Source organism: Dyella marensis (assembly GCF_900112865.1).
GTDB classification, from domain to species: Bacteria; Pseudomonadota; Gammaproteobacteria; order Xanthomonadales; family Rhodanobacteraceae; genus Dyella_D; species Dyella_D marensis_A.
In genome coordinates this window covers 1-82429 of the sequence record NZ_FONH01000019.1, presented here as the reverse complement: position 1 = coordinate 82429, position 82429 = coordinate 1, and the positions used below count along the sequence as shown (strand labels likewise).

Sequence of the window (82429 nt, the reverse complement as noted above, 5' to 3'; positions counted from 1 at the left end):
GCCGATCGCGATGACGGACGGCCTGCGCTTCGCGATCCGCGAAGGCGGCCGCACCGTCGGCGCCGGCGTCGTCGCCAAGATCACCAAGTAAGTAGCCCGCCTTCGGGCGCGCGAAAGCCGGATCTGATCTGAAGGGAGCGGGGCGAAAGCCCCGCTCTTTTTTTGCGCATTTTTTGCACAAAGGGCTTCCCCTGGGGCTGGCGATCGGATATGCTTGACAAGTTATCCCTTTGCATTCGAGCCCGATGGCTCGAGGCACACAGCGAAATGAGGTGCAGGAAGCGCTTCGAGTTCGCATACAAGGACGTTGCGGGATCGCATGACGGCAGAGTGACCGCTCTGTTGCCATTTGCGTTTTCGCGTTCTATACTTTTCCGTCTGGGCAGACCGATATCGTCGGTCTGCCCGGTCTTTTAGGGGCTGATTGGCCGGGCTTTCCCGGTAGCTGTCGACCCCTCGCAGTACCAGCAGTACCAAGGGTTGTGCGGAATGGTGAGAAGCCATTCCGAATCACAGAATCGTTCTTTAGATAACAGGACACGGTTTATGGCGAACCAAAAGATTCGCATCCGGCTCAAGGCGTTCGATCATCGTCTGATCGACCGTTCGGCCAGCGAAATCGTCGAGACGGCCAAGCGCACCGGCGCCACGGTCCTCGGCCCGATCCCGCTGCCGACCAAGATCGAGCGTTACACCATTCTGGTGTCGCCGCACGTCGACAAAGATGCCCGCGACCAGTACGAGACCCGTACCCACAAGCGCGTGCTCGATATCGTTGACCCCAACGACAAGACCGTGGACGCGCTCATGAAGCTTGATCTCGCCGCTGGCGTCGATGTTCAGATCAAGCTCGGCTGAGCGATAGACAGGATACGAAGATGAGTATCGGACTGGTTGGCCGCAAGTGCGGCATGAGCCGACTCTTCACTGAAGACGGACGCTCGATTCCGGTGACGCTGATTGAAGCCACCCCGAATCGCGTCACCCAGCTGAAGACGGAAGATAACGATGGCTACAGCGCTGTGCAGGTCGCGGCGGGCGTCAAGCGCGCCTCCCTGCTGACCCAGCCGCTGAAGGGTCACTACGCGAAGGCGAAGGTCGAGCCGGGTCGTGGTCTGTGGGAGTTCCGCGTGTCTGCCGAGGATCTCGGCAAGTACAGCGTGGGCACCGAGATCAAGGCCGATGACGTGTTCCAGGTGGGTCAGATCGTTGACGTCGCCGGCGTGTCGAAGGGCAAGGGCTTCCAGGGCACCATCAAGCGCCACAACTTCACCATGGGCGACGCTACCCACGGTAACTCGCTGTCGCATCGCGCGCCGGGTTCTATCGGTCAGCGCCAGACCCCGGGTCGCGTGTTCCCTGGCAAGAAGATGTCCGGCCACATGGGTGCGGTGAACCGCACGCAGCAGGGTCTGGAAGTGGTCAAGGTCGACGCCGAGCGTCATCTGATCGCGGTCAAGGGCGCTGTCCCCGGTGCTACCGGTGGCGACGTCGTGATCCGTCCGACCACCAAGGGTTGAGGAGAGACGCCATGGAACTGAATGTCATTGGCGCCAAGCCGCTCAACGTGTCGGACGAAGTGTTCGGCGGTGAGTTCAAGCAAGCCCTGGTCCACCAGGTGGTTGTCGCCTACCAGGCCGGCGGTCGCGCCGGTACCAAGGCGCAGCTGTCCCGCGGTGAGCTGTCGGGTACCACCAAGAAGTTCAAGAAGCAGAAGGGCGGCGGCGCCCGTCACGGCGACTACCGTGCCCCGATCTTCGTCGGCGGCGGTGTCACCTTCGCGGCCAAGCCCCGCAACTTCGAACAGAAGGTCAACCGCAAGGCCTATCGCGTGGCGCTGCGCTCCATTCTCGCGGAGCTCAATCGCCAGGGTCGCCTGAAGGTCGTCGAGAGCTTCGGCATCGACACCCCGAAGACCAAGTCGATGGTCGCCAAGCTGGCTGAGCTGCAGGTTTCCGGTCGCGTGCTGCTGGTGTCGGAAGACTCCAACGAAGCCACCTTCCTGGCCGCGCGCAACATCCCGTACATCCACGTGGTGGACGTGCTGGCGCTGAACCCGGTCAGCCTGGTCGGTTCGGACCACGTCGTCGTGACCGTCGATGCGGTGAAGAAGATCGAGGAGTGGCTGGCATGAGCAACGAACGCATTCTCAACACGCTGCGCGCGCCGCACATCTCCGAGAAGGCGGCCCGTCTTGCCGAGGGCAACCAGTACGTTTTCGTGGTCGCCCCCGACGCGACCAAGGCCGATGTCCGCGCGGCGGTGGAGCAGATGTTCGACGTCAAGGTCGAGCAGGTGAACCTCGTCAACGCCAAGGGCAAGGTCAAGTCCTTCCGTTTCCGCGCTGGCAACCGTCAGGGCAAGCGCAAGGCCTATGTGCGCCTGGCCGATGGGCAGACCATCGACGTGGCGGCCAAGGCCTGAGCCAGGAGTTGAATTGAGATGGCACTGATCACTCACAAGCCGACCTCGGCCGGACGCCGCGACGCAGTCAGCGTGCGTACCCCGGGCCTGCACAAGGGCGCGCCTTACGCGGCCTTGACCGAAGCCCAGACCAAGACCGGCGGTCGCAACCACTACGGTCGCATCACCGTTCGTCACCAGGGCGGCGGTCATAAGCAGCGTTACCGCATCATCGATTTCAAGCGCGACAAGGAAGGCATCGCCGCCCGCGTCGAGCGCATCGAATACGATCCGAACCGCACCGCGCATATCGCGCTGCTGTGCTACGCCGACGGCGAGCGCCGCTACATCATCGCTCCCAAGGGTGTGCAGGCGGGTGACCGCCTGGTGTCGGGCCACGACGCGCCGATCAAGCCCGGCAACAGCCTGCCGCTGCGTAATATCCCGGTCGGCTCGACCGTGCATTGCATCGAAATGAAGCCCGGCAAGGGCGCGCAGATCGCCCGCAGCGCCGGCGCCTCGGTGCAGCTGGTGGCCCGCGAGTCCGGTTACGCGACGCTCCGCCTGCGTTCCGGCGAAATGCGCCGCGTGCCGGTCGACTGCCGCGCCACCATCGGCGAAGTCGGCAACGGCGAGCACAGCTTGAAGAAGCTGGGCAAGGCCGGTGCCAAGCGTTGGCAGGGTATCCGCCCGACCGTTCGCGGTGTGGCGATGAACCCGGTCGACCATCCGCACGGTGGTGGTGAAGGCAAGACCTCCGGCGGCCGGCATCCGGTCAGCCCGTGGGGTACGCCGGCCAAGGGCTACAAGACCCGTAACAACAAGCGCACGCAGCAGTTCATCGTGCGTCGTCGCAAGTAATAGGAAACCGTCATGCCGCGTTCATTGAAGAAAGGTCCGTTCGTCGACCTTCACCTCGTGAAGAAGGTGGAAGCTGCGGTTTCCACCAATAACAAGCGTCCGATCAAGACCTGGTCGCGCCGCTCGATGATTCTGCCGGAAATGGTGGGATTGACCATCGCCATCCACAACGGTCGCCAGCACGTGCCGGTGCTCGTCAACGAGAACATGGTCGGGCATAAGCTCGGCGAGTTCGCGGTGACCCGCACCTTCAAGGGCCATGGCGGCGATAAGAAGGGCAAGTGATGAGCACCGAAGCCAAAGCAATCCTGCGCAGCGCCCGCATTTCGGCGCAGAAGGTGCGCCTGGTGGCTGACCTGGTCCGCGGCATGCCCGTGGGCCGCGCCAGCGACGTGCTCCAGTTCACCAACAAGAAGGCCGCGCACATTGTCCGCAAGGTGCTGCTGTCGGCCGTCGCCAATGCCGAGAACAACCTCGGCGCCGACGTGGACGAGCTGAAGATCGCTCGCATCTTTGTCGACGAAGGTCCGGCGATGAAGCGCATGTACGCCCGCGCCAAAGGCCGCGGTTCTCGCATCCTGAAGCGCACGAGCCACATCACTGTGGTCGTTGGCAACTGACTGGGGATATAGACGATGGGTCATAAAGTTCATCCCACCGGTATCCGCCTCGGCATTGCCAAGGACTGGAACTCGAAGTGGTACGCCAATAAGGGCGAATACGCCCAGTACCTCGCCGCCGACCTGAAGGTCCGCGAGATGCTGCGCAAGAAGCTGGCCCAGGCCGGCATCTCGAAGATCCAGATCGAGCGTCCGGCCAAGACCGCGCGCGTGACGATCCACACCGCCCGTCCGGGCGTGGTGATCGGCAAGAAGGGCGAGGACATCGAGAAGCTGCGCAAGGAAGTCAGCCAGCTGATGGGCGTCCCGGCGCACATCAACGTCAGCGAAGTGCGCAAGCCCGAGCTCGACGCGCAGCTGGTGGCCGAGTCGATCGCGCAGCAGCTCGAGCGCCGCATCATGTTCCGCCGCGCCATGAAGCGCTCGGTCGGCAACGCGATGCGCCTTGGCGCCCTGGGCATCAAGATCAACGTGTCCGGCCGTCTGAACGGCGCCGAGATCGCGCGCTCCGAGTGGGCCCGCGAAGGCCGCGTGCCGCTGCATACCCTGCGTGCGGACATCGACTACGGCTTCGCCGAAGCGCACACCACCTACGGTGTCATCGGCATCAAGGTGTGGATCTACAAGGGCGAAGTCTTCGACCTGTCCCAGGTGGGCCAGGAAGCGAAGGAAGAGCCGTCGCAGCCGCGCCGCGAAGGTGGCGAGGGTCGTCGTGAATCGCGTCGCGAGGGCGGTGAAGGCCGTCGCGAGCGGACGGCGAAGTAAGGAGAGTTGCCATGCTGCAACCCAAGCGAACCAAATTCCGCAAGCAGTTCAAGGGCCGCAACGACGGTCTGGCATTCAGCTCGAACCTCGTGAGCTTCGGCGAATACGGCCTCAAGGCCACCACGCACGGCGCGCTCACCGCGCGCCAGATCGAGGCGGCTCGTCGCTGCATCACGCGCTTCGTGAAGCGCGGCGGCAAGCTGTGGATCCGCGTGTTCCCGGACAAGCCGATCACCAAGAAGCCGATCGAAGTCCGAATGGGCGCCGGTAAGGGTGGTGTCGAGTACTGGGTCGCTCCGATCCAGCCGGGCCGCATGCTCTATGAAATCGAGGGCGTCGACGAGGCCACGGCACGCGAGGCGTTCCGCCTGGCCGCCGCCAAGCTCTCGGTCCAGACCCAGTTCGTATCCCGGGCGGTGATGTGATGGACATCAAAGATCTGATCAACAAATCGGCCGACGAGCTGAAGCAGCACCTGCTGGACCTGCGCAAGGAGCAGTTCAACCTGCGCATGCAGAAGGGCACCGGCCAGCTCAACCAGCCGCACCAGCTGCGCCGCGTTCGGCGCGATATCGCCCGCGCGAAGTTCGCGCTCGGCGGCAAGAAGTAAGGACGGCGGACATGAGCGATAACGAAAAGCAGGCGCGCACCCTCGAGGGCCGCGTCATCAGCAACAAGATGGACAAGACGGTTACCGTCCTGATCGAGCGCCAGGTGCAGCACGGCCTGCTGGGCAAGATCATCCGCCGGTCGACCAAGCTGCACGCGCAGGACGACCTCGGTGCGAACGAGGGCGACCTGGTGCGCATCGCGGAATGCCGTCCGCTGTCCAAGACCAAGCATCACCGCGTGGTCGAAATCGTCACTCGCGCGGTCGGCTAAGGGGAGGGTGCAGACATGATTCAGATGCAAAGCACGCTTTCCGCGGCGGACAACAGCGGTGCGAAGGAACTGATGTGCATCAAGGTGCTCGGCGGCTCCAAGCGCCGTTACGCCGCGATCGGTGACGTGATCAAGGTCACCGTGAAGGATGCCATCCCGCGTGGCAAGGTGAAGAAGGGCGAGGTGTACAACGCCGTGGTGGTCCGTACCGCCAAGGGTGTGCGTCGTCCGGACGGCTCGCTGATCCGTTTCGACGGCAACGCGGCGGTCCTTCTCAACAACAAGCTCGAGCCGATCGGCACCCGTATCTTCGGACCGGTCACTCGCGAGCTGCGCAGCGAGCGCTTCATGAAGATCGTCTCGCTCGCACCCGAAGTGCTCTGAGCGGAGAACAGACATGAACCGTATCCGCAAGGGTGATCAGGTCATCGTGATCACCGGCAAGAACAAAGGTCAGCGCGGCGACGTGCTGCGCGTGGATGGCGATCGCGTGTTCGTCTCCAACGTGAACCTGGTCAAGCGCCACACCAAGCCGAATCCGCAGGCCAACCAGGCCGGCGGCATCGTCGAGCGTGAGGCCTCGATCCATATCTCCAATGTGCAGCTGTTCAACCCCGCTCAGAACAAGGGTGAACGCGTGGGCTTCAAGACGCTCGAAGATGGGCGCAAGGTCCGCGTGTTCAGTTCTGGCGAGGTCGTGGACGCGTAAGGAACACAAGTCATGACGCGCCTTGAAAAGTTTTACAAAGACGAAGTGGTCAAGAAGCTCACCGAGCGCTTTGGCTACGACAACGTGATGCAGGTTCCCCGCATCACCAAGATCACGCTGAACATGGGCGTGGGCGAAGCGGCGGGCAACAAGAAAGTGCTCGAGAACGCCGTGGCCGACATGGCCAAGATCTCCGGCCAGAAGCCGATCCAGACCAAGGCGCGCGTATCCGTCGCCTCGTTCAAGATCCGCGACGGCTGGCCGATCGGCTGCAAGGTCACCCTGCGCCGCGCCCAGATGTGGGAATTCCTGGATCGCCTGATCAATATCTCGCTGCCCCGTACCCGCGACTTCCGCGGTGTGTCGGGCCGCGCCTTCGATGGCCGTGGTAACTACAACTTCGGCATCAAGGAACAGATCATCTTCCCGGAAATCGACTTCGACGCCGTCGACGCGATGCGCGGTATGGATATTTCCATCACCACCACCGCCAAGTCGGACGAAGAGGCCAAGGCCCTGCTGGAAGCCTTCAGCTTCCCGTTCCGCAACTAAGAGAGCCGCGAGAGATTTATGGCCAAGACCTCCATGATTAACCGCGACCTCAAGCGGACCAAGATCGCCAAGAAGTACGCCGCCAAGCGTGCGGAACTGAAGGCGATCGTGCTGAGCCCCAAGGCGTCTTACGACGAGAAGATGGAGGCCCAGACCAAGCTGCAGAAGTTGCCGCGCGACGCCAGCCCGACTCGCCAGCGCACCCGTTGCGCCCTGACCGGTCGTCCGCGCGCCGTGTACGCGAAGTTCGGCCTCGGCCGCAACAAGCTGCGCGAAGCCACCATGCGTGGCGACGTCCCCGGCCTGCGCAAGTCCAGCTGGTAAGACCCGCAATACGACCTGCCCGGGCATGCCCGGGCAGGTTCTTATGTCCGGGGGCGGGCCGTTCCTGAGCCGCCGCCGATGCGAAACGCGTGCCGTTATTCGCAAAATCGGAAAAGAGCTGTTATAGTCGTCCTTCTGCGCAAAGCAGACCGGCGCCTATGCCGGCTTACAACTCAATATTGATTTCCGGTTTTATCGGATATCGGTGCACTCTGAAGGATGTTTTTCATGAGCATGACTGATCCCATCGCCGATCTGTTTACGCGCATCCGCAATGCCCAGGCTACGGGCAAGCAGGCTGTCAGCGTGCCGTCGTCGAAGCTGAAGGTGGCGATCGCCAACCTTCTCAAGAACGAGGGCTACATCCTCGACGCCAAGACCTCCTCCCAGGAAGGCAAGCCGGTGCTCGAGATCAAGCTCAAGTATTTCGAAGGCCGTCCGGCCATCGAGAGTATTTCCCGCGTCAGCCGCTCGGGCCTCCGCGTGTACCGCGGCAAGGACCAGCTGCCGAAGGTCCTTGGTGGCCTGGGTATCTCGATCATCTCGACGTCCGCCGGTCTGCTGACCGACGCCCAGGCTCGCGCCAAGGGTCTCGGCGGCGAAATCATCGGCCAGGTCGCCTAAGGAGCCGACGATGTCCCGTGTAGCCAAGAAGATCATCAATCTGCCCAAGGGCGTCGAGCTGAAGGCTGGCGTTGAAGGCATCTCCGTCAAGGGCCCGAAGGGCACCCTGTCCACGCATAACCTGCCGGGCGTGTCCGTGGCCGTCGATAACGGCAACGTGAGCATCGTGCTGGCCGAGGGCGCCGACCACAAGTTCGGCGGCACCGCGCGCGCGCTGCTGGCCAACATGGTCAAGGGCGTGTCCGACGGCTACGAGCGCAAGCTCGAGCTGGTCGGCGTGGGTTACCGCGCCGCCATGCAGGGCAAGGCGCTGAACCTGAGCCTGGGCTTCTCCCATCCGGTCGTGTTCAACGCCCCGGAAGGCATCACGCTGGAGACCCCGACGCAGACCGAGATCCTGATCAAGGGTTCGGACAAGCAGCTCGTGGGCGAAGTGGCCGCCAAGATCCGTGGTTATCGTCCGCCGGAACCCTACAAGGGCAAGGGCGTGCGCTATGCCGGCGAGAAGATCACCCTGAAGGAAGCCAAGAAGGCCTAAGGCGCTGAAAAGCGCGTGCCTATCCGCTTCCTGGAGAGAACACGATGAACAAGAACGAATCCCGCCTGCGTCGCGCCAAGTCCACCCGCTCGCACATCCGCAAGCTGGGTGTGGCCCGCCTGTCCGTGCATCGCACCGGCCAGCACCTCTATGCCCAGGTGTTCGACGCCTCGGGCAAGAACGTGGTTGCCGCCGCTTCGACGGTGCAGAAGTCGATCGCCGAGGGCCTGAAGGGCACCAAGAACATCGAAGCCGCCACCGCCGTGGGCAAGGCGATCGCCGAGCGCGCCAAGGCCGCCGGCATCGAGGCCGTGGCCTTCGATCGCTCGGGCTTCCGCTATCACGGTCGCATCAAGGCTCTGGCCGATGCGGCTCGCGAAGCCGGCCTGAAGTTCTAAGACCCAGGGGCAGGGCTGTCCGCAGCGCCTGCCCCGCTCGCTGTACCTACAACTCCAAGCGGCTCAGCCGCAAGCAGAAGTCCCGGATCTTCCGGGCATGACGGAAACGAATATGTCTTCTAACGATCGCGAAAATTCAGACGGCCTGCTCGAGAAGCTGATCGCCGTCAACCGCGTGGCCAAGACCGTCAAGGGCGGCCGCCAGATGAGCTTCACCGCGCTGACCGTGGTCGGTGACGGCGAAGGCCGCGTCGGCTTCGGCTACGGCAAGGCCCGCGAAGTGCCGGTGGCCATCTCCAAGGCCATGGATCGCGCCCGCCGCAACATGGTTTCGGTCGACCTGAACAACGGCACCCTGTGGTACGCCGTGAAGGCCAACCACGGCGCCGCGCGCGTGTTCATGCAGCCGGCTTCCGAAGGTACCGGCGTGATCGCCGGCGGCGCGATGCGCGCCGTGCTGGAAGTGGTCGGCGTCAAGAACGTGCTGGCCAAGGCCGTCGGTTCGCGCAACCCGATCAACCTGGTGCGCGCCACCATCAAGGGCCTGCAGGCTGTCGCTTCGCCGAAGCAGATCGCTGCCAAGCGCGGCAAGACCGTTGAAGAGGTGCTGGGCAATGGCTAACAACGAAAAGACCGTCCGCGTCCGCCTGGTCAAGGGCCTGCGCGGCGTGCAGAGCCGTCATCGCCTGAGCGTCAAGGCGCTCGGCCTGAACAAGCTCAACGACGTCCGTGAACTGAAGGACAGCCCGCAGGTGCGTGGCCTGATCAACACGGTCTATTACCTGGTCCGGGTCGAAGAATAACTTTTGAAGAGTCCGGCCAGGATGGCCGGGATTTCGGGCAGGACGCCCGTATTGAGGACATTGATCATGCGTCTGAATGACATCAAGCCGGCCGCCGGCTCCCGCAAGACCCGCCTGCGCGTGGGTCGCGGTATCGGTTCGGGCCTGGGCAAGACCGCCGGCCGCGGCCACAAGGGTCAGCACGCCCGCGCGGGCGGCACCCACAAGTTCGGCTTCGAGGGCGGCCAGATGCCGCTGCAGCGTCGCCTGCCGAAGGTCGGCTTCCGCTCGAAGACCAAGGCCGAGAGCCAGGAAGTCTTCCTGTACCAGCTGGCCAACCTCAAGGCCGACGTGATCGACGTGGTCGTCCTGCACCAGGCCGGCCTGATCGACAGCCGCGCCAAGAAGGTCAAGGTCGTCGCCAAGGGCGAGATCGGTCGCGCCGTGAAGCTGTCGGGCGTGCTGGCCACGGCCGGCGCCAAGGCAGCGATCGAAGCTGCCGGCGGCAGCGTGGAGTAATCACGTGGCGGCAGCCAAGGGCCCTTCGCTCGGATCGCTCGGCAAGCTGACCGAACTGCGTCAGCGCATCTTCTTCGTGATTGGTGCGCTGATCGTCTTTCGTCTCGGTTCGTTCATTCCCGTTCCGGGCGTCAACCCGGAAGCGATGACCAGCCTGATTGAATCGGGCGGCGGCCTGATGAACATGTTCAACATGTTCTCGGGCGGTTCGCTGGCCCGCTTCTCGGTGTTCGCGCTCGGCGTGGTGCCGTATATCTCGGCATCCATCGTGGTGCAGATGATGGGAGCGGTGATTCCCAGCCTGCAGGCGCTGCGCAAGGAGGGTGAGTCCGGTCGTCGCAAGATGACTACCTACACCCGCTTCGGCACGGTCGGCCTGGCGGCCTTCCAGGCCTTCGGCATCGCCGTGGCGCTGCAGAAGCAGGTCGCCAACGGTGGCGCGCCGGTGGTCTATACGCCGGGCATGGGCTTCATCATGGCCTCGGTCGTCGGCCTTACCGCCGGCACCATGTTCCTGATGTGGCTGGGCGAGCAGATCACCGAGCGCGGCATCGGCAACGGCATTTCGCTGCTGATCTTCGCCGGCATCGTGGCGGGCCTGCCCGGCGCGGTGGCGCACACGCTGACCATGGCCAGCAATGGCGAGCTCAGCGTGATCAAGATGATCCTGGTGGTCGGCCTGATCCTGGCCGTGACGGCCTTCGTGGTGTTCATGGAGCGTGCCCAACGGCAGATCACCGTGAACTACGCGAGGCGCTCGGGCGGGCAGCGGGCCTACATGAACCAGACCTCGCACCTGCCGCTGAAGATCAACATGTCGGGCGTGATCCCGCCGATCTTCGCCTCGAGCCTGCTGATGTTCCCGGCCACGGCTGCCACCTGGCTCACCGCCGGCAACCAGTCGCGCTGGCTGCAGGAGCTCACCCAGGCGCTGACGCCGGGCGAGCCGCTGTACGACATCGTTTTTGCGGTCCTGGTCATCACCTTCGCCTTCTTCTATACGGCGATCGTGTTCAATTCCCAGGAAACCGCGGACAACCTCAAGCGGTCGGGTGCGCTGATTCCAGGCATCCGTCCGGGTCGCTCGACGGCCGACTACATCGACAGCGTGATGACCCGCCTCACCGGCGTCGGCGCGCTGTACCTGGTGCTGGTCTGTCTGGTGCCGTCGTTCATGCAAAAGGCTTGGCACGTTCCGTTCTACTTCGGCGGCACCTCTCTGCTGATCGTGGTGGTCGTGGTGATGGACTTCACTGCTCAGGTGCAGGCGCATCTGGTCAGTCACCAATATGAAAGTCTGCTCAAGAAGGCCAATCTCCGCCGCAACTGAGGCTGCTGGGGCGTCGGAGAGGGGTCTAAATCGGAGGGCGGCGGCACTAAGGGCCGCAGGGCTTTCCTGTCGGGATAATTCAGGTTAGAATTGCGCGTTTACCGCGCAAGAAACGCATCGGAGAAAGTACATCATGGCGCGCATCGCGGGTGTCAATTTGCCGGTCCACAAGCACGTGTGGGTTGGCCTGCAAAGCATTTACGGCATCGGCCGCAACCGGGCCAAGAAGGTCTGCGCGGACGCTGGCGTGGTTCCCTCCACGCCGATCAAGTCCCTCAGCGAGGGCGAGGTGGAGAAGCTCCGCCAGGAAATCGGCAAGTACGTCGTCGAAGGCGACCTGCGCCGCGAAGTCGGTATCGCCATCAAGCGCTTGATGGACCTGGGTTGCTACCGTGGCCTGCGTCATCGCCGCGGCCTGCCGGTGCGCGGCCAGCGCACGCGTACCAACGCTCGCACCCGCAAGGGTCCGCGTCGCGCGATCAAGAAGTAACGGATTCCTATCATGGCTAAGCCCGTCAAGACCAAGAAGAAGATCAAGCGCGTTGTCACGGATGCCGTGGCCCACGTGCAGGCCTCCTTCAACAACACCATCGTCACCATCACCGATCGCCAGGGCAACGCCCTGTCGTGGGCCACTGCTGGCGGCGCGGGTTTCCGCGGCTCCCGCAAGTCCACCCCGTTCGCTGCCCAGGTGGCCGCCGAGAAGGCCGGCCGCGCTGCTGGCGACTACGGCGTGAAGACGGTGGAAGTGCGTATCAAGGGCCCCGGCCCGGGCCGCGAGTCGGCCGTGCGTTCGCTGAACGCGCTGGGCTACAAGGTCCTGAACATCATCGACGTCACGCCGATTCCGCATAACGGCTGCCGTCCCCCCAAGAAGCGTCGAGTCTAAGGAGCTATAGACCATGGCACGTTATCGTGGAGCTACCTGCAAACTCGCGCGTCGTGAGGGTTCGGACCTCAGCCTGAAGTCCCCGGCGCGCGCCATCGACTCCAAGTGCAAGCTGGAGAACAAGCCCGGCCAGCATGGCGCCAACAAGCGCATGCGCATGTCGGACTACGCGCTGCAGCTGCGTGAGAAGCAGAAGGTCAAGCGCATCTATGGTGTGCTCGAGCGTCAGTTCAGCAACTACTACAGCAAGGCCTCGACCCTGAAGGGCAACACCGGCGAGAACCTGCTGCGCCTGCTGGAAAGCCGTCTGGACAACGTCGTTTACCGCATGGGCTTCGCGGTCACCCGCGCCCAGGCCCGCCAGCTGGTCAGCCACAAGGCGGTGCTGGTCAACGGCAAGAAGGTGAACATCCCGTCCTATCAGGTCCGTCCGGGCGACCAGGTCGCGCTGACCGAGCGTGCGCGCACCCAGCTGCGCGTGCAGGAAGCGGCGACCGTGTTCGACACCATGGACCTGCGTCCGCAGTGGGTCGAAGTGGACGCCAAGAAGTTCGAGGGCACCTTCAAGGCTGTGCCGGATCGTGGCGATCTGCCGTCCGACATCAACGAAAGCCTGATCGTCGAGCTTTATTCGAAGTAATTACCGGAGCACTGCATGGCAGTTTCGTCAACTAGCGTGCTGCGGCCTCGCGGCCTCAGCGTCGAGCAGCTCGCACCGAACCGCGCCAAGGTGGTGGTCGAGCCGCTCGAGCGTGGTTTCGGCCACACCCTGGGCAACGCGCTCCGTCGCGTGTTGCTCTCCTCGATCCCCGGCAGCGCCATTGTCGAGGTCGAGATCGACGGCGTGCTTCACGAGTACACCACCCTCGAGGGCCTGCAGGAGGACGTGATCGAAGTCCTGCTCAACCTCAAGGAAGTGGCCATCCGCCAGCATACGGGCGACGAAGTCACGCTGACCCTGTCCAAGAAGGGCAAGGGCGTGGTCACGGCCGGTGACATCACGGTCGACCACACGGTGGAGATCGTCAATCCCGAGCACGTGATCTGCCACCTGACCAAGGACATCTCGCTCAACATGCGCCTGAAGGTGCGTCGCGGCGTCGGCTACCAGCCGGCCAGTTCGCGCCAGCATCCGGACGAGGAAGCTCGTCCGATCGGTCGCCTGCAGCTGGATGCCTCGTTCGCGCCGGTGCTGCGCGTGGCTTACGAAGTGGATGCGGCTCGTGTCGAGCAGCGCACCAACCTCGACAAGCTCGTGCTGGACATCGAGACCAACGGCACCATCGGTGCGGAAGACGCGGTCCGCAAGGCCGCCGAGATCCTCAACGACCAGCTGTCGGTGTTCGGTGACTTCTCGCGTCGCGAGAGCGCCACCGACAAGGCGGAGAAGGGCGGGTTCGATCCGCTGCTGCTGCGTCCGATCGACGATCTGGAGCTCACCGTGCGTTCGGCGAACTGCCTGAAGGCCGAGAGCATCTACTACATCGGCGACCTGGTGCAGAAGACCGAGGTCGAGCTGCTGAAGACGCCGAACCTGGGCAAGAAGTCGCTGACCGAGATCAAGGACGTCCTTGGCGGTCGTGGCCTGGCCCTGGGCATGAAGCTCGAGAACTGGCCGCCGCCGGGCCTGTCGCACGGCATGCAGCTGGGCTGATGCAATAAGCGGGGCGATCGGTTTTCGATCGCCCCGTGCATTTGAAAGATCCGGCGGATGCCATGCGCAGTTCTACCGGAAGCTGGAAGCGGTCCATAGAGGCCGCGCTCTTATAACGAGGCGTTCTTAGAGCCTTGAATAGCGGGTAACCGCGGGAAGCCGGTCATTCCGACCGGTTTTTCATAACAACAGACATAGAGAGTAAACGTCATGCGCCACCAGAAATCCGGTCGCAAGCTCAACCGTACGAGCAGCCACCGCGAAGCCATGTTCCGCAACATGGCCGCCTCGCTGATCAAGCACGAGCTGATCCGCACCACCCTGCCGAAGGCCAAGGAACTGCGCCGCGTCGCCGAGCCGCTCATCACGCTCGCCAAGACCGACGGCGTCGCCAACCGCCGCCTCGCTTTCTCGCGCCTGCGCGACAAGGAAGCCGTGGGCAAGCTGTTCGTGCAGCTCGGCCCGCGCTACAGCCAGCGTCCGGGCGGCTACCTGCGCATCCTCAAGTGCGGCTTCCGTCCGGGCGACAACGCCCCGATGGCTTATGTCGAGCTGGTGGATCGTCCGCGCGGCGAAGCCGTCGACGCCGAGTAAGACCAGGCTCAACGCAAGCCATACCAGAACCCCGGTCGGTATCCGACCGGGGTTTTTCTTTTCGGTTCCGGCTGCCGAAGACCGTCGAAACATGTCGAAACATGTCGAAACATTTAGACGGCCATAGGCCGAAAGCGTGCTGACAGCGCTCCAGTGAGCGGGTAATGTCGCCGTTCCGCACTGCAACAGTCCGCTGGCCATGAATCCACTCCGCTGGTCGTACCGCACCTCTTTCCTCATCGGCTTCCTGATCTGCGCCGCCCTGCTCGGATTCGCGCTCTACGCCGAATACGGGCTGCACATGGAGCCCTGTCCGCTGTGCATCTTCCAGCGCATCGCCTTCATGGTGATGGGCGTATTCTTCCTGGTCGGCGCCATCCATGGTCCCAAGGGCAAAGCTGCGCGCTGGACCTATGCGGTGGGCGCGATCCTGGGCGGCATCGGCGGCATCGCCACCGCGGCACGCCACCTGTGGATCCAGACCCTGCCGGCCGACCAGATCCCCGCCTGCGGCCCGAATCTCGGCTACATGATGGACGCGTTCCCCATGGCCAAGGTGCTGAAGATGGTGTTCACCGGCTCGGGCGAATGCGCCAAGGTCGAACCCATCCTCGGCCTGCCGATGCCGGCGTGGACCCTGCTCTGGTACGTGGCGCTGCTGGCACTGGTGCTGGTCGCCGCCACCCGCCGCGCGCGGCAATGAAGATCGAGAGGAAGCGCTTCGCCATGAACGCCGATATCCAGCTGTCCACCTCGCCATCCGCGTGGACGCCCGCTTCCTGGCAGCGCCGCACGGCACTGCAGCAGCCGCTGTACGAGAACGCCGGCGAGCTCGCCCAGGCCACCGCGCACCTCGCGCGCCTGCCGCCCCTGGTCACCTCGTGGGAAGTGCTCGCGCTCAAGCAGGCGCTGGCCGAGGCGCAGGAAGGCCAGCGCTTCCTGCTGCAGGGCGGCGACTGTGCCGAAAGCTTCGCCGACTGCACCAGCCCGGTGATCTCCAACCGGCTCAAGGTACTGCTGCAGATGAGCCTGGTGCTGGTGCACGGCATGCGCATGCCGGTGCTGCGCGTGGGCCGCTTCGCCGGGCAGTACGCCAAGCCGCGTTCGACTGACATGGAAACGCGCGACGGCGTAACCCTGCCCAGCTTCCGCGGCGACCTGGTCAACAGTCCCGAATTCACCGCCGAGGCGCGGCGCGCCGATCCGCAGCGCCTGATCCAGGCGCATGCGCATTCGGCGCTGACCATGAACTTCGTGCGCGCGCTGATCGACGGCGGCTTCGCCGACCTGCATCACCCGGAATATTGGGACCTGGCCTGGGTGGAGCACTCGCCGCTGGCCGCCGAATACCGCCGCATGGTCGCCGGCATCGGCGATTCGCTGCGCTTCATGGAAACCCTGGCCGGGCCGATCGCCGGCTTCACCCGCGTCGACTTCTTCACCTCGCACGAAGCCCTGCTGCTGCACTACGAAGAGGCGCTGACGCGCCAGGTGCCGCGCCATCCGGGCTGGTTCAACCTGTCCACGCACTTCCCCTGGATCGGCATGCGCACCGCCGCGCTGGACGGCGCGCACGTGGAGTATTTCCGCGGCATCCGCAATCCAATCGCGGTAAAGGTCGGTCCGTCGGTGACGCCGGAACAACTGCTGCCGCTGGTCGAGGCGCTCAATCCCGACGATGAACCCGGCCGCCTTACCCTGATCCATCGCATGGGCAACGCGCAGATCGCCAAGGCGCTGCCGCCGCTGCTGGACGCGGTCAAGCGCGCCGGCCGCCGCGTGCTGTGGGTGGCCGATCCGATGCATGGCAATACCGAGAGCACCTCGAACGGCTACAAGACCCGCCGCTTCGACAATATCCGCGGTGAACTGGACCAGGCCTTCGACATCCACGCGGCCGCCGGCACGCGCCTGGGCGGCGTGCACCTGGAGCTCACCGGCGAGGACGTCACCGAATGCATGGGCGGCGCGCGCGACCTCAGCGAGGCCGATCTCGACCGCGCCTACAAGTCGACGGTGGATCCGCGCCTCAACTACGAGCAGTCGCTGGAGTTGGCGATGCTGATCGTGCACAAGTCGCAGAAGGGCGGACGAGCGTAGAGCATGCAATGAAAAAAGGGGCGCTTTCAGGCGCCCCTTTTCATTTGCAGTGATTTATCAGCTATGCGTTAGCGTGTCATTTCCAAGACGTGATCAGCATCCGCCATCACCGGCTTCCCGCCCACCGTATCCAGGAACCTCGGCGCCCGCCACGCCTGCGCATGCTGCTCGTAGCCATAGGCGATCGTGATCAAGGTCGGCTCGCTCCACTTCGCGCCAAAGAACACGATGCCGACCGGCAGGTCGTGCGCAAAACCGGCCGGCACCGTGATCGACGGATAGCCCGCCACCGCCGCCGGCTGGGACGCGCCGCCCACGGTCGGATCGCCGCTCACCACGTGGTCGCCGAGCACCGGATCGGTCACGAAGGTCGGTCCCCAGGACGGCGCCAGCAGCGCATCCAGATGATCCTTGGCCAGCGCGACGTCGATGCCCTCCGGCCCGGCGAAGCGCTTCGCCTTGGCCTGTGCTTCCACGTAATCCTTGTCGGTCAGCGGCCCCTTGGCCTGCGCCTGCTCGAACAGTTCCTGGCCGAACCACGGCATCTCGCGTTCGGCCTCGCGCTTGTTGAACGCAATGAGGTCGGCCAGCGTCTTCATCGACGTGCCGGTGCGGGTAGCGAGATACGCCTGCATATCCTGCTTGAGGTCATACAGCAGCACGGTGAGCTCCGGATCGCCCAGCTCCTTCAGATGCGGCAGCTCCACCGGATCGACGATCACCGCGCCTTGCGCCTTCATCAGCGCGATCGACTGCTCGAGGATGCGGTCGGCATTCGGTTCCGCCCCGGCCAGTCCCCGCACCACGCCGATGCGCTTGCCTTTCAAGCCGTTCGGGTCGAGGAAGCGCGTGTAGTCGGTCGCATGCTTGTCCGCCTCGGCCGTGGCCGGATCGCGCGGATCGCTGCCGGCGATCGCGCCCAGCACCGCGGCCGCATCGGCCACCGTGCGCGCCATCGGGCCGGCCGTGTCCTGGTTGTGGCTGATCGGGACGATGCCGCTGCGGCTGACCAGGCCGACCGTCGGCTTGATGCCGACGATGCCGTTCGCCGCGGCGGGGCAGATGATCGAGCCGTCCGTTTCCGAACCGATCGCCACCGTGGCCAGGCCCGCCGCCACCGCCGCGCCCGAGCCGGCGCTGGAGCCGCAGGGATTGCGGTCCAGCGCGTACGGATTGCGCGTCTGCCCGCCGCGCGCGCTCCAGCCGCTGCTGGCGTGGTTGGAGCGCATGTTGGCCCACTCGCTGAGGTTGGTCTTGCCCAGGATCAGCGCGCCGTTCTTGCGCAGCCGCGCCACCAGGCCTGCATCGCGCGGCGCCGGCGGCGCGTCGGCCAGGGCCAGCGATCCGGCGGTGGTGAGCATGCGGTCGCCGGTATCGATGTTGTCCTTCAGCAGCACCGGGATGCCGCGCAAGGCGCCCTTCGGCTTCTGCCGGTCGATCTGCGCGGCGAGCTTGAGCGCATCCGGATTGGTTTCCAGCACCGCGCGCAGCGCCGGGCCGTCGCGGTCGATGCGCTGGATGCGCTCCAGGAACAATCGCGCCAGCGCCTCGCTGCGCAGCTGCCCGGCATCCATGCGCTGCTGCAGTTCCTTGATCGAGGCCCAGGCCAGCGCAGGATCGGCCGACTGGGCGGGCAGGGCGGTGCTGGCGAGCAGCAGGGCGGCGAGCGAAAGCGAGAGCGGCAGGCGGGTCACGGCGGTCTCCGGTCGTGCGGCATGAGGCCGCATCGTAGCCGGATGGACCCCGGGTCGACGCATATAATCGCCGGATGGATACGAGAGCCCAGCTGTGCCATGCCAGGCGTGTGTGGTCCTCCATCGTGCTGTCAGCCGCCATGGCCATCGCCGGCGCGGTGCACGCGCAGGCGGCGGACAACGCGCCGCCGCACGTGCCCGATACGCTCAAGCAGCGCATCGCCAGCTGTACCGCCTGCCATGGCGAGCGCGGTGAAGGCACGCCGTCCAGCGGCTTCTTCCCGCGCCTGGCCGGCAAGCCCGCCGGTTATCTCGCGCGCCAGCTGAAGGACTTCCAGGACGGCCTGCGCAAGTACGGCCCGATGGAATACACCACGCGCTATCTCACTCCCGACTACATGCGCGAGATCGCCGAATACTTCGCCGCGCAGGACGTGCCGTACGCGCGCTCGCCGATGCCGCGCATTGCGCCGGACGCGTTCAAGCGCGGCGAGGAGCTGGCCACCAAGGGCGATCCGTCGCGCAAGATCCCGCCCTGCGCGGCCTGCCACGGCACGCAGTTCACCGGCGTGCAGCCGGACGTGCCCGGCCTGGTCGGCCTGCCGTACGACTACATCAGCTCGCAGCTCGGCTCCTGGCGGACCAAGACGCGCGCCACTGTGGCGCCGGACTGCATGGCGGAGATCGCCAGCCGCCTGAGCGTCGAGGACATCAGCGCGGTCTCGGCCTGGCTGGCCGGCCGCGAGCTGCCGGCGGACATGCATGCGCAGCCGGCCGGTTCGATCGCGCCGCCGCTGCATTGCGGCGTGCTCGACGCGGGAGCGCAGCCATGAAGATCTTCCGCATCGGCATCGCCGTCGTCGTGCTGCTCGGCCTGGGGCTTGCCGGCTGGCTGTTCCTGCGCGGCGGCCAGCCGTCCGTGCCGCGTTCGGCCAGCCGGGTGGACGCTGCCGCGCTCAAGGATCCCGCGCTGATCGCCAAGGGCGAATACCTCACCCTGGTCGGCGACTGCGCCTCCTGCCACACCGGGCAGGGCGGCGCGCGTTTCGCCGGCGGCCGCGTGGTCGGCACGCCGTTCGGCGACATCCCCGCGCCCAACCTCACGCCGGACCGCGAGACGGGTCTGGGCGAGTGGAGCTTCGAAGCGTTCCGCCAGGCGCTGCACAGCGGTGTCGACCGCCATGGCCAGTTCCTCTATCCGGCCTTCCCCTACACCTCGTACACCAAGGTGTCGCGCGACGACGCGCTGGCCATCTTCGCCTACCTGCAGTCGCTGCCGCCGCTCAAGCAGGCGGCGAAGCAGCCCGGGCTCGGCTTTCCCTACAACGTGCGCAACACCTTGAAGGCCTGGCGCGCGCTGTATTTCCGCGAAGGCGAATACGTCGCCGACAGCACCAAGTCGCCGGAGTGGAACCGTGGCGCCTACCTGGTGCAGGGCCTGGGCCACTGCAACGAATGCCACGTCGAGCGCGACTCGTTCGGCGGCATGCGCAGCGACCAGTCGCTGTCCGGCGGCCAGATCCCGGTGCAGAACTGGTACGCGCCGGATCTCAGCACGCAGGCCAATGGCGGCCTCGCCGGCTGGAGTGAACGCGACATCGCCGACCTGCTGAAGACCGGCCAGTCCGCCAAGGGGGCCGCGTTCGGCCCGATGGCCGAGGTGGTGGCGCGCAGCACCCAGCATCTGAACGATGCGGACCTGCATGCGATCGCCACTTACCTGCAGTCGCTGCCGGCGCGTCCGCGCGTGTCGTACGAGCCGTCGCTGCTGGATACCAAGCCGATGCTCGACCAGGGCGCCAAGGTCTACGCCGAGCGCTGCGCCGACTGCCACGGCCGGGACGGCCAGGGCGTGGCCGGCGTCTATCCGCCGCTCAGCGGCAATTCCTCGGTAAACGAACCCACCGGCATCAATGCGATCCGCGTGGTGCTGCTGGGCGGCTTCGCGCCGTCCACGCAGGGCAATCCGCGGCCCTATTCGATGCCGCCGTTCGCGCAGCAGCTCAACGACGCCGACGTCGCCGCGGTGGTCACCTACATCCGCCAGTCCTGGGGCAACCAGGCGCCGCTGGTGCAGGAGCGCGACGTGATCAAGTATCGGCATACGCCGATCGATTGATCGATTCGTAGGTTGGGGTGAGCCGCAGGCGAACCCCAACATGCCTGCATCCCGCGACGGCTGTTGGGGTTCGCCTGCGGCTCACCCCAACCTACGTCATGTGTCGCCGATCAGAAGCTGCGCCCGTCCACCGGAATGCGCTTGATGGCCGCCAGGTCGATCCCTTCCAGGCAACGCACATTCACTGCCGTCATCGCCGTGCCGTCCGGCGCGGTGCCCAGGGCGAACGGCGCGCAGCCGCACTGCTTGCAGAAGTGGTGCGCGATCGCATGCTTGTTGAAGTGATAGACGCCGACCTGGCCGTCCGCAGCATGCACGTGGGCCGATTCGCGCGGCACGAACCACAGCAGATAACCCTTGCGACTGCAGTGCGAGCAATTGCATTCCATCGCCTGTTCGGGCGGCGCGGCGTCGACTTCCAGGGTGATCGCGCCGCAGTGGCAGCTGCCTTTGAGCATGGTCAGGTCCTCCTTGGGAAGAACCGCACCCTACGCACCCGGACGGCCATGGGCAACGCTGGCGCGCACCTGCGCCGCCAGCTCCAGCCATGGCGCCAGGTCCCAGTGCCCGCGCGCCTGCCCGGACGGCGACGGCAGCACGAACAGCCGGCTTGCGCCGAAGGTCTCCGGCTGCAGGCCGTAGCCGGCCGCGCGGCCCAGCGCGGCGCGCGCCGCGGCCTTGCTGGTGAAGGCGAGCAGGGCGGGCGCGTAGCGTTCGATCTTGGCGCGCAGCGCCGGCACGTCGAAGGCGTCGCGCGGCAGTTCGTCGTCGTTGCCGGCGTGCAGCTTGGCCACGTCGGTGAGGCCCAGGCCGTAGCCGGGCAGCAGCGGATATTCGGCCGGCGCCAGCAGGCGCGGGGTGAGGCCGGACGCGTGCAGCGCGCGCCAGAACATGTTGCCCGGATGCGCGTAGTAGGCCTGTTCGGCCGCCGAGCGCCTGCCCGCGGCGGTGCCGCAGAACACCAGCGCAAGCCCCGGCTGCAGCAGGTCGGGCAGGATGTGCGCCGGCTCAGTGCGCGGCATCGGCAAGCAGGAAATCGGTGTACTGGAAGCGCCCGTCGCGCAGCGTGGATTCGCCGCGCCGCAGCGCCAGCGGATGGCGGAACAGCGGCCCGCCATAGCTGAGCGTGTGGAACTCGCCGCGCTCGCCGCAGGGATCGACGCCGGTGGGCAGCGTATCCAGCAGCGCGTTGTCGAACGGACGGCCGCACCACGCGGCATCGAGCTGCTGCGTATCCACGCAGCACAGCACCGCGCGATGGCCTTCGCCGACGAAGCGCCGCGCCAGCGCGGCGGTGTCCTCGCCCCACAGCGGAAACACCGCGCGCCAGCTCAAGGCGCCGAGCTGGCGCACGCGGTAGTCGCGCACGTCGGCCAGGAACAGGTCGCCGAATGCGCAATGCCGCACGCCGGGCCAGTGCATGCGCGCCTCGGCCAGGGCGCGCGCCTGCGCGGCCTCGTAGTCCTCGTTGCCGCTGGGCCAGTCCAGCTCAGCCTCCAGCAGCGGCAGGCCCAGCGCCCGCGCCTGGGCCTGCAGCACCTCGCGGCGCGTGCCGTGCATGGCCACGCGCTGGTAGGTGCGGTTGACCGTGCACAGCAGGCCCACCACCTGCCAGCGCGGCTCGCGCAGCAGGGCTTGCAGGGCCAGCAGGCAGTCCTTGCCGCCGCTCCAGGCCAGCAGGATGGGCGTGGTTTGCATCGCCGTACTTTAACGGCAGCCGCGTCCGTTCATATCCAGACCACGCGACGTGAACATGGCCTGCGGCAGGGTGGGGCGCGACCTCGCCGCGGACCTGCTCCCCCCGATCGCGCATGGCTACCGACTTCGCCGCTTTCTGGAACGACCATCTGCTTGGCCGCCTCGGCATCACGGTGGCGGTCGCGCTGGCGCTGGCCTTCGTGCTGCGCCGCGTGGCGCGCGCCGTGCTGCGGCGGCTGTCGCGCCGGCATCCGGCTGCCTACGGCATGGTCAGCCGCGCCAATGCGCCGATGGAATGGCTGGTGCCGCTGCTGACCGTGTCGGTGGCGCTGCGCGTCACGCCGGATGTGGAGTCGCTGCGCTTGATGGGCGATCTCCACCATGCGCTGCTGGTGGCGCTGATCGCCACCCTCACCTGGCTGGTAGTGCGCTGCATCGGCGCCCTGGAAGACCTGGTGATCCGCCTGCACCCGGTCGACCAGGCCGACAACCTGCGCGCCCGCAGCGTAGTCACCCAGGTCCGGGTGCTCAGCCGCTCGACCATGGTGCTGTTCATCCTGGCCGGCCTGGCTGCGGTGCTGATGACCATCCCCGGGGTGCGCCAGTTCGGCGCCAGCCTGCTGGCCTCGGCCGGCCTTGCCGGCCTGGCGCTGGGCATCGCCGCCAAGCCGGTGCTGAGCAACCTGATCGCCGGCCTGCAGATCGCCCTGGCCCAGCCGATCCGGCTGGACGACGTGGTGATCGTGAAGGGCGAATGGGGCCGCATCGAGGAGATCACCGGCACCTACGTGGTGGTGCGCATCTGGGACGAGCGCCGGCTGGTGGTGCCGCTGAACTGGTTCATCGAGAACCCGTTCGAGAACTGGACGCGCCGCAGCTCCCAGCTGATCGGCACGGTATTCCTGTGGGTCGATTACCGCCTGCCCGTGCCGCCCCTGCGCGCCGAGCTGGAGCGCCTGTGCGAGGAGGCCAGGGAATGGGACCGCCGCGTCTGCGTGCTGCAGGTGGTCGACGCCGGCGACCGCGCCATGCAACTGCGCGCCCTGGTCAGCTCGGCCGACTCCGGCCAGGGCTGGGACCTGCGCTGCCGCATCCGCGAAGGGCTGATCGCCTTCGTCCAGCGCGAATATCCCCAGTACCTCCCGCGCACCCGGATCCAGTGGGAGCGCGAACCCGACGACGCGCCGGCCGGCGGCCCGGCACCGGCGGCCGGGCCCTAGCCGGCGGCGTTCCGGCGTGAACCCCGCACCCGCCGGTCCTGTCTGAGGGAACGCAGCTTCCGCGCCGGCCGGTCCGGTGGCGGGCGCTGGCACGACGGGGTTGGCGGGCTGCGCACTGGCGCATCGACGCCCGTCCGCCCAGCCGCTATAAAGACCCTCCGAGAGGGGAGTGTTCGGTGAGTGAAGAGATTCTGATCAATGTGACGCCGCGCGAAACCCGCGTCGGCGTGGTGGAAAACGGCATGCTGCAGGAAGTGCATGTCGAGCGAGCCTCCCGCCGCGGCTATGTGGGCAATGTCTACAAGGGTCGCGTGCAGCGCGTGATGCCGGGCATGCAGGCGGTGTTCGTCGATATCGGCCTGGAGCGCGCGGCGTTCCTGCACGCCTCCGACATCGTGCGTCCGCCCTTGCCGGTGGTCGCCGAAGGCGCCGAGGCGGTCGTGGTACCAGCCGGCAACGGCCCCACGCCGTCGATCACCGAGCTGGTGCATGAAGGGCAGGAGATCGTGGTCCAGGTGGTGAAGGACCCGATCGGCACCAAGGGCGCGCGGCTGTCCACCCATCTGTCCATCCCGTCGCGCTACCTGGTGCTGCTGCCGCATGCGCGCACGCTGGGCATTTCCGCGCGCATCGAGGACGAGGCCGAGCGCCAGCGCCTGAAAGAGGTGATGACCTCGCTGATCGGCGAGAACCCGCTGGGCTACATCGTGCGCACCAACGCCGAGGAGCAGACCGCCGAGTCGCTCGCCTTCGACGTCACCTACCTGGGCAAGGTGTGGCGCGTGGTGCAGGAGAACATCGCCAAGTCCAAGGTCGGCGAGCGCGTCTACGAGGAACTCTCGCTGCCGCTGCGCAGCCTGCGCGACATGCTCAACGACGACATCGAGAAGGTGCGGGTGGATTCGCGCGAGACCTACGAGAAGGTCGTCAAGTTCGTGCACAAGTTCATGCCCAGCCTGGACGACCGCGTCGAGCACTATTCGGGCGAACGCCCGATCTTCGACCTGTACGGCGTGGAAGACGAGATCCAGCGCGCGCTGAAGAAAGAAGTGCCGCTGAAATCCGGCGGCTACCTGATCGTCGACCAGACCGAGGCGATGACCACGATCGACGTCAACACCGGCGGCTACCTCGGCACGCGCAACCTGGAAGAGACCGTCTATCGCACCAATCTCGAAGCCGCGCAGGCTGCGGCGCGCCAGCTGCGGCTGCGCAACCTCGGCGGCATCATCATCATCGACTTCATCGATATGACCGACGAGGAGCACAAGCGCCAGGTGCTGCGCATGCTGGAAAAAGGCCTGCAGCGCGACCACGCCAAGACCACGGTGTATCCGATGTCCGCGCTGGGCCTGGTGGAGATGACGCGCAAGCGCACCACCGAAAGCCTGGAACGCCAGCTGTGCGAGCCGTGCCCTGCCTGCGGCGGCCGTGGCGCGGTGAAGACCGCCGAGACGGTGACCTACGAGATCTTCCGCGAGATCACCCGCGCGGTGCGTCAGTTCAACGCGGAAAAACTGCTGGTAATGGCCAGCCCGAAGGTGGTCGGCCGCATCCTCGAAGAGGAATCGGTGGCCGTGGCCGAATTGGAAGAGTTCATCTCCAAGAGCATACGCTTCCAGGCCGAAGAGCATTATTCGCAGGAACAGTTCGATGTGGTTCTCCTCTAGTTCACCGCGCGGCGAGAGCCGCCGGTGAACGTTTCCGTGCGCCAGCGCCTGCACCGGATCGCCCGCGCATTGGGCTGGGTGCTGGGCGTGTCCGTGATCAGCCTGGCCGTGCTCGCCGGGCTGATCCAGCTGCTGCTGCCGACCCTGGCCAGCCATCCGCAATGGGTGGCGGCGCAGCTGAGCCGGCTGCTGGAGCGGCCGGTCTCGTTCGCCTCGCTGGAAGGGCGCTGGGAACCGTCCGGCCCGCTGTTCGTGATGCGCAATACGGTGGTGGCCGCGGGCCCGGGCGAAAGCGCGCTGAGCATTCCGGAGACGGAACTGAAGTTGGATCTTGGCGGCTGGCTGATGCCGGCGCGCCACCTGGTCAACCTGCGCGTGCGCGGCATGCAACTGGACCTGGCGCGCGGCAAGGACGGCAGCTGGCACGTCAACGGCATCGGCGTGGCCGGCGGCGGCGAGCGCCAGAATCCTTCGTTCGGCCGCCTGTCGGTCGAGCTGTGGCTGCGCGACCTGCGCCTGGACATCGCCGACGAAACCACCGGCAAGCATTACGCGCTGCTGGCCAGGCAATTGCGTGTGAGCCGGCAGGGCGGCCGCGTGCGCGTCGGCGCGATCCTGCAGCGCGAAGGCGTGGCCGGCGAGCTGCGCGGCGCCGGCAACTTCCGCGAGGACGGCGCCGACGGCCGGCTGTGGATCGCCGGCAGCAAGGTGGACCTGCGCGCCTTCGCCGCGGGCATCGACCTGGGCGGCTATACGGTGGACAGCGGCAACGGTACGTTCGCCAGCTGGCTGGACTGGCGCGACGCGAAAGTGGTGCGCAACCTCACCCGCCTCGACCTCGACGGACTGGCACTGACCAATCCCGCGGGACACCAGGCGCGGGTGGCCTCGCTGCATGCGCTGGGCGACATGAACAAGACCGCGCAGGGTTTGCGCGTGCGCTGGGGTGCGGACGACGGCGGCGCGCTGGTACTGGACGTGCACAACGGCGCCGACGGCCATGCCGACGAGGCGCTGATCGCGGCGCGCGACCTGCAGCTCGGCGCGCTGGCGCCGTGGGCAGCGCTCAAGCCCGAGCTGTCGCCGGGCATGGCGCAGTGGCTGGGCACCGGCAAGCCGCGCGGCAAGCTCGGCCAGGTGGCGCTGCGCTGGACGCGTGCCGACGGCCTGGCCAGCGCCAATGTCGGCTTCAGCGGCCTGGGCATCGACGCGGTGGGCAAGCTGCCCGGCATCGACCGTCTCGACGGCGTGCTGCGCGGCGACGCTGGCGCGCTGTCGGTCGAGCTGCCGCCGCAGGCCACCGTGCTGCGGTTCCCGCGTACCTTCCGCAAGCCCTTCGCGCTGTCGCGCCTGGCAGGCGATATCGCGGCATGGCATGAGGACGGCGACTGGCATCTCGGCATCGAGCCGCTGGACTTCGTCGGCGCGGGCTTCGGCGGGCAGGCGCGCGGCGAGATCCGTCTGCCCGATGCGGGCGGACGTCCTTTCCTCGATCTGTACGCCATGCTCGACCACGCCGACATGGATGCGGCCAAGCTGTTCTGGCCGATCGATTCCATGTCGCCGCAGGCGATCGAATGGCTGGACCGCGCGCTGGTCGCCGGCAAGATCGAGCGCAGCGACATGCTGGTGCGCGGCGACCTGAAGGACTGGCCGTTCCACGCCAACGAAGGCCGCTTCGAAGCCCGCGCCGAGCTCAGCGGGCTGAGCCTGGACTACGGCAGGAACTGGCCGCGCGCCGAGGGTATCGACGCGGTCGCCAACTTCGTCAACAACAGCATGCTGGTCGAAGCCAGCGGCGGCGAATCGCTGGGCGTGAAGACCGAGCGGGCGGTGGCGGTGATTCCGGATCTGGCCCATACCGTGCTGGACCTCAACGTGCACGGCTCCGGCAGCGGCGCCAGCCTGATGGATTTCGTCAAGCACAGCCCGATCGGCAGCCGCCAGGCCGACACCCTCAACAAGCTCAGCCTGGGCGGCGCCGGCACCTTCGATTTCCATCTCTCGCTGCCGATGAACAACGCCAGGGAATTCTTCCTCAACGGCACTACCGACCTGAAGGACGTCGACCTCAACGCGCCGGACTGGAACCTCAAGCTCGACAAGATCAGCGGCCAGGCGAGCTTCGACGGGCACGGCTTCCGCGCCGGGGCGCTGGACACCGTATTCCGCGGCCAGCCGTCCAAGCTGGACATCGCCATCGCCGGCGCCACCGGCCGGCCGGACACCGAGTTCTCCGCGCGCCTCAGCGGCCGCTACGGCATGGCCGAGCTGGTGCAGGGACTGTCCCAGCTGGACTGGCTGAAAGACGTCGCCAGCGGCCGCAGCGACACCACCGTGGGCTTCGACATCGTGCGCCCGGACACCGTGGCCAATGCCGCGCAGCTGCTGACCCTGGACACCAACTTCGCCGGCATGGCGCTGGACCTGCCGGCGCCGCTGAAGAAATCCGCCGACGCCAGCCTGCCGACGCACCTGGCGCTGACCTTGCCGGTGTCGGGCGGCGACCTGCAGATCGCGCTGGGCCAGGTGATGCGCCAGCGCTTCCGCCTGCCTGACGACAAGCGCCCGCTGGCCGCGAGTTTCGCCTTCGGCACGCGCATGCCCGACACCGTGCCGGACAAGGGCATCCGCGTGCGCGGGCGCGCCGCGCGCATGGACGTCACCGGCTGGGTGCAGCGCGCCGTGGCCGGCAGCAGCACCGGCGGGCCGGGGCTGGAGAGCATCGACGTGAGCGCGGACCAGGCCGAGCTGTTCGGCCATCCGTTTCCGTCGATGCGCATCCAGGCCGCGCCGGAGAGCGGGCAGTTGAACGTGGACGTGGACAGCGCGGATATCGTCGGGCGTTTCATCGTGCCCACCGACGATCTCGACAAGCGCGGCGTCACCGCACGCCTGCAGCGGCTGTATTGGCCCAAGACCAGCGGCCGCTCCAGCGACGCCAAGACCAATCCCGGCGACCCGCCGAAGACCGATCCGGCCAACACCGGCATCACGCCATCGTCCCTGCCGCCGTTCCACCTCTGGGTCGGCGACCTGCGCTTCGGCGAATCCAGGCTCGGCGAGGCGCGCCTGGAAACCTGGCCGACCGACCGCGGCCTGCATATCGACCAGCTGCGCGCGCAGTCGCGCAGCGTGCAGATCAACGGCAGCGGCGACTGGGACGGCACGGCGACCAGCAGCCGCAGCCATCTGCGCATCGATTTCGCCGCGGAAAACCTCGGCGACATGCTCGGCGCGTTCGGCTTCGCCGGCCTGTTCAACGGCGGCAAGACGCGCGCGCACCTGGACGCCACCTGGCCCGGCGCGCCGTCGGCGATGGAGCTGGCCAACATGGACGGCAAGCTCGGCATCCAGGTTACCGACGGCAGCATTCCCGAGGTCGCCCCCGGCGTAGGCCGTCTGTTCGGCCTGGTGTCGCTGGTGGAGCTGCCGCGCCGCCTGACCCTGGATTTCGGCGACGTGTTCGGCAAGGGGCTGGCGTTCGACTCGATCACCGGCGACTTCGTGCTGGCCGACGGCAACGCCACCACCAACAACCTGTCCATGCGCGGACCGGCGGCGGAGATCAATATCAAGGGGCGCACCGGCCTGCGCGCGAAGGACTACGACCAGCAGGCGCTGGTGATCCCGCATCTGGGCAGCAGCCTGCCGATCGTCGGCGCGGTGGTGGCCGGGCCGCTCGGCGCGGCCGCGGGTTTCGTCGCGCAGGGACTGCTCGGACGCGGTCTCAACCGCGTGGCCAGCGCGCGCTATCACATCGGCGGCAGCTGGGATAAGCCGGATATTTCGCTGGTGGAGAAGAAGAACCTCTCCGCCGCGGAAGCCGCGTCGTCCACGGCTCCCGCACCCCTCACCGCACCGGCGCCGGCGAGCAGCTCGGCGCGCTGAGCGCGCTCAGGATCGGCGCGCTCAGGATTCCGTGGGTTCGACGGGCTTGGTGCTGCCGCGGAACGGGAACAGCTGCTGGCGCACGAAGCCGTCCGGCATGTAGTCGCCGACCACGCCGTACTTCTCCGGGAATTTCTTCGTCGACTTCACCGCGGTGCCGAAGAGGTAATCGAGGAAGGCGTAGTGCGCCGCGTAGTTCTTGTCGATCGCCTCGTCGTCGGAGGCGTGGTGCCAGTGGTGGAAGTCCGGCGTTACCACCAGGTATTTCAGCGGGCCCCACGGCAGGTGCACGTTGGCGTGGTTGAACACCGCCTGGAAGCCGACCACGATGATGTAGGCATTCATCACGCCTTCGCTGAAACCCAGGATGTACAGCGGCGCCAGCACGCACACGCGGGTGAAGATCAGCTCCAGCATGTGCTGGCGCGAGCCGGCCAGCCAGTCCATGGTCTTCACGCTGTGGTGCACCGCGTGGAACCGCCACAGGAACGGCACCTCGTGGTACGCGCGGTGCGTCCAGTACTGCGCCAGGTCCGCCACCAGGATGCACAGCAGCAGCTGCGGCACGAAGGCGATATCGCGCACGGTCTGCTGGAAGCCGCTGGAGACCAGCCAGCCGAACAGGTGGTGCAGCAGGAAGTTCACCACCAGCAGGGCCAGGCCGACGATGAAATGGTTCACCGCGAAATGCTTGAGGTCCGTCTGCCATTCCTTGCGGAACAGCGACTGGCCCTTGTACAGCGGGAACAGCTTCTCGATCACCACGAAGATCAGCGTCGAGCCGAGCAGGTCGAGGATGAACCAGTCCAGCCCGATGTACGGCGTGTGGTCGGGAAAGCTGCCCACCGGCACGCGCGAGCCGCCCATCGCGGTGGCGGCGACCACCAGGGCGAAGGCGACGATATTGATGTTGCGCAGGCGGCCGAGGATCACGTTGCCGAGCGAGATGCCGCCGGCGATCAGCAGCGCCGCCAACAGCAGCTGGCGCAGCACGTCGACGGAATACTTGTGGCGCAGGTCCGGCGTGGTCAGGTACTGCGGGAAGTGAAAGGCCAGCACGCCGAGCAGGCTGAGGATGCCTAGAGACAATGCGAGCACGCTGCTGATCTTGCCCAGGCCCGGCTTGAGCTCGCCGTCGCGATGCAGCAGTTCGCGGGTGTCCTCGAGCGGGGCTTTGACAGTGCGGTCGATGACCTTGTGGGCCAGCTCGCGTTTGGAGGTGTCGCTCATCGGTGGTCCTTCACGTGGGGCGCCGGTCCGTCCCGGCCAGCCTGGAGCATGGTAGCCGGCCGGGGCCGCGCTGCTCCACTGCGGCTTTAAACGGCTGGCGCCGGCCCCCACTTGCTACAGTCTGCGTTCCCATCGACATGGCCTAAGAACCTATGGATTCATTGATCGCCCAGGCCGAGCGCCGCCTCCTGGCGCCGGGCGGCCTGGCCGCCACCGACCTCGACCGCGTGTTCGCCCAGCTGATGGGCCCGTCCATCGACGCCGCGGACCTGTATTTCCAGCATTCGCGCAGCGAGTCGTGGATCCTGGAAGAGGGCATCGTCAAGGACGGCAACCACTCGATCGAGCAGGGCGTGGGCGTGCGCGCCATCGCCGGCGAGAAGACCGGCTTCGCCTATTCCGACGAGATCGTGCTGCCGCAGCTGCTGGACGCCTCGCGCGCCGCGCGGGCGATCGCCCAGGACGGCAACGGCGCCGGCAAGCCGCTGGCGCTGCATGGCGCGCGAGCGCTGTATCCGGCGATCGATCCGGTGGAAAGCCTGCCCAACCCCGACAAGATCGCCCTGCTGCGCGAGGTGGATGCCTATGCGCGCGCGCGCGATCCGCGCGTGAAGCAGGTGATGGTCAGCATCGCGGCGATCATGGACACCATCCTGGTGGCGTCCTCCGACGGCACCCTGGCCGCGGACGTGCGCCCGCTGGTGCGCCTGAGCGTGCAGGTGATCGCCGAGCAGAACGGCCGCCGCGAGCAGGGCCATGCCGGCGGTGGCGGCCGCTACGGCTATCGCGAGCTGATGGAAAACGGCCGCGCCCTGGCCTTCGCCGACGAGGCGGTGCGCCAGGCCCTGGTCAATCTCGACGCGGTCGATGCGCCGGCCGGCAGCATGACCGTGGTGCTTGGCCCCGGCTGGCCCGGCGTGCTGCTGCACGAGGCGATCGGCCACGGCCTGGAAGGCGACTTCAACCGCAAGGGCAGCTCCGCCTTCGCCGGCCGCATCGGCCAGCGCGTGGCGGCGCCCGGCGTCACCGTGGTCGACGACGGCACCCTGCCGGGCCGCCGCGGCTCGCTCAGCATCGACGACGAGGGCACGCCGACCGAGTGCACCACCCTGATCGAGGACGGCATCCTCAAGGGCTACATGCAGGACAAGCTCAACGCGCGCCTGATGGGCATGCAGCCGACCGGCAACGGCCGCCGCGAATCCTTCGCGCAGCTGCCGATGCCGCGCATGACCAACACCTACATGCTGGCCGGCCAGCACGATCCGCAGGAGATCATCCGCTCGGTCAAGCGCGGCCTGTACGCGGTGAACTTCGGCGGCGGCCAGGTCGACATCACCAGCGGCAAGTTCACCTTCTCCGCCAGCGAGGCCTATCTGATCGAAGACGGCAAGGTCACCGTGCCGGTGAAGGGCGCCACCCTGATCGGCAGCGGCCCGGACGTGCTCACGCGCGTGTCGATGATCGGCAACGATCTGGCGCTCGATGAAGGCGTCGGCGTGTGCGGCAAGGACGGGCAGAGCGTGCCGGTGGGCGTGGGCCAGCCGACCTTGCGCGTGGATGGCATGACGGTGGGCGGCACCGCATCGTAGCGCCGCCGTAGGTTGGGGTGAGCCAAAGGCGAACCCCAACTGGCGTGCAGGTGGGTCGCAACGTTGGGGTTCGCCTTTGGCTCCCCCCAACCTGCGTCACTCGTCGCCCGCTGCGGCCAGGTCTTTCAGCAGCTGGAAAATCTCGCGGTACGCGCGCGGGGGCTTGTTCTTCTCGCGCTCCAGCCGCGCCTGGCGCAGCAGCGAGCGCAGGTGCTGGCGATCGAGCTGCGGATAGGTGGCGATCAGCTGCGGCAGTGCGTTGTCCTCGTCGTCGAGCAGCCTGTCGCGGGTCGCTTCCAGGCGATGCATCGCCGCCGTTTCCTGGCGCTGGCGCTCGCGGTTCTCGCCCAGCGCGGCGCGCACGCCGTCGAAGACCTCGCTGTCGTGCTTGCGCATGGTCTTGGCGAGGAAGCCGAGCTGGCGCTTGCGCGCGATGTGCGAAGTGATCTTGCGCGTGTTGGCGATCTCGCGCAGCACGTCCTCCGGCAGGTCGAGCTTGGCCAGGCGGCTCGGCGGCAGGTCCACCAGCTGCTGGGCCAGCTCGAGCACGGCCAGCGCATCGCGGCGCTGCTGCGTGCGCGTCGGGCCGTAGTCGTGATCGGGGTCGTCGGTATAGGTGCGATTCACGGGTTCTGTCTCTTCATGCTTCAGGGCGCGGCGACGGAAGCGCCGATGGCGATACCGGGTTCGGCGCGTTCGAGCGCAAAGCGCGGCACGGTCTTGCCGTCCACCTGCACGGTCTCGCAGAACATCGCGGCGGGACGGACCCACAGGCCATGTTCGCCGTACAGCGCCTGGTAGACCACCAGCGCTTCCATCGTCTCGCTGTGGCGGGCGGTGCCGAGCACGCGGTAAGGCTGCCCTTTGTAGTGACGGTAAAGGCCGGTCTCCGGCACCATGGCGCTTTTCTCCGCGGCGAAGGCTTTGCATCGGCCGCGGTGCCCCCAATTCGGGAGGCCGCGCGGTTCGAGCAGGAATGGGCCGCGTATTCTACCCGCCAGCATTCAGGAAGCCCACGTGAGCGCGACCCTCGTTCCCTCCGACCGCCCCTCCGACCGCAGCCAGCAGGACCTGGATCGCCTCGCCGAGCTCGCGCAGGACGTCATCCGCCGCGCCCGCGCCGCCGGCGCCAGCCAGGCCGAGGTAGCCGCCAGCATCGACACCGGGCTCAACGTGAACGTGCGCCTGGGCGAAGTGGAGACGGTGGAGCACAACCGCGACCGCGGTTTCGGCCTCACCGTGTACTTCGGGCAGCGCAAGGGCTCGGCCAGCACCGCGGACCTCAATCCGGACTCGGTCCAGGCCACGCTAGACCAGGCCTGCGCGATCGCCCGCTATACCGAGGAAGACCCCGCCGCCGGCCTCGCCGATCCGGCGCGCATGGCCGATGCCTTCCCCGACCTGGACCTGTGGCACCCGTGGGCGCTGGATACGCCGGCGGCGATCGAACTGGGCCAGCGCATCGAGGCAGCCGGCCGAGCGCACGCGGGCATCACCAATTCCGAGGGCGCCAGCGTGCAGGTGGGCGAGAGCCTGTCGGTCTACGCCAATTCGCATGGCTTCATCGGGCGCGAGCGCGGCACGCGGCATTCGCTGTCGCTGTCGCTGATCGCCGGGGACGACGACGGCATGCAGCGCGACTACTGGTACGACAGCGTGCGCAGCGCCGGCGATTTCATGGACGCGCAGGCGCTGGGCGACAAGGCGGCCGGGCGCACCCTGGCGCGGCTGGGCGCGCGTCGCCTGTCGACGCGGCAGAGTCCGGTGCTGTTCGCGCCGGAGATCGCGCGCGGCCTGATCGGCCACCTGGTGGGCGCGGTCAGCGGCGGCGCGTTGTACCGGCGCGCCAGCTTCCTGCTCGACCACGTCGGCAAGCCAGTGATGCCGTCGTGGCTGCGCATCGTGGAGCGGCCCTTGCTGTCGCGCGGCCAGGGCTCGGGCGCGTTCGATGCCGAGGGCGTGGCCACCCGCGACAGCTCGCTGGTCGAGGACGGCGTGCTGGCGCGCTACGTGCTGGGCAGCTATTCGGCCCGCAAGCTGGGCCTGGAATCGACCGGCAACGCCGGTGGCATCCACAACCTGATCGTGGAGGCCGGCGCCGCCGACCAGGGCCGCGAGGACTTCGACGGCATGCTCCGGCGCCTGGGCACCGGCCTGCTGGTGACCGAGGTGATGGGGCAGGGCGTGAACACCATCACCGGCGACTATTCGCGCGGCGCGGCCGGCTTCTGGGTGGAGAACGGCCGCATCGCCTACCCGGTGGAAGAGATCACCATCGCCGCCAACCTGCGCGAGATGTACCTGGGTATCCAGGCAGTGGGGGCGGACGTGGACCCGCGCTCGCATCTGCTGACCGGGTCGATCCTGCTGGACAAGATGACCATCGCGGGCGAGTGAGCTTTCGCTTGAGCCCCTCTCCCGCCGGGAGAGGGGTTGGGGTGAGGGTACGGGCGGAGCGCGGAAGTGATGTTCACGACTCCGGCCGAACCCTCATCCGCCTGCCGGCACCTTCCTCGCTCCTCAGAGCCGCGCACATCCATGTGCGCTCCCCGCGTGCTCCCGGCGGGAGAAGGATTCCAACGTGAGGGCTGACGCTAGGTCTACGGTTGGCTCGGCAAACCGTCGCAGCCCTTGCTAGCATCGGCGCCACCGGCACCGAGGCCGGATCACCGCATGGCCAGGAGAGCACGCATGAGCGTCCCACCCGAATCCGTCGAGCCTTCAAGCGATCCCACTCCGCCCTCGGACATGCCCACCCCCGAGGAACGCCAGTGGGCCATGCTGGCCCACCTGTCGGCCCTGCTGGGCACCCTGGTCACCGGCGCCTGGTTCGGCATCGGCTGCTTCCTGGGGCCGCTGATCATCTGGCTGGTCAAGCGCGAGACCATGCCCTTCGTCGACGACCAGGCCAAGGAAGCGCTGAACTTCAACATCACCATGGCGATCATCGCGGTGGTGCTGCTGCTGATCACCGTGCTGACCTTAGGAATAGGCATCATCCTGGCCGTGCCGGCAGGCATCATCATCGGCATCGCCTGGCTGGTCCTGGTGATCATGGCGACCATCAAGTCGAACGAAGGCGAGCGTTACCGCTACCCGTTCTGCCTGCGCCTGATCAAGTAAGCGGGCGTCGCGGCGACAAAAAAAGAGGCAGCCTCCGGGCTGCCTCTTTTCGTTGGTGCCGGAGCGGAGCGCGCCTCAGTGGTGGCGCCTGGCCGCGTACAGCGCCAGCCGCTCCAGCAGGGCGCCGCGTTCGCCCAGCGCGGCGATCGCCTCCAGCGCCGTGGCGGTGAGCTCGTCCAGCCGCGCGCGCGAGGCGTCCAGGCCGATGATCGAGGGAAAGGTCGGCTTGTCGGCGGCCGCGTCCTTGCCGGCGGTCTTGCCGATCACCGCGGACTCGCCCTCGACATCGAGGATGTCGTCGCGCACCTGGAAGGCCAGGCCCACGGCGTGGGCGTAGCGGTCCAGCGCATCCAGCGCGGATGGGTCCGCCGTCGCGGCGAGCGCGCCGAGCCGGACCGAGGCGCGGATCAGCGCGCCGGTCTTGCAGGCGTGCATGTGTTCCAGCTCGGCCAGGCTGAGCGGGTGGCCGACCGCGGCCAGGTCCAGCGCCTGTCCGCCGGCCATGCCTTCGGCGCCGCAGGCGCGGCCCAGCGTGCGCAGCATCGCCACGCAGCGCGAGGCGTCGGCGCCGGCGTCGTTGGCCAGCAGTTCGAAGGCCAGCGCCTGCAGGGCGTCGCCGGCCAGGATCGCCATCGCCTCGCCGAACACCACGTGGCAGGTGGGGCGGCCGCGGCGCAGGTCGTCGTCGTCCATCGCCGGCAGGTCGTCGTGCACCAGCGAGTAGGCGTGGATCAGTTCCACCGCACAGGCCGGCGCATCGAGCGCGTCGCCGTCCTCGCCCAAAGCGTGGCCGGCCGCATACACCAGCAGCGGGCGCAGCCGCTTGCCGCCGCCCAGCACGGCATAGCGCATGGCGCGGTGCAGTTCGGCGGGGGAGCGGTCTTCGGCGGGGAGGGCCCGGGCCAGGGCCTGGTCGGCGCGGGCGATCAACGCCCTGAGCGCCGGACCTAGATCAAAGTTCGGGTTCAAACGGTTCTGCGCTGTCGGGGGCTTCAGGATCGAGCAGCAGCCTCACGCGCAGTTCGGCCTGTTCCAGCGCCTGCTGGCAATGCCGGTAGAGGCCGATGCCGCGTTCGAACGAAGCCAGGGAATCGTCCAGGCTCAGGTCGCCGCCTTCCATGCGCGCCACCAGCTGCTCGAGCTCGTCCAGCGAATGTTCGAAATCGGCGGGAGAAGCGGGTTCGGCGGGGGAGGGAGCAGGCTTGGCCATGGCCGGAAAAATTAACGCAGCGACCGTCCGGAATCAATCCGCGCAACGCCAGTGCGGCGTTCCGCCGGCGCCGCGGAACCAGATTTCGCCCGCTTCGCTGCGCCACCGGTCGGCCACCGCGAGCAGCTCGTCGCCGGCATAGATCAGCGGACAGGCCGCGCGCCGCCACGGCGGCAGTCCAGCCTGCTGGAACAGGTCGCGCAGTTCCCGCGTATGGCGGTCGCCGCTGGGACGGATGCGTTCGCCGCCCCGGCGCAGCCGCACGGTCAGCGCCTCACGCAGCGGCGGGCCCTGCCATGCCAGCAGGCTGCCGTCGGGCAGCGTCAGCGGCTGTCCCGTCCAGGCCGCCTGCCAGTCCGGCGGCAGCGTCCGTGCGGGCGCCAGCGCCCACAGCCGCCCCTTCCAGATGCGCAGGTCGGTGTCCGGCCAGTGGATGCAGGGCACGCGGCCTTCGCGCAGCTCGCGCAGCTGGCGCTCGATCTGTGCGCGTTGCGCCAGGGTGGGGATACGCCGGCCGCGCGCGCGCAGCCAGTGATCGAGCAGCGGATCGCGCAGCGCCGGCGGCAGGGCCAGCCAGGCGGCCGCATCGAGGCTGCCGGTGGCGTTGTCGTGCAACTGCGCGAACGAGGCCAGCCATTGCGTGCGCAGCGCGTCGGCGGCGGCGCGCTGATGCGCAGCGGCGTGCAGGATGGAGTCGATCGCGTGCGGCCAATGCCCGACCACATGCGGCAGGATTTCGTTGCGCAGATAGTTGCGCGAGAGCTGCGTGTCGGCGTTCGACGGATCGTCGATCACCGGCAGATGATGGCGCTGCACGTATTGGCGCAACACCTCGCGCGGCGTCTGCAGCAACGGGCGCCAAAGCATGCCGGCGCCGAGCGGGCGCAGTTCGCGCATGCCGCCCAGGCCTTCCGGCCCGCTGCCGCGCAGCAGCTTGAGCAGCACGGTCTCGGCCTGGTCGTCGCGATGGTGGCCGGGCAGCAGCCATTCGCCCGCGCGCAGCACCTCGGCGAAGGCCGCATAGCGTGCATGGCGCGCGGCGGCTTCGATGCCTTCGCCGCCGTGCCGCTCCACCTGCACACGCACGACAGTGCATTCGATTTCCAGCACGGAGCAGAACTGCCGCGCCTGCTCCGCCCATGCGCCGCTGTGCGCATGCAGGCCATGGTCGACGTGCACCGCGCGCAGTCCGCGCGCGCGCGCTTCCTCGATGCCGGCAAGGACATGCAGCAGCGCCGTGGAATCGGGGCCGCCGCTGAAGGCGACGCAGAGCGCGCCGGCGGGATGCTTGCGCAGGGCGCGCCGCAGCAGGACGACAAGCGGATCGGCGCTACTCACGAGACCGCTACTCACGAGCTACGGATTTCTTCGACTTGTCGCGCACGTAGATCACTTTCGGCCGGCCTTCGCCGGGGCTGCGGCGTTCTATGTCGAACAGCGCGGTGGCAGCGATCAACTCGCTGAGCTTGCTGTAGCCATAGCTGCGCGCATCGAAATTCGGCCGCTGTTTGGTAATGATGGAACCCACGCCTCCGAGTCCGGCCCATCCATCGTCGTCCGAAGCGGCTTCCACCGCGTTGCGCAGCAGGTTCACCAGGCCGCTGTCCTGCTTGAGCTGGGTGGCGCCGCGCGGCTTCAGCGGCGCTTCCTCGTCGGGCTTGGCGACCAGGATGTCGGTGTAGATGAACTTGTCGCAGGCCGCGACGAAGGGATCGGGCGTCTTGCGCTCGCCGAAGCCGTACACAATCAGCCCCGACTCGCGGATGCGCGCGGCCAGGCGGGTGAAGTCGCTGTCGCTGGAGACGATGCAGAAGCCGTCGAAGCGGCCCGAGTACAGCAGGTCCATCGCATCGATGATCATCGCCGAGTCGGTGGCGTTCTTGCCGCTGGTGTAGCCGAACTGCTGGATCGGCTGGATCGACTGGGTGAGCAGCTGCTCTTTCCAGGTCTTCAGGTGATGGCTGGTCCAGTCGCCGTAGGCGCGCTTGACGTGCGCGGTGCCGTACTTGGCCACTTCGGCGAGCAGGGCTTCGGCGAGATTCGGCTGCGCGTTGTCGGCATCGATCAGGACGGCGAGCTTGGTGCTGTCGCTGGCCATGGCGGCCTCCGGCGGAATGGGCCGGGGGATCATAGCGCCATGATTGCGCGGCGTAGGTTGGGGTGAGCGCAGCGAACCCCAACAGGCACATCGATGTGAGAGGCCCGTTGGGGTTCGCCTGCGGCTCACCCCAACCTACGTTATTCGGTATAGGCGCCGTACCCGCGCAGCCGCTGATACCGCTGCTGCAGCAGCTCATCGATCGGCAATGCTTCCAGCTCGTCGAGCTGGTTGAGCAGCACGGCCTTCAGGCGCACCGCCATCGAATGCGGATTGCGGTGGGCGCCGCCCAGCGGCTCGCGCACCAGCTTGTCGATCAGGCCCAGCTCCAGCAGGCGCGGCGCGGTGAGGCCCAGCGCCTCGGCAGCGTCCTTGGCCTTGTCGGCGCTCTTCCACAGGATCGAGGCGCAGCCTTCGGGCGAGATCACCGAATAGGTGGAGTACTGCAGCATCACCGTGCGGTCGCCCACGCCGATGGCCAGCGCGCCGCCGGAGCCGCCTTCGCCGATCACCGTGCACACGATCGGCACGCGCAGGTCGGCCATTTCCAGCAGGTTGCGCGCGATCGCCTCGCTCTGGCCGCGCTCCTCGGCGCCGACGCCGGGGTAGGCGCCGGGGGTGTCGATCAGGGTCAGCAGGGGCAGCTTGAAGCGCTCGGCCAGCTTCATCAGGCGCAGCGCCTTGCGGTAGCCCTCCGGGCGCGGCATGCCGAAGTTGCGGCGCACCTTGCCCTTGGTATCGCGTGCCTTCTGGTGGCCGATGATCACCACCGAGCGGCCGTTGATGCGGCCGATGCCGCCCACGATGGCGGCGTCGTCCGCGTAGGCGCGGTCGCCGGCCAGCTCGTGGAACTCCTCGCAGATCACGCTGATGTAGTCCAGCGTGTAGGGGCGGGCCGGGTGGCGCGACAGCTGGGTGATCTGCCAGGAGCTGAGATTGCGGAAGATTTCCGCGGTCTTGATCTTCAGCTTCTCGCGCAGCCGGACGACCTCGTCCTCGATATTGAACGCCTGCCCGTGGCTGGCGTGGCGAAGCTCTTCGATCTTCGCTTCCAGTTCGGCGATGGGTTGTTCGAAATCGAGGAAGTTCGGGTTCATTCGGTGCTAGTCGGGACACGGAAGCCGCGCAGTATACCGGGGCGGCGGAAAAGGCGAGAACGGGGCCGTATGGCTTGCCGGGCGCCGGCGGGATGGCTTCAGTCGCCGCGCGAGGGGCGGTCGTCGGTCTTAACGATGCGCAGCCTGGCCGCCTGCACCCCGGGCACCGCGCGCACGGCGCGCAGCAGCTCCGGGATGGCCTCGACCCGCCACGCGTCGCCCAGCTCCAGGTCGGCCTGGGCGATGGCGTTGTGGTAGCCGTGCAGCACCACGCTGGTGCGGCCGTTGCGGTAGCCGGCCAGGATCTGGCGCAACTGGTCGACGAAGCCGGGGCCGACCCCGTTCAGCTTCACATGCAGCACACGCGCGAAGCGGCGGCAGGCGTCGGCCAGGGTGTGCGCGCTGCGGGCGCGCACGGCGAAGCCGCCGCCGGAGAAGTCGTCGATGCGCAGGCCACCCTCGACCACCAGGATTTCGTCGCGGGTGAGCAGCGGGGCGACCTGCTGGTACAGCTCGCCGAAGAAACTCACCTCGATGATGCCGGTGCCGTCTTCCAGGCGCACGAAGGCATCGCTCTCGCCGCGCTTGCGGATGGCGGTGACCATGCCGGCCACCGTCCACGGCGTGTCGGGTCCGCGGCGGAAGCGGTTGTCGTCGTCGCCCTTGCGCGGGCGCGGCGGCTGGTAGCGGTCGGCGATCTCGCCCAGCGGGCAGGTGGAGAGCTGCTGCAGCTCCTCGCGCCAGGGATCGGTGGGATGGCCGGAGAGGTAATGGCCGAGCGTGTCGCGCTCGCCCTGCAGCTTCTGCTCGAGCGGCCATTCCGGGGCCGTCGGCAGGTCGATCTGCACCACGGGCGCCACGGTACCCCCGCTCTTATCCGACATGGCGGCGCCGAACATGTCGTTCTGGCCCGACTGCTTGTCGCGCAGGTGCTGCTCCGCCGCCTTGATCGCATCCGGCAGCTGCAGCATCAGGCTGGCGCGGGTCGGCGCGAGCGCATCGAGCGCGCCGGACAGGATCAGCGCTTCCAGCACGCGGCGATTGAGCTTGGTGGAGTCGACGCGGCGGCAGAAGTCGGCCAAGTCCTTGTATGGACCACCGCGTTCGCGTTCCTCGGCGATCGATTCGCAGGCGCCCTGGCCGACGCCCTTGATCGCGCCCAGGCCATAGCGGATCACCTTCGGCTCGACCGCGACGAACATGAACTCCGACGCGTTGACGTCCGGCGGCAGCACGGTGAGGCCGATCGCCTTGGACTCGTCGATGAAGGTCACCGCCTTGTCGGTGTTGTCCATGTCCGACGAGATCGTCGCGGCCATGAACTCGGCGGGGTAGTGCGCCTTCAGCCATGCGGTCTGGTACGAGACCAGCGCGTAGGCGGCCGCGTGCGACTTGTTGAAGCCGTAGCCGGCGAACTTCTCCATCAGGTCGAAGATCTCGTCGGCCTTCTCGCCGGAGAGTCCGTCCTTGGCGGCGCCCTCGCGGAACTTGGCGCGTTCCTTCGCCATCTCCTCGAGTTTCTTCTTGCCCATCGCACGGCGCAGCAGGTCGGCGCCGCCGAGCGAATAACCGCCCACGATCTGCGCCATCTGCATCACCTGCTCCTGGTAGACCATGATGCCGTAGGTCTCTTTCAGGATCGGCTCGACGCGCGGGTCGGGGTACTGCACTTCCTCGCGCCCATGCTTGCGCGCGACGAAGCTGGGGATCAGATCCATCGGGCCGGGGCGGTACAGCGCCACCAGCGCCACGATGTCCTCGAAGCGGTCGGCGCGCGCATCCTTGAGCATGCGCTGCATGCCCGAGGATTCGAGCTGGAACACCGCTACCGTCCTGGCCTGCTGCAGCAGCTTGTAGGTGGCGGCGTCGTCCAGCGGCAGCGCGGCGATGTCCAGCGGCTCCTCGCCACTGGCTGCGCGGCGCGCGTTGATCGCCTTCACCGCCCAGTCGATGATGGTCAGCGTGCGCAGGCCGAGGAAGTCGAACTTCACCAGGCCGACGGCTTCGACGTCGTCCTTGTCGTACTGCGTCACCACGCCGCCGCCACCGGCTTCGCAGTACAGCGGGGCGAACTCGGTCAGGGGCTTGGGGCCGATCACCACGCCGCCGGCGTGCTTGCCGGCGTTGCGGGTGAGGTTTTCCAGGCTCAGCGCCAGGTCGATCAGCGTCTTCGCTTCCTCGTCCTGGTCGTAGAGGTCGCAGAATTCCTTGACCACCCGGTCGGGTTCTTTCTTGGCCTTCTCCGAGCGGCCCAGCGCGCACGACAGCGTGAGGTCGAGCGGGCGCGCGGGAATCAGCTTGGCGATCTTGTCGACCGCGTTGTAGCCCATGCCCAGCACGCGGCCGGAATCGCGCAGCACCGCCTTCGCGGCCATCGAGCCGTAGGTGATGATCTGGCTGACGTGGTCGCGGCCGTACTTGCGCGCGACGTAGTCGATCACCTCGTCGCGGCGGTCCATGCAGAAGTCGATGTCGAAGTCGGGCATCGACACGCGTTCCGGATTGAGGAAGCGCTCGAACAGCAGGTTGAACGGCAGCGGGTCCAGGTCGGTGATCTTCAGCACCCAGGCCACCAGCGAGCCCGCGCCGGAGCCGCGTCCCGGGCCTACCGGGATGCCGTTCTGCTTACCCCAGTTGATGAAGTCCGCCACGATCAGGAAGTAGCCGGGGAAGCCCATCTCGATGATCACGTCCAGCTCGCGGTCGAGGCGGGCGACGTAATCCTCCAGCGTATAGCCGGGGGCCAGCGGATTGCTGGCGAGGCGTTCCTTCAGGCCTTCGTGCGAGAGCTCGCGGATGTAGCTGGCCAGGTCGTGGCCTTCCGGCACCGGGAAGTTCGGCAGGTAGTAGGTGCCGAAGTTCAGTTCCAGGGTGCAGCGCTTGGCCAGTTCGACGGTGTTTTCCAGCGCTTCGGGGATGTCCGCGAACAGCTCGGCCATCTGCGTGGGCGTCTTCAGGTACTGCTGGTCGCTGTAGTCGCGCGGACGCTTGGGGTCGGCCAGCACGCGGCCCTGGTGGATGCACACGCGCGCTTCGTGCGATTCGAAATCGTCCTGGCGCAGGAAGCGCACGTCGTTGCTGGCGATCACCGGCAGGTCGAGCTCGGCGGCCAGCGCCAGCGCGGCGGCATTCCAGGTTTCCTCGCCTTCGCGGCCGCAGCGGGTCAGCTCCAGATACAGGCGGTCCTGGAACAGCCGCGCGAACGGGCGCAGGCGCGCGGCGGCCGCGGCGACGCCCTGGTTGACGGCCAGGCGCGCCACTTCGTTCTCGCGGCCGACCAGGGCGATCAGGCCCTCAGTCGCCGATGGCGTGAGCCAGGCCGCGTCGGCCATCGGCTTGCCGCTGCCCTGGCCTTCGCGCCACACGCGCGAGACCAGGCGCGACAGGTTCAGATAGCCGTCGCGGTTCTGGCAGATCAGGGTGACGCGGGAGGGGCGCGGGTCGTCGGGCATCGACAGCCACAGGTCGCAGCCGCCGATCGGCTTGATGCCGGCGGCGCTGCAGGCCTTGTAGAACTTCACCAGCGCGAACATGTTCGTCTCGTCGGTGAGCGCGACGGCGGGAATGCCTTCGCGCACGCAGGCGTCGACCAGCGCTTTGATGCGGATGGTCGAGTCGACCAGCGAGTATTCGCTGTGCAGGTGGAGGTGGGCGAAGCGGACGGTCATGCGGACTCACGCGGTGAGTGCGGGAAGGCTAACCGGCACCCCCCAGGCGGGCAAGATTGACTTCCGCGGTTTTATGCGCAGCCGCGTAGGTTGGGGTGAGCACAGCGAACCCCAACAGGCCTGCCGATACCGCGACGTCGGGGTGCGCCGCGCTCACCCCAACCTGCGTCCAGTTGCCAGGGCGGGGCGTGGCTGGCATGGTTCCGGGCTTTCCGCCGCGCTCCGGAGCGCTCCGATGTCGTTGATCCGCTCGCTGTTTGCCGTGAAGCCTGTCGAGGCTTCGCTCACCGCCGATGATTCGCTGCGGCGGACCCTGGGGCTGAAAGAACTGGTCGTGTTGGGCGTGGGGGCGGTGATCGGGGCGGGTATTTTCGTGATCACGGGGCAGGCGGCGGCGGAGCATGCAGGGCCGGCGCTGACCTTGTCCTTCGTGCTGGCCGGCCTGGCGGCGGCGCTGGCGGCGCTGAGCTATGCGGAGTTCGCGGCGATGCTGCCGGTGTCGGGCAGCGCCTATGTGTATGCCTACGCCACCTTCGGCGAGCTGCTGGCCTGGTTCATCGGGTGGAACGTGGTGGCGGAATACCTGCTGGCGGTGTCGTCGGTGGCGGTCGGCTGGTCGGGTTATGGCGTGGGGCTGCTCAAGAGCCTGGGGATCGAGGTGCCGGCGGCGCTGGCCAATGCGCCGCTGAGCTTCAAGGACGGGCATCTGGAATTGACCGGAGCGCTGCTCAACCTGCCGGCGCTGCTGGTCGTCGCCGCGCTGACCGCGCTGCTGTATCGCGGCACCAGGCAGTCGACCATGTTCGCCAGCGTGGTGGTGGCGCTGAAGGTGATCGTGGTGGTGCTGTTCGTGGTGTGCGGACTGCAATATGTGGACCCGTCGCTGTGGCATCCCTACGTGCCGGCGAACCAGGGCGGCGATCACTACGGCTGGGCCGGCGTGTTCCGCGCGGCGACCAGCGTGTTCTACGCCTATATCGGCTTCGATGCGGTGGCGACGGCGGCGCAGGAGACGCGCAATCCGCAGCGCAATGTGCCGGCGGGCATTCTCATTTCGCTGGCGATCTGCACCGTGCTGTACATCATCGTCGCCGCGGTGCTGACCGGCCTGGTGCCGTATCCGCAGCTGGCCACGGCCGAGCCGGTGGCGACCGCGCTGGCGGCGCATCCGCCGCTGGCCTGGCTGAAGCTGCTGACCCAGGTCGGTGCGGTGGCTGGCCTCACCTCGGTGATCCTGGTGATGCACCTGGGCCTGTCGCGCATCCTCTACAGCATGGCGGGCGACGGGCTGCTGCCGACTTTCTTCGGCGCCGTGCACGAGCGCCATCGCACGCCTCATCGCACCACGCTGCTGGTGGGCGCGGTGGGCGGCGTCCTCGCGGCGGTATTCCCGCTGAGCCTGCTGGGCGATCTGCTGTCGATGGGTACGCTGCTGGCCTTCGCCACGGTGTGCATCGGCGTGCTGGTGCTGCGCAGGACGCATCCGAACCTGCCGCGCGGCTTCCGCGTGCCGGCGGCGCCGGCCGTTTGCACGCTGGGCGTGCTGGTGTGCGCTTTCCTGCTGGCGCAGATGAACCTGGGCAACTGGATCCTGCTCGCTGCATGGACCACGCTGGGCATGCTGATCTACATCGCCTACGGCTATCGCCACAGCCTGATGCGCAGGCGCGGCTGAAGCGCCGCGCCCGCGATCCGGCATTCAGGAAATACGGAAGCGCTCGTTGCCGTCCGGCTGTTCGATGAAATGATCCAGGCCCGCCACCTTGAGCGGGTGCAGGTTGTAGTCGACGTGGGCGGTGCCCAGGAGCGGCGGCGCATCCGGCGTGGATGTCGGAGACAGCACGCTCTGTTCTGCGGACGTCGGCGCGTCGCCACCACTGGCGACGACGGTGAGTGGCGTGTTGGGAAGTGTCATGACTGGACTCCTGCGACGCGATCGCAGCGCCGCTGGCGTATGCCGCGGCGCGCCGGGGCGGCGCCCGCGGAAGGTTTCACTTTGCGTCCCTGCCTGAAGCGGCGACCGCGCCGTGGAACCGGGCTGGCTCGGCGGTCGATGGGGCGGTCGGCCCCGCTTCGTCCTGCTTCGGAGCTTCGATGCGCGTCGCTGGAGAAGGGTTGCACGGCGCGGGCGAAGGCGAAGCGCCGGTCGGATGAGGCCCCATGGGCAGCCGGGGCGGCTTCCGATCGTGGCTGTAGTGTAGGCCCGCGTCGCAAGAAAAAACCGTGTCGAAGGACATGACGAAAATCGCGCTGCGGGGCACGATCTTGGCCTCGTTGATGCTTTGCCGCCGGCGACGGACGGACGGCTAAAACAGCATGCTCTAAAAGAGCTGCCCTTGATCGAGCATGATCTTCACCGGCGCGAAGCTGCGGCGGTGTTCGGCGCACGGGCCCAGCCGCTGCAGCGCCTCGAAATGCGCCGGCGTGGGGTAGCCCTTGTGCGCGGCGAAGCCGTAGCCGGGGTACTGCGTTTCCATCGCCACCATCAGGCGGTCGCGGGTGACCTTGGCCAGGATGGAGGCGGCGCTGATCGCCGGTTCCAGCGCATCGCCGCCGACGATGGCGCGGCCGGGGCAGGGCAGGTTCTTCGGCAGCGCGTTGCCGTCGATCCAGGCTTCGTGCGCGATCAGCGAAAGGCCGGCGACGGCGCGGCTCATGCCGGCCATGGTGGCCTGGAAGATATTGAGCTGGTCGATCTCCGTCACGCTCATCGCGACGATGCAATGCGCCAGCGCGTTGGCGACGATCAGCGGATACAGCGCCTCGCGCTTCGCCTCGGTGAGTTTCTTCGAATCGTCGAGGCCGTCGATCGGGCGCTTGGGATCCAGGATCACCGCCGCCACCACCACCGGTCCGGCGAGCGGCCCGCGGCCGGCTTCGTCGACGCCGGCGATATGGCGCAGCGCTTTCCTGTTCATCGCGGGCGCTCGATCAGTTCGATGACGGCGTCGGCCGCATGGTCGCCCGCTTCGCCTTCCAGCTCGCCGCGCAGGGCGCGGTGCAGTTGCTCGAACGCGGCCACGATCTCGCCGCGGCGCTGGCTGTCGTGGAACAGCGCGAGCACGGCTTCGGCGAGCTTCTCCGGCGTGCAGTCGTCCTGCATGAGTTCCGGCGCGAGCATGGCCTGGTCGCCCAGGCCGCAGGCACGGGCGAGGATGTTGGGCAGCGCGTAGACGTCGGTCTTCAGCATGTTCAGCGCGCGCGCGATGCGGTAGCTGATCGGCGAGACGCGATAGCCCACCACCATCGGCCGCTTGGCCAGCATGGCTTCCAATGTGGCGGTGCCGGAAGCGAGCAGCACCACGTCGGCGGCGAGCATGGCTTCGTGGGCGCGGCCGTCGAGAAGAATCGGAGTGTCGTCGTTGGTGGGGCCATCGCCGAGCATCGCCTTCAGCGTGGCATGCACGCGTGCGTTGGCGGCGGGGATCACGATGCGCAGGCCAGGCAGTTGCGCCGCCACGCGGCGGGCGGCGTCGAGGAACACGCTGCCCAGTTTCGTCACTTCTGACGAGCGACTGCCCGGCAGCACCGCCAGCACCGGCGCGTTCTGCGGCAGCTCGAGGAAATCGCGTGCGCCGACGCGGTCGGAGACCAGGGCGAAGCGGTCCGCCAGCGGATGGCCGACGAAGCGGGCATCGACGCCATGGCGTGCGTAGATCGCCGGTTCCATCGGGAACAGGCACAGCACGCGGTCGGCGCTGCGGCCGATCTTCGCCGCGCGCTCTTCGCGCCAGGCCCATACGGAAGGGCTGACGTAGTGCACGGTGCGCAGGCCGGCGGCGCGCACGCGCTGCTCGACGCCCAGGTTGAAATCCGGCGCGTCGATGCCGACCACCACTGCGGGCTTCGCCGCGATCAGGCGCGCGACCAGTTCCTTGCGCAGGCGCAGCAGGCGCGGCAGGTGGCCGATCACTTCGGCCAGGCCGAACAGCGACAGCTCGCGGATGTCGTACCAGGACTCGAAGCCCTGCGCCTGCATGCGCGCGCCGCCGATGCCGACGAAGCGGGCTTCCGGATAGCGACGACGCAGAGCAGCGATCAGGTCCGCACCAAGCTGATCGCCGGAGTCTTCTCCGGCGATAAGAGCGATTTGCAAAGGGGCGTTGGCCGTGGGTGTCATGGTGGCGCTTAGGGCAAAAGCCCGTGCCTGATTTGACTATATGCGGGGCGCATATAGTCGTCAGCGCGCCAGGGCGCGCTCGCTGCGATCGAGGAAGTCCAGCATCGCGCGCACGTCGTCGCTTTCCTGCGCCAGCGTCACCAGCTGTTCGCGCGCGTCGGCCTGGGTCAGGCCGGCCATGTACAGCGTGCGGTAGGCGCGCTTGATCGCGGCGATGCGGGTCGGGTCGAAGCCACGGCGCTTGAGGCCTTCGCTGTTGATGCCGCGCGGGCGGCCGCGCTGCTCGTTGGCCATCATCACGAACGGCGGCACGTCGGAGCCGACCAGGCAGCCCATGCCGATGAAGGCGTGCGCGCCGACCTTGCAGAACTGATGCACGCCGGAGAAGCCGGACATGATCACGAAGTCGCCGATCTCCACGTGCCCGGCCAGCGCCGAGTAGTTGGAGAACACGGTGTTGTTGCCGATCTGGCAGTCGTGCGCCACGTGCACATAGGCCAGCAGCCAGTTGTCGTTGCCGATGCGGGTGATGCCGCCGCCGTCGCCGGTGCCGCGGTTGACGGTGACGAATTCGCGGATCAGGTTGCGGTCGCCGATCACCAGCTCGGTGCGCTCGCCCTGGAATTTCTTGTCCTGCGGCGCACCGCCCAGCGAGGCGAACTGGCTGATGCGATTGTCGCGGCCGATCCGGGTGGGACCTTCGATCACGACGTGCGGACCGATCACCGTGCCTTCGCCGATCTCCACCTCGGCGCCGATCACGCTGTAGGCGCCGACGCTGACGTTGGCGCCGAGCCTGGCCGACGGATCGATCTGAGCGGTGGCATGGATCATTTGTCGGACCTCGCCGCGCAGACCAGCTGGCAGGAGGCGACCTTCTTGCCGTTGACGCGGCTTTCGGCCTCGAACATGCCCATGCCGCGCAGCAGGCGCAGCAGCTTCACTTCCATATGCAGCTGGTCGCCCGGCACGACGGGGCTGTAGAAGCGCGCGTCGTCGACCTTGGCCAGGTAGAACAGCGGGCTGCCGGTGTCGCCCTTGAGGCGGCTGCTGATCTGGGTGAGCAGGCCGGCGGTCTGCGCCATGGCCTCCACGATCAGCACGCCGGGCATCACCGGATGGCCGGGGAAATGGCCCTGGAAGAACGGCTCGTTCATGGTCACGTTCTTCAGGCCCACCACGCGGTGGTCCGGGTCCAGCTCGATCACCCGGTCCACCAGCAGGAACGGATAACGATGCGGCAGCAGGTTCTGGATCTGCTCGACGGTCACCGGCAGGTGGAAGGGCACGGTCTTGTCACTCATTGTTGCTGTCCTTCTCCAGCGCCGAAAGGCGGCGCACGTACTCATCCAGGTGCTTGAAACGGGCCGCGTTGCGCCGCCACAGGCGGTTCTCCTGCAACGGTACCCCCGCGGAATACTCGCCGGGCTCGCGGATCGAATGGGTCACCAGGCTCTTGGCGGTAATGGTAACCCGGTCGGCCAGTTCGAGATGGCCCAGCACGCCGGCGTTGCCGCCGATCATGCAATAGCGTCCGATCTTCGCGCTGCCGGCCACCGCGGCGCAGCCGGCCATGGCGGTGTGCGCGCCGACGTGGACGTTGTGGGCGATCTGGATCTGGTTGTCCAGGCGCACGTCTTCTTCCAGCACGGTGTCTTCCAGCGCGCCGCGGTCGATGGTGGTGTTGGCGCCGATCTCGCAGTCGTCGCCGATGCGCACGCCGCCGAGCTGCGGCAGCTTGATCCAACTGCCGTGATCCGATGCGCTGCGGTCGAAGGCGAGGCCGAAGCCGTCCGAGCCGATCACCGCGCCCGGATGCACCAGCACGCGCTTGCCCAGCGTCACGCGGGTGACCAGGGTGACGCGCGCGACCAGGCGCGACTGCGCGCCGACGGTGCAGCCGGCGCCGACGATGCAATGCGGCCCAAGTACGGCGCCGTCCTCGATCACGGCGTCCTCTTCCACCACGCAGCAGGGGCCGATGCTCGCGGTCGGCGCGATGCGCGCGGCGGGCGAGACCACGGCGCTGGCGTGGATGCCCGCCGGATAGGCGGGCAGGCGCTCGAACAGCGCGGCGATCCTGGCGTAGGCGACGTAGGGATCCTTGGCCACCAGCGCGGCGGTGGGGCAATCGCCCGCGTTCTCTTCGCGCAGCACCACCACGCCGGCGCGGGTGCCGCTCAGCTGGGCGCTGTACTTGCTGTTGGAGAGGAAGCTCAGCTGGCTGGGGCCGGCGCCGGCCAGCGTGCCGACGCCGTCGATGACGCGCTGGCCGTCGCCCTGGAAGGCGAGGCCGAATCGCTCGGCCAGCTCGGCCACGGTGTGTTGGATGGTGCTCATGCGGGCTCCCTGGCGGTGCGGGCATTGTAGGGCGTGGGGGCCGCGACGTCTTTCCGCACGGGCAAAAGAAAGCGCGGCCGTGGCCGCGCTTTCGGGGGTATTGCGGTGGATCGGCGACTGTCCGGGCCGGGCCCGGTCAGGACCAGCTCCTGGATCAGAACTGGCTGCCGAAGGTGAACTGGATGCGCTCCTCGTAATGGCGATCTTCCTTCTTGGAGCGGATCGGCATGGCGAAGTTGATGATCAGCGGGCCGATCGGCGCCTGCCACTGCAGCGACAGGCCGGTCGAGGCGCGCAGGTCGCTGGCCTTGAAGCTCGAGTAGTCCTTGTATGCGTTGCCGACGTCGAGGAACCACGACACGCGGGCGGTGTTGACGTCCTTCAGGAACGGCAGCGGCAGGAACACCTGTGCCGTGCCCAGCACCTTGAACGCGCCGCCGACCGGCTGGGCGTAGGCGTAGTAGCCGCCGTTGCATCGGCCGTCGGCATCGGGCTTGAGCGGCTTATTGTTGGCGTCCAGGCCCACGCACAGCTTCGGGCCCAGGGTGTTGTCCTGGAAACCGCGCACGTCGCGCACGCCGCCGGAGTAGTAGTTCTCCCAGAACGGGAAGTCGATCTTCTGGCCCTTGATGTAGTCGCCGAAGCTGTTGTCGTACTCCTGGCCGTAGGTCTTGCCGTAGCCGACCTGGCCGTCCAGGTACAGCACGAAGCCGCGACCGATCGGCCAGTAGTGGTTGGCCTCGCCGAAGATCTTGTAGTACTGCACGGTCGAGCCGGGCAGGGCGATGTCGGTCGACAGCGACATCAGGCCGCCGCGGGTCGGCGCCCAGTAGCCGTTGCGGGTGTCGTGGGTCCAGCCCAGCTGGCCGGTCCAGGAATGGATGGTCTTGTGGCCGATCGCGTTCTGGTAGTCGATCAGCGCCTGCGGCGACAGGCTCTGCGAGACGATCTGGCCGGTGGAGTCGTAGTACTGGTAATCCAGGTTGATCTTGTTGCTGCTCAGGCCCAGACCCGCGCGCAGGTTGTCGAAGTCGGTGATCGGGATGTTGAGGAAGGCCGAGAACGACTTCTGGCTGCTGGTGAAGTTGACGAAGTCGCTGTTGGCGTCGCCGTAGTCGCTCTTGCTGTAGGCGGCGTTGTAGCCGATGCCGATGCCGTTGTCGGTCAGGTACGGGTTGAAGTAGGTGGCGCTGACGCTGGTGACGTAGTCGCTGCGCTGCGCGGACACCGAGAAGCTGTCGCCCGTGCCCAGGAAGTTGTTCTGCGAGACCGAGGCGGACAGGATGATGCCCGAGTACTGCGAGTAGCCCACGCCGAACATCAGGCTGCCGGCGGACTGTTCTTCCACCTTCACGGTCAGGTCGACCTGGTCCTCGGTGCCCGGCACCAGCTTCTTGTCGATGTCGACCTTCTTGAAGTAGCCCAGGTGCTGCAGGCGGATCTTCGAGCGGTCGATCGCCGGCTGCGAGTACCAGCTGCCTTCCAGCTGGCGCATCTCGCGGCGCATCACGTCGTCTTCGGTACGGGTGTTGCCGTTGAACACCACGCGGCGCACGTACACGCGCTTGCCCGGCTCGATGTAGAAGGTGAGGTCGACGGTGCGCTTGTCCTTGTCCAGCTTCGGCACCGGGGTGACCTTGGCGAAGGCGTAGCCGATGCTGGCCAGGATGCTCTTGATCGCATCGGAGCTGGCTTCGATCGCCTTGCGGTTGAAGGTCTGGTCCTTCTTCTGGAACACCAGCTGGCGCAGGGTCTCTTCCGGCAGCACCAGGTCGCCGAGCAGGTGGATGTCGGAGACGGTGTAGATCTCGCCTTCCTTCACCGCGGCGGCGATGTACATCTCGCGCTTGTCGGGGGCGATGCTCACCTGGGTGGAATCCACGCCGAAGTCGGCGTAGCCGCGGTCCATGTAGTAGGACTGCAGCTTCTCCAGGTCGCCGGAGAGCTTTTCGCGCGAGTACTGGTCGTCCTTCGAATACCAGGACATCCAGTTGCTGGTGTCGGACTCGAAGTCCTTGCGGATTTCCTTGTCGGTGAACGCCTTGTTGCCGACGATGTTGATCTCTTTGATCTTGGCGACCTTGCCTTCGCGGATCTCGATGTCGATCGCCACGCGGTTGCGGTCAAGGTTGGTCACGTGCGGCTCGACCGACACGTTGTACTTGCCGCGGTTGTAGTACTGGCGGATCAGTTCCTGCTGCACGCGGTCGAGCGAGAGGCGGTCGAAAGTCTCGCCTTCGGACAGGCCGATCTCCTTCAGGCCCTTGCGCAGGTCGTCTTCCTTGATGTCCTTGTTGCCGCGCAGGGTGAGCTTGGCGATGGACGGACGCTCGGTGACCTTGATCACCATGATGTCGCCTTCGCGGTCGATCTCGACCTCGCTGAAGAACTTGGTCTGGTACAGGGCGCGGATCGCGCGCTGGGCGGCATCCGAGGTCAGGCGGTCGCCCTTGTTGACCGGCAGGTAGTTGAGCACCGTGCCCGCGGAGATGCGGCTGAGGCCATCGATGCGGATGTCGGAAACGACGAACGGCTCGAACGCGAGCACGTTGGCGGAGAGTGAGGCAAGCAGGATCAGGGCGGCGATACGCTTCATCGTCGATTCCGTAGTTTATTCCGACACAACGGCCGGGGCCGCTGCGAGTAAGAGTTGAAGCGGGGAGGTTCCCCGCTTCGAAAAAAAGCGCGCACCGTTCGCCGGCGAGGCGGAGGACGTTTCAACGCATGGCGCCGCGACGCGGGCGACAACGGATGTCGCCTTGCCACGGCTCGCTGATCGTCCCCCGACGCTGGCGTTGGCCACTTGCGTCACAAGAACAGGCTGCGATGGATGTCGTTGTAGAACGCCAGACCCATCAAGGTGAGCAGCAGGAACAGGCCGACGTACTGGCCGGCCATCATCGTGCGCTCACTCAGCGGACTGCCCTTGACCAACTCGATAAGGTAATACAGCAGGTGACCGCCGTCCAAGACGGGGATGGGCAGCAGGTTCAATACCGCCAGGCTCAGCGAGATCGCGGCCAGGAAACGCAGGAACGCCCCCAGGCCCGCACTGGCCGAGGCATTGGCCACCTGGGCGATGCCGATCACGCCGGACAGATTCTTGGTCGAGGCCTGGCCGCTGACCATCTTGCCGATCATGTTGAAGATCGAGGCGGTGTTGTCCCAGGTGGTGGTCAGCGCGGCGGATACGGCGGCGGCCGGCCCGTAGCGGCGCAGCATCGGCTCCGGCTGCGGCGGCGACACGCCGATCAGCCAGCGCGGCGGCTGGCCTTCCATCGATTCCATGCGCGCGGTGACCTTGAACGACAGCGGCTTGCCCTGGCGCTCGACGGCGATGTCCAGGGCCGGCGACTTGGTGGCTTCGGCCACCACCAGGCGCGAGAAGGCCTCGAAGTCGGTCACCGGCTGGCCGTTGATGCTGACGATGCGGTCGCCGCCCTGCATGCCGGCGCTGGCGGCCGGGAAGCCGGCCCTCACCACGGCGGCGATCGGGGCGGGCGAGGCGAGCTTGATGCCGAGCTTGTCCATGTATTGGCCGATGTCCTGGCCAGCCGGCAGCCGGTTCAACGGCAGGGTGACCACGCGCTCCGTGCCGTCGCTGCCGCGTACGCGCAGCGGCAGCGGCTCGCGGCCGAGCAGGGCGTTGCCGAGCGCCTCGTAGGTGTCGCCCATGGTGTCGACCGGCTTGCCGTCGACGGCGAGCACGCGGTCGCCGTCGCGGACGCCGGCGTCGGCGGCCATGCTGTGCGGGGTGGCGGTGACCAGCGGGGCGAAGTCGGGCATGCCGACCACGTACATCGCCCAGAACGCGGCGATGGCGAAGATCAGGTTGAAGGCAGGGCCGGCGGCGACGATGGCGATGCGCTGCCAGACCGGCTTGCTGGTGAATTCGCTGCCGCGGTCGGCCGGGTCGACCTCGCCCTCGCGGGCGTCCAGCATCTTCACGTAGCCGCCCAGCGGGATGGCGGCGATCTGGTACTCGGTACCGTCCTTGCCGATGCGGCTCCAGATGGCCTTGCCGAAGCCCACCGAGAAGCGCAGCACCTTGACGCCGCAGCGGCGCGCGACCCAGTAGTGGCCGAACTCATGGAAGGTCACCAGCACGCCGAGCGTGACCAGCAACCAGAACACCGAGCCTAAAAAGGAATTCATCTGCAAGAGCTTATCAGCATGCGTTGCGGAGGATGCGGCGGGCGGCTTCGCGGGCTGCCCGGTCACGTTCAGTAAGGGACCGGACATCGACCACGGCTTGCGGCGGCAGTTCCATGAGCACGCTTTCGACTACGTCGGCGATCGACAGGAAGGGCAGGCCGCCGGCAAGGAAGGCTGCCACGGCCACTTCGTTGGCCGCATTCAGGATGGCGGGCGCGTCGCCGCCCGCGCGCAGCGCCTGGAAGGCCAGGGCCAGGCAGCGGAAGGTGGCCAGGTCCGGCGTCTCGAACTGCAGCGTGCCGTGGGCGGCCAGGTCCAGCGGCGGCACGCCGGATTCGACCCGCTCCGGCCAGGCCAGTGCATGGGCGATGGCAGTGCGCATGTCGGGGTTGCCGAGCTGGGCCAGCACCGAGCCGTCGACGTATTCGACCAGCGAGTGGACCAGGCTCTGCGGATGCACCAGCACCTCGATGGCGTCGGGCGCGGCCTGGAACAGGTGGTGCGCCTCGATCACCTCCAGGCCCTTGTTCATCAGCGTGGCCGAGTCCACCGAGATCTTGCGGCCCATCGACCACTTGGGATGGCGGCAGGCCTCGTCCGGGGTGATGCCGGCCAGCTCGGCGCGGCGGCGGCCGCGGAACGGGCCGCCGGACGCGGTCAGCACCAGCCGGCGCACGCCGCTGCGCGCCAGCTCGGGCCGGCCGCCCGGCAGGCACTGGAAGATGGCGTTGTGCTCGGAATCGACCGGAATCAGTTCGCCGCCGCCTTCGCGCAGCGCCGCCAGCAGCAGCGGGCCGGCCATCACGATCGATTCCTTGTTGGCCAGCAGCAGGCGCTTGCCGCTGCGGGCCGCGGCCAAGGTGGAATCGAGGCCGGCGGCGCCGACGATGGCGGCCACCACGGTGTCGCACTGCCCGCCGGAGACGGCGGCGGTAATGGCGTCGTGGCCGGCGGCCACTTCGCAGCGCACGCCGGCGGCGGCCAGGCGGCGGGACAGTTCGCCCTCCAGGGCCGGGTCGCCGATCACGGCCAGGTCCGGCCGGTGCTGCTCGCACAGCGCGGCGAGCGCTTCCACCTGGCGATGGGCGGTCAGCACGCTGGCGCGGAAACGTTCCGGATGGCGCGCGACGACGTCCAGGGTGCTGCCACCGATGGAGCCGGTGGCCCCCAGTACCGCGATCTGGCGAGGCTTGCTCATAGACCCAGCAGCAATTTGCCGGCGGCGAACACGGGCAGGGCGGCGAACACGCTGTCCAGGCGGTCCAGCAGGCCGCCGTGGCCGGGGAACAGGTTGCCGGAGTCCTTCACCGCGGCATGCCGCTTCATCAGGCTTTCCAGCAGGTCGCCGACGATCGAGGCGACCACCGTGACCATCGACAGCAGGATCAGGCCGACCAGGCTGCCGTCGCGCACGTGCAGCAGCCAGCCGCCCACGCCGGCCACCAGGGCGCCGGCGATGAAGGCGCCGTACACGCCGGCCCAGGTCTTGCCGGGGCTGATGGTCGGGGCGAGCTTGCGCTTGCCGAACAGGCGGCCGCTGAAATAGGCGCCGATATCGGCGGCCCACACGATGGCCAGGGCCAGCACGGTCCACCAGTGGCCGTGCGGCTGGTCGCGGTGGATGCTCATCGCGGCCACCCAGGCCGGCACGATCACCAGCGCACCGGCGCCGAGCTTGAGCAGCCGGTTCTCGCGCGTCGGCGCGGCGCCGAAGGCGAAGTGGTTGAGCCAGACGCAGACCACGCCCCACCACAGCACACCGACGCCGATCAGCACCGGCCACAGGGCGGAGTCGCGCGCCCACCACAGCAGGGCGAACAACACGGCGGCGGCGGCCAGCAGGCCGCCGCGCACGCCGGTGTCGTGCTTCAGGCCGGACAGGCGGGTCCATTCCCACAGCGCGGCCAGGAAGGCCAGCGCCACCAGCGGCGCGAACACCGTCGTCGGCGGCCACAGGATCAGCAGGATCGCCAGCGGCGCGAGCAGCAGTGCGGTAAGAGTGCGCTGAAGCAGCATGCGGATCCTTAGGTTGACGCCTTGACGGCGACCTGCTCGCCGGTGCGCCCGAAGCGGCGCTCACGGCGTGCATATTCCTCGATGGCCCCGCGCAGGCAAGCCTGGTCGAAGTCCGGCCACAAGGTATCGGTGAAATACAGCTCCGCATAGGCGGCCTGCCACAGCAGGAAGTTGCTGATGCGCAGCTCGCCGCCGGTGCGGATGAACAGGTCCAGCGGGGGCAGTTCGGCCAGGCTCATCCAATGGCCGAGCAACTGCTCGTCGATCTCGTCGGCGCGGAACTCGCCGCGGGCCACCGCCTCGGCGGCCTTGCGCGCGGCCTGCACCACGTCCCAGCGACCGCCGTAGTTCACCGCCACGTTGAGATGCAGCTTGTCGTTGCCGGCGGTGTGTGCGATCGCCTGGTTCATGCGCTGGCGCAGGGTCGGATCGAACGCGCCCAGGTCGCCGACGAAGCGCATGCGTACGCCGTGCTGGTGCAGTTCGTCCACTTCCTTGTCCAGGGCGCGCACGAACAGCTCCATCAGCGCGCCGACCTCGTCCTGCGGGCGCTGCCAGTTCTCGCTGGAGAAGGCGAACACGGTGAGTGCCTGCACGCCTTCGCGCAGGCAGCCTTCGACCACTTCGCGCAGGGCCTTGCGGCCGGCGTTGTGACCGAAGCTGCGCGGGCGGTGGCGCGCCTTGGCCCAGCGGCCGTTGCCGTCCATCACGATGGCGATGTGGCGCGGGATCCGCGCGGCGTCGGCGTCGGCCATGCGGTCGGAGCGATGGCGCGTCAGAGCGCCATCAGCTCCTCTTCCTTGGCCTTGGCGACCGTGTCCACTTCCTTGACGAAGCGATCCGTGAGCTTCTGGATGTCGTCCTCGGCGCGGCGCTCGTCGTCCTCGGTGATCTTCTTGTCCTTGAGCAGGTCCTTCACCTGCTGCATCGCATCACGGCGCACGTTGCGGATGGCGATCTTGGCTTCCTCGCCCTCGTGCGCCACGTGCTTGGCCAGCTCGCGGCGGCGTTCTTCGGTGAGCGGCGGCATGTTGAGGCGGATCACCGTGCCGGCGGTGGTCGGCGTGATGCCGACGTCGGAGGACAGCAGCGCCTTCTCGACCGCGGCGATGTGGCTCTTGTCGAACGGCGTGATGATGATCGAGCGGGCATCGCCCAGCGAGATCGAGGCCACCTGGTTGAGCGGCATCTCCGAGCCGTAGGCCGGCACCCTGATGTTTTCCACCAGCGCGGTGCTGGCGCGGCCGGTGCGCAGGCGGGTCAAGCTGTGCTTGAGCGAATCGATGCTTTTGCCCATGCGGGTCTGGGCATCGGTCTTGATGTCGTTGAGCATGGGCATACCCCTTGATCGTGCAAGCCTGGAAGTATAACAGCGGGGGAAGCCCGCAAGCGGGCGGGCTTCCGGCAGGGTGGGGCGCCTTGCGGCACCCCGCCCGGGCGTCAGCGGTCGGTGACGATGGTGCCGATCGACTCGCCGCGCATGATCCGCAGCAGGTTGCCCGGCACGGTCATGTCGTAGATGCGCAGCGGCATGCCGTGGTCGCGGCACAGCGCGATGGCGGCGGTGTCCATCACCGCCAGCTTGCGCTCGATCACCTGGTCGTAGGTGAGCCGGTCGTAGCGGGTGGCGTCGGCGTGGCGCGCTGGGTCGGCGGTGTACACGCCGTCGACCTTGGTCGCCTTCAGCAGCAGGTCCGCGCCGATCTCCACCGCGCGCAGCGCGGCGGCCGAGTCGGTGGTGAAGAACGGATTGCCGGTGCCGGCGGCGAACAGCGCGATGCGGCCCTTCTCGATGTGGCGGATCGCGCGGCGGCGGATGAAGTCCTCGGCCACGTCGTGGATCTGGATCGCGCTCATCACGCGGGCGAAGCCGCCGCGGCGCTCGATCGCGTCCTGCATCGCCAGCGCGTTCATCACGGTGGCGAGCATGCCCATGTGGTCGCCGGTGACGCGGTCCATGCCCGCGGCGGCGAGGCCGGCGCCGCGGAAGATGTTGCCGCCGCCGATGACCACGCCGATCTGCACGCCGGCCTTCTGGATGTCGATGATCTCGTCGGCCAGGCGGCCGATCACTTTCGGGTCGATGCCGTAGTCGGCTTCGCCCATCAGCGCTTCACCGGAGAGTTTGAGCAGGATGCGGCGATATTTAAGCGGTTCGCTCATAGGGTCTCCGGATTGTGTGTGGCAAAACGCGCGCATTGTAGCGGCTGCGCCGCGCGCAGGTAAGCACGAAGCGCGCCGCGATGCGGTGCGCGACGATGTCCCGTTCATGCACGCGTGCCTGCGCTGCATGCGTGGACGTCCGGCCGTCCGTGCCCAAGTCCATCCGCGGGCAATAAAAAAGCCGCGGTTTCCCGCGGCTTTTCAAGCGAATGCGCGACAGGTCAGACCTGCATCGCCTTCTGCACTTCGGCGAGGTAGTCCTCCTGGACCTTCTCGATGCCTTCGCCCACGACCAGGCGCACCACCTTCACCACGTCCGCGCCTTCCTTCTTCAGGACGTCGCCGACGGTGAGGTTGGTGTCCAGCACGTAGGGCTGGCCGACCAGGGTCACGTCCGACACGATCTTGTTGATCTTGCCGGTGATGATCTTGTCCAGGATGTCGGCGGGCTTGTTCTTTTCCTTGTCCGACATGGCGGCGAGGGCGATGTCCTTCTCGCGCGCGATGAAGTCGGCGGGAACGTCCTCGGCCTTCACGTAGGGCGGGTTCATGGCGGCCACGTGCATGGCGATGCCCTTGGCCAGCTCTTCCGAGCCGCCCTTGAGCGCCACGATCACGCCGATCTTGCCGCCGTGCGAGTACACGCCGAGCGGGCCGTCGTTCTCCACGCGGGCGGCGCGGCGCACGTCGATCTTCTCGCCGATGGTCGCGGTCTTGGCCTTGGCGGCCTCTTCGATGTTGGCGAAGCCCGTGATCGCGGAGGCCTTGACGGCCTCGATCTCGGTCACGCCGGCCTGCAGCACGGCCTGCGCCACGGCATGGGTGAAGTCGATGAACTCGGCGTTCTTGGCGGCGAAGTCGGTCTCGCTGTTGACCTCGACCAGCACGGCCTTGCCGTTGTCGCTGGCGGTGGCCACGCGGCCTTCGGCGGCGACGCGGTCGGCCTTCTTGTCGGCCTTGGCCAGGCCGGTCTTGCGCAGGTGCTCGATGGCGGCTTCGATATCGCCGTTGGTCTCGGTCAGCGCCTTCTTGCAGTCCATCATGCCGGCGCCCGAGCGCTCGCGCAGTTCGCCGACCAGTTTTGCGGTAATGGCAGTCATCTGGGTTCCTCGAAAATCTTTGAAACGCCCCGGCCGCATGCGGCCGGGGCGGGGGATGGCTTACTCGCCGCCGTCCGCTTCGCCGTCGTTCTGACGACCGCCGCGGCCGCCACGACCGCCGTCGCGGCGCGGGGCGCCGGCGCCCTTCTTGGCCGGACCGCGGTTGTTGTCGCGGCGGGGAGCGGCCTTGCGCTCTTCCTTGGCGACCGGGTTGCCTTCCTCGTCGAGCTCGACGAACTCGTTGGCGTCGCCGTGGGCGGCAGCCGGGGCGGCGGCGCGGCCCTCGAGGATCGAGTCGGCGGCGGCGCGGGCGTACAGCTGGATCGCGCGGATCGCGTCGTCGTTGCCCGGGATGGCGTAGTCCACCAGTTCCGGGTTGTAGTTGGTGTCGACCACCGCGACCACCGGGATGCCGAGCTTCTTGGCTTCCTGCACGGCGATGTCTTCATGGCCGATATCGACCACGAACAGCGCGTCGGGCAGGCGGTTCATGTCCTTGATGCCGCCCAGCGAGTTCTCCAGCTTCTCGCGCTCGCGACGGCGGGCCAGCACTTCGTGCTTGACCAGGCGGTCGAAGCTGCCGTCGGTCTCGGCCGCTTCCAGCTCCTTCAGGCGCGCCACGGACTGCTTGACGGTGCGGAAGTTGGTCAGCATGCCGCCGAGCCAGCGGGCGGTCACGAACGGCATGCCGGCGCGGCCGGCTTCCTCGGCCAGGGCCTCGCGGGCCGAGCGCTTGGTGCCGACGAACAGCACGGTGCCGCGCTTCTGCGCCACGGCCGACAGGAAATGCATCGCGTCGGTGAACAGCGGGAGGGTCTTTTCCAGATTGATGATGTGGATCTTGCCGCGGGCGCCGAAGATGTACGGCGCCATCTTGGGGTTCCAGTAGCGGGTCTGGTGACCGAAGTGCACGCCAGCCTCGAGCATCTGGCGCATGGTGACTTGTGCCATGGGAAAAACTCCTTCATTGGGCCTTTTTTGTGTGGCCCGGGGGTTGGGACCTCCACGCATCCCCGGCTTCGACCGCGGTACCCGAAGGCCCGCGGCACCCCGAAGGCGGTGCCGATGCGTGTGTGGCGTTAGGTTTGTCCGATCAAGGACTTAAGTGATCATGCCGCAGCGCGGTTACAATCGCTTTTCGCTTTGCGGCCAATCGGGAAACGCCTTCTAAGGCGCGTTCTCCGGGCAGCAAAACTCCGAAATTATAGCCGGCGCGCCGGCGCAGCGGCAAGTCGGCCCGCCCGGTTGAAGCCGGGGACTTGCGGCGCCATCTGAGTGGACCTATGGCCGTTACCCTGAAATCCCCCGCCGACATCCAAGCCATGCGCGAGGCCGGCAAGCTCGCCGCCGAAGTGCTGGCCATGCTCAAGGAGCACGTCAAGCCGGGCGTGACCACCGAGGACCTGGACCGCCTCGCCTACGAGCACATCGTCAACGTGCAGAAGGCCATCCCGGCCAACGTGGGCTACAACGGCTTTCCCAAGACCCTGTGCACCTCGGTCAACCACGTGATCTGCCACGGCATTCCCAGCCCGGGCAAGCTGCTGAAGGACGGCGACATCATCAACCTGGACGTCACCGTCATCCGCGACGGCTGGCACGGCGACACCAGCCGCATGTATTACGTCGGCACCCCCTCGGTGCTGGCCCGGCGGCTGGTGGAGACCACCCACGAGGCGATGATGCTGGGCATCCAGGCGGTGCGCCCCGGCGCCACCCTGGGCGACGTCGGCCACGCCATCCAGAAGCATGCCGAGGCGGCCGGTTTCTCGGTGGTGCGCGAGTACTGCGGCCACGGCATCGGCAAGGTCTATCACGACGAGCCCCAGGTGCTGCACTACGGCAAGCCCGCCAGCGGGCTGGAGCTGAAGAAGGGCATGACCTTCACGGTCGAGCCGATGGTCAACGCCGGCAAGCCGCAGACCCGCCAGCTGCCGGACGGCTGGACCGTGGTGACCAAGGACCATTCGCTGTCGGCCCAGTGGGAGCACACCATCGCGGTGACCGACGACGGCTTCGAGATCCTGACGCCCTGGCCGGATGCCTGAGGGGCGGGAAATAGTTTGATAGAAGGGCGGCCTTGGCCGCCCTTCTTCGTTTCGGGGCGCTCCGTGCCGTCCTCGGCGTGGCAGACTGCTTCGGTTCCCCGTTTCCCGGTCCCCGCCGCCCATGACCGTCGTGCTGCCGCCCTTGCCCCGCCTGCCCACCGCGGTCCCGCGCTCGGGCGTATCGACTGAGGCGCGGCGGGCGCTGCGGCAGCTGCTGGGCGACGTCGACCGCGCCATCGCCACCGCCTTCCGCGACGGCGCCGACGCCACCGCGCTGGCGCGCCGGCGCGGCGATTCGGTATCGCGCATCGTCGCCCACGTCTGGACCGCCTGCCTGGGCGAGGTGGAGGGCGCGGCCTTGTTCGCGGTCGGCGGTTTCGGCCGCGGCCTGCTGTTTCCGCATTCGGATGTGGACCTGCTGGTGCTGGCCGAGCGCGCCGAACCGGCACGGCTGCGCGCGCTGGAGCAATGCTTCGCCACGCTGTGGGACATCGGCTTGAAAGTGGGCCATGCGGTACGCGACCCGGCCCAGTGCCGCGCGCTGTCCGCGCAGGACGCCAGCGTGTTCACCAGCCTGCTCGATGCACGCCGGCTGGCCGGCGATCCCGCGCTGGAAGCCTCGCTGCAGGCGATCGTCGACGACCCCGCGCTGTGGCCGCCGGCTGCCTACCTGGCGGTGCGCCTGTCCGAGCGCGATGCGCGCCATGCGCGCTACAACGACACCGCCTACAACCTCGAACCCAATCTCAAGGACGGTCCCGGCGGCCTGCGCACGCTCGATTCGCTGCGCTGGCTGGGGCGTCGCCTGGCGCATGCGGACGATTTCGACGGCATGGTCGAGGAAGGCTTGCTCGATCCGGCCGAGCGCTCCACCCTGGAAGAGGCCGAGGCCACGCTGCGCCGCTACCGTTTCGCGCTGCACCTGGAGGCCGGCCGCGCCGAGGAGCGCCTGCTGTTCGACTACCAGCGCGCGCTCGCCGAGCAGTTGGGCTTCCGCGACGAGCACGAGAAGAACCTCGGCGTCGAGCAGTTCATGCAGGGCTACTACCGCGCCGCCAGCCAGGTGGAACGTTTAGGGGTGCAGATTGCCGAGCGCTTCGAGGAAATGCTCGAGCCGCCGGCCGAGCCGCAGCCGGTCGGCGCGGATTTCCTGCGTTACGGCTCGCGCCTGGCGGTGCGCGATCCGGATCTGTTCGTGCGCCGTCCGGCGGCCCTGGTCGAGGTATTCATCCTGCGCCTGGGCGAGCCGGGCATCGTCGGCTTCACCGCCGACACCATGCGCCGCATCCACCAGGCCACCGCGTTCTTCGGCGCGGCGCTGGCCGACGATCCGCAGGTGCTCGATGCCTTCCTGCAGCTGCTGCGCAAGGGCGCGCCGGCGGTGGAGGCACTGTGGCGGATGAACCGGCACGGCCTGCTGGCGGCGGTGCTGCCGGCCTTCGGCAAGGTGTTCGGGCGCATGCAGTACGACCTGTTCCATGTCTACACCGTGGATGAGCACACGCTGCGCGTGCTGCGCAACGTGGCGCGCTTCGCCGATGCGGCCGCGCGCAGCGAATTCCCGATCGCCTGCGGCATCTGGCCCACGCTGGAGAAGCCCGAGCTGCTGCTGCTCGCCGCGCTGTTCCACGATATCGCCAAGGGCCGCGGCGGCGACCATTCCGTGCTGGGCGAGGAAGACGCGCGCGCGTTCGGCGCCCGCCTCGGCCTGCCGCGCGAAGACATCGACCTGATCGCCTGGCTGGTGCGCTGGCACCTGCTGATGAGCGTGACCGCGCAGCGCCAGGACATCACCGATCCGGACGTGGTGCAGCGCTTCGCCGAAGCCGTGGGCGAGCGTGAGCGCCTGGACCTGCTGTATCTGTTGACCATCGCCGACATCATCGGCACCAGCCCGCGGCTGTGGAACGCGTGGAAGGACCGCCTGCTGGCTGACCTCTACACCGCTACCCGCTACGCCCTGGCCAGCGACGACGAACTGCCGCGCGACGCCGCCGCGCGCGTGCGCGAATGCCGCGAGGCGGCGCTGGCCCTGCTGCTCGCGGACGGTTTTGCGGAGCAGGCCTGCCAGCGCGTATGGCACGACTTCCCGGAGCAGAGCTTCCTGCGCCACCGCCCGGAGCAGATCGCCTGGCAGACGGCGGCGATCATCCGCAGCGGCGGGGCGACGCCGCTGATCGAAGTGCATCCGCTGTCGGTGCGCGGCACCACCGAGCTGTTCGTCTACACGCCGGACCGCGACGGCCTGTTCGCCTCGGTCACCGCCATGCTCGACCGCCTGCATTTCTCGGTGATGGAGGCGCGCATCCTCAACAGCCGCAACGGCATGGCACTGGACACCTTCCTGCTGCTCGAATCGGACAGCCAGCAGCCGGCCAGCGCCGATCGCGCCGAGGAACTGCAGCAGCGCCTGCACCGCGCGCTGTCGCAGCCGGCGCATACGCACCAGCCGTCGCGGCGGAACATGTCGCGGCATCTGAAGCATTTCCAGGCGGCGCCGAAGATCGCCTTCAGCGCCATCGGCGAGCGCACCCGGCTGGCCCTGGTGTGCAGCGACCGGCCCGGCCTGCTCGCCGCGGTGTCGCAGGCCATGGTCGACGCCGAGGTGCGCGTGCACGATGCGCGCATCGCCACCTTCGGCGAGCGCGTGGAAGATTTCTTCCTTATCAGCGACCGCCGCAACGCGCCGCTTGGCGTGGTGCAGCAGGACCGCCTGCTGCACGCCCTGCTGGATCGCCTGGGTGCGGCCAGGCGCGCGGGCTAGGGCATCCGCCGATAGACGGCCAAACCGGCTCGCCCCCTGCGGCCAATCCCGCTAGCATGCTTCAGTTTTCCCAAGGTCCCCGCACGCCATGCAAAGCATCGAATCCCTGATCAACGACGCCTTCGAGCGCCGCAACGACCTCACCCAGTCCGACATCGAAACCTATCTGCGCCCCGCCGTGGAGCAGGTGATCGACCTGCTGGAATCCGGCGAGCGCCGCGTCGCCGAGCCGGACGGCCATGGCGGCTGGACGGTCAACCAGTGGATCAAGAAAGCGGTGCTGCTGTATTTCCGCATCAACGGCAACCGCGTGGTCGACGGCGGTTCCGCACTGGCCTTCGACAAAGTGCCGCTGCGCTTCGCCCACGGCAACGACGCCGAGCTGCAGGGCCTGGGCGCGCGCGTGGTGCCCGGCGCGCTGGTGCGCCGCGGCGCGCACGTGGCCAAGGACGCGGTGCTGATGCCCAGCTACGTCAACATCGGTGCCTACGTAGGCGCCGGCAGCATGGTCGACACCTGGGCCACGGTCGGCTCCTGCGCGCAGATCGGCGCGCACGTGCACCTGTCCGGCGGCGTCGGCATCGGCGGCGTGCTGGAGCCGCTGCAGGCCAATCCCACCATCATCGAGGACAACTGCTTCATCGGTGCGCGTTCCGAAGTGGTGGAAGGCGTGGTGGTGGAGAAGGGCAGCGTGATCGGCATGGGCGTGTTCCTCGGCCAGTCCACGCGCATCTACAACCGCGCCACCGGCCAGATCAGCTACGGCCGCGTGCCGGCCGGCAGCGTGGTGGTGGCCGGCAGCCTGCCGGCCAAGGACGGCACGCACAGCCTGTATGCCGCGATCATCGTCAAGCAGGTGGACGAGAAGACGCGCAGCAAGACCAGCATCAACGAACTGCTGCGCAGCGCCGAATGACGGCGGCCGCGGCCGGGGCGGGCATCGAGGCGGCGCGCAGGCGTGCGCGGATGCTGGCCCTGGCCGGCATCGTGCTGGCGATCGTGGCGTTAGCGCTGCCGCCGATGGCGCAGCCGCAGTCCTATCACGGCTTCGCCGACCAGCGCGGGTGGCTGGGCATCCCCAACTTCGGCGACGTGATGTCCAATCTCGCGTTTCTGGCGGTCGGGCTGATGGGCCTGGCCGCGATGCGCCTGCCCGCCGTGCAGGCAATGGGCAGGACCAGCATGCATGCCTATGGCATGACCTTCGCCGGACTCGCGCTCACCGCCTTCGGCTCCGCCTATTACCACTGGGCGCCTTCCGATGCCCGGCTGGTATGGGATCGATTGCCGATGACCCTGGTGTTCATGCCGCTGCTCGCCGCCACGCTGGCCGAGCGCCTGCGCTGGCGTTCCGACCAGCCGCTGCTGGCGTTGTCGCTGCTGGGCGTCGGCACGGTCGTCTACTGGAAGCTCACCGGCAATCTGCTCCCTTATTTCGCGGCCGAGGGCGGCTCGATCCTGTTGCTGCTGCTCGCGGTGGCCTTGCTGCCGACGCCTTGGAGCGGACGCGCGCAGCTGTTCGCGGTGCTGGCCACCTACCTGGTGGCCTTTGCCTGCGAGCAGGGCGACAAGCTGGTGTTCCAGGCGACGGGCGGCAACGTCAGCGGGCATACGATCAAGCACCTGGTCGCGGCGCTCGCCTTCTATGTGCTGCTGCGCATGCTGCGGCGACAACGACTTCTCACGGACAGCGACACATGAGCAACCCCACTCTCTACGGCCTGCCCAACTGCGATACCTGCAAGAAGGCGCGCAACTGGCTCAACCGTTTCGACGTCGAGCACAGCTTCGTCGACTATCGCGCCAACCCGGTGCCGGCCGACACGCTGAAGGGCTGGGCGCAGCAACTGGGCGGCTGGGAAAAGCTGGTCAACAAGGCCGGCACCACCTGGCGCAACCTGCTGCCGCAGCGCAAGAACCCCGGCAGCGACCCGGAATGGACCCTGCTGCTGAAGGAATACCCGGCACTGGTGCGCCGTCCGGTGGTGGTGCAGGCGGACGGCTCGGTCAGCGTCGGCTTCACCGACAACGGTTTCAAGAAGCTGTTCGCGCGCTGACATGCCGGCGCGCTACGCCAAGCTGCTGCTGGTGGCCGGGCTCGCCCTGCTGGTGAGCCTGGTGGCCTTCGGCAATCTCACCGACTACGGCAGCAACTTCGCCTTCGTGCACCACGTGCTGGCGATGGACACGATCTTTCCCGACGCGACCATCCGCTACCGCGCCATCACCGCGCCGTGGCTGCAGCACGCGGCCTATGCGCTGATCATCGCCACCCAGCTGGCCACCGCCGTGCTGCTGTGGGCCGGGGCATGGCGCATGTGGTCGCGCCGCCGCGCGCCGATGGCGTTGTTCCGCCGCGCCAAAGGCCTGGCGACGGCTGGCTTGAGCCTGGGCGTGCTGCTATGGCTGGTCGGTTTCATGGCGATCGGCGGCGAGTGGTTCGGCATGTGGATGTCCTCGCAGTGGAACGGCATCGAGACCTCGTTCCGGCTGGTGGCGCTGCTGCTCGGTGCGCTGATCTATCTCGGACAGCAAGAGGCGGAGCCCGAATGAGCGACCTGCGCAGCCCCCGCCGTTTCCTCGCCAACCTGCGCATCGAGCGCGACAACGCCGCGCTGTACGAGCGCCTGGCCGACCTGGCCGGCGACGAACGCAAGCAACGCGCGTATCGGCGCATCGCGCTGGCGGAAACCGCCAACGCCGCGTTCTGGGAAGCGCAGCTGCATGCCATGCATGTCGAAGTGCCCAGGCACGAGGCAGGCATCCGCGTGCGCGTGCTGTCCTGGTTCGCGCGCCGTTTCGGCACCGAGTTCGTGATGCCTACCGTGGTGCGGCTGGAACATGCCGATCATGTCGAGCCGTCGGTGGACCGCAAGGAGCTGCGCAACCATTTCGCCGAAAGCGCACCGGTGCGCAACGCGCGGCGCGACACCCGTGGCCAGAGCGGCAACACGCTGCGCGCCGCGGTGCTCGGCGCCAACGACGGGCTGGTCTCCAACGTCAGCCTGGTGATGGGCATGGCCGGTGCCTCGGGCAACGACAAGGCGGTGCTGACCGCGGGCATCGCCGGCCTGGTGGCCGGCGCCTGTTCGATGGCGCTGGGCGAATGGCTGTCGGTGAACAGCTCGCGCGAGTTCTACCAGGCGCAGATCGCGGTGCGCGCCGAGCGCCTGGCGGTGGCGCCGGAGGACGGCGCGCGCAGCATCGCCGGTATCTATCGCGACAAGGGGCTGGAGCCGCAGGTGGCCGATACCGTGGCCGAGCACCTGTCCGAAACGCCGCGCGCCGCGCTCGACACGCTGGTGCGCGAGGATCTGGGCATCGATCCGGAAGACCTGGGCGGTTCGGCCTACAGCGCGGCGATCTCCTCGTTCTGCATGTTCGCGCTGGGCGCCGCGTTCCCGGTCGCGCCGTACCTGTTCTTCGGCGGGCATGCGGCGATGTTCGCCAGCGCCGCCGCCACGGCATTCGCGCTGGCCCTGATCGGCATCGGCACTTCGCTGTTCACCGGCCGCAGCGTGGTGTTCTCGATCGCGCGGCAGCTTGGCATTACTGCCGCGGCAGCTTCGATCACCTATGCCGTTGGACACGTGATCGGCGGCGCGCTGATCGGCTAGCTTGTCCTCACGACGCGGCGGGTCCTGTCATGGGCCGCCGCCTGATCCACCGGGAATCCGCATGTCCGCCGTCTTCGATCTCACCGCCGAACTCATTCGCCGCCGCTCGGTGACGCCGGACGACGCCGGTTGCCAGGCCCTGCTGGCCGGGCGCCTGGCGCGCGTGGGTTTCAAGGTGGAACACCTGCGCTACGGCGAAGTGGACAATCTCTGGGCCACGCACGGCGAAGGCGGTCCGCTGCTGATGTTCCTGGGCCATACCGACGTGGTGCCGACCGGGCCGGCCGAAAGCTGGCGCAGCGATCCGTTCGAGCCGGCGGTGCGCGACGGTTATCTCTACGGCCGCGGCGCGGCGGACATGAAAGGCTCGGTCGCGGCGATGGCGGTGGCGCTGGAAGCCTTCGTCACCGCGCATCCGGATCATCGCGGCCGTGTCGGCTTCCTGATGACCAGCGACGAGGAAGGGCCGACCAATCTCGACGGCGTGCGCAAGGTGGCCGAGCATTTCCGCGCGAGCGGCGAGCGCATCGACTGGTGCGTGGTGGGCGAGCCTTCGTCGAAGGAGCGCCTGGGCGATCTGATCCGCGTGGGCCGCCGCGGTTCGCTGTCGGCCACGCTGACGGTGCGCGGCATCCAGGGCCATGTGGCCTATCCGGAGAAAGCGAAGAATCCGATCCATGCCTTCGCACCCGCGCTGGCCGAACTGGCGGCGGAGCGCTGGGACGAGGGCAATGTGGATTTCCCGCCGACGTCGTTCCAGGTGTCCAATCTCAATGCCGGCACCGGCGCCACCAACGTGATTCCCGGCGCGCTCGTCGCGCTGGTCAATTTCCGCTACAGCACCGCCAGCCGCGCGGAAGCCCTGCGCGAGCGCGTCGAGCGCATTCTCGATCGGCACAAGCTCGACTACGCGCTCGACTGGAATCTTTCCGGCGAGCCGTTCCTCTGTCCCGCCGGCGGCGCACTGCGCGACACGGTGGTGTCGGTGTGCCGCGACCTGTGCGGGGTGGAGCCGGAGCAGAGTACCGGCGGCGGCACCTCGGACGGGCGCTTCATCGCGCCGCTGGGCGCCGAAGTCGTGGAGCTGGGACCGGTCAACGCGACCATCCACAAGGTGGACGAATGCGTGGCCGTGGCCGACCTGGACAAGTTGCCGTCGCTGTATCGGGCCATCTGCGAGCGTCTGCTGGGCTGAGTTCCAGCCGCTGCCGGTGGCCACGCTTTATGCCGTACCGAAGCGCCGTTCCCCACACCAAGCACGCACCAAGGAGAAGGTTATGCGCAAGCTGTTGCTCGCCGCCGCCATCGCGGCCGCCGGCCTGTCCGCCACGATGTCCTGGGCGGACACCGCTCCTGCCACCAGCGCCCCGCTGATCGAGCGCGCCAAGCTGTTCGGCAATCCCAGCCGCGTCGCCGGCAAGTTGAGTCCCGATGGCAAGTGGCTGGCCTGGATCGCGCCGCGCGACGGCGTGCTCAACGTGTGGGTGGCGCCCGCGGGCGCGCCCGACCAGGCCAAGCCGCTCACCGCCGAAAAGCAGCGGCCGATCCGCCAGTATTTCTGGGCGCCGGATTCGTCCTCGGTGCTCTACGTCAACGACCACGGCGGCGACGAGAACTTCCTGCTCTACAAGGTGGGCGTGCAGGGCGGCGAGCCGCAGTCGCTGACGCCGTTCCAGAAGACCCGCGTGCGCGTGGTCGGCACCAGCGTGCACATCAAGGACCGCATCCTGATCGGCGTGAACAACCGCGATCCGCGCTGGCACGACATCTACAGCCTGGACCTGAAGAGCGGCAAGCTCACCGAAGTGTTCGAGAACAAGGGCGACTACGCCGGCTTCGTCGCCGACGACCAGCTGGTGCTGCGCGTGGCCGAGAAATCGCGCCCGGATGGCGGCACGGACTATTACCGCGTGGAGGACGGCAAGGTCGACGCCAAGCCGTTCGGCAGCGTCGGGCTCGACGATTCGCTGACCACCCAGCCGGCCGGCTTCACCGCCGACGGCAAGACGCTGTACTGGCTGGACTCGCGCGGTCGCGATACCGCCGCGCTGTTCGCGCAGGACGTCGCCAGCGGCAAGACCACCGTGCTGGCGCAGAACGCCAAGGCCGACATCGACGACACGCTCATCGATCCGGCCACCGGCAAGGTGCAGGCTTACTCGTCGCAATACCTCAAGCCGGAATGGACGGCGCTGGATCCTGCGGTCAAGGGCGACCTGGAGTTCCTCAAGCAGCAGCTGAAAGGCACGTTCGACATCACCTCGCGCACCGATGCCGACGACTTCTGGACCGTGGTCGTCGACCCCGTGGTCAAGCCGGGCACCACCTACCTGTACGACCGCAAGGCGAAGAAGCTCACCGCGCTGTTCGTCAGCCGGCCCGAACTGGCCGACGCCACGCTGGCGCCGATGTATCCGCAGGAGATCCGCACGCGCGACGGCCTCACCGCGGTGTCCTACCTGACCCTGCCGGCCGGCAGCGACCAGGCGCATCCCGGGCGCCCGGACAAGCCGCTGCCGATGGTGCTGTTCGTGCACGGCGGGCCGTGGGCGCGCGACACCTACGGCTACAGCAGCTACCACCAGTGGCTGGCCAACCGCGGCTATGCGGTGCTGTCGGTGAACTATCGCGGCTCGACCGGCTTCGGCAAGAAGTACATCTCCGCCGGCGACCTGCAGTGGGGCCGCAAGATGCACGACGACCTGATCGATGCCGTGCAGTGGGCAGTGAAGAACCGCATCACCGAGGCCGACAAGGTGGCGATCATGGGCGGCTCCTACGGCGGCTACGCCACCCTGGCCGGCCTGGCCTTCACGCCCGACACCTTCGCCTGCGGCGTCGATATCGTCGGCCCGTCCAACCTGGCGACGCTGCTGAAGACCATCCCGCCGTACTGGGAGGCGGGCAAGGCGCAGTTCTACAAGCGCATGGGCGATCCCACCACCGAGGCCGGGCGCCAGCTGCTGCAGGAGCGCTCGCCGCTGTTCAAGGCCGATGCGATCAAGCGTCCGCTGCTGATCGGGCAGGGCGCCAACGACCCGCGCGTGAACCAGGCCGAGTCGGACCAGATCGTCAAGGCGATGGACGCCAAGAACATCCCCGTCACCTATGTGCTGTTCCCCGACGAAGGCCACGGCTTCGCGCGGCCGGAGAACAGCATCGCCTTCAACGCGGTGGCCGAGCAGTTCCTGGGCAAGTGCCTCAGCGGCCGGGTCGAGCCGATCGGCGGCGCGGTGAAGGCGTCGAGCGCCAAGGTGCCGCACGGCAAGGAGTTCGTGCCGGGCTTGCCGCAGGCGCTGGGTGCGAGCGACTGAGCGGTCCGCCGGCTGCGTGGATGAAAAAGAGCCGCCTGCGGGCGGCTCTTTTTTGCCCGGTTCATATATCTTGATGAATAGATATTTTCAGTAAAAACAAATATCTACACAATGCATTGGACCTCATCGCCTCGATCCGGGCGTGCGTCTCAAGTCATGATCGTATACATAGATATTTGCAAAAATATGGTTCTTGTTATAATCTATTTTTATGCCAAAGCTCGCGCGCGCTCTCCAGCAGCTTCCTCCGGCAACGGCGGCCGCCATCGAAAAGCTTGGCGCCGACCTGGCCGTGGCGCGTCTGCGCCGCAAGGAGTCGCTGAAGACCTGGGCCGGGCGCATGGGCGTCTCCGTTCCCACCTTGCAACGGCTTGAGGCGGGCGATCCCTCGGTCGGCATCGGCATCGTCGCCACGGCGCTGTGGCTGATCCAGCGCGATGGCGAGCTGGGGAAACTGGCGGCGCCGGAGCACGACCGGGGCGCGCTCGAGATGGATGTCCGCAAGGCCGAGGAATTGGGCCGGGCGCGCGCGCTGGCGTCGGCCGAGGCTCGCACCGTCAAGCGTCAGTCGAAGCGCTGAGATGCGCCTGGACGATCTCCATCTCTGGTATCTCGCCGACCCGGCCGCGCCACGCTATGTCGGCGCGCTGAAACTGGTCGTCGCCGGCAAAGGCGTTTCGCTGCGCTATGGCCAGGCCTGGCTGGCCGACGGCTTCGCGCTGAGCGAAGACCTCCCTCTGATCGACATCGAGCACATGCCGCCGGGTCGCCTGAGCGGCGACGCGCAGCGTGCGGTGGGTGCGGTCGACGACGCACGGCCGGACCGCTGGGGCGAGAAAGTCATCCGCTTCGTCGACAAGCCCGCGCGCCTCTCCCTCATGGAGTACCTGTACTACGCCGGCGACGAACGCTTCGGCGCGCTCGGCGTGTCGACGTCGCCGGATGCGTACCGCCCGCGCAAGATCAGCCCGCTGCCGCAGCTCGGCCAGGCGCAGCGGCTTAGCGAGATCGTGGCCAAGATCGAAGCCGCTGAGCCCATCAGCGAGCTGGAAGCGAAGATCGTCCGCGCCGGCGGCAGCCTCGGCGGCGCGAAGCCCAAGGCCTTGATCGAGATCGACGGCGCGCAATGGGTGATCAAGTTTTTCAACGGCGAACCGGTCGATACACCGCTGGTCGAGCACGCGACGATGACGCTTGCCGCACGGGCCGGCATCGCCGCGGCGACGACGCGGATCGTTCCACTGCAGGGCGAGCACGCGATCGCCGTGCTCCGCTTCGATCGCGCCGATGGCCAACGCATCCATAGTATTTCGGCAGGCACCGCGATCCGCGCGGCGACCGCGTCCGGCCTCGAACCGGAGCTGGGCTATCCGGAGCTGGCGCGGATTCTGCGGCGCGTCGGCGTCGCCGAGGGCGACATCAACCGCAGCGATGCCCGCGAACTGTTCCGCCGCATGGTCTTCAACATCCTGATCGACAACACCGACGATCACGAGAAGAACCATTCGTTGCTGGTGGTCAGCCCATTCGAGAACGGCCGCCTGAAACTGGCGCCGGCCTACGATGTGCTGCCGACCAATTCGGGGCAGGGCTACCAGGAATTCATCTGCGGCGCCGCCGGGCGCGAGTCGACGCTGGATAACGCGATGTCGCAGTGCGAAGCGTTCGGCCTGCTGCCCGTCGAGGCGGCGGCGGAGATCGTCGCCGTCATCGGCGCGGTGGATGGCTGGCGGGAGCATTTCGCGCAGGCCGGGGTGGCGCAGCGCGATATCGACGAACTGGCCCGGCGCATCGACGGCGCTGCGCTGCGCGACCAGCGCGGCGGATTCGATCCGGCGCGCTATCCGTCCACGCCGGCCCGCGGCAGGCGCACCAGTCCGTTCCGGCGCTGACGAAAACGCTTCGTCAGCGCCAGGGCGGCGATCACTTCGCGGGCTTGGTGGGCGCGACAGGTGCCGCGGCGGGCGCCGGCGCCGCCGGCTGCTGCTGCACCGGGCGCACGATGTAGCCGACCGGCACCCAGTTCGCGCCCAACTGCGCCATCGAGACGGTTTCCAACGCCGGCGCATTGGCGTGCCGGGCCAGGAACACCACGTTGAGGTACTGGCCGGGCGGCAGGCCCTGCGGACTTTCCACGCGGCCGATCTGCGCCCATTCGCGGCTCTGCGTGGCGCCGAGCTGCTTCTTCACGCCGTCGAGGTATTTGGCCCAGTCGGCCTGGCTCACGCTCTTCTGCATGATCTGGCCGCTGCTCTTCCACATCGCGTCGGCCTGGCCGCCGTCGGCCTGGGCGGCCCAGCGCGTGGCGGTGGCGACGGCGTTGTCGAGGGAAGGCGTCTGCTGGGCGTGGGCATGGCCGGCGGCGAGCAGTGCGGCAACGAACGGCATGGCTGCAAGACGGCGGTACTGGTTTGCCATAGGTCTCTCCTTGGGTTGGTTCCGATCAGCGTGACCGCGGACATGCTCGCGGGAGTCCAGATACAAGCCGCTCTCCCACGGGGACGATCTCCGGGGCGCCTCGGGGAGAAGGGTTCTGAATCATGCGGAATCGACAAATCTAACTGTTCTGGCGCGTGCTGAATGCTGGACGTTTCCAGACCCGATGTGATCCTGGCGTGCCTTACGGCTTCCCGATGGGGCGCAGCGTCAGCACATGCTGGTCCGGCCCCGGCAGCAGCGGGGTCGGCCGGCCGTTGACCCAGTCCGCATGCCCCGCACCGTAGTAGGGCGACAGCGGATTGTCGCTCTGGCCGCCGGGCAGCTCCAGGATGCCTTGCGCTTCGTGCCCGGGCGCCACGTCCAGCCGCTCGGACGCGCCGAAGCCGGGGCGCGCCACGCGCGGCATGTTGTCGTCGCCGGGCAGGGGCTCGTCCGGCATGTCCAGCCAGCGGCCGGCGAATGACGGCAGCGCGCGCGACAGCGGATGGCGGACGCCGGTGCGGTTGATCTCGCCCCAGCTGCGCGCGGCGAGACCGCCGGGCTGCTTGCCCAGTTCGTCGACGACCTGGCGCGCGGCGTCCTGCAGCAGCGCGTTCCAGTCCGCATAGCGCGGATCGAGCAGATGCATGGGACGGTCGCGCACCATGGCCCACACGGCCGCTTCGGTGTGGCTGGGGCGCGGCCAGCTGAAATCCTTGTAGCGCTCGCTCACTTCCGCGGCGAACGGCGCCAATACCGCTTCGTGCACCTTGTCGCGGAACGCGCGTACCAGCCGGTAATCCACGCTGTCGGCCGCGGCGCGGCCGCGCCAGCTGGCGGTGAGCTGGCGCAGCTGCGCCAGCTGCGGATCGGTGGTGCCGGCCAGCGCGTCCTGCAGCAGGCGCTGCCAGCGCACCAGCAGCAGGGCGCGGTGGTCGAGCTGGATGTCCAGCAGGTTGCCCGCCGCGAAGCTGCTGCGCGCGCGCAGGCCGTCGCGGATCTGCTGCGCGCGCGCGCCCAGGTCATGGCCGCCTTCGCCGAGCAGGGCCAGCGCCGCGCCGTCGACGGTGCGGTTGTTGGCGGTCCACAGGCGCCCGTCCGCCGGGTTCTCGATGCGCGGGTACTGCGCGGGCGCGGCCCAGCCCAGCCAGCCGGTGTCCGGCCTGGACCAGTCGGCCGGCAGCAGCGGGTCGAAGCCGCTGCGCAGCGGAATGCTGTTGCCGGTGATGGTCCAGCCGATATTGCCGGCGCTGTCGGCCGCCAGCAGGTTCTGCGGCGGCATGCCCAGGCTCGGCGCGAGGTCGAGCGCTGCGTTGACGCTGACCGCGTGCTCCAGCTGCATCACGCCGAGGTTGTAGCCGCGCGGCAGATCGCCGATCCAGGCCAGCGCCAGCGGCGTGCCGTCGGTGTCCTGGGCCAGGATCGGGCCCCAGCGCGTGGTCTCCACCTTGATCGTGCGCGGCGCCGCGCCTTTGACACGGATGGTTTCCTCGTGCGTCTCGATCGCGGCGAAACCTTCGGGCACGCGGTAGCGCGTCGCGTCCTGCGGATCGCGCAGCACGCGCACCCAGTCCAGCCAGTCGCCGTAGCTGTTGGTGAAGCCCCACGCGACCTGCCCGTTGGAACCGGCGACCAGGGCCGGCGTGCCGGGCAGGCTGACGCCGCTGGCGTCGCGGCGGCCGTTCGGCGCAGACGGGTCGGCGTAGCGCAGGCGCGTGCGGAACCAGATGTCCGGCACGCGCAGGCCCAGGTGCATGTCGTTGGCGAGGATCGCCGCACCGCTCTCGGTCAGCCGGCCAGCCACGGCGAAGTTATTGCTGCCCGGATGCGGCTGGTCGAGCGCGCCGGCCAGCGCGGCGAGCGCGCTGGCGTCCGAGCTGGAGGCGGTGGGGCGGTCGCGCAGGTTGATCACGTCCGGCCCCGGCGGCACCGGCGGGTGCGAGAGATCGCCCTGCAAGGGCGCTTCCCATTCCGGATCCGGCGCCAGCAGGAAATCCACCAGGGGCGAGGGCAGCGCCGAGCGCATCTGCGCGAAGGCCAGCTCGCGCTGGTTGCTGCCGTCGCCGTTGAGGTCCAGGTACATCGCGCCGATCACCAGGAAGCTGTCTTCCGGACGCCATGGCTGCGGCCGGGTGCCGAGCAGGAAGTATTCCCAGGGCCTGACCTGCAGGTCGGCCAGGCCGCGATTCACCCCGTCGGCATACAGCTCCAGCGTACGGCGCTGTTCCGGCGGCAGCTGCGCCAGCGCCGCCTGCGCGGTGGCGCGCAGGCGATGCCGGCGATGCTCGATATCGGTATCCACGGCCGCCGGGCCGACCAGTTCCGCCAGCTCGCCCGCGGCGACGCGGCGCATCAGATCCATCGGAAAGAAACGTTCCTGCGCGTGCACATAGCCGAGCGCGTAGGTGACGTCGTCGCGACTCTTCCCATCGATGGTGGCGGTGCCCAGGCTGTCGCGCGAAATGCTTACCGTGTCGCCTAGGCCTCGCACGGCGACTTCGCCGTCGAGCTTCGCGCGGCTGCCGGCGAGCAGGTACCAGCCTGCGGCGAGCACCGCGATGGCGACGAACAGCAGGGACAGCAGCAGGGCGCGCAGCCAGCGGAAGCGTCGGGCTCGGGGCATCGGGCGACAGACCTTGGATGGCGGCGATGCGACCGAGTGTAGTCCCTGGCGCGCGTTCGCGTCCTCAGGGCTGGGCCGTGGTGAACACCGCGAAGATGCCCGCGTAGGGCTTGACCATGAAGGTGGGCGCCCCGGCGTAGCCGGCGCCGTCGACGTAGAACTGCGAGATGGTGCCGTCCAGGTACAGCGCGTCGCGGCAGCCGAATTCGTCGCGGAACAGGCGTGCGAAGGTATGGAAGTTCACCGGCGATTCGCTCACCGCGAACACCACGCGGTGCGGCGTCTTGGCGCAGACGCCGCTGCGCCATTTCAGGCTGGAGGAATCGTCGACGAAGCGATCGTTGATCTGGCCGTCCACCAGCAGCATCGGCCCCGACTGGGTGGCCCAGCGCGCAGGCTTGGCGTCCGCCTTGAACGCGGTGCTGGTGCGCACCGCGGCGTGCCCGTCGGGATAGACGGCGAACACGCCGTTGGGCTGGATGGAGAAATTGCCGGCGGCCGGATTGCCGCGGAACAGATTGAGCGGCACCACGGTGCGGCCGTCTTCCACATAGAGTCCCAGCGGCGCGAACTGGCGGTCGTAGATGCCGGCGTTGGCGGCGAACAGCAGGCGGCGGTCGTGCGCCATGCCCCATTGGCGCAGCGTTTCGATGGTGGCGTAGGGCTGGCCGCTTTCCGGGTCTTTCCAGTGCAGGCTGAGCGGTTCGCGCTGCAGATCCACGCTGACCACGCGGAAGGTCTGGCTTTCGAAAGTGACTTCTTCGCTGTCCACGGCCTGCGCCTGCCGCGAGCAGCCGGTGGCGCCGGCCAGCATGGCCAGCGTTGCCAGCCAGTAGAGCCACGGGCGAGATGCGGGAACGGGAGGAGTGGCGGCCTTCATGTAGGAGATGGTGGCCGGGCGGTTGTGGCGATGCAAGCATCGGAACCGGATCCCAATGCATTGCGCTTTCAGTGCTGATCCGCCGCGGCCCGCTCTCCGGAAGGGGCGAGCGAAACGAGCCATGCCGTCTCGATGTCGCCCGATGGTTGTCGCCATGAGGAAGCGTGGCCGCCGTCGTGCCGTATATGGCCGCTCAGGTCCTCGGTATTGTTTCTATGCCTTCGACGGGCTTGTATTCGGCTCCATTGCCTTCGAAAGTCACGGCGACCTTGATGCCAAGGCCCATGGCCATTTTTGCGGTGCCGAACATGAGCTGCCCCCAATATTTAGAGCAGTCCCATTTCCCTTTTTGAATGAGGCCGGTCGTCGGGCTGTTGCCTAAAGACAGAAAACACCAGCCGTAATAGTCGGTTTTGACGGACATGATGTATCCCTTCTCGGTGTGGCTGCCCCAGTAACGGGCGCTAGCCGTATTGCAGGTCGCGATGGCAATGGCCGCCAATGCAATGATCGTTGCGACTCGGATACTCATAGTTCGATCTCGCTGATGTGGGCTTAAGCTGGAAACTTTTGCGTGTTGAGCGAGTTCGAATATGTATCCGGACATGGCGCCCAGCAATTTCCGCATGCCCGAAAACCCTGGTCTTATCGTCCGGAAGAGCGGTTTTCGATTGCCGTCGATGGTCTGCTACAGATATGCCGCAACCGCAATCTCAAGACTTCTTGCGAGCGCCGGCATGGCCTGTCGCGTACAAGCCCGATTAGACTGCCGCTTTCTCCCCGCGCCCCACGCCATGCCCTACACACCCATCGTCGCCACACTCGGTTATGTGCTCTCGCCGGATCGCCGCCGGGTGCTGATGATTCATCGCAACGCGCGTCAGGACGACCTGCACCTGGGCAAGTACAACGGCCTGGGCGGCAAGATGGAGCCGGGCGAGGACATCGCCGCGTGCATGCGGCGCGAGATCCACGAAGAAGCGGGCATCGAATGCGCGTCGATGCAGTTGCGCGGCACGCTGAACTGGCCCGGCTTCGGCAAGCACGGCGAGGACTGGCTCGGTTTCATCTTCGTGATCGACCGCTACAGCGGCGAGCCTTTCGCGTCCAATCCCGAGGGCACGCTCGAATGGGTGGAGCTCGACCGGCTGATGGAACTGCCGATGTGGGAGGGCGACCGGCACTTCCTGCCGCTGGTATTCGACGGCGATCCGCGGCCGTTCCACGGGGTGATGCCGTATAAGGACGGGCGCATGCAGTCGTGGGCGTTCTCGCGGCTGTGAGCGCGACGACGACGCGCATCGAGATCGTCGCGGCGATGATCCGCGACGCCGAGGGCCGCGTGCTGCTGGTGCGCAAGCGCGGCGCGGCGGTGTTCCAGCAGCCCGGCGGCAAGCGCGATCCCGGCGATGCCGACGACCTGCACACGCTGGCGCGCGAACTGGAAGAAGAACTCGGCTGCCGCATGCGGCGCGAAGGCGCGCGCCTGCTCGGCAGCTTCAGCGCGCCGGCGGCGAACGAGCCCGGCTGCGAAGTCGTGGCGGTGGTCTACGAAGTGGCGGCCGATGGGCCGTTCGAGGCGAGGGCGGAGATCGAGGCGCTGTGCTGGGTGGATCCAGCGCAGCCGGGCGACTTGCCGATCGCGCGGCTCAGCCGCGAACAGTTGCTGCCTTTGCTGGTGAGCTAAAACATTCAGCACGCTCGCAACATGCGTCATCCCAGCGCAGGCCGGACGAGCGCGTAGCGCGAAGAACGCCCAAAGGGCGGCCCCGAAAGGGGCGAGCGAAGCGAGTCATCCAGTAGCGTCAAGATTCGATGGTCGCCTGGCGCTCTAAGGGGCGCGTACATCCACTCTTTCGCACGCAGGTGGCGCTGTCGCCACTGGATCCCGGCCTGCGCCTGGATGACGCCTGGTGAGGCCGCGGTATCGGTTCAAGGCATGCGCCGCAGCGCCACCACCGCATTGAGTCCGCCGAAGGCGAAGGAATTGCTGATCGCCGCATGCACCGGCATGTTGCGCGCATGGTGCGGCACGTAGTCCAGGTCGCAGGCCGGATCGGCTTCGAGATAGGCCAGCGTGGGCGGCACGATGCCGTTGCGCAGCGCGCCGATCACCGCGACCAGCTCCAGCGCGCCGGAGGCGCCCAGCGCGTGGCCGTGCATCGGCTTGGTGGAGGAGATCGCCAGCGCGCGCGCATGCTCGCCGAACACCCGATGCAGCGCCGCGGTCTCGGTGCTGTCGTTGGCCAGCGTGCCGGTGCCGTGCGCACTGACGTAGTCCACTTCGGACGGCGACATGTTGCCGTCGCGCAGCGCGTTCTCGATAGCTGCCGCGGCGCCGAGTTCCGATGGCGCGGCGATGTCGCCCGCGTCCGAACTCATGCCGGCGCCGACCAGTTCCGCCAGGATGGTCGCGCCGCGTGCCTGCGCCTGTTCCAGTGTTTCCAGCACGAACATGGCCGAGCCCTCGCCCAGCACGATGCCGCGGCGGCCCTTGCTGAAAGGCCGGCAGGTATCCGGCGCCAGCACGCGCATGGCTTCCCATGCGAGCAGGGTGCCCAGGTTGAGACAGGCCTCGGTGCCGCCGACCACGGCGGCGTCGACCAGGCCGGAGCGGATCATCATCGCGGCCTGTGCGAAGGCGTGGTTGGACGAGGCGCAGGCGCTCGCCACCACGAAGGCCGGGCCGGTGATGCCGTGCGCCATGCTGATCTGGCTGGCCGGTGCATTCATCATCATGCGGATGATGCCCAGCGGGTGCACGCGCGGCGCTTTCTCCGCGTAGATCCGGTGGTACTGGGTGTCGCGCGTCACCTCGCCGGCCACGCCGCTGCCGATCACTACCGCAGTGCGCGAGGCGCGTTCGCCTTCGAACGACAGCCCGGCCTGCGCGATTGCCTCCTTGGCGGCGACCAGGGCGTATTGCGTGGCCAGGTCGAGCTGGCTGAGCTTGGCTTCGTCAAAGTGCTGGCCGGGGTCGAAGCCCTTGACCTCGGCCACCACGCCGGCCGCGCGCACGCGCTCGGGATCCACGCGGGAGATCGGGGCGATGCCGGTGCGGCCCTCGGTCATGGCCTGCCAGACCGAGGGCGCGTCGTTGCCGAGCGCGCAGATCGCGCCCATGCCGGTGATGACGAGACGCTGCATGGATCAGTCGTTCTTCTTGGCGGCGAGCTGGCGCTCGACGGCTTCGACCAGCTGGCCCACGGTGCCGTTGTCGAAGTCCGTGTCCTCGTTGGGGAGGTTGATGCCGAAATGTTCCTCGATGTCGAAGATCACTTCGATGGCGTCGAGCGAGGCGACACCCAGGTCCTTGAGGGTAGACTCGGGCTTGATGGTGTCGAGTTCGATCTTCGCCTGCTTGGCGATGATCTCGATGGTTTCCTGCTGAACATTGCTCATTTGGTGCCCCTCGGTTCCGTGGCATGCGCCGCCGGGCCGCCCCGTGCGGCCGACCCGGCAAGCCTGACCAAGCGCGGGAAGCTTGTCCAGACGCAACGGTCCGGCTTTCCGGCGAATCTTGAGCGCGATGCCTTTCGCCAGGCTTTGGCGGGCCTGGCCCGGAGGCGGGTAAGCGACGCGAAAGTCCGTCCCGGCATGCTGCCGCGCCCGGCTTGGGGCATCATTCGCGCGGCGCCCCGGACGGCGGCGCTCCACCTGCGGAAACCTGGCGTGCGTTATCTCAATCAACTCGAACCGGATGGCCTGGTCGCGGCGTTCGCGGCGCATCCGCCGCTCGGCTTCCGGCTGCTCGAGGCGCAGGGCACGCCGGCCTTCGTGGCGCCGTTCGATCTGCTCACCACCACCGACGACGCGCTGCGCAAGCGCGTGGTGAAGGCGCCCGGCTATCGCTGGTGGGGGCGGCTGCTGCGCTGGCGCACCGCCTTCGTCGGCACCACGGTGTCCGAGTACGCGCTGTTCCCGCGCGAAGCCGATCCCGCCGTGCTGCCCGGCGCGCTGCGCCAACACCTGGGCAGCGGCCAGCGCCTGCTGGTGCTGAAGGACATTCCGCAGGATTCCCCGCTGTGCGGCGCCGCCAGCCGCGACTGGTGCGCGCGTTTCGCCGAAGCCTGTCGCGCGGAGGGTTATCTGCTGCTGGAGGGCCAGGCGCTGGCCTATGTGGCGATCGATTTCGCCGACGAAGACGCCTACCTCGCGCGCCTGTCGTCGTCACGCCGCAAGGACATCCGCCGCAAGCTGCGCAAGCGCGACGAGGTGGCCGTGGAGACGGTGGCCTGCGGCGATGCGCGTTTCGCCGACGAGGCGACGCTCGATGCGTTCTATGCGCTGTACGAGAACGTGTACGCGCAAAGCGAGATTCACTTCGACAAGCTCAGCCGCGCCTTCTTTGCCACCGTGCTGCGCGATGCCGGCAACGGCGGCTTCGCCTTCGTCTACCGCCACCAGGGCGAGATGATCGGCTGGAACCTGTGCTTCGTCGCCGACGGCAAGCTGATCGACAAGTACGTCGGCTTCGCCTATCCGCAGGCGCGCGAGCAGAACCTGTACTTCACCAGCTGGTTCCACAACCTGGCCTGGGCGCGCGAGCGCGGCCTGACGCATTACGTGGCGGGCTGGACCGACCCTCAGGTCAAGTCCTATCTTGGCGCCAGCTTCACCCTGACCCGCCACGCCGTCTGGCTGCGCAACCCGCTGTTGCGCGCCGCGGCGCGGCGCCTGGGCCATCTCTTCGAAAGCGACAGCCAATGGGCGCCGACACCATCCGATGCGCAAACGTGATCCGCTGATCCTGGACTTCGACGGCGCCATCGGCGCCATCGAGGGTGCGACCACCATTCCGCTGGGCGACTGGCAGGAAGCGATCCGCTTCGGCTGCACGCTGCGCACCTTCGACCGCCTGCGCCGCCATCTCGCCGCGACCGCGCCGGCCGAGCACGGCACGGTGCTGATGGGCTCGGGCGACTACCACCACCTGACCTGGCCGCTGGTCGAGCGGCAGCGCGCGCGCGGTCCGTTCCAGCTGGTGGTATTCGACAACCATCCGGACAACATGCGTTTTCCGTGGGGTATCCATTGCGGATCGTGGGTGCGCAAGGTGGCGATGCTGCCGTATGTGAATCACGTGCATGTGGTTGGCATCACCTCCGCCGACATCGGCGCGGCGCATGCGTGGGAGAACTATCTGCGCCCGCTGCGCGCCGGCAAGCTCAGCTACTGGTGCATGGATGTGGATGTGGGTTGGGCGGCGCGCCTCGGCTTGCAGGATGCGTTCCGCCGTTTCGAGGATCCGGATGCGTTGACCTGTGCGTTTGTGGAGCAGTTGCGGCGCGCGCCGCAGCCGACCTATCTGTCGATCGACAAGGATGCCTTTAGCGTGGCTACGGCGCGCACTAATTGGGATCAGGGGCGGCTGGAGGAGCACCATGCGATGGCGATCATCGAGGCGCTGCGCGGGCGGATTGTCGCGAGCGACATCAACGGGGAGGTGTCGGCGTATCGCTATCGCACGTGGTGGAAGCGGTTGCTGAGCGGGATGGACGGGCAGGAGCCGATTCCGCAGGGCGAGCTGGACGCGTGGCAGTTGCAGCAGCGTGCGCTGAATGGGCGGTTGTTGTCGGCGATTGCCGACAGCAGTGTGTGAAGCGCCTGGGCGGCGCGTGCCTTTTTTTGCTCGTCATTCCGGCGCAGGCCGGAGTCCGGTTTCCGTATCGCCTGATGGTCGCGCTACCGCGACTTGGCCGCTTATGCAGCGGGCATTTCGGACGCCTGCCGGCGCCCGAGTTACTTTTTCTTTGCTGGCCCAAAGCAAAAGTAACCAAAAAGAAATGGCCTAAGAGCGGGGACTGAGGCGAGCCTTGGTGCTGCGCTGTTCTTGCCACACCACTTCACCCCTCTCCCCTCCGGGGAGAGGGCAGGGTGAGGGCCGGGCGGAGCGTCATGTGAAATCTCGCGATTCCCGTAGGTTGGGGTGAGCCGCAGGCGAACCCCAACGCTGCGAGGCGTATGAAGGTGACGATGTTGGGGCTCGCCTGCGGCTCACCCCAACCTACGCGTGG

At 67.7% G+C, this 82429-nt stretch carries 87 protein-coding genes and 1 pseudogene; 54 read left to right on the top strand and 34 right to left on the bottom strand.

What is annotated here, in order from left to right:
* The 30 genes and pseudogenes from BM172_RS18560 to BM172_RS18415 all read left to right on the top strand — a co-directional run.
* Positions 1-91 (top strand): annotated as a pseudogene (locus BM172_RS18560) (hypothetical protein); the annotation flags it as partial.
* A gap of 455 nt (positions 92-546) precedes the next feature.
* Positions 547-858 carry a 30S ribosomal protein S10 gene (gene rpsJ, locus BM172_RS18555; RefSeq protein ID WP_014402136.1) on the top strand — a complete coding sequence of 104 codons (312 nt, stop codon included), beginning with the start codon at positions 547-549 and terminating at the stop codon, positions 856-858.
* Between the two features lie 20 nt (positions 859-878).
* Positions 879-1520 carry a 50S ribosomal protein L3 gene (gene rplC / locus BM172_RS18550; protein WP_026635831.1) on the top strand — a complete coding sequence of 214 codons (642 nt, stop codon included), beginning with the start codon at positions 879-881 and terminating at the stop codon, positions 1518-1520.
* Between the two features lie 11 nt (positions 1521-1531).
* On the top strand, positions 1532-2134 hold the full coding sequence (gene rplD / locus BM172_RS18545; protein ID WP_026635832.1) for a 50S ribosomal protein L4: 603 nt from the start codon (positions 1532-1534) through the stop codon (positions 2132-2134).
* Positions 2131-2424, top strand: coding sequence for a 50S ribosomal protein L23 (rplW, locus tag BM172_RS18540; protein WP_026635833.1), 294 nt, complete (start codon positions 2131-2133; stop codon positions 2422-2424). Before rplD ends, rplW begins: the two co-directional genes overlap by 4 nt.
* Before the next feature lie 18 nt (positions 2425-2442).
* Positions 2443-3264, top strand: a complete 822-nt coding sequence (gene rplB, locus BM172_RS18535; RefSeq protein ID WP_026635834.1) for a 50S ribosomal protein L2 — start codon at positions 2443-2445, stop codon at positions 3262-3264.
* 12 nt (positions 3265-3276) lie between these two features.
* Positions 3277-3549: a 30S ribosomal protein S19 gene (gene rpsS, locus BM172_RS18530; RefSeq protein ID WP_026635835.1), complete on the top strand. Its 273-nt coding sequence runs from the start codon at positions 3277-3279 to the stop codon at positions 3547-3549.
* Positions 3549-3884: a 50S ribosomal protein L22 gene (gene rplV, locus BM172_RS18525; protein WP_026635836.1), complete on the top strand. Its 336-nt coding sequence runs from the start codon at positions 3549-3551 to the stop codon at positions 3882-3884. The genes rpsS and rplV overlap by 1 nt, the downstream gene beginning before the upstream one ends.
* A gap of 15 nt (positions 3885-3899) precedes the next feature.
* Positions 3900-4649: a 30S ribosomal protein S3 gene (gene rpsC / locus BM172_RS18520; protein ID WP_026635837.1), complete on the top strand. Its 750-nt coding sequence runs from the start codon at positions 3900-3902 to the stop codon at positions 4647-4649.
* 11 nt (positions 4650-4660) lie between these two features.
* On the top strand, positions 4661-5074 hold the full coding sequence (gene rplP / locus BM172_RS18515) for a 50S ribosomal protein L16 (RefSeq protein WP_026635838.1): 414 nt from the start codon (positions 4661-4663) through the stop codon (positions 5072-5074).
* Positions 5074-5259 (top strand): 50S ribosomal protein L29, encoded by a 186-nt coding sequence (rpmC, locus tag BM172_RS18510; protein WP_026635839.1) that lies wholly within the window; start codon positions 5074-5076, stop codon positions 5257-5259. Before rplP ends, rpmC begins: the two co-directional genes overlap by 1 nt.
* A gap of 11 nt (positions 5260-5270) precedes the next feature.
* A complete protein-coding gene (rpsQ, locus tag BM172_RS18505; protein ID WP_026635840.1) occupies positions 5271-5531 on the top strand; it encodes a 30S ribosomal protein S17 in 261 nt (86 codons plus the stop codon).
* A 15-nt stretch (positions 5532-5546) separates the two neighbouring features.
* On the top strand, positions 5547-5915 hold the full coding sequence (rplN, locus tag BM172_RS18500; RefSeq protein WP_026635841.1) for a 50S ribosomal protein L14: 369 nt from the start codon (positions 5547-5549) through the stop codon (positions 5913-5915).
* Between the two features lie 13 nt (positions 5916-5928).
* Positions 5929-6240, top strand: coding sequence for a 50S ribosomal protein L24 (rplX, locus tag BM172_RS18495; protein ID WP_026635842.1), 312 nt, complete (start codon positions 5929-5931; stop codon positions 6238-6240).
* 12 nt (positions 6241-6252) lie between these two features.
* A complete protein-coding gene (gene rplE / locus BM172_RS18490) occupies positions 6253-6792 on the top strand; it encodes a 50S ribosomal protein L5 (protein WP_026635843.1) in 540 nt (179 codons plus the stop codon).
* A gap of 18 nt (positions 6793-6810) precedes the next feature.
* A complete protein-coding gene (rpsN, locus tag BM172_RS18485) occupies positions 6811-7116 on the top strand; it encodes a 30S ribosomal protein S14 (protein WP_026635844.1) in 306 nt (101 codons plus the stop codon).
* A gap of 228 nt (positions 7117-7344) precedes the next feature.
* Positions 7345-7740 (top strand): 30S ribosomal protein S8, encoded by a 396-nt coding sequence (gene rpsH / locus BM172_RS18480; protein WP_026635845.1) that lies wholly within the window; start codon positions 7345-7347, stop codon positions 7738-7740.
* 10 nt (positions 7741-7750) lie between these two features.
* Complete coding sequence (gene rplF, locus BM172_RS18475) at positions 7751-8278, top strand: 50S ribosomal protein L6 (protein ID WP_026635846.1); 528 nt, start codon at positions 7751-7753, stop codon at positions 8276-8278.
* Between the two features lie 44 nt (positions 8279-8322).
* Positions 8323-8676, top strand: a complete 354-nt coding sequence (gene rplR / locus BM172_RS18470; RefSeq protein WP_026635847.1) for a 50S ribosomal protein L18 — start codon at positions 8323-8325, stop codon at positions 8674-8676.
* A 112-nt stretch (positions 8677-8788) separates the two neighbouring features.
* Positions 8789-9298 carry a 30S ribosomal protein S5 gene (rpsE, locus tag BM172_RS18465; protein WP_026635848.1) on the top strand — a complete coding sequence of 170 codons (510 nt, stop codon included), beginning with the start codon at positions 8789-8791 and terminating at the stop codon, positions 9296-9298.
* On the top strand, positions 9291-9479 hold the full coding sequence (gene rpmD / locus BM172_RS18460; protein WP_026635849.1) for a 50S ribosomal protein L30: 189 nt from the start codon (positions 9291-9293) through the stop codon (positions 9477-9479). The genes rpsE and rpmD overlap by 8 nt, the downstream gene beginning before the upstream one ends.
* Positions 9480-9539: 60 nt before the next feature.
* Entirely contained in the window at positions 9540-9977 is a 438-nt protein-coding gene (gene rplO, locus BM172_RS18455; protein ID WP_177218836.1) for a 50S ribosomal protein L15, read from the top strand.
* 4 nt (positions 9978-9981) lie between these two features.
* Entirely contained in the window at positions 9982-11307 is a 1326-nt protein-coding gene (secY, locus tag BM172_RS18450; RefSeq protein ID WP_026635851.1) for a preprotein translocase subunit SecY, read from the top strand.
* 133 nt (positions 11308-11440) lie between these two features.
* On the top strand, positions 11441-11797 hold the full coding sequence (gene rpsM / locus BM172_RS18445; protein ID WP_026635852.1) for a 30S ribosomal protein S13: 357 nt from the start codon (positions 11441-11443) through the stop codon (positions 11795-11797).
* 12 nt (positions 11798-11809) lie between these two features.
* Positions 11810-12196 (top strand): 30S ribosomal protein S11, encoded by a 387-nt coding sequence (gene rpsK / locus BM172_RS18440; RefSeq protein WP_007513384.1) that lies wholly within the window; start codon positions 11810-11812, stop codon positions 12194-12196.
* A 13-nt stretch (positions 12197-12209) separates the two neighbouring features.
* Positions 12210-12836, top strand: a complete 627-nt coding sequence (rpsD, locus tag BM172_RS18435) for a 30S ribosomal protein S4 (RefSeq protein WP_026635853.1) — start codon at positions 12210-12212, stop codon at positions 12834-12836.
* A 15-nt stretch (positions 12837-12851) separates the two neighbouring features.
* Positions 12852-13850 (top strand): DNA-directed RNA polymerase subunit alpha, encoded by a 999-nt coding sequence (locus BM172_RS18430; protein ID WP_026635854.1) that lies wholly within the window; start codon positions 12852-12854, stop codon positions 13848-13850.
* 210 nt (positions 13851-14060) lie between these two features.
* Positions 14061-14444 (top strand): 50S ribosomal protein L17, encoded by a 384-nt coding sequence (gene rplQ, locus BM172_RS18425; protein WP_026635855.1) that lies wholly within the window; start codon positions 14061-14063, stop codon positions 14442-14444.
* Positions 14445-14643: 199 nt separating this feature from the next.
* On the top strand, positions 14644-15147 hold the full coding sequence (locus tag BM172_RS18420) for a disulfide bond formation protein B (protein ID WP_026635856.1): 504 nt from the start codon (positions 14644-14646) through the stop codon (positions 15145-15147).
* 23 nt (positions 15148-15170) lie between these two features.
* Positions 15171-16544 (top strand): class II 3-deoxy-7-phosphoheptulonate synthase, encoded by a 1374-nt coding sequence (locus BM172_RS18415; protein ID WP_026635857.1) that lies wholly within the window; start codon positions 15171-15173, stop codon positions 16542-16544.
* Between the two features lie 68 nt (positions 16545-16612).
* On the opposite strand, the gene BM172_RS18410 is transcribed toward BM172_RS18415, so the two are convergent.
* On the bottom strand, positions 16613-18271 hold the full coding sequence (locus BM172_RS18410) for an amidase (protein ID WP_026635858.1): 1659 nt from the start codon (positions 18269-18271) through the stop codon (positions 16613-16615).
* Positions 18272-18312: 41 nt separating this feature from the next.
* On the opposite strand from BM172_RS18410, the gene BM172_RS18405 reads away from it, so the two are divergent.
* Both BM172_RS18405 and BM172_RS18400 read left to right on the top strand, forming a co-directional pair.
* A complete protein-coding gene (locus BM172_RS18405; RefSeq protein ID WP_035323688.1) occupies positions 18313-19071 on the top strand; it encodes a c-type cytochrome in 759 nt (252 codons plus the stop codon).
* A complete protein-coding gene (locus BM172_RS18400; RefSeq protein WP_026635859.1) occupies positions 19068-20357 on the top strand; it encodes a cytochrome c in 1290 nt (429 codons plus the stop codon). The genes BM172_RS18405 and BM172_RS18400 overlap by 4 nt, the downstream gene beginning before the upstream one ends.
* Positions 20358-20467: 110 nt before the next feature.
* On the opposite strand, the gene BM172_RS18395 is transcribed toward BM172_RS18400, so the two are convergent.
* From BM172_RS18395 to BM172_RS18385, 3 genes are read right to left on the bottom strand one after another with little or no spacing between them, the layout of a single operon-like run.
* Positions 20468-20815, bottom strand: coding sequence for a GFA family protein (locus BM172_RS18395; protein WP_026635860.1), 348 nt, complete (start codon positions 20813-20815; stop codon positions 20468-20470).
* A 30-nt stretch (positions 20816-20845) separates the two neighbouring features.
* Positions 20846-21379, bottom strand: coding sequence for a mismatch-specific DNA-glycosylase (locus BM172_RS18390; RefSeq protein WP_026635861.1), 534 nt, complete (start codon positions 21377-21379; stop codon positions 20846-20848).
* Positions 21366-22055, bottom strand: a complete 690-nt coding sequence (locus BM172_RS18385) for a Dph6-related ATP pyrophosphatase (RefSeq protein ID WP_026635862.1) — start codon at positions 22053-22055, stop codon at positions 21366-21368. Before BM172_RS18385 ends, BM172_RS18390 begins: the two co-directional genes overlap by 14 nt.
* 113 nt (positions 22056-22168) lie before the next feature.
* Here BM172_RS18385 and BM172_RS18380 point away from each other — a divergent pair, with 113 nt between their 5' ends.
* The 3 genes from BM172_RS18380 (at position 22169) to BM172_RS18370 (ending at position 28836) form a co-directional block, all read left to right on the top strand.
* On the top strand, positions 22169-23275 hold the full coding sequence (locus tag BM172_RS18380) for a mechanosensitive ion channel family protein (RefSeq protein ID WP_051548853.1): 1107 nt from the start codon (positions 22169-22171) through the stop codon (positions 23273-23275).
* A 176-nt stretch (positions 23276-23451) separates the two neighbouring features.
* A complete protein-coding gene (gene rng / locus BM172_RS18375; RefSeq protein WP_026635863.1) occupies positions 23452-24945 on the top strand; it encodes a ribonuclease G in 1494 nt (497 codons plus the stop codon).
* 24 nt (positions 24946-24969) lie between these two features.
* Positions 24970-28836 (top strand): YhdP family protein, encoded by a 3867-nt coding sequence (locus tag BM172_RS18370; protein ID WP_035323690.1) that lies wholly within the window; start codon positions 24970-24972, stop codon positions 28834-28836.
* Positions 28837-28857: 21 nt separating this feature from the next.
* Here the strand turns inward: BM172_RS18370 and BM172_RS18365 are convergent, their stop codons facing one another.
* The gene (locus BM172_RS18365) at positions 28858-30066 is read right to left on the bottom strand and encodes a sterol desaturase family protein (protein WP_035323693.1); all 1209 of its coding nucleotides are present in this window, start codon (positions 30064-30066) and stop codon (positions 28858-28860) included.
* A gap of 152 nt (positions 30067-30218) precedes the next feature.
* On the opposite strand from BM172_RS18365, the gene tldD reads away from it, so the two are divergent.
* A complete protein-coding gene (gene tldD / locus BM172_RS18360; RefSeq protein WP_026635865.1) occupies positions 30219-31658 on the top strand; it encodes a metalloprotease TldD in 1440 nt (479 codons plus the stop codon).
* Positions 31659-31754: 96 nt separating this feature from the next.
* On the opposite strand, the gene yjgA is transcribed toward tldD, so the two are convergent.
* Positions 31755-32285 (bottom strand): ribosome biogenesis factor YjgA, encoded by a 531-nt coding sequence (gene yjgA, locus BM172_RS18355; protein ID WP_026635866.1) that lies wholly within the window; start codon positions 32283-32285, stop codon positions 31755-31757.
* 20 nt (positions 32286-32305) lie between these two features.
* Positions 32306-32557, bottom strand: a complete 252-nt coding sequence (locus BM172_RS18350) for a DUF1653 domain-containing protein (protein WP_026635867.1) — start codon at positions 32555-32557, stop codon at positions 32306-32308.
* Positions 32558-32675: 118 nt separating this feature from the next.
* Between BM172_RS18350 and pmbA the strand changes: the two genes are divergently transcribed.
* Positions 32676-34055, top strand: a complete 1380-nt coding sequence (gene pmbA, locus BM172_RS18345; protein ID WP_026635868.1) for a metalloprotease PmbA — start codon at positions 32676-32678, stop codon at positions 34053-34055.
* A 294-nt stretch (positions 34056-34349) separates the two neighbouring features.
* Positions 34350-34781: a DUF4870 domain-containing protein gene (locus BM172_RS18340; protein WP_035323696.1), complete on the top strand. Its 432-nt coding sequence runs from the start codon at positions 34350-34352 to the stop codon at positions 34779-34781.
* A gap of 75 nt (positions 34782-34856) precedes the next feature.
* On the opposite strand, the gene BM172_RS18335 is transcribed toward BM172_RS18340, so the two are convergent.
* The 6 genes from BM172_RS18335 to dnaE form a co-directional block, all read right to left on the bottom strand.
* Positions 34857-35750, bottom strand: coding sequence for a polyprenyl synthetase family protein (locus BM172_RS18335; protein WP_026635870.1), 894 nt, complete (start codon positions 35748-35750; stop codon positions 34857-34859).
* Entirely contained in the window at positions 35734-35991 is a 258-nt protein-coding gene (locus BM172_RS18330) for an exodeoxyribonuclease VII small subunit (protein ID WP_026635871.1), read from the bottom strand. The genes BM172_RS18335 and BM172_RS18330 overlap by 17 nt, the downstream gene beginning before the upstream one ends.
* A 33-nt stretch (positions 35992-36024) precedes the next feature.
* On the bottom strand, positions 36025-37329 hold the full coding sequence (gene tilS, locus BM172_RS18325; RefSeq protein ID WP_245778726.1) for a tRNA lysidine(34) synthetase TilS: 1305 nt from the start codon (positions 37327-37329) through the stop codon (positions 36025-36027).
* Positions 37330-37336: 7 nt separating this feature from the next.
* Positions 37337-38089: an NYN domain-containing protein gene (locus tag BM172_RS18320; protein ID WP_026635873.1), complete on the bottom strand. Its 753-nt coding sequence runs from the start codon at positions 38087-38089 to the stop codon at positions 37337-37339.
* A gap of 140 nt (positions 38090-38229) precedes the next feature.
* On the bottom strand, positions 38230-39186 hold the full coding sequence (gene accA, locus BM172_RS18315; protein WP_026635874.1) for an acetyl-CoA carboxylase carboxyl transferase subunit alpha: 957 nt from the start codon (positions 39184-39186) through the stop codon (positions 38230-38232).
* A gap of 98 nt (positions 39187-39284) precedes the next feature.
* Positions 39285-42854, bottom strand: a complete 3570-nt coding sequence (gene dnaE, locus BM172_RS18310; RefSeq protein ID WP_026635875.1) for a DNA polymerase III subunit alpha — start codon at positions 42852-42854, stop codon at positions 39285-39287.
* Positions 42855-43089: 235 nt separating this feature from the next.
* Between dnaE and BM172_RS18305 the strand changes: the two genes are divergently transcribed.
* A complete protein-coding gene (locus BM172_RS18305) occupies positions 43090-44529 on the top strand; it encodes an amino acid permease (RefSeq protein WP_026635876.1) in 1440 nt (479 codons plus the stop codon).
* 24 nt (positions 44530-44553) lie between these two features.
* Here BM172_RS18305 and BM172_RS18300 read toward each other — a convergent pair whose 3' ends face one another.
* The 15 genes from BM172_RS18300 to rpsB all read right to left on the bottom strand — a co-directional run bounded on the left by BM172_RS18300 (position 44554) and on the right by rpsB (position 59699).
* On the bottom strand, positions 44554-44769 hold the full coding sequence (locus tag BM172_RS18300; RefSeq protein ID WP_026635877.1) for a hypothetical protein: 216 nt from the start codon (positions 44767-44769) through the stop codon (positions 44554-44556).
* 406 nt (positions 44770-45175) lie between these two features.
* Positions 45176-45772: a ribonuclease HII gene (gene rnhB, locus BM172_RS18295; RefSeq protein ID WP_026635878.1), complete on the bottom strand. Its 597-nt coding sequence runs from the start codon at positions 45770-45772 to the stop codon at positions 45176-45178.
* Positions 45769-46974, bottom strand: a complete 1206-nt coding sequence (gene lpxB / locus BM172_RS18290; protein WP_026635879.1) for a lipid-A-disaccharide synthase — start codon at positions 46972-46974, stop codon at positions 45769-45771. The genes rnhB and lpxB overlap by 4 nt, the downstream gene beginning before the upstream one ends.
* Positions 46975-47034: 60 nt before the next feature.
* On the bottom strand, positions 47035-47808 hold the full coding sequence (gene lpxA / locus BM172_RS18285) for an acyl-ACP--UDP-N-acetylglucosamine O-acyltransferase (protein ID WP_026635880.1): 774 nt from the start codon (positions 47806-47808) through the stop codon (positions 47035-47037).
* A complete protein-coding gene (gene fabZ, locus BM172_RS18280) occupies positions 47805-48278 on the bottom strand; it encodes a 3-hydroxyacyl-ACP dehydratase FabZ (RefSeq protein ID WP_026635881.1) in 474 nt (157 codons plus the stop codon). The genes lpxA and fabZ overlap by 4 nt, the downstream gene beginning before the upstream one ends.
* On the bottom strand, positions 48271-49314 hold the full coding sequence (gene lpxD / locus BM172_RS18275) for a UDP-3-O-(3-hydroxymyristoyl)glucosamine N-acyltransferase (RefSeq protein ID WP_026635882.1): 1044 nt from the start codon (positions 49312-49314) through the stop codon (positions 48271-48273). The genes fabZ and lpxD overlap by 8 nt, the downstream gene beginning before the upstream one ends.
* A gap of 154 nt (positions 49315-49468) precedes the next feature.
* Entirely contained in the window at positions 49469-51910 is a 2442-nt protein-coding gene (gene bamA / locus BM172_RS18270; RefSeq protein WP_026635883.1) for an outer membrane protein assembly factor BamA, read from the bottom strand.
* 212 nt (positions 51911-52122) lie between these two features.
* Positions 52123-53469, bottom strand: coding sequence for an RIP metalloprotease RseP (gene rseP, locus BM172_RS18265; RefSeq protein WP_026635884.1), 1347 nt, complete (start codon positions 53467-53469; stop codon positions 52123-52125).
* Positions 53470-53482: 13 nt separating this feature from the next.
* Positions 53483-54667, bottom strand: a complete 1185-nt coding sequence (locus tag BM172_RS18260; protein ID WP_026635885.1) for a 1-deoxy-D-xylulose-5-phosphate reductoisomerase — start codon at positions 54665-54667, stop codon at positions 53483-53485.
* The gene (locus BM172_RS18255; RefSeq protein WP_026635886.1) at positions 54664-55485 is read right to left on the bottom strand and encodes a phosphatidate cytidylyltransferase; all 822 of its coding nucleotides are present in this window, start codon (positions 55483-55485) and stop codon (positions 54664-54666) included. The genes BM172_RS18260 and BM172_RS18255 overlap by 4 nt, the downstream gene beginning before the upstream one ends.
* Before the next feature lie 8 nt (positions 55486-55493).
* Positions 55494-56240, bottom strand: a complete 747-nt coding sequence (gene uppS / locus BM172_RS18250; RefSeq protein WP_026635887.1) for a polyprenyl diphosphate synthase — start codon at positions 56238-56240, stop codon at positions 55494-55496.
* 20 nt (positions 56241-56260) lie between these two features.
* Positions 56261-56818, bottom strand: coding sequence for a ribosome recycling factor (frr, locus tag BM172_RS18245; RefSeq protein WP_026635888.1), 558 nt, complete (start codon positions 56816-56818; stop codon positions 56261-56263).
* Between the two features lie 107 nt (positions 56819-56925).
* Positions 56926-57648 carry a UMP kinase gene (pyrH, locus tag BM172_RS18240; protein WP_026635889.1) on the bottom strand — a complete coding sequence of 241 codons (723 nt, stop codon included), beginning with the start codon at positions 57646-57648 and terminating at the stop codon, positions 56926-56928.
* A 221-nt stretch (positions 57649-57869) separates the two neighbouring features.
* Complete coding sequence (tsf, locus tag BM172_RS18235) at positions 57870-58748, bottom strand: translation elongation factor Ts (protein ID WP_026635890.1); 879 nt, start codon at positions 58746-58748, stop codon at positions 57870-57872.
* Positions 58749-58808: 60 nt separating this feature from the next.
* The gene (gene rpsB, locus BM172_RS18230; protein ID WP_026635891.1) at positions 58809-59699 is read right to left on the bottom strand and encodes a 30S ribosomal protein S2; all 891 of its coding nucleotides are present in this window, start codon (positions 59697-59699) and stop codon (positions 58809-58811) included.
* Between the two features lie 332 nt (positions 59700-60031).
* Here rpsB and map point away from each other — a divergent pair, with 332 nt between their 5' ends.
* The 11 genes from map to BM172_RS18175 all read left to right on the top strand — a co-directional run bounded on the left by map (position 60032) and on the right by BM172_RS18175 (position 72383).
* On the top strand, positions 60032-60796 hold the full coding sequence (map, locus tag BM172_RS18225) for a type I methionyl aminopeptidase (protein ID WP_026635892.1): 765 nt from the start codon (positions 60032-60034) through the stop codon (positions 60794-60796).
* A gap of 121 nt (positions 60797-60917) precedes the next feature.
* Positions 60918-63560 (top strand): [protein-PII] uridylyltransferase, encoded by a 2643-nt coding sequence (gene glnD / locus BM172_RS18220; RefSeq protein WP_026635893.1) that lies wholly within the window; start codon positions 60918-60920, stop codon positions 63558-63560.
* An 88-nt stretch (positions 63561-63648) separates the two neighbouring features.
* The gene (gene dapD / locus BM172_RS18215) at positions 63649-64476 is read left to right on the top strand and encodes a 2,3,4,5-tetrahydropyridine-2,6-dicarboxylate N-succinyltransferase (protein ID WP_026635894.1); all 828 of its coding nucleotides are present in this window, start codon (positions 63649-63651) and stop codon (positions 64474-64476) included.
* The gene (locus tag BM172_RS18210; protein ID WP_051548855.1) at positions 64473-65261 is read left to right on the top strand and encodes a hypothetical protein; all 789 of its coding nucleotides are present in this window, start codon (positions 64473-64475) and stop codon (positions 65259-65261) included. The genes dapD and BM172_RS18210 overlap by 4 nt, the downstream gene beginning before the upstream one ends.
* A complete protein-coding gene (locus tag BM172_RS18205; RefSeq protein ID WP_026635896.1) occupies positions 65258-65617 on the top strand; it encodes a Spx/MgsR family RNA polymerase-binding regulatory protein in 360 nt (119 codons plus the stop codon). The genes BM172_RS18210 and BM172_RS18205 overlap by 4 nt, the downstream gene beginning before the upstream one ends.
* A gap of 1 nt (position 65618) precedes the next feature.
* Complete coding sequence (locus tag BM172_RS18200) at positions 65619-66113, top strand: DUF2165 family protein (protein WP_026635897.1); 495 nt, start codon at positions 65619-65621, stop codon at positions 66111-66113.
* The gene (locus BM172_RS18195) at positions 66110-67177 is read left to right on the top strand and encodes a VIT1/CCC1 transporter family protein (RefSeq protein WP_026635898.1); all 1068 of its coding nucleotides are present in this window, start codon (positions 66110-66112) and stop codon (positions 67175-67177) included. Before BM172_RS18200 ends, BM172_RS18195 begins: the two co-directional genes overlap by 4 nt.
* 61 nt (positions 67178-67238) lie before the next feature.
* Entirely contained in the window at positions 67239-68372 is a 1134-nt protein-coding gene (dapE, locus tag BM172_RS18190; RefSeq protein ID WP_026635899.1) for a succinyl-diaminopimelate desuccinylase, read from the top strand.
* 82 nt (positions 68373-68454) lie between these two features.
* Entirely contained in the window at positions 68455-70491 is a 2037-nt protein-coding gene (locus BM172_RS18185; protein ID WP_035323701.1) for an alpha/beta hydrolase family protein, read from the top strand.
* A gap of 211 nt (positions 70492-70702) precedes the next feature.
* Positions 70703-71071: a hypothetical protein gene (locus BM172_RS18180; protein ID WP_035323703.1), complete on the top strand. Its 369-nt coding sequence runs from the start codon at positions 70703-70705 to the stop codon at positions 71069-71071.
* A 1-nt stretch (position 71072) separates the two neighbouring features.
* Positions 71073-72383 (top strand): type II toxin-antitoxin system HipA family toxin, encoded by a 1311-nt coding sequence (locus BM172_RS18175; protein ID WP_026635901.1) that lies wholly within the window; start codon positions 71073-71075, stop codon positions 72381-72383.
* A gap of 31 nt (positions 72384-72414) precedes the next feature.
* Here the strand turns inward: BM172_RS18175 and BM172_RS18170 are convergent, their stop codons facing one another.
* The 4 genes from BM172_RS18170 to BM172_RS18155 all read right to left on the bottom strand — a co-directional run bounded on the left by BM172_RS18170 (position 72415) and on the right by BM172_RS18155 (position 76944).
* A complete protein-coding gene (locus BM172_RS18170) occupies positions 72415-72909 on the bottom strand; it encodes a DUF4019 domain-containing protein (RefSeq protein ID WP_026635902.1) in 495 nt (164 codons plus the stop codon).
* A 202-nt stretch (positions 72910-73111) separates the two neighbouring features.
* The gene (locus tag BM172_RS18165) at positions 73112-75532 is read right to left on the bottom strand and encodes a penicillin acylase family protein (protein ID WP_026635903.1); all 2421 of its coding nucleotides are present in this window, start codon (positions 75530-75532) and stop codon (positions 73112-73114) included.
* 64 nt (positions 75533-75596) lie between these two features.
* Positions 75597-76346, bottom strand: coding sequence for a phosphodiester glycosidase family protein (locus BM172_RS18160; protein WP_231504248.1), 750 nt, complete (start codon positions 76344-76346; stop codon positions 75597-75599).
* Between the two features lie 259 nt (positions 76347-76605).
* Positions 76606-76944, bottom strand: coding sequence for a hypothetical protein (locus tag BM172_RS18155; RefSeq protein ID WP_026635905.1), 339 nt, complete (start codon positions 76942-76944; stop codon positions 76606-76608).
* Between the two features lie 262 nt (positions 76945-77206).
* On the opposite strand from BM172_RS18155, the gene BM172_RS18150 reads away from it, so the two are divergent.
* Together BM172_RS18150 and BM172_RS18145 are read left to right on the top strand one after the other, a co-directional pair.
* Complete coding sequence (locus BM172_RS18150; RefSeq protein ID WP_026635906.1) at positions 77207-77695, top strand: NUDIX hydrolase; 489 nt, start codon at positions 77207-77209, stop codon at positions 77693-77695.
* Entirely contained in the window at positions 77692-78099 is a 408-nt protein-coding gene (locus BM172_RS18145; RefSeq protein ID WP_026635907.1) for an NUDIX hydrolase, read from the top strand. The genes BM172_RS18150 and BM172_RS18145 overlap by 4 nt, the downstream gene beginning before the upstream one ends.
* Before the next feature lie 245 nt (positions 78100-78344).
* Here BM172_RS18145 and BM172_RS18140 read toward each other — a convergent pair whose 3' ends face one another.
* Both BM172_RS18140 and BM172_RS18135 read right to left on the bottom strand, forming a co-directional pair.
* Positions 78345-79559: a beta-ketoacyl-[acyl-carrier-protein] synthase family protein gene (locus BM172_RS18140; protein WP_026635908.1), complete on the bottom strand. Its 1215-nt coding sequence runs from the start codon at positions 79557-79559 to the stop codon at positions 78345-78347.
* Positions 79560-79562: 3 nt separating this feature from the next.
* Positions 79563-79814, bottom strand: coding sequence for an acyl carrier protein (locus BM172_RS18135; protein WP_026635909.1), 252 nt, complete (start codon positions 79812-79814; stop codon positions 79563-79565).
* A 270-nt stretch (positions 79815-80084) separates the two neighbouring features.
* Between BM172_RS18135 and BM172_RS18130 the strand changes: the two genes are divergently transcribed.
* Together BM172_RS18130 and BM172_RS18125 are read left to right on the top strand one after the other, a co-directional pair.
* The gene (locus BM172_RS18130; protein ID WP_026635910.1) at positions 80085-81152 is read left to right on the top strand and encodes a GNAT family N-acetyltransferase; all 1068 of its coding nucleotides are present in this window, start codon (positions 80085-80087) and stop codon (positions 81150-81152) included.
* Positions 81139-82014 (top strand): arginase family protein, encoded by an 876-nt coding sequence (locus BM172_RS18125; protein WP_026635911.1) that lies wholly within the window; start codon positions 81139-81141, stop codon positions 82012-82014. Before BM172_RS18130 ends, BM172_RS18125 begins: the two co-directional genes overlap by 14 nt.
* Positions 82015-82429 lie beyond the last annotated feature (415 nt).

Coding starts and splice junctions, on each gene's coding strand:
- rpsJ (WP_014402136.1), top strand. CDS start 547: ATGGCGAACCAAAAGATTCGCATCCGGCTCAAGGCGTTCGATCATCGT.
- rplC (WP_026635831.1), top strand. CDS start 879: ATGAGTATCGGACTGGTTGGCCGCAAGTGCGGCATGAGCCGACTCTTC.
- rplD (WP_026635832.1), top strand. CDS start 1,532: ATGGAACTGAATGTCATTGGCGCCAAGCCGCTCAACGTGTCGGACGAA.
- rplW (WP_026635833.1), top strand. CDS start 2,131: ATGAGCAACGAACGCATTCTCAACACGCTGCGCGCGCCGCACATCTCC.
- rplB (WP_026635834.1), top strand. CDS start 2,443: ATGGCACTGATCACTCACAAGCCGACCTCGGCCGGACGCCGCGACGCA.
- rpsS (WP_026635835.1), top strand. CDS start 3,277: ATGCCGCGTTCATTGAAGAAAGGTCCGTTCGTCGACCTTCACCTCGTG.
- rplV (WP_026635836.1), top strand. CDS start 3,549: ATGAGCACCGAAGCCAAAGCAATCCTGCGCAGCGCCCGCATTTCGGCG.
- rpsC (WP_026635837.1), top strand. CDS start 3,900: ATGGGTCATAAAGTTCATCCCACCGGTATCCGCCTCGGCATTGCCAAG.
- rplP (WP_026635838.1), top strand. CDS start 4,661: ATGCTGCAACCCAAGCGAACCAAATTCCGCAAGCAGTTCAAGGGCCGC.
- rpmC (WP_026635839.1), top strand. CDS start 5,074: ATGGACATCAAAGATCTGATCAACAAATCGGCCGACGAGCTGAAGCAG.
- rpsQ (WP_026635840.1), top strand. CDS start 5,271: ATGAGCGATAACGAAAAGCAGGCGCGCACCCTCGAGGGCCGCGTCATC.
- rplN (WP_026635841.1), top strand. CDS start 5,547: ATGATTCAGATGCAAAGCACGCTTTCCGCGGCGGACAACAGCGGTGCG.
- rplX (WP_026635842.1), top strand. CDS start 5,929: ATGAACCGTATCCGCAAGGGTGATCAGGTCATCGTGATCACCGGCAAG.
- rplE (WP_026635843.1), top strand. CDS start 6,253: ATGACGCGCCTTGAAAAGTTTTACAAAGACGAAGTGGTCAAGAAGCTC.
- rpsN (WP_026635844.1), top strand. CDS start 6,811: ATGGCCAAGACCTCCATGATTAACCGCGACCTCAAGCGGACCAAGATC.
- rpsH (WP_026635845.1), top strand. CDS start 7,345: ATGAGCATGACTGATCCCATCGCCGATCTGTTTACGCGCATCCGCAAT.
- rplF (WP_026635846.1), top strand. CDS start 7,751: ATGTCCCGTGTAGCCAAGAAGATCATCAATCTGCCCAAGGGCGTCGAG.
- rplR (WP_026635847.1), top strand. CDS start 8,323: ATGAACAAGAACGAATCCCGCCTGCGTCGCGCCAAGTCCACCCGCTCG.
- rpsE (WP_026635848.1), top strand. CDS start 8,789: ATGTCTTCTAACGATCGCGAAAATTCAGACGGCCTGCTCGAGAAGCTG.
- rpmD (WP_026635849.1), top strand. CDS start 9,291: ATGGCTAACAACGAAAAGACCGTCCGCGTCCGCCTGGTCAAGGGCCTG.
- rpsM (WP_026635852.1), top strand. CDS start 11,441: ATGGCGCGCATCGCGGGTGTCAATTTGCCGGTCCACAAGCACGTGTGG.
- rpsK (WP_007513384.1), top strand. CDS start 11,810: ATGGCTAAGCCCGTCAAGACCAAGAAGAAGATCAAGCGCGTTGTCACG.
- rpsD (WP_026635853.1), top strand. CDS start 12,210: ATGGCACGTTATCGTGGAGCTACCTGCAAACTCGCGCGTCGTGAGGGT.
- BM172_RS18430 (WP_026635854.1), top strand. CDS start 12,852: ATGGCAGTTTCGTCAACTAGCGTGCTGCGGCCTCGCGGCCTCAGCGTC.
- rplQ (WP_026635855.1), top strand. CDS start 14,061: ATGCGCCACCAGAAATCCGGTCGCAAGCTCAACCGTACGAGCAGCCAC.
- BM172_RS18420 (WP_026635856.1), top strand. CDS start 14,644: ATGAATCCACTCCGCTGGTCGTACCGCACCTCTTTCCTCATCGGCTTC.
- BM172_RS18415 (WP_026635857.1), top strand. CDS start 15,171: ATGAACGCCGATATCCAGCTGTCCACCTCGCCATCCGCGTGGACGCCC.
- BM172_RS18410 (WP_026635858.1), bottom strand. CDS start 18,271: ATGCGGCCTCATGCCGCACGACCGGAGACCGCCGTGACCCGCCTGCCG.
- BM172_RS18405 (WP_035323688.1), top strand. CDS start 18,313: ATGGATACGAGAGCCCAGCTGTGCCATGCCAGGCGTGTGTGGTCCTCC.
- BM172_RS18400 (WP_026635859.1), top strand. CDS start 19,068: ATGAAGATCTTCCGCATCGGCATCGCCGTCGTCGTGCTGCTCGGCCTG.
- BM172_RS18395 (WP_026635860.1), bottom strand. CDS start 20,815: ATGCTCAAAGGCAGCTGCCACTGCGGCGCGATCACCCTGGAAGTCGAC.
- BM172_RS18390 (WP_026635861.1), bottom strand. CDS start 21,379: ATGCCGCGCACTGAGCCGGCGCACATCCTGCCCGACCTGCTGCAGCCG.
- BM172_RS18385 (WP_026635862.1), bottom strand. CDS start 22,055: ATGCAAACCACGCCCATCCTGCTGGCCTGGAGCGGCGGCAAGGACTGC.
- BM172_RS18380 (WP_051548853.1), top strand. CDS start 22,169: ATGGCTACCGACTTCGCCGCTTTCTGGAACGACCATCTGCTTGGCCGC.
- BM172_RS18365 (WP_035323693.1), bottom strand. CDS start 30,066: ATGAGCGACACCTCCAAACGCGAGCTGGCCCACAAGGTCATCGACCGC.
- tldD (WP_026635865.1), top strand. CDS start 30,219: ATGGATTCATTGATCGCCCAGGCCGAGCGCCGCCTCCTGGCGCCGGGC.
- BM172_RS18350 (WP_026635867.1), bottom strand. CDS start 32,557: ATGGTGCCGGAGACCGGCCTTTACCGTCACTACAAAGGGCAGCCTTAC.
- BM172_RS18340 (WP_035323696.1), top strand. CDS start 34,350: ATGAGCGTCCCACCCGAATCCGTCGAGCCTTCAAGCGATCCCACTCCG.
- BM172_RS18330 (WP_026635871.1), bottom strand. CDS start 35,991: ATGGCCAAGCCTGCTCCCTCCCCCGCCGAACCCGCTTCTCCCGCCGAT.
- BM172_RS18320 (WP_026635873.1), bottom strand. CDS start 38,089: ATGGCCAGCGACAGCACCAAGCTCGCCGTCCTGATCGATGCCGACAAC.
- accA (WP_026635874.1), bottom strand. CDS start 39,186: ATGAACCCGAACTTCCTCGATTTCGAACAACCCATCGCCGAACTGGAA.
- dnaE (WP_026635875.1), bottom strand. CDS start 42,854: ATGACCGTCCGCTTCGCCCACCTCCACCTGCACAGCGAATACTCGCTG.
- BM172_RS18305 (WP_026635876.1), top strand. CDS start 43,090: ATGTCGTTGATCCGCTCGCTGTTTGCCGTGAAGCCTGTCGAGGCTTCG.
- BM172_RS18300 (WP_026635877.1), bottom strand. CDS start 44,769: ATGACACTTCCCAACACGCCACTCACCGTCGTCGCCAGTGGTGGCGAC.
- rnhB (WP_026635878.1), bottom strand. CDS start 45,772: ATGAACAGGAAAGCGCTGCGCCATATCGCCGGCGTCGACGAAGCCGGC.
- lpxB (WP_026635879.1), bottom strand. CDS start 46,974: ATGACACCCACGGCCAACGCCCCTTTGCAAATCGCTCTTATCGCCGGA.
- lpxA (WP_026635880.1), bottom strand. CDS start 47,808: ATGATCCATGCCACCGCTCAGATCGATCCGTCGGCCAGGCTCGGCGCC.
- fabZ (WP_026635881.1), bottom strand. CDS start 48,278: ATGAGTGACAAGACCGTGCCCTTCCACCTGCCGGTGACCGTCGAGCAG.
- lpxD (WP_026635882.1), bottom strand. CDS start 49,314: ATGAGCACCATCCAACACACCGTGGCCGAGCTGGCCGAGCGATTCGGC.
- bamA (WP_026635883.1), bottom strand. CDS start 51,910: ATGAAGCGTATCGCCGCCCTGATCCTGCTTGCCTCACTCTCCGCCAAC.
- rseP (WP_026635884.1), bottom strand. CDS start 53,469: ATGAATTCCTTTTTAGGCTCGGTGTTCTGGTTGCTGGTCACGCTCGGC.
- BM172_RS18260 (WP_026635885.1), bottom strand. CDS start 54,667: ATGAGCAAGCCTCGCCAGATCGCGGTACTGGGGGCCACCGGCTCCATC.
- BM172_RS18255 (WP_026635886.1), bottom strand. CDS start 55,485: ATGCTGCTTCAGCGCACTCTTACCGCACTGCTGCTCGCGCCGCTGGCG.
- uppS (WP_026635887.1), bottom strand. CDS start 56,240: ATGGCCGACGCCGACGCCGCGCGGATCCCGCGCCACATCGCCATCGTG.
- frr (WP_026635888.1), bottom strand. CDS start 56,818: ATGCTCAACGACATCAAGACCGATGCCCAGACCCGCATGGGCAAAAGC.
- pyrH (WP_026635889.1), bottom strand. CDS start 57,648: ATGAGCGAACCGCTTAAATATCGCCGCATCCTGCTCAAACTCTCCGGT.
- tsf (WP_026635890.1), bottom strand. CDS start 58,748: ATGACTGCCATTACCGCAAAACTGGTCGGCGAACTGCGCGAGCGCTCG.
- rpsB (WP_026635891.1), bottom strand. CDS start 59,699: ATGGCACAAGTCACCATGCGCCAGATGCTCGAGGCTGGCGTGCACTTC.
- map (WP_026635892.1), top strand. CDS start 60,032: ATGGCCGTTACCCTGAAATCCCCCGCCGACATCCAAGCCATGCGCGAG.
- glnD (WP_026635893.1), top strand. CDS start 60,918: ATGACCGTCGTGCTGCCGCCCTTGCCCCGCCTGCCCACCGCGGTCCCG.
- dapD (WP_026635894.1), top strand. CDS start 63,649: ATGCAAAGCATCGAATCCCTGATCAACGACGCCTTCGAGCGCCGCAAC.
- BM172_RS18210 (WP_051548855.1), top strand. CDS start 64,473: ATGACGGCGGCCGCGGCCGGGGCGGGCATCGAGGCGGCGCGCAGGCGT.
- BM172_RS18205 (WP_026635896.1), top strand. CDS start 65,258: ATGAGCAACCCCACTCTCTACGGCCTGCCCAACTGCGATACCTGCAAG.
- BM172_RS18200 (WP_026635897.1), top strand. CDS start 65,619: ATGCCGGCGCGCTACGCCAAGCTGCTGCTGGTGGCCGGGCTCGCCCTG.
- BM172_RS18195 (WP_026635898.1), top strand. CDS start 66,110: ATGAGCGACCTGCGCAGCCCCCGCCGTTTCCTCGCCAACCTGCGCATC.
- dapE (WP_026635899.1), top strand. CDS start 67,239: ATGTCCGCCGTCTTCGATCTCACCGCCGAACTCATTCGCCGCCGCTCG.
- BM172_RS18185 (WP_035323701.1), top strand. CDS start 68,455: ATGCGCAAGCTGTTGCTCGCCGCCGCCATCGCGGCCGCCGGCCTGTCC.
- BM172_RS18180 (WP_035323703.1), top strand. CDS start 70,703: ATGCCAAAGCTCGCGCGCGCTCTCCAGCAGCTTCCTCCGGCAACGGCG.
- BM172_RS18175 (WP_026635901.1), top strand. CDS start 71,073: ATGCGCCTGGACGATCTCCATCTCTGGTATCTCGCCGACCCGGCCGCG.
- BM172_RS18170 (WP_026635902.1), bottom strand. CDS start 72,909: ATGGCAAACCAGTACCGCCGTCTTGCAGCCATGCCGTTCGTTGCCGCA.
- BM172_RS18165 (WP_026635903.1), bottom strand. CDS start 75,532: ATGCCCCGAGCCCGACGCTTCCGCTGGCTGCGCGCCCTGCTGCTGTCC.
- BM172_RS18160 (WP_231504248.1), bottom strand. CDS start 76,346: ATGCTGGCCGGCGCCACCGGCTGCTCGCGGCAGGCGCAGGCCGTGGAC.
- BM172_RS18155 (WP_026635905.1), bottom strand. CDS start 76,944: ATGAGTATCCGAGTCGCAACGATCATTGCATTGGCGGCCATTGCCATC.
- BM172_RS18150 (WP_026635906.1), top strand. CDS start 77,207: ATGCCCTACACACCCATCGTCGCCACACTCGGTTATGTGCTCTCGCCG.
- BM172_RS18140 (WP_026635908.1), bottom strand. CDS start 79,559: ATGCAGCGTCTCGTCATCACCGGCATGGGCGCGATCTGCGCGCTCGGC.
- BM172_RS18135 (WP_026635909.1), bottom strand. CDS start 79,814: ATGAGCAATGTTCAGCAGGAAACCATCGAGATCATCGCCAAGCAGGCG.
- BM172_RS18125 (WP_026635911.1), top strand. CDS start 81,139: ATGCGCAAACGTGATCCGCTGATCCTGGACTTCGACGGCGCCATCGGC.